The organism is Fulvivirga ligni (genome assembly GCF_021389935.1).
GTDB classification, from domain to species: domain Bacteria; phylum Bacteroidota; class Bacteroidia; order Cytophagales; family Cyclobacteriaceae; genus Fulvivirga; species Fulvivirga ligni.
Window position 1 is genome coordinate 703,358 of sequence record NZ_CP089979.1, and the last position, 115,343, is coordinate 818,700.

Below are 115,343 nucleotides of genomic sequence, written 5' to 3' on the forward strand. Positions count from 1 at the left end.
ATGCCAGTTTAGCAGCAGAAATTATAATCAATAAATTGATGGTGAAACTTATTATTATTTGAATGACACCCAACTGGAAACTCTGACTTAAAATTGAACCATTTTCAGGCTTCATAAACTGAGGAAAAAAAGAGAGGTAAAACACGGCCATTTTCGGATTTAGCACATTGGTCATAAGTCCGATGCTAAAAAGCTTAAGAGGTTTGTCAGATTTTAGATTATGATTAGCATTAAAGATCTTATTTCCAGATTTGACGGAATTATATGCTAAGTAAAGAAGATAACCCACGCCTAGAAATTTAACTACAATAAATGCGTAAGGAATTGCAAAAAATATTGCGGTCAGACCAAACGACACCATTAAGATATGAAAGAGAAATCCACACATAACTCCAAAAAGCGATATTATCCCGGCATTTTTACCCTGAGATAGGGATCTGGATATCAAGTATATCATATTGGGTCCCGGAGAAAGCACCATTATAAGGGCTGCTAATCCAAATAAAACTAAGTCGTTAAATGGCATCATATATTTATAGGTTTAGGATTTCCAATGTTTAGGATTATATATAGCTGGTCAAATAAAACCAGCACCCTTTCAACTATATTGAATTTAATGATTTCAAGAAAAAATTCTGACAAAGACTCAAAAATTTCTGATGTAATTTTTCGGAAACAAAAAAGAGGCCCATCTCTGAGCCTCTTCAACCTTAGTATTCCAACTATCCTAATTAACCGAGATAGTAACTTTAATCTGCTGGTTGGTGGCAGGTATTATGCCTGATGGGGTTACAGTTCTTACCATATCATCGTCATCATCAGGGCCAATATCTGAGCCGCCTTGTCTGATCACTTGCGTTGGGCCTGCACCTGGGTATTCGTCTTCTTCGGTGCCTACGTCAAATAGCATAACCGAGCTGGTAACATCACCGGTCACAGGAGTTTCTCCGTTGAAAAGGGCTAGCCCCATATCGCCAAAGCCGTAGAACCAGTCATTACTTTGAGCGAACATGGTTGCGAATGACAGGTAATCTCCCGGGCTGGCATCGAAAGTAAATGAAAAGCTATTGCCCGGAGTGGCTGGGCCAGCGGCCGAACTGCCGTTGGGCGTATTGAAAATGGCCGCTTCAATTACTCCATCTCTATCGGCAACAGCTGCTCCCAATGGCGTCGCGTTACCATCTTCAGCAATATGCTCCAGGCCATCGCCATAGTCAGCTGCGCCCATTTCAAATAATGGCATGCTGCTACCGTTATGTACCGCCCAAACTCCTGGTGATAATGGAGCGATAATGCCGATTTTACCATCTAAGTAACTTTCTAATTCCCCTGGCATACCATCTTCAGCTATTTCTTCCAGGCCGTTATCCATGGCCATCATTCCAGCTTCGAATAGTGGGTTATCAGCGGTATGTACCACAAAACCACCTGGTGACAACGGCGAAGAAAACTCACCGCCAGACATATTTTCAATGGTTAGAGTGAATTCTGTGCCGTCGTTAGAGAGGGTCACTTTAATCATTTCACTCACAGCAGGATAGTTGTAAGTGCTTGAGCCACCTTCAGTATCCATGACAGTAACAGGTATTGCGTTATCCGTTTCTTCTAGCAACGTTACATTTTCTGATTCTGAGGTTCCCGTGCCAGCGGGGTCATTATTTGGTCCGGGCTGGTCGGTGCTACCAGGCATGCGGTTCACTTCCGTGCCTGCATCCCATAAGTAAATTTGGTCGGTAACGTCACCGGTTATAGGATCGCCATTGTCATCATAAAGGGAAATTCCTGTGCCTTTTGGCGCAAAGAAAAGGTCGTTAGAAGCTACCAACATAGTAGCAAACGATACCTTCAGCGGTGTTCCTGGTAAATAAGGGTTGCCCGCGTGAAAGGTAAACTGGTACATATCATCTTCTCCGGGTAACAGAGGCGCGGGATCACTGGCTCCGACAGGAGTATTAAAAATGCCGCCTTGATAAAACGGATAGGCTGTTCCTACATTTTCAATGGTTACTGTAAAGGTGCTGGGCTCCTGCATAGAATCGCCGCCATCATCATCTCCACAGCTAAATAATGTGAATAAGGCTAGGATTAGGAATATTGGGTTTTTCATGACTTTTATATTTGGTTGTTGTAATACAAAAGTCTATTTCAAGTATCACGGAATTATCACAGATGTATAACGATAGTTTAAAGTTTGTGATAGGTGCTTAATAATGTTTGTAGACAATGAAATTTGAGTATGGTAAGATATGCTGGATCTGAGAACCAAGTGATGCGTGGACACCAGCGCGACGCTGGCGCCAGCAAATGACAAATTTCTGTAAGGCTTCTCTGTTACTTCTTGAACACGAATAATTATTAGAGCTAATTTTGAGTCTACACTGGCTGCTTTCTAATGAAGCACCCCTAACCCTTATAGCTTATAATAAACCCCAGCTGAATATTGCGGAGATGCTAATATTCTTTTTGCTGAGAATGCGGAAAAGCCAGCCAAAGACACTCCGAATTTTTCTTTTATATCATAGGCTATTTCGGTGCCGTAGCTGATGTATTCTACATTATTTGAAAATACGCCATTGGTCTGAACTTCAGCGTTATTGCCGTTCATTAATGATTCTACCATGGCGAGTTTCCCTATAAGTGTTAGTCTTTTGATAGCGGTGATTCCAGCTTCTGCTGTGAGCCTGAATTCATCAGAGAAATTTTCAGTGCGATTATTAAAACCTATTCCGGCACTTACATACCAGCCTTTGAATGATCGGCTGGCATCCAGCATGAGTAATTGATTGAATTCGCCATCACCCGTCTGCAGTATTTTGCTATCACCACCCGCGGGATTCCCTAGCGGTAAGCCTAAAGTAAGTGTAGCGCTAACTGCTATTTTTTTCTGGAAAGTCAGGGCGTATTTTAATCCCAGGTTAGTATCTCCAAATGAATTGATTTCGTCGCCAGGCTCTATCATTCCAGACTGCCTTCTTTTCACTTCGTTCAGTGTGCTTCTTACAAAAAATGGCATATAAGCCACCGCTGTGAATCGATCCGTAATGCCATATTCTGCATAAAGGCTGGTGGTATACAGACTAATGGTGGTGATATCTACAGTATTGCCTTCAGGATTGTAAAACTTGTTGGCTATGATCCAGCTTTGGCTAAGTTTAAAATAGCCTTTTCCCTTTTCCTGAGGCCATCCGCCACCGGCATAAGCTTGCAAAGTGCAGATAAACGCGAGAAGTATAGCAGTAAGTAATTTCATAGCCTATTCATTAAAATTAGCGTATCCGAAAGTGATGGCGGCAGGCTTGCAGAGCACAATGACATATTGATAAGTATCCAGCTCTACTGAAGCATCTAACGCGGTGATATTAAATGATTTAGCCCCATTAGTGGTAATTTCTCCCAGCCCCAAACCAGAAGCGGCCACCTGACTACCTGTGGTGGTGTTAGACAAATAAATGAAAGTGCCCAGAGCAAAGCTGGTTTCAAAATCTTCACTGAAACCTAGAATTAGATTGTCATTATTATCATAGTACAAACGAGCTGCACCTTTGGCCACATAACCATTACCTCCCATAAAAGTGGCCACTTTCTCAGCGCTACCCACCGTGAGTTGATACTGCTGACTTGATATGCCCTGGGATGAGGCTGTAATGCTCACTTCGCCATTAGACTTTCCTGTTACCAAGCCGGCGGATGAAACTGTAGCTACATCATTATTGCTGCTTTGCCAGGTCACCTCGCCATCAATTTCCTCACCATAGCCATTGAGCAATTTTACCGATAGCTGCAAAGAACCACCAACGGATAACAGGTTGCTACTTCCAGTCAATACTACCTCAGCCAGTTCGTCAGGGTTATCTATTATGGTAATAAGTAAAGATTCACTTTCTACTGATTCAAATGTTGCCTTAATCATCACCTGGCCAGCCATATTGGCGGTAAGTAAGCCATTATTGTCTACAGAAGCCACAGCGGTATTGCTACTTTGCCATGTCAAGGACTCTTCTACGGCTATTCCAAATTCATTATAATAAATACCTTCCATCTGAAGTGTAGTTCCCGTCATGACACTATTAGCCTCAGAAGTGATCGCTATTTTCTTCTCCACTAAAGGATCATCAACAAAGTCGGTACCGATACAGCTGGCAAATAACAGAATGGTGGAAAAAACTAAATATCTCATGGCTATACACTTTGATGCTCAGGAAGTTGGAAAGAGAAAGTTGTTCCATAATTGATCTTACTGGTGAGATTTATGGTGGCATTATGGATTTCAAGAATCTTCTTCACGATGGCCAAACCCAGGCCGGTATTGTTATTATCCAGGCTAATGCGCTTATCACCAATATGATAGCGATCAAAAATAAATGGAATCTGATCTTTAGGAATGCCTGGCCCAGTGTCTGACACCTTAATTTCTACAAACTGATCAGTTTGATCTACAGCTATTTGAATGGTGCCGCCCTCAGGTGTAAACTTCAAGGCATTATCGATCAGGTTTTGAAGTACGCGTTCAATCAAGGCCACATCGGCATACACCAAAGTGTTCTGTTTAACGGAAGTAGTCTTGATGGTAATATTTTTATCGTCTGCTAATATTTCAAACTTCTGACTGATGTCATTGATCAGCTCCTGAATGAAAAATGGCTCTTTTTTGGGCGTCACCTGCTTCGATTCCAGCTTTGATAATTCAAAAAGCTCATCCACTAGCTTGCGCAGCTTATCTGTACTTTCAAGAATAATTTTCAGGTATTTTTCTCTGTCTTTTTCAGAAAGCTGATCTCTTTTTATCATCAGCGTTTCAATATAACCATGGATCACGGCCAGCGGCGTCCTCAAATCATGTGAGACGTTGCCCACCAGTTCCCGTCTCAGGTTTTCCATCGACTTCAGGTTCTCAATATTGCCCACTATAGTATCTGCCATTTCATTAAAAGCCAAGGCAAGATCATTGAGCCCTCCGGTAGATTTCACAGGAATGCGAGCGCTCATCTCCCCTTTTTGAAAGCGTTTAACGGTGGTTATAATCTTATTTAAGTTTTTGATGATCAGCCAAATGGCAATAATTCCTACTATCAAAGAGGCCAATAAAGCAATTAAGAAAGATCTTCCTCCTAGCCGCATGATATAGCTATTCCACATAAATGCTGAAACTGAATCGTATTCTTCACTTGCCAATACCACATATACGTAGCCTAGTGTAACATCTCCTTCAGCAATGGCTGCAGCAGAGAATACTTTCTGCACACCAGGATTTCGCGGATCATCCCCTACAATATATTGCTGCTTATCAGAGGCTATGAATTGATGGACAGGGTCCAGATTAACGGAGTCCATTTTTACTCTTTTGTAAGGAGCCACATAGTTTAAAATCTTACCTCCAGGGTTTAAAATATACACTTCAATGCTGGGATTAATGGCCATCATGTGGTGCATGATCTCATCAGTGGCATTTTCAGATAATTCACCATCTATAAAGGGCTTTACCTCTTTTATAATGCTTTGGGCTATGGGTGCATTTAACACCTGATTTCTCTCCTGAAAATATTTCTCCGCCAGGGAGGCCGTAATAAACACATAAGCGAAACCGACAATCACTAAGACCCCCAGGAGCATCAGCGATATTTTCCAGAAAAATCCCAGTGAGTTATTTTTAAATAATTGACTCATATTAAAGACGTTACGGGTAATTCATCATTAAACCTATAGCCCACTCCCCAAGTAGTAAGTATGTATTCTGGCTGATTTAGGTCTTTTTCCAGCTTACTTCTCAGCCTGTTGATGTGAGAATTTACAGTGTGCTCATAGCCTTCAAATTCATATCCCCAGATTAAACTTAGCAGACGACCGCGAGAATAGCTGGTGCCAGGATTGGTCGCCAGAAGGTACAGTAGGTCAAATTCCTTGGGAGTAAGGTCAATTCGTTCTTGTTCGCGCAGGACTTTACGCTTGTTTTTATCAATCTGCAGATTGCCCAGCTTAATCACCTGCTCTATTTCATCGCTCTGCTTTAACATTTGCACCCTTCTGAAAATGGCTTTCACTCTGGCAATGAACTCTCTCACGCTAAATGGTTTAGTTAAATAATCATCGGCCCCTGTTTCTAGGCCAATAATTTTGTCCACTTCTTCGGACCTGGCGGTAAGCATTAAAATAGGTGTTACTACATCATTGGCTCGCAGGTCTCTGCATATTTCCAGGCCATCCTTGCCGGGCAGCATTAGGTCCAGGACTATCAAATCAAATGATTCATTCAGCGCCATGTTATAGCCAACTGCTCCGTTGGTAGCCATGCTCAACTGGCATTGTAAATCTTTCAGGTGTATTTCCAGCAGCTCTTTTATATGGACATCGTCCTCTATAAGTAGTACCTTTTTCATATATAGGTTGGGTGATAGTAGCAGTAAAAGTATATTTCAAGTATCACGAAAGTATCACATCATGAAACTTTATAAAGGTATTAGGCGTGAGTATAGAAAAAAGTCAAGGCACTGACTTTTCGGGTATTATTTCCGCAGAACTTAAAAGTGCTTTGATCGGTTTAATTTGTATAAATTTGTTTCCATGCGAGTATTATTTGAAGAATTATCAGACGCTGCCAGAATTTGGATCTACCAGGCCGACCGGGCCCTTTCTGCAGCTGAGGAAGAAGCCATAGAAGTAAAAGCCAATGATTTTTGTGAACAATGGGCCGCTCATGGCGCTCCATTAAAATCATCTGCCAAAGTTTATCATCATAGATTTTTAGTATTAGCTGCTGATGAGAGCTTTAACCAGGCCAGCGGTTGTTCTATAGACAGCTCGGTACACATGGTGCAGCAGCTGGAGCAGGAGTTTCAAATTAACTTCTTTGACAGAACCAAAGTGGCTTTTCTTCTAAAGGATGAAATTTTCATTGAATCATTAACCAATCTAAAAAATAGCGTAAACGAAGGCAAGATCGACAAAGACACCATTACCTTTAATAATATGGTGGAGAGCAAAAAGGAGCTGGAATCTGCCTGGAAGGTGCCAGCGCACGCCACGTGGATCAAACGTTATTTTTAAGAACAAGGCTTAAATCATAAAATAAAGAGTTTTTCGTTATACTATTAAGGTCAATAAGTTATAACTTTAGTCCAAAGGACCAATTTGTCAATGAGTGCTAAAACCAATCTTCTAACCCTACTAACTGCCTTACTTATCTTTTCTTGTAACCTGGAAAAAAAGGCATGGAAAACATTTGATAGGGGTGAATTTCAATCATCTATTGAGATGTATAATGATATTCTAAAAAAAGATCCTAATGACGGTATGGCCAACTTCTTCGTAGCCGAATCTTACCGTCAGTCTAACAGGATTCCAGAATCTGAGGCTTATTATAAAAGAGCTGTTGATGATGGCGTAAGAAATGACTCGATCAGACTTTTCTATGCTTTCGCTTTAAAGTCTAATGCAAAGTATGATGAGGCCCATAATCAGATTGATGAATTTTTAACTGAAGTAGAAGAAGAAAAGTATCAAAAATGGGGCGAAGAGGAGCTTAGCAATCTTAACCATTTAGACGAGGTCCGTAAAACAGAAAACTTCTACAGAGTAAAAAATCTGGAAGAAATTAACTCTTCTGAGGCAGACTATTCTCCTGTTTATAATGATGGTGAACTTTACTTCACCAGCTCCAGAGCAGATAATAAAATCTATAAAGCCACCGGAACTCCTTTTAGTAACATATATAAGGCTACTACCAAAGGGGCTGTAGTGGATACAACCAGCATCTCCGGCCTGGGAGATTTAATTAATAACTATAACATAAACGAAGGATCTGTAACTTTTACGCCTGACGGAAAAACCATGGTGTTTGCCAGAGGTAATTCTGGTAAGAAAAAGGGTACAGAAGATGTGAATTTATACATTACAAGTAATAGAAATGGTGCCTGGTCTGAACCACGAATGCTTACAGGTATTGGAGGTTCTGGCTATTGGAATAGCACGCCAGCATTTAGTAGAGATGGTAAAACTCTTTACTTCTCCAGTAACAGACCTGGAGGTATTGGAGGAACCGATATTTATTCTGCTAAAAGAAACTCCAGAGGTAGATTTTATAGGGTTGCCAATTTAGGCTCAAGCATTAATACTGCTGGAAATGACATGTTCCCATTTATTTCAGATGATGGCTCCATGTACTTCTCTAGTGATGGCCATCCTGGTTTTGGAGGCCTTGATCTATTTGTGGCCAAGCGTGTGAACGGTAAGATTACGGTGGAAAACATGGGTGAGCCAATGAACACCAAATCGGATGATTTCGGCTTATATCTATTTAAAGCAGATAGAGGGTTTTTTGCTTCTAACCGAGAAGGTGGAAAAGGTGACGATGACATTTATACTTTCTTAAATGAAGATCCTGACTTAAAAATTGTAAACTACTATTTACAAGGCATCACTATGACACATGATGATGAGGACAAGTTAGTGATACTTCCAGGTGTAACTGTAAAACTATTAGATGCCCAAGGTGAAGAACTGAACGAAACCAGCACCGATAGTGAAGGTAAATTTGAGTTTAGGGTGTATGAGCATGAGCGATACAATTTGGTTGCTGAAAAAACGGGAGGCAAAGAGCAATACCTTGTGACCAGGCAAGAATTCTCAACCATCGGGAGATCAGTGAACAGAGATACACTTACCCAATTAGTGACCAACGTAAAGTTTGACACTCTCATGGTTCTTGAGAAGATAGAGAAAGACAAAATTTTCGTTCTGGAAAACATCTATTATGATTTAGATAAATCAGAAATTAGAGAAGATGCAGCCCGAGAGCTGGATAAGCTTGTAACTATCTTGAAGGATAACCCTGAACTAATCATTGAGCTTAGCTCACATACAGATTCACGCCAAACGGATGATTATAACAAAAAGCTTTCTCAGCGAAGAGCCAAATCAGCTGTGGACTATCTGGTGTCTCAGGGAATTGAGTCCAAGCGACTAACAGCTGTGGGTTATGGTGAGTCTCGTTTAATTATTCAAGACGCACAAACTGAAGAAGAGCATCAGGTAAACCGTAGAACAGAATTCAAGATATTAGAATTGGGTAAGCCTAAGCAGAACCCGGATGAATTTGATGAAGATCGTTTCTTCGATAGTGGAGACGGAGATTTGTAAAAATATAATTTAGTCAATGAAAAGAGGGAGCCCAGTTTACACTGAGGCTCCCTCTTTTTTTATTTTAGGTTTTTGAAGCTTCGGCTTAGCCGTTTTTCTAATTTGTTTTGGCTTAACCACCTCTTCACGATCATTTTTATTTCTCCTACCCCACCAGATGAGAAAGCCTGTTACGGGTAAGCTGGTACAGATAAGGCTTGCTATAAAGGCCAGAATCTTACCCGGAAGACCAAGAATAGCTCCTACATGAATATCATAGTTAGCAGTGATCAATTTCTCGCCAAAATTCTTGTCACTATGTTTTCTGTGAATAAGTAACTCTCCACTATATTGATCATACTGCAGATTGGCCTGTTTATAATACAGCCCTTCCAGCTGCTGCACGGTAACATTAACCACCGCCGTACTATCATGCGGTTTTGAAATAGACATGCCATACATATCCGGGTACTCAGCCAGTGCTTTATGATAGGCAGTATTTATGGGGCTGAATTTTTCATCTACTTCTGTAAATTTCGAAATGCCTTGTTCAATTTTTGGAGGCACTGTGGTACCTGAAGCAGCTACATAAACTAATCCTTTAAACCAGGCAAACGCCCAAACCATACCTGTAAAGGCTATGATCAGCGCGACCAGTGATATATAAAAACCGAGTACATTGTGAAGATCATAGTTAAATCTTCTCCACTGCGAAAATTTCTTAATGCTAAACCGCTGTTTTCGTGCTGCTTTATTCTTGGGCCACCACAATACAATCCCGGAAATAAGCATCACTACAAAAATGAAAGTGCTCCAGCCAACAATAGACTGCCCGTATTTCGTACTGAGTAAAAGGCTCCAATGTAGATTTTTAATTATGGAAAAGAACTCATATTCATTGTTCATTACCCCTAGAACCTCTCCGGTGTAGGGATTAACATAGGCAGTTCGATATTCCTTGATCATCCCAAAGTAGGTGACTGCCTCAGGGTCACCCACATAGGTCATAAATGCCCACGAGTGATTCGGCTGTTGATAGAAAGCTGTGTAGTTAATGATGCTTTCCTCTCCCAAGGCCCCCTGAGCAATATCCCAGGCTTCCGAGGCTGATAATCTTTCGGTGCCCGGGTTATCCACATAGAGCAAATCCCTATGCACAGCGCTAAAAATCTCCTCCCTGAAAACGTAAATAGCTCCTGTAATACTCACAATGAATACAATAAGGCCCGAGGCTAGACCCAGCCACAAATGAATTTTTCCAATTGCCTTTTTAATCTTCATTATTAAAGATTAATGCTGTAAGTGGCACAGTGCCAAATAAATTCGTAATCCTCTCCCTTGTAAGTACCTGGCACCTCTTCCTTTTTGGTGGTTTCGATGATGTATTTTGTAGCCCATGGCAGCTTAAAAGAAATTTTCCCATCCTCATCAGTGGTGAGCTTTTTAGACCATAGATCGCTGATATAGATATCCACCTCCTGTTCGGCTATAGGCTGGCCTTTATAGAGGATTTGTAAATGCGCCTCTCCTTCTTTTTCATAATCACCTTTACTAAGGTCAATTACTGAAAGGCCATTTTCATTGGATTTAGCAGAAGCTTTATCTGATTTACCAACCAGCACCTGAGCGGTGGAATGATAATGTGTTTTGAATATGCCAAAATCATATTGTGTATAATCAAGCACATCGATTTCATCATTATTAAGTGCTACGGTATAGGTACCTTCTTTTTTAGGGGTAAAATTAGCGGCATAATGATCCGCCTGTGGCTGCACTTCCAGAAGCATTTTTTCTCCGGCCGGGTCGATTAGCCAAAGTTTGAAGTTGTTAACATTTTTATAGTGCTCTCCGGCTACCTCCTCTATCACTCCATAAGTGTACTCACCAAAATACACTTTCACCGTGTGCTTCTGCCCTACTTTTCCGGTATGTGCAGACTCTATCCACAGGTAATGCGCTTGGCTAATGAACGGTATAAAAACCAATAAAACAGACCATTGAATTATTCTCGAAATCATATTTTTTATAAATGCGATTGCCCCAAAGCATATGCTTTTGAGGCAATCTGGTTTGCATAAAGATTATCTTAGAAAGTGTAAGCCACGTTTAATCTGAAGTTCGTTCCTGGCTCAGTTTGCCAGTAGTATTCAGATCTATAGCTGGCACCCGAATACAGGTACTCGTTGAGTATGTTATTTACATTAAGGCCTACTCTTATATCATCGTTTTGCCAGCTCAGCGCGCCATCTAATCGGAAGTAATCCGGAAGTACGGATTCGTTACTCTCCGCCCCAGTTCCAGGAAGAGCGATCAACCTGATACTGATAGCCTAGAGAAATGCCTACACCTTTTAATACTGATCGCTGGAAAGTATATTTTAACCAGCCATTGGTCATGTGTTTGGCGTGGCCTGCTACTCTGGCACCGATATTATCTTCATTGGTATCTTCAGTGATTTCTACATTTGTGTTAGCATAGTTTAGGATTAAGCTTAATCCAGATACTATTTCGCCCTGCACATCAAATTCAATACCTTTGGATTGTACCTGACCTAACTGTACTGAGAAAAGTGCATTTTCAGGGTCTGCAGTTAATACATTGTCTTTTGTAATCTGAAATACGGTTAATGAAGACTTCCATCTCCCGTCTAACCAATTCTTTTTAATACCAGCTTCTACATCCTTGGCTGATACGGGATCAAAAGCATTTCCAAGTCTGTCATTTCCAGTTTGAGGTAAAAATGATTCATCAAACAAACCATAAACACTTGTACTTTCATCGATTGAGAAGCTTAAACCTACTCTAGGTGTGAATTTGCTGTCTTCGGTGCTGGAGCCGTATGATTCTCCATGATAAGAAGTGTGCCTTCCTGCCAGAGTTAATCTTAACTTATTGTCAAAAAAGCCTAATTCATCCTGAACATATAAGGCCACAATTCTATTTTCGATTATGGCAGGGTATCCACCATTATAAGCCCTTACGCGAATATCTTCAGATCTATCAATAGTAGGAATTTGCGATGATGGTACTCCATGGGTTGGGTTATAAATGTTGAATGTAGAGTCAGTTCCTAACACTCCTCCTTGCCACCAGTCAGCCCAGTAGTTTTTGGTGTTCATATCAAGGCCCGCTAAAATTCTGTGCTTCACAGCGCCAGTTTCAACATTTCCATTCAAATACACCTGGCCAGATTTCATAATGCTTAAAGCATCAAAACTGCTCATGGTTCGAGTCAAAAATCCATCTTCTGTTAAATTAGCATACCAGAAAGAGTTGCCTTCCTGCTCATAGTTCAGGTATCCTAATTGTGTAGTTAGTCTCCAATTATCATTTAGCTCATGGTGAAGGTTTACAAATACGGTTTGTTCCTTCATGGTAGTAGGATCAATATTGGGCTCTGCAATAGTAAAATCTCTAGGAAGATTTCCCATCTCGTTAGAGAAAACATAGGCAGAACCTGCCGCTAACATCTTAGAATCTTGAATAGTGAACTCAGCCGTAACACTGGTTCTGTCGCTGAAAGAATATTTTAATGATGGAGCAAAAGTAAAGCGATCATTGAATTCATAATCTCGGTGAGAATCTTTGGTAGATCCCATGATATTCAGACGATAAAGGAGTTTTTCATCTTTGGTAATTTTTCCACCTATATCTAAGGCGCCTCTCAACGTGCTAAAACTTCCTGCCATTAAAGACACTTCATTGGTTTGATTAAGCACTGGCTTTTTCGTTACTACATTATAAAATCCACCAGGCTCACCAGCGGCCATCATGAATCCCGCCGGTCCTTTTACAAACTCTATGCGGTCTACCATAGACATATCTTCTGTCAATGGACCCCACGAACTTTCTATATTCACACCATTTCTCATGGCTGGAATACGGAATCCTCTCATGTTAATTCTGGCGAAATTGCCCCAGTGTTCTATCATTTGAGCACCAGAAACATTTCTAGTTACTCCCTCCAGCATATCTACAATTTGCTGATCTTTAATAGCTGTTTTTGAGATCACCTGTATATTTTGTGGCGCTTCCAGCAGCGGAGTACTCATTCTCAAAGCCTGAGATGGTTGCTCTATATTATAACTCTCACTCTGCCCTTGTACTATTACATCTTCCAGCTGCTGGATCGACTCGTTTAAGGTAATCACAGGAAGTGTAACGGCTTCGCCTGCCTGTACAGTTATTTTAATTTCCTGTTTTTGAAGACCCACCGAAGAAATAATTAGAGTATAATTTCCTGCAGGGGCTTTCAAAGTAAATTCTCCAGTTTCCTTCGTTATTGTGCCGTATCCTGTATTATCCAGGGCCAGGTTCACATAAGCTGCTGGCTGACCATCAGCCGTTAGTACCTTTCCATTAACCGTACCTTTGTTGGATTGAGCAAAAGAATATGATAGGAAAGAAATAAAAAATATTAAAGCAGTAAGTTTCTTTCTCATAGTTGATATGTTAGTTTATTTTTATTTAGATTGATTATAAATAATAGCAAACATACTAGGCATCTTCTTTTCATGCAATCTTTATTTAGATTAAATTTAAATAAAGCGGAACTTTTTTGTTATTACCTTCTAAGGAATCATTCAAAACACATTATTTCAATCCATGCTGTTTCGCGCTTATAGATTTACTATTTTTGTGCACTTATTATAATCTGTTGATTTTATGAGCGATCGTTACGCACAGAGAGGTGTATCTGCCTCTAAAGAAGATGTACATAATGCCATCAAAAACATTGATAAAGGGCTATATCCTCAGGCATTTTGTAAAATCGTGAAAGACTTTCTTGGCAATGATGAGGCCTACTGCAACATCATGCATGCTGATGGAGCGGGCACCAAATCTTCTTTAGCCTACATTTACTGGAAGGAAACCGGCGATATGTCTGTATGGCGAGGTATTGCTCAGGACGCGATCATCATGAATATCGATGATTTGATCTGTGTGGGAGCTTTAGATAACATTTTGCTTTCTTCCACTATTGGCAGAAACAAGAACCTTATCCCGGGTGAAGTCATCGCCGCTTTAATCAACGGAACAGAAGAAGTGCTTCAAATGCTACGTGACAATGGCGTGGACATTATCAGCACCGGAGGAGAAACAGCAGATTTAGGTGATCTGGTAAGAACTGTGGTAGTAGATAGTACAGTTACTGCACGAATGAAGCGATCAGAAGTTATTGATAATGCTAACATTCAAGCCGGTGATGTGATTGTTGGCCTGGCTTCATACGGACAAACCACTTATGAAACCGAGTATAATGGTGGCATGGGTAGTAACGGTCTTACCTCGGCAAGACATGATGTATTCCATAAGTCTTATGCCGAAAAATATCCGGAAAGCTTTGATCCAGATGTGCCTTCTGACCTGGTATTTACAGGAAAATATAAGATGACCGATACTATTGCGGATGCGCCATTAGATATGGGTAAACTTGTGCTTTCGCCTACCAGGACCTATGCACCAGTAATGGCTCAGATTTTTAAAGAAATGAAATCTGAAATACATGGTATGGTTCATTGCAGCGGTGGAGCACAAACCAAAGTGCTACATTTTGTAGATAATGTGCATGTTATTAAAGATAACTTTTTGGAGATTCCTCCTCTTTTCAAGGCCATTCAAGAAGAGAGTGGCACTGACTGGAAAGAAATGTATAAGGTATTTAACATGGGCCACAGATTGGAGCTTTATTTAGATGAAAAGCATGCTCAAACTGTGATTGATATTGCCAAGAGTTTCAACATTCCGGCCCAGATCATCGGCCGCGTGGAAGCATCTGACAGCAAGAAACTTACGATAAAAAGTGATAAAGGGGAGTTTGTTTATTAAACTCCCTCATATTAATCATACGAGTAAGACCGGATATCTTCATCTGTAATCACAGGCTTCCAACCTGTCCAGGATTCAAACCCATCATCAGGTCTATTATTGATATCCGGATATTCATTTTCTTCTGGTTCAAACCACATCAGCTGTTCTTCTCTTAGATATTCCTCCTTAGAGTCATAAGATTTCTGGACCTCTTCACCCCAAACTTCTGCGCAACAATTAAGGCATTCATCTTTGACCACAGCTTTTAATCCACAAATTTCACAGCCTTTCATCTGGGAAAAATAATGAGATACAAACTCATTATTAAAGCTCTTATAACCGACTGGCACCTCTTTCAACAATTTGTGCCATCCAGACCACTGCTTATTGATAAAAATATCTTGCCCATCGGTAGTAATAACCAGACCATCAGTTACAATTTCCACGTCCTTTACTTCAGACCATTTGTAATCTTTATTATTCTCCCCGTTTAAAGCGCCGAGTTTAAAACCAGAAGTGTCACTTCCCAGTAATCGCACTTCTTTCATATATTTTTTGAGCGATTTCTTTAGAAAAATTCGCTGAATAATAGAATTAATAAATCCCATACTATTTCTTATGCGCTAATAATTGTTTTCGCAACTTGTTTCGTTTGGATCCATAGATAGCAAAAATTATCGGATATGTCATATAGAAAAATCCAGAAAGCATAGAGCTGAACCAGAAGCTGCCAAAGATAAGGCTCAGTAGAACTGAAATGGCCGGTACTGAGGCCATGATGGCGTGCGTATACATGCTACTTTTGGTGTCAAAAATTTCAATATCATTCAGCTCCAATTCTTCCTTTTTTTTCAGTGCATAGCGGAACATCAGCATGAGCATTGAAAAAATGATACAGGCGCCAATGCCGTAGATAATCATAAGCAAATCCATGTCTCCCATAGGAATTGAGTTATTAATGCCCTGAAACATGCCGGCATCCCCAAAAAGAAGATTGGAATACATGCGCACCAGTATTCGCACCAAAAACTTCAATGGAAACACATAAAATAAAGTGAAAAACAAAAGGATGGAATTCATCAGTACAATCCGGGCATTGCGAAAACCATATCTTATAAAGAATTGAAAATGCTCATACCAGATGTATATGATCAAAGCCATGCATAGTCCGAAGGGAATTAAATCCTGCATGAATAGCAAAAGCTCATCAAAACTCTCCGGTACTTTGGTAGAAATAATGAGCATAGTAATGGCCAAAGCAAAAACCGCATCACTTAGTGTTTCTATTCTTGTTTGATCCTCACCTCGGTAACGAAATTCTTTATTCATTCCTATGAGGTTGGCTTTCAGGTGGTCACGTATCATAATACAATATAACAGGCACGGGTCATTTTAAAAAATTAAACAGTCGTTTGAAACTAAACAAACGTTTAATTAGCTTTGTATGATCTTGAATAAACTACTATGTCAAAAGAAAGAATTTTAGACGCCGCCGATAAGCTATTTGTAGAGAAAGGCTATGATGCTACCTCTGTTAGAGAGCTTGCGCAAGAGGCTGATGTGAATATTGCCATGATCTCCTACTATTTTGGTTCTAAGGAGAACCTCTTAGAGGAAATGATACTAAGACGAACTCAGCATACCAGGGCCAAAATTGAAGAATTTAAGCAGCTGGATCTTCATCCCATGGAAATACTGGACCAGATGATAGATCTATACACTGAAAAAATACTCTACAATAAGAAGTTTCACTTAATGCTTCACCGTGAGCTCAGCCTTTCACAGCGAGAAGAACTACATGAGCGTATCATCGGCATTTTGGAAGGAAACTGGCAGCACATGAAGAGCATCATTCAAAATGGTCAAAATGAAGGCATTTTCCGTGAAGATGTAGATGTGGAAATGGTTGTGCTTACGCTTTTTGGGTTGATCAACCAGTGTACACAAGGCAAAATTACCCGCAGAATGATCTTGAAAGGACCTTCTGAGAATGAAGTTCACGATCGTCTAAAATCTCATTTAAAGAATATTTTACGTAATCATCTTTTAGTTAAATAATATGAAGAAAAGTTGTCTGATAGTCCTTATGGGGCTGTTAACTTTTAATCTACATGCTCAGGACGAGCATCAATTGAATTTGGAAGAGGCGGTGGAATTGGGTTTACAAAATAGTAAATCACTAAAGGCCTCCTATGCGGCGCTACAAGAGGCTAATGCAAAGTTAGCGCAAAGCAAGCACGATCAATACCCTGAATTAACTATTTCAGGCGCACACCTGAGGGTAAACAATCCTACAGTAGAGACCCATTTTGGTGGAGATACTGACAGTGGTGATGGTGAACCTCAAAGTGGGAGCTCACCCGAAGTTTCTTCGGTAACATATGGTATGGCCAGTTTCTCTCAGCCTATTTTTAGTGGCTTTAGATTACATAATGCCGTTAAAGTAGCGGATTATCTAAAAACAGCCGCTGAATTGGATGTGGATAATCAAAGAGAAGCGGTAATTTTTAATATTATCAGTGCCTATTATAACTACTATAAACTGCTTTCTACCAAAGGTCTTGTAGAGCAAAATCTTAATGAGGCACAGGAAAGAGTAAAGCTTTTCAATAACCTGGAAAGTAATGGAGTAATTACTCGTAACGACCTATTGAAGGCGCAACTTCAGCAATCTAACATGGAGCTTAGCCTTTTAGAGGTTAACAATAATGTAGATGTGGCCAATTATAATATGAACATTTTACTCGGTCTACCTGAGGAAACCATTATTAAAATTGACACCGCAGAACTAGCCAATGCTCATATTGCTGATGTGAGTGACATTAGCTTCTACATGGGTAAAGCAGGTGAATCACGCAGTGATCTTAATGCCGCTCAAAACCGTGAAATGGCAGCCAGTCAAGGTATTAAGATTGCTAAAGGCGGTTATTACCCATCTCTAGCGCTCACGGCAGGTTATGTAGATGCTTACATTCCTGATTTTGTTACCATTACGAATGCAGTAAATGTAGGTCTAGGTGTACAATACAACCTTTCTAACCTTTTCAAAGGTAAGAGTCATGTACAGGAAGCTCAAGCCAAGGCAGATCAGGCATCTCTGGTGGCTGATATGAAATGGGATGGTGTAAGAACAGAAATCTACCGTGATTACGCGAACTACCAGAAGGAGCTTAAAAAAATTCAAACGCTGGAAGTTGCTAGTAATCAGGCTACTGAAAACTACCGCATCACCAATAACAGCTATAACAATAGTGTGGCACTTTTAACAGACGTGCTGGAAGCTGAAGTTCAGAAACTACAAGCACAGGTAAACGAGATGCACGCCAAAGCTGACGCGCAGATCAGCTACTACCAACTTGCCAAAGACTCTGGCATTTTAAAACAAGAATTTAACATCGAACAATAATTATCTATAGTAAATATGAACACGCCAATGGAAAATCCTGAGCAAAAAAAGAAAAAAGGAAGCAAGTTATTTCCTATCATTTTTGCAGGAATAGTGGTTGCAGGTATCGTTTTTGGAGTTTTTAAATACATCCATGGCCTGCATTATGAAGAAACTGAAGATGCGCAGCTAGAAACTAATATCAGTCCGGTGATACCCAAAGCTTCAGGCTATATTACCAAAATATTTGTAGATGATAATAAGCACGTAAAGCAAGGAGATACTTTAGTAATCTTAGAAGACACAGATTATAAAATCCGTGTAGAGCAAGCTGAAGCGGCCTTTGAAAACGCTAAAGCTAACTTAGAGGTAGTAAAATCAGGTGCCTCTGCATCTGTGGCTAACGTGAGCACCTCGCAGGCTAACATCGCTACCGTACAGGCTAATATAGAAGCCGCTAAAGTAGATCTTTGGCAAGCCACTCAGGATTATAACAGATATTCTAACTTAATAAAGGATCACTCTATCACACAGCAACAGTTTGACAAAGTGCAGGCGACCAAAGAAGCAGCAGAAAAGAAATTAGCTGTGCTTCAAAGCCAGAAATCAGTAGCAGCAAAACAGAAAGTTGTGAGCCAATCCAATAGTGATGTTTCTACTAATAACATTGCTGTGGCAGAAGCGAATGTAAAAATGCGTCAGGCAGAGCTTGAGCTGGCACAGTTACAACTTTCCTATACTGTAGTTACAGCCCCTATCAGCGGCACTATTTCTCAAAAGCATGTTGAAGTAGGTCAGTTAGTACAGGCCGGTCAGTCATTATTTGCGATTGTTGAAGATAGCAACATCTGGGTGGTAGCCAATTTCAAAGAAACTCAAATGGCCAAAATACAGCCAGGACAAGAAGTAGAAGTAGAAGTTGATGCTGTACCAGGAACTACTTTCGTAGGCAAAGTTCAGTCTATAGCAGCTGCTACAGGCGCTAAATTCTCATTACTTCCTCCAGATAATGCTACTGGTAACTTCGTGAAAGTGGTACAAAGAATACCGGTAAAAATAGTTCTGAATGACGGACAGGAGCAGCAATCAAAGCTAAGAGCTGGAATGAACGTGCTGGTAGAAGTCTCACTAGACTAAAAGTTAGCTTTTAATTTATGCTACAAGAAAATAATACGGTAGAATACGGGTTTCGGCGCGTGATCATTACGATTACGGCCATCACGTGTGCGCTGCTAGAGATTGTGGACACAACTATTGTGAACGTAGCTCTAAATGACATGCGAGGAAACCTGGGCGCTACCCTGAATGACGTAGGTTGGGTAGTTACCGCCTACGCCATAGCAAACGTAATTATGGTACCGCTCACCAGCTGGCTTTCGCAGCAGTTTGGTAGAAAAAACTACTTTGCGGCTTCCATTATCATATTTACCACGGCCTCCTTTTTATGTGGTAATGCTACGAATATTTGGGAGCTGGTGGCTTTCAGGTTTATACAAGGTTTAGGTGGTGGTGCACTGCTTGTTACTTCTCAAACCATTATTACTGAAGCATACCCGCCAGAAAAACGTGGTATGGCCCAAGCATTGTACGGAATGGGAGTCATTGTAGGCCCTACACTTGGCCCGCCTTTAGGAGGGTATATTGTAGATAATTACAGCTGGCCCTATATTTTCTATATCAATATCCCGATCGGGATTATAGCTACCATGCTTACACTGAACTACGTGGCGAGTCCTAATTATGGTGGAAAGAAGAAGGCCTCTGAAATTGACTGGCTGGGAATATTCCTGCTCATTTTGGCGGTAGGCTCTTTACAGTATGTACTGGAAAAAGGACAGGAACATGATTGGTTCTCTGATCCGCTCATTATAGTATTAGCCATTACCGGTGTAGGTGGTTTTTATATGCTCATCTGGAGAGAATTAACCATTGACAACCCGGTGATAGAATTGAGAGTACTCAAAGACAAAAACCTGGCTGTAGGAACCATATTCACCTTTATTCTAGGTTTCGGATTATATGGTTCCACCTTCATTATTCCGCTGTTTACCCAATCTATTTTAGGATGGACAGCCCTGGATGCAGGACTTTTGCTGGTGCCCAGTTCTATAGCCACCGGTCTTATGATGCCCGTAGTGGGTAAGCTCATTCAAAGAGGAGTGCCCCAGAAATATCTGGTAGCAGGAGGATTCATCATATTTTTTCTCTACAGCTTCTGGGCTCACGGCATCATCACGCCACAAACAGGTAATGATGATTTCTTCTGGCTTCTTATGGTAAGAGGTGTAGGATTAGGATTATTATTTGTACCTATCACCACACTGGCATTATCTACCCTTAAGGGAAAAGAAATTGCAGAAGGAGCGGCATTCACAGGAATGGTAAGACAGCTGGGAGGTTCGTTCGGTATTGCGTTGATCAGTACATTCATCAGCAGAAGCACTTTTATGTACAGAGCTGATTTAATTAAGAACCTGAGTCCTTACGATCCTATTGTACAGCAAAGGCTGGAAGGAAGCAAGCAAATGTTTATGTCTGCCGGCTCATCACCAGATATGGCCTTACAAAAGGGCTATCAAATGTTTGAGATGAGTGTCATGAGGCAGGCCTCTTTGCTCAGCTATATGGATGTATTTTTATACATAGGTATATTCTTCTTACTCTGTGCCCCACTAGTGCTCATAGTGAGGTCCGCCAAAAATAAGGCGGTGAGTACAGAAGGCTTACATTAATCTTGAGCGGTATATAGCCGCTCTATTTTAGCACGATCTTCTTCAGGTATAGTCTGGTCCTGAATAAGTCTAAAGGCGTCTGATGCTGATCTGATATTATACTTATCAATCACGTTAGATGCCTTTTCTTTTTTACGTCTGGCCCTAATCATAAAGAATATGCCCACCTGAACGGCTAACATTAGTACCAGAAAAGCAATCAGAAATTTCATAGGCTAAAGATATAAAAAAGGCCACCGGAATATTTCCCGGCGACCTTTTACCTAAACAAAACAAAGTTTTTATTTATTCAGCGGGTACTGTTACTGAGTATTCACCGCTGGTAATTTGAAAATTAAAAGATGAAGATTCTGAATCTGTTAAATCATAAATCTTCCTAAAGCCCTCACTACTTTTAATGGTTTCTTCGAAAACCACTTTGTCGTTATCATCTGTAATAACCACAGATACTGGGCTAGTGGCATATTTTAGCACCGCCAAACGGAATCTTTTGCCATCATTCACATTCAGAATGTTAGCCTTCAAGGTTTCATTGGCCATGCCATGCTTTACTATCTTACTGGTTTTAGAGCCATCTGGGTTAATCACCTCAAACTTGTACTCACCTACGGGTAGAGACTCAAAGTTAAAAGGCTGAGAAAAGCCATCTGAATTGATTACCGACTGCTCGTAAACTTTTTCCCCAGAATAATTATAAATGTTGATTTTCACCTCTCCCTGATCTGGCTTAAAGTAAACCAGCTTGAATTTGTCCTTATTGTTTTGGACTACATTAAATGTGTTTTGAGGATCTACTTTCGAAAAGTTTGCGGACGCAAACGTAGTGGTGCCTGCTATAAGCATAGCTGCCATTGCTGTTAAAAATTTCATACCTAATTATTTTGTTGTTGTTGTTTTGACCTGTTTGATATAACGGAACTTTTTGGAAACGGTTGCGAAATTTGAAAAATAATGTGATTAGCGTAAAAAACAGATGCTGAGTGGTTTATGAATATTTGCGAATGGTTAAACAAATTCATGCTAAATTTTATGAAGAAATATTCATATATTGAAACTTCAATAAAACTAGTCTTATATGTTAAAAAACGTAATTATATCATTAGGAATTACTCTGTTAATTCCTCTGATCTTTATCTCATATCAGGCATTTTCCGGCAGTCATGGAGAAGGATATGCTTTTGTAATTTCTTTGTCAAAAAATTTTTACATCGAATTAATAATTTCTTTTTTAATCATCTTTGGCTTGGTCTATTTAATACGTGGAAGAGTTTTTTCTAAAAAGGTTTAAGAAAAAAACTAAAGCTGAGCTGGAGCAAATACTCGCTAAACAAGAGAAATATGAGCCAGCCGCTATCAGTGCGGCCACAACTGTTTTACAGGAAGAATTATATCAACTAGAGACTCCCACTTTTGCAGACCCAAGGGCTAGAACACTTACCAAAAGCTGGAATGACTTTAGGCGAACTTTTAGCGTGAGGGATATACTTCCAACGCTTTTGTTAGGGGCAGCTTTTATCACCATATTTTTCATTTATGACCGAGTGGGTTTATTCAATCTTGTACCAAAGGGATTTTGGAGGTTAACGATAACTACGGTTACTCTTAGTTCTTTTCTCATTGCTAATCACCATCTCTATTTCCTGATTCATGGGCGTGCTAATTCCTTTGTAGGGAAAGTTATTCTGGATTACACATTTTACATTGGACTGATAGTGTTTTTCATGATAATTATCTTATTTGTAGCAATTACCCATGGGCAAAGTGTTTCTGCATCACTACAAATGCCGCCAATTTTCGCCTTGGTAATCTTTTTATCCATACTAGTATTTATTCTCTTCGAGCTGATAGTGAAAGTTTTAAATTTCATGTTTAAGCTGAAATTTCTTTAAAATATCCTCTTCTAACAAAAATTAAAATGACTAAGAAAGACTTCTTTATTCTGGTGATTAAAATACTGGGTTTGTATTTACTTATTGCAACCCTGTTTTCTGGAATGCCAAGTGCCATGAGCATGGCATTCGTTGAACCAGGTGCAGAAAATATCTTTTGGATAATTCTTATCGTCGGCTTGATCATAGGCCTATTTCTTCTCCTAATTTTTAAAGCTGATCACTTAGTTAGGTTGCTACAACTGGATAAAGGTTTTGATGATGAGCGAATTAATCTGGGTTCTCTAAACGCTGAAGACATCGTTAAAATTTCTCTGTTTCTAATTGGAGGTTTTATGATCGTAAAAAACATACCCAGCTTTATTAGCTACTGCTATATGGTTTTGAAATCTGACATAGGTGGCGAGACTATTCAAGACATGACTAAATTTTGGTGGGCAGTAGCAGCAATCAATGTATTCATCGGATTTATATTAATAACCAATTATAGACCTATTGCACAGAGGTTTGTCCACACTAACGCAGACAATTGATCGAACTCATTCTAGTAATTTTAATAGCTTTCGTTTTTGCTAAGGCCAGCAAAAATAAAAGAGATAGCTCCATCTGGTGGGCCTTTGTAGGAATCATATATTATGCCACAGGCCGCTCATTAGCTTTATTAATGATATATGGGTGTTGATTGTAGTAGGTTCTGCCAACTTCTCATTTAGAGAATTGTCTGCTATCTCTCTAGGGGAGTTAATATTATGTATAATTATTGGAACTATTACGGCTTACATTCTTGGAAGTATCTCTGGGTTAAACTTCAGAAGAATACTAAACGAAAATTAAATCAGTCGAACCATTATGAAAAGTAGTTCATAAGAGATGACTAACTTTACATTATGACCTATGCCCAACAAATTCTTGACTACTATGCTCGGCTCAATTTGCCTCAAAATTTGCCGGAAGGCGTAGAGGTGCTCTATCCTTTTGATGAAGATGAGGTAAAAAGGGTGACTGATCTTTTCTATCATCAATATTTTAATGATACCAATAAAAGGACTTTTCTCATAGGTATAAATCCAGGCAGGCTTGGGGGTGGCGCTACGGGAATCCCATTCACTGATCCCATACGGCTGGAAGAAGAACTGGGTATTGAAAATAATTTTGATAAAAAATCTGAGTTGTCCTCTCGATTTATTTATCAAATGATTCAGGCTGTAGGTGGACCTGCTATCTTTTATAAACACTTCTATTTCAGCTCTGTATCTCCATTGGGATTTGTAAAAGATGGTAAAAATCTAAATTATTACGACATACCCGAGCTTCAAAATGCCCTGGAAGATTATATGGTGGAAGAAATGCGCAAGCAGATAGCCTTTGGTGCGCATGACACAGCCTTTAGCCTGGGTATGGGCAAAAACATTGCTTACCTGAAAGCACTGAACAAAAAGTATAAGCTATTTAAGGAAATAGTGCCGCTACCGCATCCAAGATGGGTGATGCAGTATCGGCTGAAACGGCTTGATGAGTTTATAGATCAATACAAACAAGCATTTTCTCCATTTATGCATTAAGCCCTTCGTGGTTTTCGGTAGGCATAATAGCTAAGAACTATTTTCAAGGCCTCGTGCACTGCCTGGTTGATGGGCATAAGCTTCATTCCAAGCTCTGAATCAATGGCTCTAAGTTGAAAATAATAGTTTCTCATCACCGGTGTGGGTCTTCCTTCAGCTATATGCTGCACTGCCTTTTGATAAACTAATTGTTTCTCAGTTTTTATAGTTTGGCAAGTAACCAGCTTGGGTTCGCCATTCTTATCCAGCACAGCGGCATTACCAAAAAGTCTGCAAATAAGGCCTCTGTATTTATACTGACTACAAAATCCGGACTCGTTTTCCTTTAAGAAAGGGCGAAACATTCGGCAAAAAGGATCATCGCTGGAAGTGTCTAATTCTTCAAGCCATTGATAAGCCTGCCCTTCTTTAAAGAGGTGGTAGGCTAACGGCAAAAATTCCAATGCAGCTGCCGAAATATCTGGCTTTTTGCAACATAGACCGCATCCTGAGACGCACTGTAAACCCGTTGCATTCTTAAAGGTAGCCAGGTCCCTTTCCAGGCTGGAGAATACCCGTTCTACAGCCTGAACTTTACGATAAATTGACATTCGTAAAAAACCGGCACGAAGATATTTAGAAGTCCGATAATTCTGATCTGTTAGATCTAAATTTATTTTGCAAGACCGTGGCTGTTATAACTGAATGTAGTAGTTGAACTGTAAAAACGGCACATGATTCAAATTACTAAACAAATCATTTGACCGCCATTGAAAATTAAACTCCAATTTGTTTCTCTGAGCCAATAAGTAGCCAACCCCAGCAGTTAGCCTATTATCCAGAGAAGCATCTGTAGTTTTGCCTGTGGTGTATAATAGCTCATTGGATGCCATTGCATAAAATTCTTTTGGATTGAGCTCCTCTCCTGATAACGGAGCATCTAAGGAAAATCTATACCTAAAACGCCAGCGATAATTATCATTTTGCCAGCGCTCATCTACTCTCAGTCTACTGGCATAGCGCTGATTTAAGTTACTGTGCGCCCAGCTAATCTGCTGAGTTAATCGGTGCTCATACAAATATTCCTCCTCCTCAAAGGGATCTCGATAGCGATATTTGTAGCCCGCACTTAGCTTCACGTTACTCAACCAATGATAGGTGAAAAATTGGCTCAGTTCAAAAAACTCGGTTACAGTACCTGCATCCTCTAGGGTAGTAAGTCTGGCACCTAAACTAGTATTCGCCGACCAGCGTGATTTTATTTTGTAATTTACTGAAACTCCTGGCTCATAGCTTATTTTATCTTCTTGTGCCTTTGCGCTGCTTAAAAAAAGGCTCATCATTAAAGCCAATGCAAGGCACCCTCTACTCTTAATACAAGATATGATCATCGGCCCTCCCCACTATTTCCCTCTGTTCTAAAAATTTTCCCTGCTCATCGAATAGCATCTCATAACCTTGCCACGAGTTATTCTGAAGCACACTTATGATCAATTCATATCTTATTGTAAATCTACTTTCATTGGCATGAGCCGAATAAAATATTTGCTGTAGACTGGCAGATGGATCACTATATTGCTTTTGGCTTTTTCTTATCTGATAATTGGCATATTTCGCCAAATGATCTGCAACATTTTGGATCACATTATCTGGCAAAGCCATGAAGCAGACCAACCGTTCTATATCTTCTAACATCCCATTTTTATTAAATTCAATACTATAAAGGATGTGGTCTTTTTTCAGCTTTATCTCATAACTGGTACGGCCGCTGTCAGACTCAAAGTAATACTTCACTTTCTTTGCGTCATTTATAATTTGATCTGCCTGATCTAATATGCTGGCAGGCAATTCCTTAGCTTTAATCCGCACCTCCTTTTCCGCCTTGTATTTTTGGGCGTGCGCACAAGTACAGATGATAAATAGTACTAGTATGGCCGCATACTTTAAAATTAACTTCATATTAAATTTTAAAACCGTGAAATCTGATATTGGTTTATCAATAACCATCAAGGAAAAATAAACCTGTGGTAAGCCCCAGATAGCACCGGATTTATACCATGCTCTCTTCCTGGCTCCCACTTTGGTCCGTTTTGTAATATTTCCATGGCCATTTCACTCAACTCATGATCATCACTACTGTATACTCTAATGTTATAGACATTGCCTTTTTTATCCACATCGAAGAGCAATTCTACAGCACCTTTTGGGAAAGAATTGGGAAGGCTTTCTATGCGCTCCGTTAAGTAGGCCTGGAACTTTTCATAGCCACCTTGTGGATAGGGCTGATAAATGGAGGCATCATACTCATACATTTCTCCATCTTTAGAATAGGATATTCCTTTAGTGAGCCTGCCCTGATCAAAAAACTCTTTGAAGTAGGGCTGGCCATTGGCATAGTAGCCAAAGCTGAGGCTGTCTTTCAGGCCATTAGTAAAATGCTGATAGGAGGCTATAATGCCACCGTCATATGTTTTAATTATATCTCCTTCGCCATTAGACACTTGGAGGTCACCGTTTTCATTCCAGGCATTGATCAGATATGACCTCTCAGCATAACGAACTTCCTGAGCCAAGGATCCATTTTTATGAAACTCCTCCCATTTTCCCACTCTATCTTCATTTTGATAGCGCCCCACAGCACTATAAACGCTGTCTTCAGTGTAGTAAAGAAACACGCCGTCTTTTATTCCTTTTTTGTAAGTGCCTTTCATCTGTATGGCACCATTTCTAAAATAATCTCTCACTGGCCCATTCCACCTGCCCAAACTGTCTTTATAACCCAATCTGTAGTAGCTGGCCAGATAACTCTGGGTCTCTTTCCAATTTTTATCATAATATACCTTAGCCACCTCGCCACTGGAAGGTTTTTGAACGGCAGAATCTGGTCGTGGCTCAGAGGCCGATTCCATAGCCAAAGGGTATTCCAAATTAAGAGTAAGCCCATCCCGTACAATATCCAAACTATCGAAATAGGTATATGATTCTTTTTCGATCATATAAATCGTGTATTGCATTTCAAGAGCCTTGTCCTCGGCATATTTTTTTATCTGATCATAATCAGAAATTAGCACTTCTGGCAGGTTATGCAGGCTATCGATTTGCCACAATAAAGTATCCCAATGCGGCATATATTCATTCATATCCTTCAGGAATACAGCATCAGAACTGTAGTTACCATTCATAATATTATTGCTGGCTCTTTCGGTCTTTACCAGTTCCTGAAAAACATCGAAATATTCTTCTTTCTCTCTGGGAAGAAGGCTGAAGTAGATAACTCCAGTCAGCGTAAGAATGATAACTGTTGTCCAATAGAATATGATCCTTTTACGGTGAACACTATAAGCGTAAAACAAGCCCAGAATGATTCCTGCCAGCAGCCCTCCCATATGAGCGGCGTTATCAAACTGAAAGGAACTACCTACCAGATTTATGATAACAATATAGACTACGAACGAAACTACAATATTCCTTAGTTTCACTTTATCGTTCCAATGGATAATTACCATGAATGTCATTAAGAAACCAAATAAGCCAAACAATGCCCCACTGGCGCCGGCACTCACCACATACAAATTCCAAAAAAGACTAGCTATACCGGCAAATAGAGCACTAATGAAATACAGCCCAGCAAAATTCCAAGAGCCAATATGTGGCTCCAAATTTCTACCAAGGCTATAAAGAGCCAACATGTTCATGAGTAAGTGCACAATGCCAAAGTGCAGAAAAGCACTACTAAAGAGCCTCCACCATTCGCTACCTAGCGTGTAGGGAGAAAAGTTAGCCCCCCAGTGGATCATAGTAATTACATCACTCTGGTTATCTTCCAAAATAACCTGTAGCACAAAAACCCCTACATTTAAGGTGAGTAGCAGATAGGTCAATAATGGAATAGGCTTTCCGTCTTGGTCTCTGATCATGGGACTAAAAGTAAAAAGTGGATTTCATTACAATAAGCAATGATGAGACTAATTTAGTTTTTAAGCATCGGGAATAATAGATACTTAAAGAAATTCACATCCTATCTTTATCAATTCCGTTTCAAAACAGGTAGCTAAATCGAAATTATGAGTAAGAAGCAAGTAACCATAGGCCATGTATTTAAGACAATTATATGGCCAAGAAAATATCAGGTGCTATTAGGGCTTGTATTAGTGATTATTAGTAGGCTAGCTAGCTTAGTTCTGCCTGGAGCAAGCAAGTTTTTGCTAGATAACGTGGTGAAAGATAATGACATGAATTTATTAAAGACCATCATTGCCGCGGTGGTCGGAGCTATTTTCATTCAGGCCATTACTTCTTTTGCTTTAACTCAAATCCTCAGTGTAGAAGCACAAAATCTTATAGCCAAATTGAGACTCAAAGTGCAAAGCCATATCATAAAGCTTCCAGTTAGATTCTTCGACAATACCAAAACAGGAGAGCTTGTATCGCGAATCATGTCTGATGTAGAAGGCGTTAGAAATATTGTTGGTACAGGGTTAGCTCAGCTTTTTGGGGGCATTTTGACATCCATTATCTGTCTTGGGATTTTGATCTATATCAGCCCGATGATGACGCTCTATGTGCTGGTACCTGTTATTATTTTTGGTGTGATTTCACTTAAAGCATTCGGTTACATCAGACCCATATTTAGAGAGCGGGGTAAAATCAACGCCGAAGTAACAGGCAGACTTACAGAAACCTTGGGAGGTGTTCGAGTAATTAAGGGATTTAATGCTGAAAATCAAGAAATTAAGACCTTTGATGAGGGTGTAACCAGGCTTTTTCTTAACGTAAAGAAAAGTCTCACTGCTACCAGTATAATGACTAGTTCCTCCACATTTCTGTTAGGTCTAGCCACCGCAGGCATCATGGGCATTGGGGGTTATATGATGATGAACGATGAACTTTCTCAAGGAGATTTTCTTGCCTTTACTCTTTACCTTGGATTTATGATAGCCCCTATCCTACAGATGAGCAATATCGGTAGCCAACTTACGGAAGCTTTTGCCGGCCTTGACAGAACGGAGGAAATTTTAAATGAGCCACTGGAAAGCGACGATCAAAAACGAACTGAGGTTCTTAAAGAAATAGAAGGGCACATTCAGTTTAAGCAGGTGAAATTTGCTTATGAAGAAAATAAAAATGTGGTAAAAGGTGTTTCTTTTGATGCCCCTGCAGGATCAGTTACAGCGCTCGTAGGAACCTCAGGATCAGGTAAATCTACTATAGCAGGCCTCGCCGCATCCTTCTTAAATCCGAATGATGGCACCATTACTATTGATGGCGTAGATTTATCCACTGTTTCATTAGAAAGCTATCGTAGCAAGCTCGGAGTGGTTTTGCAAAATGATTTTCTTTTTGAAGGCACTATTAGGGAGAACATACTTTTTCCAAGGCCACAAGCCAGTGAAGCGGAGGTACTTAATGCCGTAAAAGCAGCCCATGTAGATGAGTTTACTGATCGTTTTGAAGATGGTCTCGATACCATGATTGGTGAAAGGGGTGTAAAACTATCAGGTGGGCAGCAGCAGCGAATAGCCATAGCTCGTGCAATACTGGCTGACCCAAGAATATTAATTTTGGATGAGGCTACCTCTAACCTCGATATGGAAAGTGAGGCTTACATTCAGCAAAGTTTAAAGGAGCTGATGAAAGGTAGAACCACTTTTGTAATTGCCCACAGGCTAAGCACCATCCGTCAGGCGGATCAGATTTTAGTGATTGAAAATGGAAACATAGTGGAGCAAGGCACTCATGATCAGTTGATTGTGAAAGACGGAAGATACCATGAGCTTTATACTTATCAGGCAAGAATTTAAGCATCCCTTTTATGACCACCATAGAAACCCTACACCAACAAACCGCCGATGCCTATAGCTGGGTAAACAAACTCATTAAGGCTGTACCTGAAGAAAAATGGGAAGAAATTCCCGAGATTATCGACAGCAACCTAAGTTGGCAGGTGGGGCATTTGGTGTTGAGCTTATACTTTCATTCTGTAATGAATGTGGTGGGGCACCAGCCAGACATTATGGAGAAAATACCGATTAAGAAATACTCGGAGCTCTTCACGTACGGCCCGGCATCCGCCTCTCTGGGTGAATTCACTGCGGCAAAACTCAAAGAACATATGGCTTTGATTCAGGAGAAATCATTAAAAACTATAAACACACTATCTGCAGATCAGCTGGACCAACCTTTAGAAAATACAGGTATACAACATCCTATTGCTAAAAACAAGTTTCAGGTGCTTGACTGGAACATTAAACATACCATGTGGCACTGTGGGCAAATAGCCATGATTAAGAGAGTAGTTTACAAACCTTATGATTTCGGATTAAGAAGTACAAAACAGAATTAATCTTCAATAATAAATGTATGCGTTCCTGACTCCAAAGTAATACCGTTTACTGGCACTGTCTTTATCTCCTTACCATTTAAAGACGTCGGTTCAGCTTCCAAGTAAACGCTGCCGGTGCTGTTTGGTGGAATGATGACCTGGTACTCTAGAAGATTTCCTTTCTTTTTCCATTTAGACACGATCTCACCGAATGGACCATTGTGACTCGCTTCAAATTCTGAAAGTCCTTCTACAAAATGTGGCTTTAATATGACATTCTTAAAACCGGGAGCCTGCTCGTCGGTCAGAATGCCGCCTATCCCGGAGTATAGCCAGCCACTAATGGCACCGAACATGATGTGATTTCTGGAAATGTCCGAGCTTGCGTTGATATCCCAGTTTTCATATAAAGTGGTTGCTCCGTTTACGATCCACCAACCCCATGACGGGTAAGTTTCCTGTGAGGCCACCTGGTATGCCAGGTCTGCATGACCGTACTTGCTTAATGCTCCTAAAATTGTTCTTGTCCCTAAAAGGCCAACATCTATATGGTTATCAGCTGCTTTCACAGCTTCCGATAAATTAGTAGCCACCTTTTTCTGTAGCTGATCCGGCACTAATCCCCAATACAGCGCGGCACTCAGCTCGGTTTGGAAGCCAGAGCCATAAATCCCGGTTTCAGGGTTCAAATACTTTTTGTTGATAGCGATTTTTAAATCATCAGCCAATTTTTGATAATGCTTATGATCTTCAGTATGACCAAAATGAAGCGCTGCCTTAGATAGAATAGAAGCATCTACAAAATAATAGATAGATGAGGTAAGCTCTCTAGGTGTTTTTGATTTCACCGGAACCCAATCTCCTAATCCCCGATCGGTTAGTCCATCCTCCTGTGATACTTCAGTGATGTGATCTACATATTTTTTTAGCGGAAGATACATTTCTTCAAGTGCACGATCATCTCCATAAAATTGATAAAGCTCCCATGGAATAATGGCGATAGTGCTGGTCCAATCCGGGCCGTTACCCCAGTCATAGCCCCAACCCCAGGTAGGAACTATTGATGGAAGAACCCCATTTTCCCGCTGTTCATCACGATGGTCGGCCATCCATTTTTCGTAGATGGTGATGGCATCAAAGTTATATAGGCCTGTTTCTATATTAATATGGGCATCTCCTGTCCAGCCATTTTTCTCTCGTTGTGGACAATCAGTGGGGTAGCCAAAAAGATTAGATAGATAAGAAGCGTTTGTCGCCTCCCAAATTTTATTAATAGTTCCGTTAGAAGTAGAAATATGGCCTTGCGCCCTTACATCACTATGCATGAAAATGCCGGTGATACTTTCCTTAGTTAATGCTATCGGCTCAGTACTTTTCACCTCCACATATTGAAAGCCTTTGTAGTTAAATTTTGGTGTAAAACTCTCAACTCCTGCACCACTTAAGGTGTAAATATCCGTTTGAAATGGGTCAGAATCGTCGTGTGGGCGATAGTGCACCACAATGTTAGACAAATCAATATTGCCCGCACTATCCAATTGCTCGGAGTGGGTAACACGGATAGTTGTTCCTTTCGGGCCTTTTACTTGAAGCCGGGTAACGCCTGCAATATTTCTCCCTAAATCGAAGATGTATTGCGTGCTACTGATCTTTCTCATGCTTACGGGCTTTATTTCCTCAACATGCTTTATCGGAGGAATAGCCTGAGCCACTATGTTATTTGAAGGTGCCGATGTCTTGATAGCATTGGCCCAATTAGCGTCTTCATAACCACCTTGATTCCAGCCATTTAATTCCTTTTCAGCATTGTAATGCTCCGCTGTATAAATACTATTAAAAATAACTGGACCCAAGGCCGTTTTCCACGAATCATCTGTAGTAATAGTTTGTACCGATCCGTCAGAATAGATAAGCCTGATATTGAGGCAAAACTTAGGCCTGGCCCTCCACCCTGCTTTATCGAAATTCCAAACCGCTGTAGATTGGTGGTTATACCAACCGTTACCCAATATCACACCTACAGTAACCTCCTCATTCTGAAATTGGGACGTTACATCGTAAGTAACATATAAATTGCGCTTATCAAATCTGGTATAAATAGGATCGAGTACATGATCACCTACTTTTTCACCATTAAGATATAGCTCATATAAACCTGCCGAAGTAATGTAGGCTCGCGCACTCACTACCTTCCGAAGATTGTGAACTTCCTTCCTGAAATATGGTGCCGGTTTTAAATTGATGTCATCCGTGTCTGTTATCCAATCGCCTTTCCAATTCTCAGGTTTCATCATTCCCGTCTCGAAATGAGAAATGTTTAAATCGGTTTTATTGCCCTGATTATCAATAATCTCTACAGCCCAATAATACCTGGTAAATGGCTGAAGTGCCTCCCCATTATAAACCACCAGATGGCTACTACTATTTTCCTCTATCTTCCAGCTACTTCCTTCACGGTTCGCCACTTGCAGGGAATCCTCACCCACATAGATGCGATAAGACACCTGTTTCACTGCTTCTACCTCAGTAATCATCTGCCAGCTAAATCTGGGGTTTTCAACATCTATGCCTAATGCTTTTTCAAGATGTTCTGTTTGCAGGTTGGTAAGTTCTACCGTTGGCTTTTTCTCGGCTGCGGTGAAGGTGGAAATGAAAGATAAGAGTAAGGCAGTTAGCATAGGTATCAAAATTTACAGTTAAAAGTAATTAATAAATTGCTAAATCGATAAAGCTTTTCAAATCCAGAAGCTGTTTACATCTTCCATTTAAAGGCAATAAAGGTCATGATAAAAAACAGTTATCCGGTAAATTCTCCTCTGGGCAGATACATCACCAGCATCTGGTATTTTGAACATTCATTTGACCAGAAAGTAGAGGTACCATTTTTACCTAAGCCTGGAAATTTCATCACCATTTGCCTGGATACGCTCCCATTCATTGAGTTCAAAGAAGGTGATGGCAAAATTACGGCTCCCATCAGTTTGAATGGTTTTGTAGATTCTACCTCAGCAAAAATAAGCATTGAAGGAAAGTTACGCATTGTAGGCCTGGACTTGCATCCGTATGCTTTCTTCAGTCTTACTGGAGAAACTGGAGATACATTTACTAATGAGCATTTAGATATTGCCCATTTTATTGATGAAGAGAAGGTAGAGGAACTGGTTTATACGCTAAAATTAGCCTCCTCTACGCATGAGATTTTCTGTATCACCGAGCGCTTTTTTCTATCTCATTTTATGCAACAATCCAGTTGTTCTCACCTCATCTCTCCGATTGAGAAGGCCGTTAATATTACTGCTAAAGCTCCTCATTGGGCTATTCACCAGCTTTCAAGGGAAATAGCCATGAGCACAAGAAGCTTTCAAAGGCTTTTTAAACAAGTGGCTGGCATTACCCCAAAAGGGTGGATGGATAGAATCAAATATAATATGATCCTCCACGAGCTAATCACCGGCAAATGGACCCACATGACTGACTGCATCGTGGCTCATCAATTCACAGACTTATCACACCTGAACAGATTCTTTAAAAAATATGGAGAAATGACTCCCCGACAGCTGTCAAGAAGTCATTCGGAGATAGAAAGTAAAATGCTTAATTATAGTTAAAAATCCCAGGTACCACTGTCAATGGTATTGCCATTGGCATCATACTCTGAATAGGATCCGTCTCCGCTAGCACTCCAGTTAATGTCCAAAACGACTTGTCCATTTATACTTTTGCTCATCTCGCCAGACAGATCTTCAAAGCTTCTAATAAGATAAGACGGGCTCTCTTCTAACTGCAAATCCTCGCCAAATGTCATCCGCTTTGCTGTGCCTGCCCATTGAAAAGTAAAAGAGAAAATTACCTCTCCCTTCTTAGTGTCATCATCGTCTTCTGCTGCATATTGAGTGAGTAAAAACTTACTACAATCCTCATTTTGATCTACGTAAAGAATTTCTTGAGGAATAATGTCATCCTCCTCAGTGTATTGATATATGGAATAGCTATAATTGTTCTGCATGAATAAGAATTTGTTAGGTACCGCACCCCACGTATAGGCTTCATCATCTTCATCAATGTAGGCATCCGCCTCCGCCTTTTTCGCGGTAGCCGGAGGTACAAATAAGTTCGTACTAGTTGTAATTAAAGCATTACCCGTTTGAACCACTGCCACCAGTTCAGCAGCTTGTTCGTTGAGATTACCACTGCTGAAGTTACCAGGCAGTTGGATGGCCACGTTCGGCTCGAGACAAGCCAAATGCACAGCGTTTAAATCTATTACTTCCGCATTAGGAGAGTCGTCATCATTATCATCACCGCTATCTCCACAACCTGTAAATTGTATAAGCGCAAATCCGAGCAGAACCGGAAGGAAAAATTTTATATGAGATGTTTTCATGTTTAAAAAGTTTTTCCGCTAAGGTAGAGGGCCGAATTAGCGTTTTACATGTAAAAAAGCGACAGAGTCCGATTTCAGACCTATACGTCTGATTATATTTAAAATTGACTTTGTTATATTGCGCTAAATTTTGTCTTATGAAGAAACTCTTTAGTTCTTGTGCTTTAATTCTTTTTAGTGTTTGCGTTCATGCTCAAATCACATTTGATCCTGGTTATATAATTGACAACCAAGGCAATAAAACGGCCTGCTTAATTAGGAATGTCGATTGGAAAAATAATCCCACCTCTTTTGAGTACAAAATGTCCGACGAATCACAGACGCAACTAGCGGTTATTGATTCAGTATCAGAATTTGGAATTAGCGATAGCTGGAAATATATCCGTGCCACTGTAGACATTGACCGCTCTAGTAGCAACCTGGGCAGTTTATCAAAAACGAAAGAGCCAGAATTTCAGAAAGAAACTTTATTTCTACAGTATTTGATTGAGGGTAAAGCTACTTTATATCAATACACTGCGGAAAGCAACCTCACCAGATTTTACTATCAACTAGAAGGTAAGGAGATAGAGCCATTAATATATAAGAGCTATTCTGTAGGCTCAAATAACTACGCAGAAAACAATAAATTCCGCCAGCAACTATTTGTTTACCTCAAGTGTGAATCTATAGATCAAAGGCGCCTGGAAAATCTTGATTATAAGAAAAGAGACCTTACCTCCTTATTTACCGATTACAATAATTGTTCAAATTCTGACAATGTCAACTATGTAGCTAAGGATAAAGACAAGAGAGACTTTTTAAATTTAACTATTAGACCTGGTGTTAACTTTTCAAAGTTAGATGTTAGCAACAGGTATTTTAAGTCTGTTTCCTTTGATCCAAAGACAAATTTTCGCCTAGGACTTCTCTTAGAATTTGTTCTGCCTTTTAATCAAAATAAATGGGCTATCACCCTTGAACCAACTTACCAGTACTATAAAGAAGATCAGATAGTAACAGAATATTATCAAGACAGTGAATACCATGTTGATTATAAGTCCATTGAATTACCCATCGGCCTTAGTCATAGTTTTTACTTGAATGACGACACAAGATTCTTTGCTAGCGCCAATTACGTTTTAAATTTTGACTCAAAAGATTCTTATATTAAAAAAGACAGATCTACCACACTTGAAGTGACTTCTGGAAATTCATTAGCATTTTCAGGAGGATTTCAGTGGAAGCCATTATCACTAGAGATCAGATATATGACTTCAAGAAATATTCTACTTAAATATAACTATTGGGATTCCGAGTATTCAACGGTATCTTTTATTGTTGGGTATAAGATATTTTAATCGCCTTTTAAATCACTGATCTTTTCAACACCTAACACTTTGGCCTGCTCTCTTCGCATCATGAGGGCAGCCGTATTATTAAAACCCAGGGGCTGAAGCCATTGGAGTTGATATTGATCATGAAATTGCTGTTTAACGAACTCATAAACGGCCTCTTTTTCATAGAGAATATCTTTGGTGTCTTCTGGCTTTAATATTACTAATAGGCCAGTGCCGGTGTATTCAGGATATATATCTACTTCGCCAGTATTCAGTGCATCGAAAAGCAGCTTAGTGCCACCAAAACCTTGCTTGAGTTCGCAAGCATATGGCGTGTAACTTTCTATCATGAGCTTGAAAATATGGGCGAGAATAAAGCTCTCCGTGAAGTTTTTAGAGCCGATTATGATCTGCGCTTCTCCCTGTTTTGGGCCAGACATCTCGAACCCTTTTTTCTTTAGAAATTCCCTCGCCACCAGGTCAATATCTTTACGCTTTTCATCTACTTCATAGTTCATCCTACTCATCTCCTGGCCTGAAATGCTATTACCCAGTTTATTTAAGGCATTCCTGACTTCTGGATAGTTTTTAAGGGTTGATTCCCTGACCAACGGAGCTGCATAATAGGGAGGAAAATATTTTTTATCATCTTCCAATATTACTAAATCAAAGGCCTCAATTCTGCCATCGGTGCTGAAGCCGCTGATTACATCTACATTTTTATTTTTTACAGCCTGGTACATCAGGCCGATTTCCATTTCTTTTACTTCAAAATCAAGGTCATAGGTTTCTTTTAGACCCAGGTAGCCATCGCCTCTTTCTATAAACTCGGAAGGAAAGCCAGCCACTAACTTTTTGTTAGAGGTGGAACTGAAAATATTATAAGCCAAAATTCCGATGAACAAAATAGCCAAGCTGATCAAAACAGGCTTTATCAATTTATAAACATGTTGTTGAATATAGCCCATTAAAGCATCAAACAGCAAAGCCATTAAAGCAGCTGGAATGGCTCCAGCTAATATCATATGAGGATTATTGGTACTCAGGCCTCTGAAAATAAATTCGCCTAATCCTCCCGCAGCAATTAGGGCACAAAGTGTAGCCACACCCACATTGATCACAAAAGCCGTTCTGATACCTGCAAATAAGACCGGCATGGCCAAGGGTATTTCTACCTTTAACAATACTTGCCTGGGTGACATGCCCATGCCGACCGCTGCTTCTTTGATGGCCGGATCAATTTCGGTTATTCCTGTATAGGTATTTCGAACTATGGGAAGTAGTGCATATAAGAAAAGCGCCACAATAGCTGGCACCACACCTATACCTAAAAATGGTAAAAGAAAGCCCAGCAGAGCAATGCTGGGAATGGTCTGAATACCATTTACAAAGCCTAAAACAGCTGAAGCAATATTCTTTTTCTTGCTAATCAATATACCTATCGATAGTCCAATAACAGTGGCAATAGCTAAGGAAAGCAACGTGAGCCACAGGTGCTCCAGAGTCTGCTCTAATAATTCTGCCTTATGCGAACCGATAAATGATATGAATTGATCAACCTGCTCCATATGCCTCCACTATCTTTTCTCTATTTTCGAAATAGAGCTTTATGATCTCTGGATTTTCATTGACCTTCATATAATCCGCCAAAGACAAAGAAGCATCCTGTTTAATTTGCTTTATAGTGAACGGCATAATATCCGCCAGAGTGATTACCTGCAATTCCAGCTGTAATTTGCTTTGAGCAAAAAACTGTCTCACGAAGTCATTCGCAGGATGGAAAATAAGATCCTTCGGACTACCAATCTGCTGAATTTTTCCTTTATCCATCAGCGCAATTTTATCCGCCAATACTACAGCTTCAAGCACATCATGCGTTACTAAAACCATGGCCTTTTTCAGGCCGCTCTTTAGTTGCTTAAATTCTTTCTGCAGCTCCGCCCGTGTAATGGGATCAAGGGCACCAAAAGGTTCATCCAAAAGAATTACCTCTGGGTCGCCAGCAAGTGCTCTTGCAATACCTACTCTTTGCTGCTGACCGCCACTGAGCTCGTGAGGCTTTCTATTCAGCACATCTTCAGAGAGCCCGATCATTCCTAGCAGTTCCCTCACCCTGGAATCTATTCTGGACTTTTCCCAATGCATTAGTTCAGGCACCGTGGCTATGTTTTTTTCTATGGTATAATGAGGGAACAGCCCAATGCTCTGGATCACATAACCGATTTTTCGCCTAAGCTCGTGAGGTTGATATTCATCTGTATTCTTTCCCTGAATAAAAACCGTTCCTGCTGTCTTTTCCACCAGCTTATTGATCATTTTTAGGGTAGTAGTCTTGCCACTGCCACTGGTGCCTAACAATACCAGTACCTCTCCCTGCTGCACAGTAAACGATACATCATCCACCACATTCTGGCCGCCATATGTTTTGGAAAGGTGCTGTATTTCGATCATAGATTAGGTAAAACTAACATAAATAAGGAGTAATCACAGGCTCTGCCCACATCCATTCGCGCTCAGTATACAGTAATTCACGGCGAGCAATATACCATTCACTCCATAACCTATAGAAACATCCTCATGAAGCAGGTTTATAAAGCGAAATCTGAAAAATCTAAAAACACAACAACTTAAATTTCAAAATCATGAAAATGTTCAATACCTATTACAAGTATGCGCTTACAGCCGTGCTATTAGTTTCCGGGCTTTTGCTCACCAGCTGTGGTGACGACGATGATGGCACCCCGCCAGATGAGCCAGATATTGTTGATGTAGCCATCGCCAATGGTTATAATACCCTTGCCGCCGCTCTTACTGAAGCTGACCTGGTAGATGATCTTAAAGGTACTGGTCCGTTCACAGTATTTGCTCCTACTGATGAAGCTTTTGCCGCTGCTGGTATTACCGCGTCTAACGTGGGTGATGTGGAAAACCTGGAAGCCATTCTTCTTTACCATGTGGTTTCAGGAAAAGTAATGTCGTCCGATCTTTCAAGCGGAATGGTGGAAACACTTAATGGAGCCTCAGTAACCATTGATGCTTCTGAACTTACGGTAGATGATATCGATATAGTAAGTCCTTTTGATGTAGAGGCTAGCAACGGAGTTATTCACACTATAGATGGTGTGCTAATGCCACCGCCGCCAACCATAGTGGGAACAGCACAAGCCAACAGCAATTTAAGCATGCTGGTAACAGCACTAACTAAATACCCTGATTTGGTTAGCCTTTTAGACGGTGAAGGAAGCTTTACCGTATTCGCCCCTACTAACACTGCCTTTGAAAACCTGCTTGACGTGATAGGACAAGAAAGTATTGATGATGTTCCTGAAGATGTTTTAAAAAGAGTATTACAATATCATGTTATTAGTAGCGCTGCTTTGATGTCTACTGATTTATCTGATGGTCAGATGGCCGCCACAGCACTTAGTGCAGAAGATGAAATTACTGTAAGTATTGACGGAAGTAATGTAATGATTAATAATGCCAATGTGGTAACTGCTGACGTAGAAACAAGCAATGGTGTAATGCATGTGATTGATGCTGTTTTGGTGCCTGAGTTAGAGGCTAGTATAGTGAACACGATAGTTGAACCAGCATACTTTAACAAGAGCTATTCAATACTTACCGCCGCTGTCGTAAAAGCAAACTTGCTGAGCACTTTGATCGACGGAGAAGCTAACTACACGCTATTTGCTCCTAATAACGCTGCCTTTGAAGCTGCTGGCATTACTTCATTAGACGAATTAAGCGGTGAGGACCTGGCTCCAATACTACAATATCATGTGCTTGGTAGTGAGGTGTTTGCAGAAGATTTACCTTCAACAGCAGAATCTTTTGCCACAGCAATTACTACTTTGAATGGAGACTTTTATCTAACCAACAACAGCAATGGTGTTTTCATAAACGGAAACTCTCAGGTAACAGTAGCTACATCAGAAGGAGGAGCTATGGATTATGACAATGGAGTGGTTCATGGCATAAACAGAACTTTAATGCCAGCATCAATGAATGTAGTGGAAATTGCCGCGGCCGCAGGATTTACAGATTTAGCAGCAGCACTAACTGAGGCCGATTTAGACTTAACAGGAAATGGACCTTTTACAGTATTTGCACCAACCAATGATGCTTTCCAAGCCCTTTATACAGCACTGAATGTAAGCGGTCCGGCTGAAATTGATGACGAAACACTAGAGGCCGTTTTATTATATCACGTAATAAGTGGAAGAGTATTCTCCTCAGATCTGATGGATGGCCTGGAAGCAGGTACATTAGCAGATGGAACTACGATAATGCTAGATATTACTGATGGCACTGTAACATTGGAAGACAAAGACCCCGACTTTACAGATGCTACCGTTACAGGTACAGATGAACTGGCCACCAATGGAGTAGTACATATTATAGATGCTGTGTTAATTCCAGTAGACCTATAATTCATTTGGTTTTGAACAGGGTGTCCGCTTTGCTGGTTGTGCATTTTTAGTGACACCTTGTTCTTTTTCTTGTTAATGAAAAAGATCTGATCTACAACTATGTTCAAAATCAAATACAGATACCTTTTTATCCTTCTTCTAGCGATATATTCGTATATCAACATTCTGTTTACAGAAGGTGATAAACTGTTTGGTTTCGAACTCAATCCTATTTTATTCTTTACCCTTCTACTTATCATAGCATTTTTCGTGTGGGAAGGAAGCAGGTGGCTATCGCCGCTCGCTTTTAAGTTTAAAATCAAGAAAATAAATCCGCTCATTCTGCTATTTGCGCTAAGTGTTATCAACATTTACCTTATTTCGACAGCTGTAACAGCGGGATTCATTATTTTCTCAGATCACTCGTTTAACAGAGTTATTACCTTTAAACTGGCTATAGGTTTTAGTTTCAGAGTTAATCTTTTCCTTCATTGTATCAATGCCATATATTTCTTTATCGATCAATATAAAGGGGCGCAGCTAGAAGCTGAGCGACTGAAGAAGCAAAATATAGAGGCCCGATTTGAAGCCTTAAGAAACCAGGTGAATCCTCATTTTCTATTTAACAGCTTTAATGTTCTTTCAACTTTGGTATATAAAGATGCGGATACCTCTGCCAAGTTTATAGAGCAGCTGAGCAATGTATACCGCTATATCATTTATAATCAGGAAAATAAAGTCGTCACCATTTATGATGAGCTGGCTTTTATAGAGTCATATATCTATTTATTAAAAATCCGTTTTAAGGATAATCTTATTATTGAAAATAAGGTGTGCAATGACATAAAAGGTCAATATATAGCACCGGCAGCGCTCCAACTTCTCATCGAAAATGCCATTAAGCATAACATAGTTTCTAAGGCAGAGCCTTTAACCATAAGACTCTTTAATACAGATGATTATATCATAGTAGAAAACAATATTCAGCTGAAAGAAGTTAAGGAACCATCTACTCGCATTGGATTGAGGAATATTCGGGAGCGCTATGATTATCTGAGTGGAGAAAACTCATTGATAATTGAGCAAAATCATATGTTCAGAATAAAAATACCAATCATATATCTATCATGAATGTGGTAATAGTAGAAGACGAACCTTTGGCCGCAGAGCGCCTTTCTGGCCTTATACATCAGTATGATCCGAGTGTAAAAGTGCTGGAGGAATTTGATACTGTGAAAAGCACAGCGGCTTTCATAGATAAGCATAATGATGATATCGACCTTCTCTTTTTAGATATTCAACTGTCTGACGGTAAATGCTTTGAAATTTTCCAAAAAACAGAATGCTATAAGCCCGTAGTTTTCACCACAGCCTATGATGAGTATATGCTCGATGCATTCAAACTGAATAGTCTCGATTATTTACTTAAACCTGTTCGTTTTGAGGATCTTAAGGCAGCATTGGAAAGGTATAAAAAAATAAAATCTGAAGACAGAAAGTTTACCGTAGACCCTGAGACCATTCGCAATTTACTAGCGGGAAATACTAAGGCTTATAAAAAGCGCTTTTTAGTGAAATTTGGAAAGCGAATGCAATTCAAAAATGTGGAAGATATTGAGTACATAGTAGCTCATGATAAGATTTGCCACATTGTTGAAAAAGGGAGCGGCAAGAAATATATTATTGATCATACCCTGGAAGAGCTGGATGAAAGTCTACTTAACCCTCAGGACTTTTTTAGAATAAACCGACAATATATTGTGTGCATAACCTGCATAAAAGAAATCAGCAACTATGACCAACAGCGCCTGGAGTTAAAGCTTTATGTTCCTTGTGAAGAACGCTTAATCGTGAGTAGAAGTAAAACCCAGGCCTTTAAAAACTGGCTAAATGCCTAACATAATATAACCCATGAAAAAATCTTTACTAATCATTTTGCTATCTCTTATTAGCCTGGCCGGCGCCTCCGCTCAGGGTAATTATGATTCGTTGAAACAACAAGTTTTAGCCCTTCAAGCTGATGTTAATAACATTCACCTCAATCTGGAAAAGTCTAAAAGTAAATTTCAAAGAGGCATTTTAGTCGCCACGCTGGGATACACTGTAACCATAGCAGGCGGGCTCATGCTAGGTCGTGAAAATGATGAGCTGGGCCAGGGTCTTCTGGTGGCCGGAGGTGTAACCGGCGTAATAGGCACCTACATGCTAGTAGATGCCTTCAAGTTTTTGGGAAGAACCAGGACAAGACCTAGTCCTCAATAGCAACGCCTTTCCAAAAGGCAACATAGCCTTCAATTACTTTTGCGGCCTGTTTGGTTTCAGGATAATACCAGGCCACATCTTTATTCTCTTCCCCATCTACAGCCAATGTGTAGTATGATGCCGTTCCTTTCCACGGACAGATGGTATGAGTGGCCGAGTCTTTAAAATACTCTGATTTAATACTTTCTTTAGGAAAATAATGGTTGCCTTCAATAACCACGGTGTTGTCGCTTTCAGCCAGTAGCTGTCCATTCCATATAGCTTTCATCCTTTGTGTACTTTAGTTCAATGGTAAGAACGAGTTCTGAAGCAACACTGTTTTAAAAATAGGCATGTGCGTCAGGTCTCTGACAATTTTAATCTCTATGATAGAACAATTCGAAAATATGATCTGAATTTGGCAATAGTGTATCTCCATTATAGATGGCCTTTGTAATCTTATATTCCTCACAACAATCAGGCACACCAATACTTTCAAATTCAAAAATTAAAGAATCAGACACTGGTCCAGATCGCTGTCCCTCTTCAGGGAAAAAGTAAAGGGTCTGATTAAAAACAAACTGATTTAGGGTCTGATTTTTATAGTTAGGCCTGAAACGTTGGGCATCCAGGGCTACTATTACTACCCCATCAGGTTGATTAATTGGATCATCCCCAAATATGAGGTCTTCTCCAGTATCAGCATCTAAAATTTGGAAGGAAAAATCTGCTGCTTTAATATCTTCATAACACCTGACATCATCACAGTTATCACAACCTAGAAAAATCACTATTATTAAAGTAGCTAAACACCTCATAGACTCATTATTTTAAGCTATTAACGAAGGATTTTGGATTTATTCTGATTATGTAAGAAATTATTAAGCCTCACAATAATTAACTTTATCTTTAATAAATTATAAAATCACACATTTCTTCAATATGTATATAGAAGGCAAGCCAGACACCGGCAATCGATTAGGATCTATGGTTTTAGACCATTTTGTAATGACATTTATCGCAGGCATTTTCGCCATACCACATATGGCCATGATTTTCGCCAAGGCCTTTAATTCCGAGCATGCCCCTCCACCTGATGTCTTTGGCCCTTTCACCTACATTGGCTTGATTGGTTTTGTTCTTTATTTATGTAAAGATTCCTTCAATGGCAGAAGTATCGGCAAAAGAGCTCTTAAATTACAAGTGGTGAACTATAAAACCGGTGAGCCTGCTGCCCCTCTCAGATGTTTGGTAAGAAACTTATTATGTATCATATGGCCAATAGAAGTTATTGTTACATTGATTAACCCTAATAGAAGAATTGGTGACATGCTGGCAGGCACCGAGGTGATCAATTATAATCCTGATCATGTCAGCGGCAGGACAAGATTTGGGCAGATTCTAATAACATTCGCTCTGGCCTCTTTTGTAATAATTTTATTATGGACGCCCATTTATAAACTAACCAGAAGTATTCCGGTATGGAATGTTGAGTATTCAGAAAACAGCTATAATGAGCAAGAGAGTAAAGCCTTAGAGCAGATATTTGAAAATGATTTTAGCGAGGATTTGACGGCAGATATCAAAATTTATGATGAAATAAAGAACAGCCCAGGCGATAAATACATATCCGTCATCCTAAATTTAGAAGAAGACCTGCTGTCCGATGATACCATGTATGCCTCTATTTCCGATGAGGCAAGGGCCATCATTCGCTCACAGTATCCTAACAAAGCCTTTCAGGCCAAAGTTAAATTTATTTATAGGGGTGAATTTAATATGATTGCAAAGGCTTTTTATATGTAAAACTACTTTTGAGTAAAAGCTAGTTTAATACCTAATGACACGAATATGCCACCCGTAATTCTGTCAAGCCATACTTTAATTTTAGGATTTTGACGGAATTTTTCTGATAACCTGGAAGCAAAAAAAGCTACGAAAACGCACCAGATAGTGCCTGTAGTCAGAAACGTAAAACCCAGTATAAGAAATGGCACCGGACTTTCGGAATAGGCCGGATCAATGAACTGAGGCAGAAATGCCAGGAAAAACAATGCCACTTTCGGGTTTAGCAGATTGGTGAAAATACCTGAGAAATAGATCTTTCTATTACTTTTTTGGGCATTGGCCTTTACAGAAAAGTCAGAATTTTTAGCCATTATGATAGATCTTATTCCCATATAAATCAGATACGCCGCCCCTAGATATTTTACGATCTCAAAAGCTACTGCAGATTGTGCCAATACAATGGACAACCCTAGTGAAGCAAACAAAACATGACACAGCGCTCCTGTAATAATCCCAAGAACTGAAAATATACCTGCTCTGGTTCCCTGAGACATACTTCGGCCCATGATGTATAAAGTATCCGCCCCTGGTGTAATATTTAATATTATACCGGCGATAACAAAAGTTCCATAATTAATTATTCCCAGATCCTGCATCTCCTGTTTAATTTTAGGAGGAAATGTAATTAAATAATATGAAACCTTAAAGTGCTCGCCAGGCTTGAAGGCTATCCTTTGATTGTCTCATAAACTCCTGCATCTGCTCACTATTCATAGGAAGTTTATCAGGTCGGCACGTTGGTATCACTATTTCAAAACAGACTAAACCATCAAAGCCAGACTTTTTAAGCAAGTTGTAATGTTCTTCAAAGTCAATATGGCCCGTCCCAATTCCTCCTCTTCCGGAGTCTGACACGTGGTAGCTATAAAGTAAATCAGCCGGAAAGTTGGCTAGTGCTTTTTGCGGATCAGGCTCATCAATATTCATATGAAAGCTGTCCAGCACGGCTTTTACATTATCCACTTCTGCCTGTTCTATGATGTAAATCAGCTCTTCTGCAGTATGCAAGAATGGCACTTCGTAATGATTACACGCCTCATAGGTTAGTAAAATGTCTTTAGTTTTGGCGTAAGCGCTTAACTGCTTTATGGCAGCAATAATCTGTTTTATGCCATTGGCATAATCAGAATGATCAGCCACCCAGGTAGATAAGCCCTGAATAGTGGCCATCGGCACCTTTAAAGCCTCAGCATAATCGATTACCTTTTTATAAAAAGTTACAGAATTATCAAGAGTTGCTTCCTTCTCCGAAGATGGCTGGCAGTTAAATGGGTCATATCCTACTACCTGAATCTTAAATTTATCGGCAACGGCTAGCACATCTTCCGCACTGTATTTATCAAAGTCCTCACAATATTGAATGGCCTTATAACCAATGGATTGAGCCTTACTAAATAGTTCTTCCAAATCCGACAGACCGAAGGTCCAAGATATCGCCGCTAGCTGCATGTTTTCTGATCTTTGTTTTATGTAGTAGCAACAATGTGCTGCGGTAATGGTTTCTAATTAACCTTGATCATTCAATAACTCTTGAATTTTATCTTCTACTACATCAGGTCGAAGATAGGAGCCATTGTCAATGATAATTCCGTCTTTATCTATCAAAAAATAATGTGGGATACCATTAATTTTAAGTGACGCTCGAATGTCATCACTCTGCTGTTTATCTAAATAATACTGCTGACCCGTCATTTGATGTTTGGATAATGTAGCCTTCCAAAGATCCTCTTTAGAATCCAGGCATAGATACACAAATGCCACTTCCTTCTCATCCAATTGTTCCATCAATCTCTTGGAATTAGGCATTTCACTAAGACAAGGTCCGCACCATGTAGCCCAGAAATCAACGTAAATTACTTTACCGCTATTTACACTAATAATACTATCCATAATGGCACCGGCGGAGGTAGACGAGACCTTCATTAGCATAGCGTCTGATGATAACTTTGGATTATCAACACTTTTTTTAATCTCCCTATATTTTTGCTCTAGTGGTTCTCGTAAGCCTGGGTTTGTAATTTCTGACGCTACTAATTCATGATATTTTTCATACAAGGCAATCTCAGATTTATCCAAACTCTGGCTAAATAATTCTGTAAGAACCAATTGCCTGAGCAAATCATCTGGTGTGTACTTCATGATACCATAAACAATTAATGAATCATAAATACTTGTAGGCGCAGCGAACATACCGTTGATTAAGAACTTTTTATTTTCCTCTGCTGCCATTAATTTCTTCCTGGCATAGTAATAATGGTAGGTATTAACAAAGTGCGATATGGAATAACCGCTAATGAGCATTTCCTCTGTTAATGGTAATGGATTTTGAAATCCATCAAAATACCCGTCTGGCACTGACCATTCTGATCTGTTTAAGTTCATAAGTGAGATATGTTCATCAGGATAATAGGCCAGATTATAATAATAATCCATTTGAATTAATGTTGACGCCCACAATGCCACCTTACCTGATGGTTTATATTTTGAAACAAAATGTTTCAGTTCATCCTCTCTTAATGTTTTTACGGAATCAAGGTAAATCACATAATCTTCCGCATCCTTCATTTTGGCCTTTTGTTTAGAATCCCAGTCTGAATACAATTCGTTCGAGTAGTATATTTTTTGAAAAGCTGCTGCATCTTCATTATCTCTACTGTGACTACCTCCTAATTTAATTGAGCTGAGCAACTCCGGTCTATCATTTTTACTGCCATCAAATTCCACATATATACTGTCTCCAGGATGTATTAATATCAGAAAGTTAGTTTTATAAAACAGCCAGGCATCTGTAGGCAGATAAGCCATAAATGACTCAGAAAATTTTCCCTCGTCATCGATTGTCGTCTCAAGCTGCAAGGGGCCTAAGCCGGGACGGTTAACGGTGATCTTTATCAATTCAAGATTAATATCATGGTTCCTTACCTTTCCCGCAATGGTAACTTGCCTGGCCATATCGTTTTCCTGAGCAGAAATATTATTGAAAACAGAGACCAAAACTAAAAATGAGAGTACAATCTGGTTGAGTAATTTCATTGATGTATTGTTAATGAAGGAAGAGTAATATTTTAAATTAAATATAATCTTACAATATTCATAATTATAAACCCCGAAATGATCATGTACAGCATCTTATATCTTCACAAAGTATTTTTTAATATCTTTGAGCCAAATTTGGCAATGAGGTCTGCCTTAAACCGTTCCGCAAGGTGCTGATGACTTCTACAAGCAATGGCTTATTTTGCCGATGTAGAATCATTAATGATCAGACTTTATGAATAAAGAAAAGCTTCGCAACCTTCTCAGCTCTATCGAGCAAATTCCTTCTTTAGTATACGTTCTTAAATGGTTTGTAATTTGCCTCCTGATTGGTGCAGTGGCAGGGAGCATTTCTGCCTTCTTTTTGGTAAGTCTTGAGTGGGCGACCAACTGGCGTGAAGAGCACCTTTGGATTATTGCCCTTCTTCCGGTGGGTGGTTTTATAGTAGGACTTTCATATCATCTATATGGAGATAGCGTGGTAAAAGGCAATAACCTTTTACTGGAAGAATTTCATAGCCCCAAAAAGATTATCCCGTTCAAAATGGCTCCTTTAGTGCTTTTTGGCACTGTGGTAACTCACTTTTTTGGTGGCTCTGCTGGTAGAGAGGGTACTGCAGTACAAATTGGAGGAGCCGTGGCTGACAGGTTCACTAAAATATTCAAGCTATCTAACCGCGATAGAAAGATCATTTTGATTGCTGGTATTAGTGCTGGTTTTGCTTCTGTTTTTGGAACACCTCTTGCCGGTGGTGTATTTGCTCTAGAGGTTCTTATTCTAGGAAGAATACGGCTAGATGCCATCATACCAAGCTTTCTGGCGGCCGTATTATCTGATTACTTCTGCAGAATATGGAACGTATCACACACTCATTATCATATTGATTCTGTGGTAGATATGAATGTTCCTAACCTGGGTTGGGCCATATTAGCTGGTATAATATTCGGGTTAGTGGCCATGCTTTTCTCTAAGTCTACCCATTTCTGGAGCAGCCTTTTTAAAAGTAAAATAAAATATCCTCCATTAAGACCTGTAATTGGTGGTGCCATATTGGCCATAGCTATCTATCTGATAGGCACTACTAAGTATATAGGCCTTGGTGTTCCTACCATTGTCGCCTCTTTTCATGAACAAATGAACTCCTATGACTTTCTGTTGAAGGTGCTATTTACCTCATTCACTTTAGGAGCCGGCTTTAAAGGCGGAGAAGTAACACCGCTATTTTATATAGGCGCCACCCTGGGCAATGCTCTAATCTGGTTTATCCCACTACCCATGGACCTTCTAGCTGGTATGGGATTCGTAGCTGTTTTTGCTGGTGCCACCAATACGCCTTTGGCCTGCGCATTAATGGGAATAGAGCTATTTGGCATAGAATCAGGCGTCTTCATAGCCATTGCCTGTAGTGTCGCTTATCTTTTTTCCGGCCATTCAGGCGTGTACTCTTCACAGCTGATTGGCAGCCCTAAAAATAGTCGTTATATCAGGGAGAAAGGCTTATCACTTTCTGATATTGCACGCCGCAGGAAAGAAAGATCAAGAAAACCTTAAAATAAGCCACCTTCTCGATGTGCTAAGCAACAAAACTTTTACTCCGGAATTCTGAGTAACACGAAGAATATCCGGAGTTTAGCTATTTGGAATTTTTCCGATAGATAATGAAAATAATTACATATACTCATCTCTTCTAGGACGATGGCATTTATGTATCAGCTTTCAATTCATTAGCTACTTCTTCATAATCTTCTTCAATTTCGGCAACACCGGTGCATTCTTATCCTGAAACATCTCGGATGAGATAATGATGGTATCTAATAATTTTATGGCCTCAATGATATGTGGACCTTTATTGAGCATAACACATTCAGCTTTCGCGGCATTTACCACATCTGTTATTTCTGATCGCGAGGGTAGGCCCTTTTTCGCCAGATTCTCTAACACCTGAGTAGCCCAAACCACCGGAATATGAGCGGCATTGCATATGGCTAACATTTCCTTTTGAATGCTACCTATTCTTTCCCAGCCTGTTTCTATGGCCAAGTCGCCTCGTGCTATCATCACGCCTATTTTCTTCAGCTTCATGGCCTCCATAAGTATCTTCGAAAGGTTGTCGTAGCCCTTTTGAGTTTCAATTTTCAGGATAACTCCTAACTTATCCTTCACACCTAACTTTTCCAGCTCAGAGATCATATCCTTCACATCTTCAGGGGTTTGTACGAAGGAAAAGTTAACTACATCAGCATGCTCAGCTATGAATTTAAGGTCTTCCTTATCTTTAGAAGTAAGGCCGCTGATCTGTACATTAGAATCAGGTAGGTTGATTCCTTTATCGGATTTAAGCTTGGTGCCACCAGACTTCGCTTTTACTATTCGGATCAGGAAATGATCATCTTCTATAGCTTCTACCTCACCAGTAATTTCACCATCATCAAAATAAATAGGGTCTCCTTTCTTTATGCCTTCCAGTGCAGCAGGCAGAGTACATGATAATTTGGCCGGACTCACCACATTGCCTTCATCATCAAACTTAGCAGGCTCCCCTTTAATCGAAGTTTTATAGAGTTTTAAATAATCGTCATTTTTTAAAAATATGATCTGGTCTACAGGAGGTAGCTCTTCAACCTTTACCTTACCGTGTGGTGCCGTTAACTGAGTATCGGTTTCAATATAGGCGGAATCATCACTGTGTGTGATAACAGTATTTTCATCTATTTCTATAACCTTAGTTATACGCGATTTCCCCCTCGTATCCTTAAATGAAATTTCATCCCCCACATTCAACTTTTCCAGCCATTCCAGGTTCACGGGTAATTCATCCGAGCCAAGCTCAATTTTCTCGCTACTTACCAGCTTAATTACTGCAGGTTCTACAACCTGGCCTAGGTCGTTTCGGTTGGGCTTAAAATGCTTTACACCCTTATGCCCTTTAATCTCACCTGTTCTAATCTTTGGCCCACCCACATCCATAGTTATAACTACTTCTTTCTCAAGCTTTTCAGAGGCCTTTTTGATATGGTTAATCATCGTGAGCCAATCCTCCGGTGTATCATGAGCACAATTGATTCTCGCGCAGTTCATACCACTGGCTACCATCTCCTCCACAAGCTCATATCGTTTTACAGCTTTGTCAGGAATAGTTACCATTATCCTCAGCCTTCTCTTGTCCGGCGTATTGCCCAGCAGACTTTTGGTGTTCTTTTTCAAGGCCTTCTCACTCTGCTTTATTGACATGTCATAATCATCATTTGGAGCACTACCTACACCGAGCAGATGATTGAGAAAAAACAGTGTTGTTTTGAGGCTAGCCTCCACATGTGCTTCCGACCGGGCCAGGCGTGACATGCCTAAATTTCCAAGGCGTTTTTGCAACTTACGAATGTCAAAAGAGCGTAAGGCCAGGTAATGCATCAGGTTGATAGCACTTTTCTGATGAGCTTTATCCACGGTCTTTATGAGTGACTGGTGCTCATCCTCATGTTTTTCTACGTGATTAAGAATTTCAGTTACAGCTGACCTTATCTCTTGAATTTTCTGCGGTTTCATGGAATTTCCTTTTCAATGGGTATATATGTAATAACGAACAGAAAGGAAATATTACTTTAAAAAAACGAATTTTAATACCTAAAGGTGAACCATGTTATTCACTATTCCTTTTTCTTCTCCCCAAGAGAAAACCAGTTACCAGAATCATCTACAAATAGAGCTTCATAGCCATAAAACTCTTTTGTTGGTTCCTTTTTAAAAACCACTCCTTTTGATTTCAGCTCTTCGTAAGTGGCCATTAAGTCATTGCATTCAAACACGCCAAATCCGAAGGTGCCTTTTTTCACAAGTTCGCGCATTTGTTCTGCCGCACCATCTTTGAACATCATACCATCCTGGATGGCCATTAAACTAATTTCCAGGTCAGGTTGCTCTGGAGGACAGACTGTTAGCCACCTCATACCTGGCCCCATTGGCGCATCGGTATGCACTTTAAAGCCTAACTTATTTACATAAAACTCATAGGCACTTTCCTGATCAAGCACGAACACGCTCATGTGATTTAATCTTGTAATCATATCGATATTGTTTATTTATAGGGCAAAAATGAAAACTTATCAGAGGGCGACCTTCTCGAAAATTGCTTTTTATAACCACCCATTATGGCTGGCAAAACAGGCCGGAATGAATTGCAAAGGTTGAACTTTTAAGTCTTCCTGCCTTCTCAAGGCCCTTACTTGAAAATCTGAAGGAGTTATTCCCACCGTTTTTTTAAAGAGTCCGGTAAAAGAACTGGTACTATTAAACCCTACCTGGAAACAGGTGTCAATTACGGGAGTATTCTGAGCCAATAATACTTTCGCTCTATCAATTCTCACTGAAGTAAGGTATTGATGAGGTGTTTTTCCGTAGGCAACCTTAAATAATCTTATAAAATGAAATTTTGAAAAATAAGATTCATTGGAGATCTGGCTGAGATCAATCTTCTCATCATAATGCTCATCCATAAATAATTTAGCATGAACAATGCGTTTGTATAGATATATTTTAGGATACTTCTCTGACATAAAATAAATGAACACAGAAATTAGAACATCCGCAGCTAATTGAGTTAAAAATGAGATTTCTGAGTCATGCCAATGATAAACAATTTATGGAGATAAAGTTAAACCAATCACTTTTAACAAAAATTTTAATTGTAAAAGACCCATTATTTGTCGCAATTAACCCGACTATAACTATATATTTCTTGCTAACTTGAAAATGACAAAATCATGAATTTATTAAATACTTAAGGCATGAAATTTAAAGCACATATATTTCAAAAAGGCAACAATCTGGGCATTGAGGTACCAGAGGAAATAATTGAAAAATTTGGCGCAGGGAAAAAGCCGCCTGTATCCATCACTCTCCAGGGTTACACTTATCAAACTACGGTTGGCGTAATGGCTGGCAAATATTTAATTCCATTGAATAGTTCACACCGCAAGCATGTGGATGTAAATGGTGGTGAAAATATTGAAGTAGATGTACAGCTGGATACCGCCCCGCGCGAGGTAGAAATACCAAGTGCATTGAAAGGTGAATTTAAAAACAATAAAGTGGCCGCTGATTTCTATGAAAATTTATCTCCGAGCTATAAAAATAAAATAGCAACTCTAATAGATTCAGCAAAAACAGATGAAACCAGAAATAAAAGAGTGGCTAAAGTGATGGAAGACCTCAGCCAGGGCGTAAAGCCTTAGCCTAGAAATATAGTTGTGCCATCCTATTTCTAATGTGTTCTTTTCGACGTAAGTTGAATATGATATAAGTGTTCATGCTTATGAGAAAGAATATCTCTTTTCTATTTGTGGTTAGTTGCTTATTCTCTTGCGATTATTTTGCTGACTATACTTATAAGGTAGTCAACGAATCAAGTGAAGCTATAACTATCCATGCCCAGAGTGATCAGGGAGGCTTTCGTATTCAGGATTCTCTTACGGTACTGCAAGAAGGTGAATTCTTAAAAATATCTGAAGACCTTGGCACTTCAGGAAAGCACCATATTCCCGAAGATAATTATACCAGTACGGATACTATTCCACCTATTAGCAGATTTCTTATCGTTATCAATGATCATGAATACGATACTTTAAGGTTCAGACATTTTTGGGATTATGAAGGCACTGAAAGAAACGGTATCTACACCCTTACAATAACTGATGAGTTGTTGGAAAAGATTAGATAGGAGTATAAGAATTTGCACCTTCGGATGAGTAATGTAATTTTCAAATCGTTAGTTTTCAGCCTTTGAAAGCAATACAACTCACATCAAACCCTTTCCTTCCAAAGACATTTTCAGCTTCGACTGATTTTTCCAGAAGTTATCTTCAATATCCTTCAATACTTTTGAATATTCAGGATGGCTCTTTAGTGATGCCATTATAGGATCGATTTTAATATATACCAATAGCCAATATTGGAAATCATGTTGCTGGGAGAAGATCTTCAATTGTTCAATGGCCTCTTCGTATTTGCCCTCGTAAGCATATTTATTGGCCAAACTGGCACTTTTGTAAATCGATTCATCATTTTGACAAAACTTTTCATAGGCTTCAAAAAATTTAGCGGCCTGTGCATCATCTCCCATCTTCTTATAAACGAATGCTATTTTAATATCTTCCTGAGGGAAAATATTCATACCTATTTGATCTTGCAGAGTGGTAAACTTCTGATAGTAATGAAACGCACTATCATAATTTTCCTGCAAATAATAGTTTTTAGCCACCTCTTGGATAATGTCCAACCTGGTAGTATCCTGCTGTAATTTCTTTAGTAGGCTCTGGCCTGTTTTCTCTAAATTCTCATCCCGGGCATAAAGCATCAAGTCTCTTACGTAACTGTACTCATTATTCGGAAAGTAATTAATGGACTTATCCATGTATTCAATGGCCTCATCTACAAAGCCGTTTTGAAAAAGGGCATTTGCAAGATGGAGACATAGATAGCTTTTCTGAATGGAATCATTGGCAGCCACATTCAGCTGCATTCCTTTGAGGGCGTATTCAAGGTACTTGGCAGTATTTGGGATCAGTCGAGAATAGATGTCAGCCAGTGTTTGAATGATGGCCGATGAATTCGGATTATATTCCAGTGCTTTTTCCAGATGAGGTAAGGCTGAAGCGTACTGCTCTGTTTGCATATAATAAAAAGCTTTGGCTAACAAACTTTGATCCGATTTAGAGTCATAAAGCAGGGCCTTATCGGCATAATTATTTATTTCATCAGTATACTTTTTCTCTACCTGAAAAAGGTCGAGGAAATAATATGATATAGCCACATCAGCATAAGCCACGGCAAATCCAGGGTCATGCTCAATGGCCTTTTTAAATAAAGGTATAGCCTTGCGCAAGCCATCTGCCGTTCTGGCTTGAAACGGTTCCAGGGCTTTTAGATAATAATCATAGGCTTCCAGGTTTTCTGTAGGTCTTTTCTTTATCTGCTCTAGCTCCTGCACAGAAACATAAGCCTTAATAGATGCGGCGATTTTGGTTGCTACCTCATTTTGAAGCAGAAATATATCGTTCATCTTTCTATTATATTGCTCGCCCCACAAGTGCTTATCTGAGTTAGCCTCAATCAGCTGAATATTGAGTAACACTTGATCCCCCACTTTCTGACCGCTCCCTTCGATAAAGTAGTTGACACCTAGCTCCTCCGCTATTTCAGGAATGGACTTATCAGTGTTTCTATACTTTTCTACAGAAGTGCGACTGATCACTCTGAGGTCTTTTATTTTCTGTAAGTTATTGAGTGTAGACTCCATCAGGCCGTTGATGAAGTAAATATTGGCACTATCACTACTTTCATTTTTGAAGGGCAAAACGGCAATGGACTTCTCCAGCTCAGGCTGCACTGTTTTATCTCCAGAATTATTAAAGAGTACAAGTATGGTAATAATAATTGCTAATAGCAGACTCCCCCCTATTATTAATCGATACTTATGAAAATAGCTTATTTGTAGTTTTGCAGGCTCCTCCTCCTTAGCCATTTTACCCGCTTCACCGGGAGAATAGCCATACTGTTCTCTAAAGCATTTAATAAAGTAAGAAGTACTGCCAAATCCCACCTCATAAGAAACCTCCGAAACATTTAAGGAAGTTTGCTGAAGCAAATCCAGTCCTTTCTTGAGTCTAACCTTTCTAATAAATTGACTGGCCGATAGCTCTGTATCTTTCTTCACTTTTCTGAGCAAATTAGATCTGCTCATATTCATGGCTTCTGCTAGTTCAGAAACCCCAAATTGCTCGTTAGAAATATTTTCCTGAATGACCTGCTCTACCTGAGAGATAAAGTCGTCTCCAGAAGTTGGTGCGTTTGACATAAGTATGTTTAAGGTCAATCAAAATTATAAAAATTTGAAATAAATACTGAAATCCATCGTGAATATGCCTCCACATTACGCCTGGCCGCATATCTTATAGTTTCTGCATCATAATTTTCATAGATCGCTGCATAACTTTTAACCCTTCAGCCCGCCTTTTTCAGAGCTTTGTACTCATAAAGGTTTGGAACCCAAGCTATACATAGATTAGCCATTAGACCAGAAAATCGACCTTTTTAAACCATTTGAAAAACAAATTAAATTAGATATTATGAACAAGACTACGTTATTTTTCCTAACCATCTTATTGACTATTATTGGGCTAACCTTAACAGGTTTAGGACTAGGTATTATTTTTGAACACCAATGGGCTGGTATACTCACCGGTTTAGGTCTGGGCATGCTAACTTCATCCGGACTGGCCCTGAAATATATCGGAGCAAAGGCCGATGAAAAAGTATTATAACGATTGATGTGGGCAATCACTTCCCTCTAGCATTTGTTTTAATCCAACGAGGTTTATCATTTATGAAATTAGATACAATAATAGCCGTTAAAGACATCCAAAAGAGTGCAGAATGGTATCAATCTCTACTGGGATGCAAAAGTGAAGGGCTGCATATTGTGACTCTTCTGGATGATGAAAGCGAGGTGATTCTTTGTTTGCACAAATGGGGCGAGCATGATCACCCTACCATGAAAAATTCAGATATTGTTCCAGGCAATGGCCTGATATTATATGTTCGGACGCATGATCTGCAAAAAATTAGAAATAATGCCCAACAAATGGATCATCAGGTTGAGCAAGAAATTGAGCTAAATCCTAATTCGCAAAAAAAAGAATTTGCTTTGAGAGATCCAGATGGTTATTATTTGATCATTTCTGAGTATCATGATTATGGGCGGTGACACCTCATCCCCAGCCCTTCTCCTCAAGGAGAAGGGAGTAGATTCTGTAAATTCAAAACCGACCCTCCACAGTCTTAAACTGTAACGTCACTCCGGAATTCGGAGGAGCGCGGAGAATATCCGGAGTCTTACTGATCATCTACACCTTACCTAATCTATGAAATGTACCCCTGAAAAGTGGGATTTCTGATCTTAAAAATCTGTAAATCATGGAAAAAAGAAGCAATGATTACCTGGCAGTCTTATAACTAAAGCACTGCAATAAACTCCTTCATAATCGCATTCTCCTTATCTTTGCGCTCTTTGTCTAAATGATCAATCTCCTTAAGCTTCTTGGCAATAGCTATTAAATCATCCCGGTTGCTAAGGGTTGCTATTCGTGTTAATAAAAACTCTTTGTACCAAATTTTTTCCACATCCATGTCTTTTAAATGCCTGGTTAGCAAGGTTAACATCTCTTCCCCACCATCATTAGCAACCAAGTCAATCAAACCTAAATCTTCATATTCATTTGTTTTGGAGTTAAATAAAGCATCTCGTAAAGTTTGAATTTGCGATTCCGACAATTCATTTTTCATAACATGGGTTTTGCTATCTCTGTCATAGAATGACATAAAATCACTTTCCGGTGATAATTCATAAGTTCCCTCCCAGCGGGTAACTCTGTTAGATGCACATTTTACAAGCCAATCGAGCGTAGCCTCAGCTCTCTTTTCATCATTCTTAATGCTGTTAATTTCCTGGAGTTCCACTATTCTCTGCTTGTAGATTTCAAATCCTTGCTCATCAAGCGTTTTCGCTCCATATGAAAGTGCATGAGTAATATATTCGTCATTCTCTGTTTTGTCTAAAAATGCCAAAACCGTAGTGCCTATTTCATAGCGGGCCGGAGCTGGACAAATCATATTCGGCGAAAACATAACTTGGATAACGCTATCTTTTAACTTGCCTTGTAAGAGCTCCTTTATCGATAATACTGCATATCGATCATGCCCATTTTTTGGAATATTAACTATATCAACTACATCTGCATAAATGATGTAATCCGCATCCTGAACCAATTTTCTCAACGGGCCAGGTGAAATAGGATAAGCGTGAATAGATGTAAAAGTGCCAATGGCAACTACCGCACTAAGTAAAATTTTTAAAGCTAACTTTTTCATAATCAATTAATTATTTGAGTTCGTTTATTTGAGATCTGATGATCAATAGTCTTTTTTAGTCACCTCATCCCCGGCCCTTCTCCTCAAGGAGAAGGGAGGAAGTCCTCTCCTTGAGGAGAGGATCTAGGTGAGGTGTCTTACTCCCCAATCTCCACTCTTATCCCTTCCGTATGATTACTAAACTCAGGAGCATACATGCACTGGATGGTGGTGATGCCATTGCTAAAATCTCCGGCATTGTTGGCTCTGAGGTCGTATTCAAACACAAATACGCCTTTACTCAAGTGCTCGAAGAAGAAATTGGTGCTGGCATCACGGGTGCTTTCATAGTAGCCAAGGCCATCCTGGTACTTGTAGCTCGAAAGCACATTGATGGGTTCCAGGCCTGATGCTCGCATGTCTTTCATGTGCACAAAATCCATTTCCCGATCTACCTTCAGTTCTATTCTTACTCGGATTTTATCTCCTATCTGAATCCCACTTTTAGAAATATTTTCCAGCTTTTCACCGGTATCAGTATTTACTACTTTGAATACTTTTTTGGTAAGTGAAAGCGGTGATGTCGCAGAGGTGATCTTATCCAGGTTTTCAAAATATTGCCAGTACAATGCTCCCCAGGCCACACCTTTATCTTTCTTGGTGAGTGTTACCTCGCTCATGGCCGGAGTAATTTCGGCTCCATCATAAGTTTTCTTGATATAGCCAGTGCCTGCTTCTGGCATGCTGCCATCTTCATTTTTAAGCTCCACTGTTTCAGTACCCAGCTTCACTGCTACGGTTTCATTTACATCCAACCAGCTGCTGCCCTGTAGCAGCAGTGCATACACAGCATCTGTTGTGGCCTTGGTAGAACTCCATTGATTGGTTTGCTTATTTTTCAACAACCATAATTTCAGATTATCCACATTTTTCTGTTGAGCCTCTCCGCCCAATTCGGTAAATGCTTCAATCATCAAAGCTTGCGTTTCGATAGGAGCCTGATACCAGAAATAACTGCTTTCATTGGCCTTCCAGTACATGCCCAATTCATCACTGGTAATACTGCGCTCATCAAGAGATTTTAAAATGGCATTTGCCAGCTTATCATCTGCATTTCTATGTAGTATCAACGCAAGCATTCCTTGTTGCATCAGCTGGTGCTCTTTCCAGAATTCTTTGGCTTGACCAAAATAATAATCAAAGGCAGGCTTCAGTTTATTGCTCACTTTCTCATCAGGGAAAAAGCTTATTAAATACAAATACTGAATTTGAATTGGGCCAATATGCTTCTCCTCCATATACTTTTTAGGATCCTTGCTCTGTTTTGAATTCTTCACTAGCTCCTGATAGTCATCAACAAATTCTGCCTCCAGGTAAGGAAGTGCCTTTTTCACCACCTCGTCAAGATCACCTATGTCTACTCCTAACTTTTGCAGGTGAGCTATTCCTATGATAATATGCTGGGTAATATATCGGTTTGGATAACGACTGCCGGCAAACCAGGGGAAACCTCCGTTGCTCATTTGCAACTGCTCCAGCTTTTTCACCACAGAAGCTTGCTGATCTTTCATGTGATTAAGATCAAAAAGTAAGGCAATCCTTTTCTTTTGCTGGGTTTCATTCTCAGCATCTCGCAGCCATGGTGTTTCTGAAATAATCAAAGACTTGAGCTCTTCATTTTTCTCCAACATACTCATTAAGGCATCTGACTCTTTCCATTGATCGAAAACTTTAGCGATTTTAGGATTAGAATTCACAATATGACTTCCGAGACTGTTGGCATAAAACCGGCTAAAAGTCTGCTCTGCACATTCATATGGAAACTCCATAAGATAAGGAAGTGCCTGAACCGCATACCAGGCCGGATTAGAAGTAATCTCTAAAGTAAGCTTATGGTGTTTCAGTGTTTTAGAGGTATTGTTTTTCAACTTATCCAGGGTGAAGGTTTTGGTTTCACCTGAGTGCACGTCCATAGACATAGTTTCTGTTACCAGCATACGATTGGTGAGTACCGGCAGCACGCTTTGCTCTCCATCAGAGAAGTTACCAGCTTTGGCAACCACTTTATATTCAACGGCTTGTAAACCAGCAGGAATGCTCAGTTTCCAGGAAACAGAGGTATTTCCTTTAGGCTTAATTTCAAAATTCTTAGTCTTTTCAGTTAACCCCAACTGCTCATCAATGGCCGCCCCTGTAGTAGCATCAAACAACTGCAATGCGGCAAAGCCTTGCAATAACTCATCTGAAAGACTGCTAATTTTGGCAGAAATAATGATCTCATCACTTTCGCGTAAAAAGCGCGGTGCATTAGGCGTTACCATCAGTTCTTTTTGAGTAACAGCCTGTAAAGTTTTCTGACCTACATGAAGCTCCTTATCATGCGCTAAAAGCTGTAGCTTCCAACGGGTAAGTGCCTCAGGAGCTGTGAATTCAAAACTTACTTCGCCATTTTCATCAGTACTCAATTGTGGAAAAAAGAAGGCTGTTTCTTTCAGATTGGTACGAGCTTGCACTTGGGAGAGTTCCTCTTCTATGGCGGCTTGTGTAGTTAATAGAATTACACCATTAGCTCCTTTGGAGCCATAAAGTGCCGTGGCCTCGGCCGCAGAAAGTACTTTGGCACTGGCAAGGTCTTTAGGATCAATCGAGTCTTTACTCACAATCCTGCCATCGAGAACGAAAAGTGCTTCTGAATTTTCATCAATAAAAGTTGAGGCCCCTCTTATAAGAACTTTGTCCGCGGCACCGGGGGCTGCAGCTGCATCCATTTCAATACTTATTTCCTCGCTAATCTCCTCCTCATCGGCAACCTCAGCATAAGCGACTGACCTTACTGCGGCACCGGCTCTATATTTTTTTCTTTCAACACCATACCCAACCACAACCACTTCAGACAGCTTACTTACATCTTCTCCAAGCGTAGCGTTAATCTTATTTTTATCCTTAACTGCTGCTTCCGTAGAATTGTAGCCAATAAAACTAAAGACTAAAACATCTTTACTACCAGCCAGTATCGAATAATGCCCCTCCATATCCGATACCGCACCTCGTTTGGTACCTTTAACCAGCACATTAACACCAGGAAGCGGTTCACCCAGATTATTGATCACATAGCCTTCTACATAACCCGCTTTTATATTACTATCAAATAGACTCTCGGTTTTTGACGGTTGACTTTTAAATTCTTTAAAGCGTTTGAGCACGCTTAAATACTGCTGATTAATATATCGATTATTATTAAAGCTGAACCCAAACCAATAAAAGTCATCAAAAGTGAGCCCAGGGGTATAATAATGCGGTTGAAAATTCCTGACTACTCCATTAGAAATACCAAAGCTTGGATGGGCATTACTTCTGGAATAAGAATAATAGGTAGAAAACTGGTATGGATTAAAATGCCAGTCATGGGGTTTAAACTGATCCAATGAAGCATCATACATACTGGCCAATAGCTCGGCTGAAACCTTTTCGTTATTTTCTCCCAAAATTTTGAATTTCCAGGTTTCTTCAGCACCCGGCTGCAGCTTGTCTCTGAAAACAGAAGTTTCAATAGATAACTTAGGGATGTCGCGAGTTACTGAAATGTTAATGCTATTGGCATTGAATGAATTATAACAGGCATAATGGTATTGAACAGCAAAACCGCCCAGATCCTTTTCCTCCACAGGTATTTTTATGGTTTTTACCTCATGGTTCAGCTTTACCACCCTTTGCTCTACTATTTTATGATCTTTTTCAATAAATAAGGTCACGTACACTTCATCAGCAACGCTGGCCAGTGACAGCTTCACTTCTTCACCAGGTTGGTAGGTGCTTTTGTCCTGATTGATAGTAAAAAGATCATTAGTTCCAGGTGTTTTTTCATTAGGATCAATGAGCTTAAACTTTTGCTTATCAACCACTTCAGTATCAAAACTATCTTTGGTGGTTAACACCATTTCGTAGTTAGCCAATTTCCATTTTTTCATGTTGGGCCAGCTTACCGTTTTGCTTTCCTGGGTGTTAAAGGCTATAGTGGTGACCAACTCCCTCTCTTCATCCGAGTTCATGATATCACTATATTCATCATGAGGAAATAGTTTGTGAAATTCCTCTTCGCTAAACCGTTGATGATCAGGCGCTGACCATGGTCGAAGCCGAGTGATACGGGTATTCTCGATCAATCTATAAATCTTTATTTCGCCCTTGGCAGGAGTAAATTGATCATTCAGGTTTTTAGTGAAAATGTTAAATTCTTTGGGAATATCATTTCTGTTCAATTGACCTGGTACTTCCATGGTAGCCACCATGGTATGATAACCTACTTTCACAGTAGTGGTGGCCGTTCTGGTTTCACCATTCAGATCCGTTACTTCTGCATTTACCTCATAAGTAAATATTGGTAAGTTGCCTTTGTCTGTAGATTCATCTGGAATCGCTTTAAAATCAATGGAATATTTACCGCTTGCGTCTGTAGTGGTTTCTCCATGAGTGATTTCCTGAGCATTAGAACTCGGATTGTAATAACCATATCTCCAGTAATACCAACGTGGATATTCTACTTTGCGAGTTACGGTATAGCTTACCTTGGCCTCGGTAACTTTACTACCTGCAAATGCCGCTGCCTCTCCTGAAACCTTGATGGTATCATTTACTCGGAATGACTGCGTCACCGGATCAAAATTCACTTCGAACCTTGGCCTTTTATACTCTTCTACCGATATGTTGAGCTGTGACCATTCGAAATCATCCATCAGATCATCAAATAGCTTGCTGTCATAATCCGAAGATTCTTCCACGCTTAGTGTGTATTGACCGGTAAGCCCACCGCGGGGTAAAATAAACTGGCCGCTGAATGAGCCATAGTCATTCGTTGATAATTCAAGAGTACTTACCTGCTCATTATTCACATCTTCCAACGTTACGGTAACATGTTCATTAGGCGCTATTGATGAGTGATCTCCCTTTCTTTGTATTAAAATTCCTTTGAAATAGACCGTCTGCCCTGGTCTGTAAATAGACCGGTCTGAAAATAGAAACGCCTTTACACTAACTCGGTCCTCATTATCATTTCTATAATTTCTATCATACATATAGATATTATGGAAATAGGCAGTATCTGTTTTGGTAGATACAATGGCATCATAATTATAAGATCGGCTCGGTGGTTTGCAATTGAAAGCTCCCTTTTCTGAGGTAGTAAATGACTTATTGTATAAAAATGATTTATCATTATTCTTTAAGGTTACGCTGGCTTTGTTGAAAGGCTCACCATTTTTTCGGTTAATCACCTGATAATTATAGGTCTCATCATCCTGTCTTTGTACCAGGGAAAGGTTAGTCACCTGAAGGTGCTGATAACTATAAAGCTCATTATCACCTATTTGATCTGTGTCGCTGGCAAATATCAGGTATCTCCCGTTGGGCAGTTCGGGAAAAAGTATTTCTGTTGAATGCTCTTCATAATCACCAAAATCTTTTAGGTCCGTTTTCCAGGTATTGACAGGTTTTAATTTTTTCAAAACGGCATACCGAGATGAGTCAGTATAGTCTTTATAAAACTGATCGTATTGTTTCGGTGTAACTTTGAAAATTTTAAAAAACAGCTTGTCAACATTCTTGTACTCTATCTTCAATCTGGAGGCAGTGGCTATAGGAATATAATCTTCTGCCTGTATGGTCAGCGCTTTACTTTTTATCTCGTTAACCATTGCCTTGCATCTCTCGGCTCCATAGCTGTCTGGATGCTTGCTGATGGCCATTTCACAGATTTCTAACGCCTTAGGTTTATGGTAATCTTTGAAAATATCGGCCCAGTTGTAGGCAATTAAAGTAGATGCCTCATGTTTCTCATATTCTGTATAAAATCTTTCTAAAGCATTCTGTTGAATATCATTTTTATCTCCATAGGTTCCATTTTCATAGACAAAATCCATGGCCTCCAATTTCACCAAAATATAGGCTGAGGGATCGTCATCTTTTTGATGGAACTTAATCAAGTCCTGATAGGTCTCCAAAGCCTTAAATTCTAATGAAAGTAAATCTTGTGTTTCTAATGAAACTGTTTCAAGATTAAGGTAGGTACTATCATCAATATAAAATTTGTAGGCGGGGCTGGTTAAAGAATTCTCTTTAGATTTATAAAACTCTAAGGCCTGATGGGCTAAGAAATCATACAGTGTTGGTCTATACTTTTGTGAATCACCATTTTCCTGAATTAGCTCCGCAAAACTTTCAATAGATGTTTTCTTAAGTACTTCAATATTTTGTAATGACAGTTCGTAATGCGTGCTAATCTCCTTAAATAAAGTGCGTAAATCCCAGGTTCTAAAATCTACAGGATCTACCTTTTCATCGGTTTCCGTTCTGTTGTAGATTCTCCAGCGGTTACTGTTAAAATACTCCTGAAGCATCTTTGCCACTAAGCTTTCCAGCACATTACTGGCCGGAGCTTTAGCGAGGGCAATTTCGTTTTTAAACCTCTTTATTATAGTTAGTTGTGCCTCTTCCTCCAGCTCCATGCTAAATTTAGACTGGTAGATCAAAGCTTTGATAAGCTGCTCTTCATCACCAGCTTTTTTTGCCTGAGCGTAAATTTTATCGACCACTTCGTTGGCCGACTTAGGCAGCCCATCTAATTCATATTGATATACTTGTTCCCACATGTTTTTAATATCTGTTGAGTTTTGGGCGAATACACAGCCATTGAGACTAAAATAAACCAGCAAAATTGAAAATAGCGTTCTCATAAATAGAGTTTTGGTTTTATATAATAACTATTAGACATCTTTAAAGTCACTTATTAGAGAGATGCAATAGCAAATAGATTTCCATAAAGAAGGTAAGAATTTTTTAGATTTGACGTTCATACATTCTCATGATGGTTAAAGTTGGTTTTATAGTAAATGGTAAAAAGCGCCGTGCTCAGCGTTTTCAAAAAGAACTTGATGATTGCCCCATTGATAGCAACATCACCTGTATCATACGTGAAACGCACAGCAAAGGACATGGAATATTGCTGACCCAGGAATTAATTAATGAAGGTTGTTCTCATATTATAGCTGTAGGTGGGGATGGCACCCTGCACGAGGTGGTGAATGGTGTTATGAGGGCCAATCCAAATACGGTAATTGGACTGTTAAGAAATGGCACTGCTAATGATTTCTCTAAGAGTTTCAGCATTCCGGGATCTCTCAACGAACTATTGAAAGCCATTTCTAATGGCAAAACCGAAAAGATAGATGTGGGAATGGTAGAATCCACAGATGCCCTCGATGATCATGTGAGGTACTTCATCAATATTGCCAGCGCGGGTATGAGCGCTGGAGTAGTTGAAAAGGTAGAGCAATCAGGCTCATGGCTATCAGCTAATGTTACTTTCTTCATGGCCATAATTCGCACATTTTTATCTTATAAAAACCTGCCCGTTAAAGCCATAGCTGATGGCTGGTCCTGGGAAGGAAATATTAATACTATTGCTTTTGCCAATGGAAAGTATTTTGGCAGCGGACTGTGTATTGCTCCACAAGCTGAATTAAAGGATGGCCAAATCGCGGTGACTGTGATTGGTGATGTTAACCTATTCGATTATCTAAAATATACCGGAAAGCTAAAAAGAGGAAAGTTCATTCAACACCCTGAGGTGAAGTACCTTCATTTAAAGCAAGTTGCTTTGACCTCTCTTCAGGAATGTTGCATGGAAGCCGACGGAGAGTTGATAGGGAAGTTACCGTTGCAAATATCTATTTTGCCGCAAGCTGTGAGAATGATAAAAAAATAAGGGCCACTTTTAAAGCAGCCCATATTATAATGATTAATAATTACTAGCACCACCCATAAAAAGAGCGGCTCCAAATAAAGCAAAGAAGATCATATAAAGACCTATGATAATAGCAGCCCAGATAAGACCTGCCTTGGCCCAGTTCTCTTTATTTTTATTTGTGTTTCCTCCAAAGCCCCATACAAATAACATCACTATTCCTACGATAGGAATAGCAGTAATTAGGTAAGTAATTATCCATTCTTTAACTGATACTACTTCAGGGTTTCTTTCTGAGTTACTTGAATCAAGTGGTTCCATAAATTAAATTATTTTTTTAAAACTAAGGTACTTGCTAAAATATCATGTAGTGCTTGCTTTTTCTCCGTGAAACCCGCTATGATCCATCCAATATACAAGACTATTGTTGACAAAATTTTACATACATTCCTCACTATCGCTTTGCCGAATGTTAATCGTTCACCGTTTAAATCGGTAACCTTTAGGCCTACTGCCATTTTACCCAGAGTAGCCTGATTACCACTGCTTTCCATCAAAGAATAATACAGAATATAGGCCGCGTTGAAGAAAAGTGATATGATGGCCAGTGCCCTCATTGCCACGTAAAACATTTCCATTGCCTGCTCCTGATCCATTACCCCACGGTTTCTAGAAAAGGCAGTCAGCTCTTCCAAATACCCCATACCCATGGCTGTAAGAATGGCGAACAAAATCGACACAGCTATGTAAACTAAAATTGAATCAATAATCAATGCTAAAAATCTAAGCCAGAAGCCAGCATACACTAGCGGCCTCTTGTCCTGAGACGGCATGTCTAAGGTTGTTTCCATATAAAAAAAGTAAGTTTTTAAATTATGGGAACAATCTATTAATAATTTTTAAAGGATCAAAGGCTCGTTTTTTCCAGCACCCATACTAGCATGGAGCGTTTATCTTCTACCAGCACCGATTTAACCGGTTCTACTGAGACTACAGGGAAAATTTCCTGTATTTTCTCAATGTCACGCTTTGTAATCAGATAAGAAAAATTAGAGTCTTGCGGTGATGAAAGGCCAAGGTCAGAAGCGGCTCTGATGAAAAGAGTTCCTCGCGGCTTCAATACTCTCACCATTTCGCTGACCATGGTGTACATAGAGGTTTGATCGGTGGCAAAATGGAGGACGGCACTGCAAATAATGGCATCAAAAAAATTATCTTTCCAGGGCAGTGTTTCTAAATCTCCGGCAAGGAAATGCTCTTTAGGCAAAACCTTATACATCATATGGAGCATTCGCACCGCCAAAGGATTTTTATCTATACCATAAATGATATGACCGTTGTTTTTAAAATAGCTTAAGTTTCTTCCTTCACCACAGCCGGCATCCAGTATTCGGGGCTTATTTTCAAAGCGGCCTTTTAAAATTTGGTCTAGCAGGTAAATGTCTACATTACCCAGCGTCTGATTCAGCTCCTTGTAGTGCATACTTTAGTGATTTATAAAGTTCTTCCTTCCCACAGTCTATAAGCTCCGTGCTTCTGTAAAACTCAAAGGTACCACAAGTTTCGCGAGAAATGCGTATCACTATTTCAGGCTGATTTTGTGCTAATATGGCCTCAGAAATCCGGTCTTGCATCAGGTCTACCGACTTGGCAATAAGGTCGAAGTAGCTGAGCCTTTTGAGGCGGTTCGAGTTTTTCGGAAAAAAACTATTCCATTTCTCTATTAAAGGTGTAAAGCGGCCTTTTGTTTCAAGCTGCTTATTTTTTACTGAGCACGGAATAGCCGCATTAACATCAGAAACCACCACAATATCACCCTCATGACGCTGCACATAATTTATTGGAATAGGATTTAGCACTCCGCCATCCACGAGCTCCACATCATTAATTACGGCTGGTTTCATTACAGAAGGTATTGCTGCAGAGGCTCTTAAGGCCTGAAAAAGACTACCTGAAGTAAATACTACTTCTCTCCTATTTACAATATCTGTGGCAATGGCAGCATAAGGAATATCCAAATCTTCGATATTACAATCAGGAATGAATTTTTTCATTTCATTAAAAACCTTATCACCACGCACAAAGCCCTGTGTGCTAAGGGTAAAGTCCATGAGCTTAAAAACATCTACCTTATCGAAATTGCTCACCCATTCTTTATACTCATCCAGCTTGCCCGTGGCATAAACTGCACCTACCACTGCGCCCATGCTACTTCCTGATATAGATGTAATTTCATATCCTGCTTCCAGCAATCCCTCGATTACTCCAATGTGGGCCACACCACGCGCTCCGCCGCTGGAAAGCACTAATGCTACAGATTTGCTCATAGGTTTGGGTTTATGTGATTTGAAAAATCGATCCTTAAAAGTTAATATAAATTGAACGATTATTGAAACGAGTGTATACATATTAAAAGTTACGTTGTGCGCTCACTTATTCTTTTAATATTCTTCCTTCTGTCTTTTTCCACGATAATCTGTGCTCAAACCAGCAGCCCCAGGTATCGAAAGAAAAATTTCCAGCTGTCATTAGCTCCGGGAATCAGTACTAATGGCCTGGCTTCAGCTCATTATTTTAATAAGTTTTCTTTCAACCTGTTTGGCGGCATTTCGGCTGGCAACAGCTTTCTGGAAATTGGAGGTATTTCTAATTTGAATACCAATTATGCTAACGGCATTCAGTTGGCTGGCATCGCTAATGTGGTTGGAAGTAATGCCTTTACCAATCTAACACTAAGAGAGGAGCGTGATCTTATGAAAGAAGGCTTTAGTTCTGATTTTCAAGGAATTCAACTGGCCGGAGTGGTAAATGTGGTTCGGGACAATGTTTCCGGAATTCAGATAGCTGGAGCACTAAATTTCAACAACGGTTATGGCATGGGTATGCAAATCGGTGGCTTAGGCAATATGGTAGGCGATACGTACACTGGAGTACAAATAGGCGGGCTTTTTAATGTAGCCAAAAAAGGTATGGCCGGATCGCAGGTGTCTTTGCTTTACAATTACACCAACGGACAAATGCAAGGTATGCAAATAGCGCTGATTAATAAGGCGGCACGATCCAAAGGAAAAAATTCTCTACCTCCTGTACCACAGCCGGCGCTACAGATAGGATTAATTAACATCAATAAAGAAAATGCAGGCCATCAGGTGGGTTTGATAAACATTTCAAAAGTATCTAACGGACACCAAATTGGCCTGATCAACATTTTCAAAACGGCCCCGTCTAAACATCAGGAAAAGGGAAATACTCCCATCGGGCTGATTAATCAAGGCTCCAAAGGGGATCATATCAGGGTGTATGCCAATGAGCTTTTTATAAACATGGTTGAAATCACTACTGGCAGCTGCTATAACTGCTCTTTCACTGAGACGGAAATGCCCATTTCTGATAAATATAAAACCATGAATCAAAACGCCATTATCGTGGGCTATAACTGGGGTACTTTTGATAGTGAAGTAAAATGGGCCGCGGGATATGGGTTTGAGAAAGTATATTATAACAAAGCATCAGTAGCGAAGAATAAAAATAATGAGCGCTATTTTGTGAGCTCAGGCCTCCGCCTTTTACACTTGAATAGGGAAAAAGCGTTTAAACCCGAGCTGAACCTGCTTACTAAAATTCACACTGAGTTTGGCTTTAGAGTACGATCTTCTTATCTGTTTGCTGGCATATCGCTCAATTTGTATACCTATAAAAATGATGAGATTGAGCTGGTTCGTAATAAAGAGATATTCCAGGCCAGTCAAGATGATATCAATTTTAAAGGCTGGCTTGGCTACACGGTCGGGATACAGCTGTAATGATGATCCATTGACCATCTGACATCACCCTTTTGTGTAAAATAAAGGGTGTAAGTGATCTAATAGTTGCCCTCAAGGTAGTTTTTAAATAATTTAATGGTCTAATAAGCCATTTTATGAAAAAACTTCTATTTGCATGCCTGCTGTGGGCTGGCACTTTTGCTGCTAAAAGTCAGACTTTACAATCACCTGACGAATTTCTTGGTTATAAACTGGGTGAACGGTTTACCAGACATCATCAGGTGGTAGACTATTATGAATATCTGGCGGAAAATACAGAAAACCTCACGCTTCAACCTTACGGAGAAACTAATGAGCACCGACCACTGATGGTGGCCATCTTGTCTTCTCAGGAAAATATGAACAAGCTGGAGGAAATTCGCACCAATAACCTTAAACGCCTAAGCGGTGAAGGCGTAGAAAGAGATGGTGTGGCTGTAATTTGGCTCAGCTATAACATTCATGGTAACGAAGCCTCCTCTACAGAAGCCTCTATGAAAACTGTTTATGCTTTGCTTACAGATGCACGTGCTAAAGAATGGCTTAAAAACACAGTAGTGATCATGGATCCGTGTGTGAATCCGGATGGGCGTGATCGGTATGTGAATTTTTATAATCAGTACGGAGATAAAAATTATAACCCATCAGGAACGGCCGTTGAGCACCATGAGCCATGGCCAGGAGGAAGACCGAACCACTACCTGTTTGATCTGAACCGTGACTGGGCCTGGCAAACGCAGGTAGAATCTCAGCAGCGCTCTGAAATATACCACAAATGGATGCCTCAGGTACATGTAGATTATCATGAACAATTTATTAATAACCCTTATTATTTTGCCCCCGCAGCTGAGCCTTTCCATGAGATCATCACTCCATGGCAAAGAGATTTCCAAACTCAAATAGGTAAGAATCACGCCAAGTACTTTGACAAAGAAGGTTGGCTATATTTCACCAGAGAGAGATTTGACCTATTATATCCTAGCTATGGCGATACTTACCCAACCTATAACGGCGCTATCGGCATGACTTACGAGCAAGCGGGACATGGCTACGCAGGTTTAGGCATCATTACAGAATATGGTGACACGTTGACCTTAAAAGATCGTATAGCGCATCATTTTACTACCGGCCTGTCTACGGTGGAAATTGCCTCTAAAAATGCTGATCAACTTCTTGCTGAGTTTGAAAAATACTTCAAAGACAATCGTGAGAATCCTGTTAGTAAATATAAAACTTATGTAATTCGCTCTAGCGAAACTGACAAGCTCAAGGCACTCAGCAAATTCTTAGATAGAAACCAGATTACCTATGGAAAAGCCTCTAAAACAGGATCTTACAAGGGCCATAGTTATATTTCCAATAAGAGCATGAGCTTTAATGTAGGTGATAATGACCTGATAGTGAGTGCGCACCAACCACAGTCAAGATTAATTACCGCTTTGTTTGAGCCTGCAACTCATTTAACTGACACCTTAACTTATGACATTACGGCCTGGTCCGTACCATATGCTTATGGTGTAGAAACTTATGCGTTAACGGAAAAACTGGCTGTAACTCCGGGCTATAATTTTGAAGAAAATGGAAATACAGATTTCGAAACAGCAGCTTACGCATATGTATTGCCATATAAAAGTGTGGAAGATGCTAAATTCTTAGCAGCTATTTTGCAGGAAGGTATCAATGTAAGGGTGAGCCACAAAACATTGAAGATTGAAGGAAGAAGTTTCGATCCTGGTACTTTAGTAATTACCAGAAGAACCAACGAAAAATTTGGCGCCAAGTGGCAAACTATTCTTAAAACCGCAGCTGGTAAATATGATCGTAACCTTATTGCCCTTACCACGGGTTTTTCTGAGAATGGCGTAGACCTTGGTTCTGCAGAGGTGGCTCGATTAAAGGCTCCAAAAGTGGCCGTAGTTATGGGTGACAAAACATCATCATTAGGCTTCGGTGAGATCTGGCATTTCTTCGAGCAGCAGCTGGATTACCCGATTACAAATATCGGATCAGACTATTTCTCTTATGTTAACTTCTCAGATTATGATGTGATCATTTTACCTAGTGGAAACTACAGCTTCATCAGCGATGGTGCTATGGATCAGCTTAAAAGCTGGGTAAGATCTGGTGGTAAGCTGATTGCTATAGGTTCTGCCTTGAATTCATTTAAAGACAAGAGCGGTTTTGGGTTAAAAGAATATGGGTCTGACAAGGAGAAAAAGGAAGATGATAAAGATCCTACTCTGGAAGAAAAGTTATTACCATATGAAGAACAGGAGCGTGATCAGTTAAGTGAAGAGATATTTGGGGCTATTTTCAAAGTGGATTTAGACAAAACTAATCCCCTGGCCTATGGTTATGGCTCAACTTATTACAGCTTAAAAACCAGCAGTGATAAATATGCCTTCTTGGAAGATGGTGGTAATGTGGGTATCTTGAAGGATACTGCCACTCCTGTAAGTGGTTTTGCCGGCTACCGCGCCACCCAACGACTGGAAAACAGCCTGGTATTTGGTGTGGAAAGCATGGGAAGAGGAAGTGTGGTTTACCTGGTGGATGACCCTCTCTTCAGATCTTTCTGGGAAAATGGTAAGCTTCTTTTTTCTAATGCAGTATTTATTGTTGAATAACTATGCCTTATACACATACCATAAGAGTAAAACCTGAAGACATTGATCAAATGGGCCACGTGAATAACGTGGTCTATGTAAAATATGTACAAGATACAGCCGAGGCACATTGGAAAAACGTAGCCAGCAGCGACATGATGGATGAAACCTCATGGGTGGTACTCCGCCATGAAATAGACTACCTTGCTCCTGCTTTTCAAGATGATGTTCTAGAATGTACAACCTGGGTAGAACCAGCTGAAGGGCTTAAGTTGCCTAGAAATGTATCTATTAAAAATCAGAAAGGTAAAGAGCTGATAAAAGCTCGAACACTATGGTGTGCATTAGATGCTAAAACACACAGACCCAAGCGTATAGGTGAGGAAATGTACACTTGGTTTAAATAGAAATGAGGGTGCTTCTCCCGTAATTTATTTATCGGATTGTGACTATCAAAAATCAAAGCTTCTTTTTCAAGGAAGCTGTTTTTAATTTCCACCTGTAACTATATTCAACTAGACACTACGATCAAAGCACCCTCCTTTTCAGGGATTTATATAAAAAAAGCGATTAGCTTAATTTCGAATCCATATAGTTAGCTACATCTTCTACCGTGGCTAACTTTTCAGCTTCAACATCTACTACCTGCAAACCAAATTTAACTTCCAGCCTCATCATAAGATCGGTTAGGTCTAATGAATCTAAACCCAAATCCTTAGACAGATGTGAGTCTCTGGTAATGGAAGAAGGTTCTAAACCTACCTCTGTTAAAACATTTTTTACCTCATCAAAATAATCTGCTTTTACTGCCTTCATACTTTTTCACTTTATCTCTACTAATTTCAAATTCTTCCCGTTGGCCACTATTTATGGTGCCTCTCACATTATTCATAATGATTTGTTCTGCATACCGGTCTTTCTCAGCTTCGCTAAGTTTGTTGAGCTCATTTAGTCTACCGAAAAGTAAATCTTCTAATAGGTACAACTGCAGCTCCACAAAAACCCTTAAATCCACATCCTTAGAAATTACGCCTTCCTTTTGGGCCTTTTTAGCAAATGTGATTAACCTTTTGAAGACCACATTCTTTCTAAAAAGCTGATACTGAGCAGTAACCGGCTCATAGTATTTGTTAATTTCATACACACAAGGCTCGCTATATTGCTTCAGATACTGGTAAAACTGGTATTGCCATGCCATGAGCAGGAATAAATTCTCTGAATGCCCATGTTCAATTTTTGATAGTTTGCTTTTAGCTTCTTCTATTACTTCAGTGAAGATCTCATAAATGAGTTGTTCTTTGTTTTCAAAATGCTCATAGAACAGCTTTTTTGAGATTTGCAGCTCCCAAATCACATCATCAATAGTTGCCCTTTTGGGGCCGTATTTCAGAAATAATCTGAGAGCTGCTTTTTTAATCTTCTCCTTCATTTTCAGCGATTAATGAAGGTGTTTTTTATGAAAATCTTCTGCATTGTTTTCTTCTTGCAGCTTAGCTAAGCCTTTTTTACCATAAGCCAATTTGGTAATAGCTACATACAGTACCGGCACTATGAAAATACCTAATAGTGTAGCTGCCACCATACCGCCAAACACGGTCCAGCCAATGGTATTACGGGCTACCGCTCCAGCGCCATTTGAGAATGCTAGCGGAAGTACCCCTAAAATAAAGGCTAGAGATGTCATTATAATTGGTCTTAACCTCAGTTTTACTGCTTCAATAGTTGCTGTTACTATTTCCATTCCAGCCTCCACACGCTCTTTGGCAAACTCCACAATTAGAATAGCATTCTTCGCTGCCAGACCAATAAGAGTGATCAAACCGATCTGAGCATAGATGTTATTCGTTAAGTGAGGTAAGAATATCAAAGCGGTAATCGCACCTAGTGCACCTACTGGTACTGAAAGTAATACCGAGAAAGGTACTGACCAGCTTTCATAAAGAGCTGCCAGGAATAAGAATACGAACACGATGGATAGAGCGAAAATATAAAGCGTACTATCACCAGAAGATATCTCCTCTTGACTCAAACCACTAAACTCATATCCGTAACCTGCCGGTAAAGTCTGAGCCGCCACTTCTCTTAGTGCCGCAATGGCCTCACCACTGGAATAACCAGGTGCAGGATTTCCGTTGAATTCAGCTGAACGATAAAGGTTATAGTGGTTAATTACTGCCGCTGTCTCCACAGGTTTATGACTGATGAATGTGCTCAATGGCAGCATTTCACCTCTCATATTTCGAACATAATATTTATTAAGTTCTTCAATATTTCCTCTGTAACTGCTGTCTGCTTGCGCTACAACTCTGAAGTTACGATCATACAGCGTGAAGTCATTTACATATCTACTTCCTAAATAAGTTTGAAGCGTACCGAATATTTCAGTTAAGCTCACACCCATTTTCTTCGCCTTTTCACGATCTATATCCAAGTCAACCCCAGGAGTACTGGCGTTAAAGAAGGTATAGGCCATACCTATTTCAGGTCTTTGATTAGCGGCCATCATAAACTTCATTACATTGGCAGCATACTGGTTAATGTTATCATTGCTTTCTCGCTGCTCCATGATAAAACTGAAACCACCCGTTCTACCCAAACCTGGGATGGCTGGTGGCTTGATAACCAGCACATTGGCCTCTTTGATGGAACTAAACTTTCTCATCAAATCACCAACCACACCGTCTATCTGATCTTTTTCATCCTTACGTTCATCCCAAGGAGATAATGATACGAATAGTGTACCTGCATTTGATTTTCTTGAGAAACTCACCACGTTCAAACCACTGATAGCAGCGTAATCATGAACTGTTTCTGTAGAATCAAGTGCTGTCATAATTTGCTCAAGCACATTCTCCGTTCTGGAGATAGATGCTGCTTCAGGCAAGGTAAAAGAGATGTATAATCTGCCTTCATCTTCCTGAGGAATAAAGCCAGTTGGCTTTTTGGCAAACATGGCATAAGTACCCACGAAAACGCAGATCAATAATATCAGTGCTAATCTGCTGTGCTTAATGGTTTTTTGAACACCACTACCATAGTTTTCAGTGGTTCTGTTAAACCAGCCATTAAACTTATGAAATAGTTTATTTAAGCCTTTTGAATTTTCATCTATATCTGTCGGCTTTAAGAAAAGCGCACAAAGTGCCGGCGTCAGAGACAATGCTATAAAAGCTGAAAGCAATACCGAGATAGCAATGGTAATAGCAAACTGCTGATAAAGCTGACCCGTGATTCCAGGTATAAATCCTACCGGTACGAATACCGCTGCCAATACAAGGGCAATGGCCACTACCGGTGCAGAAATATCAGCCATGGCTCTCTTAGTAGCTTCTTTAGCATCAAGTTTCAATTCATCCATATAATGCTGAACGGCTTCCACCACCACAATGGCGTCATCCACCACAATACCAATGGCCAGCACGAATCCGAATAGGGTAAGTGTATTAATGGTAAAGCCTAAAGGAATAAAGAATACGAAAGTACCAATGATTGACACAGGCACGGCTAGCATAGGGATAACCGTAGCTCTCCAATTTTGAAGAAATAAGAATACTACGATTGTTACCAGAATAAGTGCCTCCACCAAAGTGTGAAGTACCTCATCAATAGATATATCTACTACTGATACTGACTCAAATGGGATCACATAATCCACATCCGATGGGAAGGTAGCTTTTAATTCTTCCAGTTTGTCATAAATACCTTCAGCGGTTTCAAGCGCATTACTTCCAGGAGCCTGATACACTAAAAGGAAACCAGCTTCGTGGCCATTTACATAGTGCTTACCACCATAAGTAAACTTACCTAATTCTACTCTGGCAATATCTTTCATGTAAACGATAGAACCATCTTCAGGATTTGTTTTAACTATGATGTTTTCAAATTCTTCCGGTTTGCTTAATCGGCCGTCTACGAAAACGGTAAGCTCAAAAGTTTGCTGATTACTTTGCGGTGAAGCACCTACCGAACCGGCAGCTACCTGTACGTTTTGCTCTTGAATAGCAGCTAAAACTTCTGAAGTACTCATATTAAGCTGAGCTAGTTTATCAGGCTTAAGCCAAATACGCATACCAAAGTCAGAACCTACACTAAATACGTCACCGACACCTTCTACCCTTGAAAGGGCATCTTTCACGTAGATGTTATTGTAGTTATCAAGAAAATCTGAATCATGGGTACCATTAGGTGAGTATAAAGTTTGTACCATAAGAATGGTAGGGTTTCTTTTTTCTCACCGTAAGTCCTTGACGCTGAACCTCTGTAGGTAGCATGGGCATAGCCACACTTAGTCTGTTTTGAACATCTAGTGCCGCAATATCTACGTTGGTTCCCAGCTCAAAAGTAACATCGATGGAAATAGAACCATCGCTGGAACTTGTAGAGCTAATATATTTCATACCAGGCACACCGTTAATCTGTGTTTCAATAGGTGTGGCCACGGTTTGTTCTACTGTCTGAGCATCTGCTCCTGTGTACATACCTGAAATCTGCACCACGGGAGGTGTAATGTCAGGATACTGGCCTATCGGCAAGCTCATAATGGCCAAAATACCGAGAAGCACAATCACAATGGAGGATACAATGGCCGTAATGGGCCGTTTTATAAATGTATTCGCTATCATAAATGCTGTTTCTTAAAAATTTTACTTAGCAGATTCTGCTTTTTTCTGTGCAGGAGCTGGTTGCTGACCCTGACCAGTTTGTACTGGCATGCCATCTCTTAAGCTTTGAATTCCTTCAACTATGATGGTTTGTCCTTCTTTCAAGCCATCTTTGATAATAATTTGATTACCAATAGCTTTTCCAGTCTCTACTTTCAGCTGCTTCGCTTTTCCATCCTGAACTTCAAACACAAAGAATTCACCCATTTGCTCTAATACCGCTTTGTGAGGGATGATCACATTATGACCAGAGTTGTTGTTCTTCACATTTACAACTACACTCATTCCGTCTCTTAGCTGCTGATCAGGGTTTTCAAAAGAAAGTCTTACTTTCAAAGTTCCTGTTTGAGAGTTTACACCACGATCTACGATAGCTACTTTACCAGGGTAAGAATATTTTGACTGATCTGGTAACGTGATAAATATGGCTGAATCTTCCAATACAGTTTTAGAAGACTTCAATTGAGTATATCTGCTTATTTCCGTTTCATTGATTTCAAAATCAACACCCATAGGATCATAAGAAGAAATGGTGTTTAGCAATGTTTGCCCTGGAGCTACATAAGCACCTAAACGCACCTGAGAAATACCAATGACACCAGAAAAAGGAGCCTCAATGGTAGAGTAATTCAGATCTGTTTGAGCTCTTTGAAGCGCAGCTTCTGCCGCTGCCACCTGCTGCTTTGCAGTTTCCAATGTAGTTTTAGCCACATCTACCTGCTGCTTAGCTATAGCATCCTGCTCACCTAAAGTGGTGTATCTGTCAGCATCTGCCTGAGCCTGTTTTAAGCTGGCTTTGGCAGAGTTTAAATTAGCCGATGCCTGATTTCTGGCCGCTAAGTATTTGCTCTGATCAATAGTATAAAGTTGCTTGCCTTTAGCCACCTCTGTACCTTCTTCGAAAGATATTTTTCTGATATAACCACTTACTTCACTTCTTAACTCTACTTTTTGAAGCGCAATAACTGTGGCGGGATATTTATCATAATAAACCGTAGGGCTTTTAGAAACTTTAGTGGTTTTCACAGAAACAGCTTGGGGAGCTCTTTGTCCCTGCTGCTGATCCGACTTACTACAGGAGAAAGCCAAAACACTTGCTACCGCTATAAGGTTGAAATATTTATTCATTATAGTTCTTTTAATGTCAGTTAATGTTATTAGTTAATATTGATTTGCCCGGCTGCTTTTTCTACATCCAACTTGCTAGACAATACATTGAGTAAAGCATTCAAATAATTCAGTTGTGATGTTCTTAAGTCAGACTCTGCGATGATCACTTCCAAATAGGCTTTAATGCCTTCTCTATATTGCAGATTCACGGTGTTATACACATCCTGAGCTATGTCGTAGTTCTCCTGAGAGGCTTTAAGTTGTTCAAGATTAGTTTTATAGGTACCTAAGGCCTGCACATACTGAGCGCTGATCTGATTTTTAAGATATTCCTCTCCTATCTCTAATCTCTGAAGCTGTAGCTTCGATTTTTGAATGCTTCTTATTCTTCTGGTTCCCTGGAAAATAGGTAACGATAAAGTAAGACCTACTGCGGAGTTAGGATAGTCCTGATTATACAGCTCAGAAAACTCATCATTCAGATAAGCCATGTTATAATTATAAAAAGCTGATAAAGAAGGAATATACCCATTACGATAGTAAGCGATAGATGCCTGGCTTAGCTGCTTTTCTGTTTCTAGTAATTGATATTCAATCCTATCACTATAATTCAAAGTCTGCAGTGTATCCAGTGTTACCTCATTGGCCATCGCCTCTATCTCATCGTCATGGACCTCAATTTCCTGATCTGCAGGATAGCCCATAAGTTGCTTAAGTATTGCCTTTTGAGTTTTTAAACCTTCAATGGCTCCTTTGCGCTGAGCTTCGGCATTATTTAATGAAATTTGGGCTCTTTTATAATCAATTTTATCAGATACACCGGCGTTATATCGGCTTTTAGCATCTTTAAAATTCTTATTTAGCCTCTCTATGGTTTGATCGTAAACACCGATTTGCTGCTGATAAACTAAAACCTGATAGTAGGCTTTACTTACATCAACGGTTAAATCAATTTTTGCTGATCTCACATTTTGCTCCGCTCGTAGTTTATAATCAGAAGATGTGCTGCTGGCAAGCAAAACATCACTGCTAAAAATAGTCTGCGAAACGGACACACCAATAGATGAGCTATATTTGGTTCCCAACTGCAATGTTCTAGGAGCCTCTCCTTCTACATTTAGCACGTTGGTTTGAATTTTTAAGTTATCCTGTAGGTTTCCGTTTAGTGATACCTGCGGTAACCAACTGGATAAGCTTATGCTTACATCTTTCTGCGCTATCTGCTGGTCTATCTGTGCCTGCTTTAATGCAGGTTGATTTTTCAGAGCGTAATCTATGCACTGCTCCAGCGTAACCCGTTGCCCTGGGTTAATATCATTAGATTGTCCTCTCGCTCCATGCCATAACATAAAGCATGCAGCAAGACAATAGAGTATTCTCATGTCAATGGTTATTATTAAGTATTGAGTAAAAAATTAGTGTTACAGTAGTTTGTTCTATGAGGCGCGTTCGGTTAGTTGCTCATGTGTGTTTGTTCTTTTTAATTCGTAAGTGACTAGTTAGTTCAGTATTTAAAGAACCAAAACGTAAAAAAAATTATTTGGTTTTGTTTTCCCAGTTTTTATATAGTTTCGGCACCTCTTTCCCCATGTACTCGATAAAATTTACAAACTCTTTCATAGCATTATTGAACTCCTTAGTGTCTTTAGGGCGCTGTTCCATAATTTCTCTGAGTAGAGATGCCCAGCACTGTTTTTTTCTATAATGCTCCATAAAGTTATCGCGCCACAAGGCAAGGTTGGATTTAAAGTAGCGCTTTCTGTCACCGGGTTTAGTAATGTATTCTACTCTGTTTAGCTTAATTGCTATATTCAGGGCATTACTGGTGGCACTTTTACTGAGTTGGAGGGTTTCTCTTACTTCATCAAAGGTAAGCTCTGGTTTATCGCTTACCAGAAGTAAACCTAGTACACGTGATACAGCCGGCGATAGACCTTCTGCCTCGTGTACCAGGCCGATTTTTTCTACTAACAACTTTTGCTGATCACTTAACATACTTTCAATTTTTCTATCTGCAAAAGTAAGTAGTTTTTTTGGTTCTGCAAAAGAAGAACCAAAAATGTTTATATCATAACGATCCTAAAGCCCCATCATAGTTAGGCTCGTCTACCGTTTCTTCTACTAGTTCAGTGTATCTTACCATACCGTCTTCATCAATAACCACTACAGATCGAGCGATTAGCCCTGCAAGTGGTCCGGTAGTAATTTTAATACCATAGTTAGTCGCAAAATCAGAGTTTCTGAAGCCCGATAAAGTTTCTACATTTTCAATGCCTTCTGCACCACAAAACCTTGCGTGAGCAAATGGTAAATCATTAGAAATGCATAACACTACTGTGTTATCCAGAGCAGAAGCTTTTTCATTAAACTTTCTTACAGAGGTAGCACAAGTGCCCGTATCTATACTTGGGAATATATTTAGTATTACTTTCTTTCCTTTATAATCTGAAAGAGCTGCTTCTGATAGGTCAGTCTTTGTAAGTTTAAAATCTGGTGCTGCTGCCCCTACTTTAGGAAGCTCACCGTTGGTACTGATTTCGTTACCTTTTAATTTAATTGTAGCCATTATTTTTAGGTTTGGTTAGTTATATTCTTCCCAATTTAACATCTCATCCAAAGTATTAGTGGAAACGAAATGATAATTAGGTCTTGCTTTTTCGTAAATCTCAAGAGCTCTCTTTTTGCCATCTTCCGTCTGGATAAGGGCCTTGTATAAAGGCACCAAAAATTTACGTCTCCCTGTGTGTACGAGAAAATCTTCTAAACGTTGGTCAGCCGGGGCGTAATTATTATTAATGCTTTGCTCCAACCAGGCAGCCACTACTTCTGAGTTACCTGTCTTGGTGAATGCGAAAGCTTCATCTAACTCTGCAAAGTGCTCTTTTGCAATGCTATCTGGGATAGACCTTACAAAATGCAACCACTCATGAGATGACCAATTAGCTGTATCTAATTCTGCAGGCGGTGTGCCCATAATAAACTTCTTCAACTCTTCATCCACTTTACCAAATCTGTCGGAAGTCGGTGTTGGAATATCATCTGGTAAACCTGGCTGATGAATCCATTCGTTGATCTTCACCATACCGATGTTTATCCTGCCTTCTGTTAGTAAATACTCATCCAGCTGTTTTATAAACTCTTCCGTAGTCATTGACTTGAAAGCATTTCTTGAGAAATAATCCTTTACAAAAGCATCAAACTTTTCTCTTCCAGCGGCTTCTTCTAAATATCTTAAGAATAGATAGCCTTTATCATAAGCGATTGAAGTAACGCCGTCGTCAGGATTTCTTCCTTCAAGTTCTAATCTCAATCTGGTATCACCGGCCATATTATTCTCTTGCATGTCAGCCACTTCAGCTTTCAGATCCTGGGCGGCAAGAGAGGCTAGCATCTCAGAATAATCTTTGCCATAAAGCTTTTCCATGATGCGATGCTCGAAATACACGGTAAAACCTTCGTTAAGCCAGAAATCATTCCAGGTAGCATTCGTCACCAAATTACCGGACCAGCTGTGTGCCAATTCATGAGCTACCAAAGAAGTAAGTGATCTGTCTCCTGCCAGGATAGTTGGTGTAGCGAAAGTTAAACGCGGATTCTCCATTCCTCCGAAAGGGAAACTTGGCGGCAATACTATAATATCATATCTACCCCATTGATAATCTCCATATAATTCTTCGGCAGCACTTACCATCTCTTCCAACTCTCCAAATTCATATTTGGCGGTCTCTACCACAGAGGGCTCAGCATACACACCCGTTCTGTCGCTAATAGACTCAAACTCCAGATCACCAACGGCCAGTGCCAATAAATAGGCAGGAATGGGTTGTTCCATTTTAAAATGGTATTTGCCTTCTTCATCTTTTTTCTGAGGATTACGAGCACTCATTAGTGCCAATAATTCTGAAGGCACCTCCACATCTGCCGTATAGGTAAATCTTATTCCCGGAGAATCCTGAATAGGAACCCAGGTTCTAGCCAATATGGCCTCAGACTGAGTAAATAAGAACGGATATTTTTTTCCGCTGGTCTGTGTAGGACTCAGCCACTGTAAAGCCTCTGCTTTTGGTGATGTAGTGTAATAAATGTTTACAGTTCTTACATCAGGCGTTATTTTAATAGTAAGTGGAGCACCCATGATCTTATCACTTTGTCCCAGCTGATATTCTGCCGGTTGCTCGTCATCTTTGCCTAAAGTTATCTTAGAAACGTTGAGGTCTTTGGCGTCAAGCACTAGCTCCTTAGCATTCTCAGCATTCTCTATACTTAAAGAGGCTTTGGCTGTAATTATGGTGCTATCAAAATCTACCATCGCGTGCCAATCTAAATGTGTAACTACAGATTCTTCTGGCTTAGCATAAGAGTGTGGATCTTCTACTTTCATAATGGGTTGTTCACTGGTTTCGGTCTTTGTCTCTGTCTGGCAAGCTCCTAAAGCGGCCAAAACAACAATAAATGCGGCTAATCTATATTTCATATATCTTCTATAAATCACGGTTATTAATGATCTCAAGGAAATTTTAGTCCTAAATATAACTTTAGGGCTACAGCAAAAAAAATATCAATACTTAACTAAAACAGATATAAGGCCTTTGGTTCTAGAAAAGAAAAATTCTATAAAATTAATTTGTATAAACTAAACATGAATTACTTATGCCAATAGTTCAATTTATAATTAGGATTTAAATTAAAATAATTTGCATTATATATAAATGTTGAAATAAATTTATTTTGAGGCAATTCCATCCTTCTTTTAAATTAGATTTATTCTAAACAATTTTCTTACATCAGCTTGATGACATACATTTGCACTAATTTGTAATTAGTCTAAATAGTCATTAGAAGTTGAAGGGTTATTTTTTTATCTGTCTATTAGTTCTATCTCATTTGTGTTTGGCTCAAAATACAGAAAGAGGTAGTGTATCCGGTAAAGTGTCTTCCTCCGGTAGCCCTCTGCCCGGTGTGGCCGTGGTCATTAAAAATTCCAACAAGGGCAGCATCACAGATATAGAGGGCCAGTTTCAATTAAAGAACATCCCTGCTGGAGACTACACGTTGCTCATAAGCTTTATGGGTTTTGAAACTCAGGAGCGCGCCATTCATATTAGTTCAAAAGAAAATTTAAATCTGGATATCACTCTTCAAGAAAGTACTCTTGAAATGGATGAAGTAGAAGTGGTGGGTAAAACTATCAGTCAGGAAATTACAGAGCAGCCGTACAGTGTATCTGCGGTTTCCACAAAAAACTTAAAAAACACCACTGCCGACGTGAAAGAAGTGCTGAATAGACTTCCTGGAGTAAGAGTATTAGAAGAGGGAGGCCTTGGCTCTTCCCTAAGTTTCTCTCTCAACGGTTTTTCGGGTGATCAGGTGAAATTTTTTCTGGATGGTATTCCTATGGATAACTTTGGTTCTTCTTTGAGCCTAAGCAGTATTCCTGTAAATGCAATTCAGCGAATAGAAGTATATAAAGGTGTAGTACCGGTGTGGCTTGGTACCGATGCACTAGGTGGTGCGGTAAATATCATTACCAATCAAAATAATGATTTCCTAGACGCTTCTTATACCTTCGGCTCTTTCAATACACATCGCGCATCAATCAATGGTGCCCATACGAATAAAAAAAGTGGTTTTACTGCCAGAGGAAGTCTGATCTATAATTACTCAGATAATAATTACGATGTGTATGTACCCATAACAGATAACCTGGGAAATGTAGAATATTACACTGACACAGAGCGATTTCACGATGCCTATGAATCGGCCACTGCCAGGATAGAGGCTGGTGTAGTCAACAAAAAATTTGCGGATAATCTATTGTTCGGAGTCATTTTATCAGCTGATGACAAAGAGGTGCAAAATGGAGCGACCATGGCCCAGCCTTATGGCGCCATTACCAGACGTAGTAAATCTTTTGTACCCACTTTAAAATATAGCAAAGAAGATTTATTGCTGAAAGGCCTGGATGTGAGCCTCAGCAACTCTTTCAATATTACCGAAACTAAAAATATCGATACGCTTCGCAATGCCTACTACAACTGGCTCGGAGAAAAAATTTCCAGTGGACAAGCTGCGGAAAATGGCAATGCCAATAACACCACCTTAGATAATAAAGAATTTACCAGCCAGCTTAATGTTGGTTATGTCATTCACCCAAAACATGCCTTAGCACTCAACTATAGTTACCAGTACTATCACCGAAAAACATTTGATTCAGAAGATCCGGATAATGTTGCCAATCGCTTTCCTGGCATACTTCATAAAAACATCATCGGCTTGGCTTATAAATATGAACCCAACCAAAAATGGAACACTACCCTATTTGGAAAGGCATATTTGCTCAACCTGGAAACCAGCCCGGATATTACTGAACAAGATGGCAGTAATATCTACAAATCCAATTCGAGTAACATTGGCTATGGCTTGGCCTCATCATACTTTTTACTTCCTCAACTTCAGTTAAAGGCCTCTTTTGAAAAAACTTACAGACTTCCCTGGGCTAATGAGGTTTTCGGAAACGGCATGTTCGTTAATGCTAATGCTGATCTAAAACCTGAACAAAGTGATAATATTAACCTTGGAGCCAGTTTAGGTTTCCGTGTGGGTAAAGAGCACAGCTTTAAGGTGGAAACCAATTTTGTATATCGCAACGCGAAGGATCTAATTTACGCAGTAGTTACGGTATCAAGCCCTGAAACAAATTATAGTAATTTATCTTCTGTGCGCACTGTGGGTGTGGAAGGTTCCTTTGATTACAACTGGAAAAACTTTCTAAATATAGGCGCCAGTATTACCTACCAAAACATAACCGACCAGGCTGATATGGTTTATAATGACTACTCTGGCTGGCAGCAAAACTTTAACAAAGGCTATAGACTACCCAACACACCATACCTCTTCGGAAATGCGCGTGCAGGAGTAAATTTCAATGACTTATTAACGGATGGAAGTACTTTAAGAGTAAACTACTTCTTCAATTTCAATCAGGAATATTTTTTAAGCTGGGCAAAATATGGCTCTAAGGATAGCAAAAAAGTGATTCCAAGCCAGGCTTCTCATAATGTAGAACTGACCTACAGCTTAAAAGATGGGAAATATAACCTGGGACTAGAGGCCAGAAACCTGACTGATGCTAAACTCTATGACAAATATTATTTACAAAAGCCAGGAAGAGCATTCTATCTGAAGCTTAGGTATGTATTAGGAAGATAATTTTAACACTATATAACAATTCAAATTTAACTGAAATATGATTTCTATGAGAAGAATGAGGCTGTGGACACTGAGCCTTTTGGCAGCAAGCTCAGCCATGATGATGACAGCATGTGGGGATGATGACAGCATTGAGCCTGCAGGTGATTATGTTTTATCATTAGCAATTCAAGGTACTGAAGGTGGTTTTACTTACTACTCTGTTCCTTTTGAAGATGTAATGAGCGGAAAACTATCCGCCACTGGCAGAGGTATAGAGCAGCCAGGCTATTATGATTTCACACAAATAGATGAAACTATCTACAGCATTGGCGGTCTTAATGATGTGAACGTGGTAGGTATAGGCAGAGATGCTAACAGACAGCTTACTCAAGTTGGCGATGTATCTTTTGCCAGCAGCCTTTCAGATATTATTAAAGCAGATAATAACACATTAGTATCAGTAAGTGTATCATCTTCAGCGGATTCCATCACTTTCTACAAGTTTAACGCTAACACAGTAGAGGTTACTGAAACTAAAAAAATTGCCGTTTCTAACTTAACTGATGTTGCTGGTCCTTCTTATTCTGGAATGGTAATCAGTGGTGGACATTTGTTCTTAAGCTACTACATCAGTGACCCTTCAGACTATTCTACTAACTATACAGATCAAGCTGAAGTAGCAGTATTCACTTACCCTGGTTTAGAATTCGAGAAAGTAATTACCGATGACAGAGTTGGTCCAATTGGTGGGTTCAATGTAAAGTCTGGTTTAATTAAAGATGAAAATGGTAACATCTACGCTATTTCTCACTCTAATCCAGCTAACGGTTACAGCCAAAGTACTCAACCTGCTGGTATCCTAAAGATCAACAGTGGTGAGCCTGAATTTGATGAGGAGTACTTCTTTGATATTGAAGAGGCTACTGATGGTTATAACACAGCACACGTAAAATACCTGGCTAACGGAAAAGCATTTGCAGAAATCAACACAGCAGATAGAACTGAGCAACTAGTATGGTCTGATAACCCACTTCAGTCAGCTATTATCGACTTTGAAAACCAAACTGTAAACTTCATTACAGGTGTACCTGAGCACAAGGGCGACGGAAGAAGACTTTCAGCGCTTTATGCAGATGGATTTGTATATCTGTCTATCCCTGAAGATGGTGTAATCACTGTTTATAGAATGGATCCTGAAACTTACGCATCTACAAAAGGAGCCACTGTAGAGGCCAACTTTGTAGCTGGTTTCTTCAAGCAATAATCTCATAAGAGCATGTCACAAAACCATTGGCTTTGTGACATGCTCTTTAATATTTATATACCATGAAAAACAAAAAGAAAAAAAGTGCACTGAGACGATTTAATGACTGGGCTCACCTATGGCTCGGCCTTATCTCTAGTATAGTGGTGCTTATTGTGAGCCTTACCGGATGTATTTATGTTTTTCAGCAGGATATAAAAGATGCTATGGAGCCCTGGAGATTTGTGGAAGCGCAAGATCGGGAGTTTGTTCCTCCAAGTATTTTACTAGACACCGCCCAGAAGTATATGCCTGGTAAAAAAGGTACTGGCCTTACTTACAGCAATGAGGAAGGCGCAGCAGCCGTAGGTTTTAGCTCTTTTGAAAATGGCAAACGTAGTTTTTCTGTGGTGTTTATGAACCCTTACACTGGGGAGTTTTTAAAAAAACAGCAGACTATCGGTAATGGTGAGTTTGATTTTTTCCGATTTATCATAGATGGCCATAGAGCTTTGTGGCTTCCATACAGTATTGGCCGGCCAATTGTAGGAGTATCCACCATCATCTTTGTGATTCTTCTTATTACCGGACTAATTATGTGGTGGCCTAAAAATTTTAAGAAGTCAGAAATGCGTAAGAGCTTCAAGATAAAATGGAATGGAAGCTTTAAGCGCGTTAATTATGACTTGCACAATGTCTTAGGTTTTTACAGTCTTCTTCTTGCCCTCATCATTGGGCTCACTGGCTTGGTATGGAGTTTTGAGTGGTTTAGTAACTCTGTCTATTTTGTTACCTCCGGTGGCGAATCACAACCCGAACATAGCCACCCGCATTCTGATGTGGCCAATGCCGGGCTTATCAACAGCAGCGAAGTATCACCTTTAGACCAAGCCTGGTATAAAACCATAGCCTTAGAACCTAATGCGCAGGGTATGTATATGACACCTCACTTAGAGGATGAAGACGATGCCATTGAAATAATAGCTTATCAAGATCTTGGCTCCTGGTATAATCACAATACTTACTTTTATGATCGCTACACGCTCGAGCCCATGCGCCATCACGGTGACCGCTTCAGTGAAGCCTCTTTTGCAGATCAGCTTTCCATGATGAACTATGACATTCATATAGGAACAGTGATAGGACTATCGGGTAAAATCTTAGCTTTTCTAGTCAGCCTTATTTGTGCCAGCCTACCAGTGACAGGCTTCTTAGTTTGGTTGAATAAGAAGAAGAAGAAAGCAAAAAAGAAACAATCCCACTCTAAACCAACGGGTTTTAAAGGACGACCGATTCAATACAAAGTAAAGCCGATTACCACCAAGGAAGCTTCTTTCAGCGAATAGATTTTCGCCACAATCCTGCTTGTCGGTTTTTTTGTGAATTCTTACGGATTTTTGCTGCCCTAAAATGATTAGGTAATCCTATTTTTGCGGTTGGGCTGAATTTTTTGTTCTGAGGAGTTATGAGAATAGGCAAAAAGTTATCATTTAGAATCTTTATTTTTCTCTGCGTTATCGCAGCGATTATTTCCAATCTCATTCAGCGTATTGATCGCACAGCCTTGGATAAGTTGCCTGCCTATCATCAAATGTTATCGGAGCTGGATACCTTGGACCTATCCGTGAATGATGAAAATGGAACCTTGCAAGCAGGCTGGGGCAAAGCGAATATTACCCCTGAATCTGCCACTAGCCTCGCCGGTTATGGGCGAAGAGGAACCTACCAGGAGGTGCATGACTCACTTTATTCAAGAGCCATAGTTTTAAAAAACAGTGAGGCGAAGATAGCCCTTATTTCTCTGGATCTCATGCTCTTTCCACCAACAGTGAAGAAAAAGCTCTTCCCAGAAATGGCCAAGCTAGGATTTAAACCTAACAACATTGTCCTTTCGGCCACTCATACCCATAATGGATATGGCTCATGGAACCCTTCTTTTGGAGGCCAGATTATTCTGGGAGGCTACAATGAAGAGTTGGTGGATGAACTTGTGAGCCAGATACTGCAGTCCGTACAAAACGCTGAGATTAATTTAGAGCCAGCTACCCTTGGCTATTTCCAGGTTGAGGCTGGCAAATATCTGGAAAATCGTCTCGACAAAGAGAATGGCATAGTAGACCCTTGGATTCGAAACCTAGCTATCAAAAAGCAAAATGGTGAAATTGGGCTTTATACCACATATGCGGCTCATGCCACCTCCATCAGACAACAAATACATGCCCTAAGCCGCGATTATCCAGGAGCTTTGGTAGACCGATTGGAGAATAATGACAGCATTGACTTCGCCATGTTTGCCGCTGGTAACGTTGGCAGTCACAGACTCGCTGGCATTAAAGAAGAAGACTTTCCCAGAATAGATACTACCGCCGCAATACTTAAACAATTAATAATAAAAGGCTTAGAAACAGTTAAATATTCAAGCCAATCCGAGCTATTAGGTAAAAGAGTGACTTTGCCTTTACCGCCAGCTCAAATGCGTATTTCCGAAGACTACGGGGTAAGTACCTGGGTCTTTGAAATGGCCATGGGCGATCTTAAAGGCGATATTTCTATCGCCATCATTGGTGATAATATGATTGTGGGTATGCCTTGCGACTTCTCCGGTGAGATATTCCAAAACGCTCATCTCGCAGATTTAGCACAAGCCAAGGGTAAGCATCTGATCACCACGAGTTTTAATGGTGAATACATTGGCTACATTACCGAAGATCACTATTACGATGAAGTGGAAAAAGAAGAAGTTCGTGCCATGAATTGGGTAGGACCACACATGGGAAGATACTTTTCTGAAGCTACGGCTAAAATTATAGAGAGGCTTTAAGAGCACAAATAACTCTATACTCTCCATACCAAAATATAATATTGGCAAATGGAACTAAAAGCTACAAATAACAATTATGGGAATGTTTATTTAGGAGATGAAAAATTTATTTAGACCTTCTATATATTATATAATAAAAAATGGATAAAATTTAATCGGGTTTAATGTGTTCTTTTGTACTCTATTAATGATTAAATTTGCCGTTTAAATAGATTTCATTGCACAGAATTCAAATGAAGAAAGCCGCTAATTGCCTAAAGGATAATGTTTCGTCCATTATGGGAGTTTGGGAAGACCAAGTAACAAATAAAGTAGTGGCATCTCGGAAAGCTAATAATATTGCTCTTCACGACCACTTGCCCAACCTAATTAATGATATTGCTGACATTCTAGAACGTTACAGTGAATTTGAACAGCTGGATATTTCTAATGACACCAGGTACAATGAAATATTAACCAATAGCATTAAACATGGGCGACACAGATCGGCCACTACGTCCTATACAGAGGGTCAGATCATACATGAGTACATAATTTTCCATCGTACCCTTAGCCAGTTTTTATTAAAAAATAATCTATTAACATTAGAGATTACAGAATTACTAAAATATGTCATTGAAACCTGTATCCTTAAGTCTGTAGAATCTTTCACCCAGGCTATTCAGCAAATGCAGGAAAAGCTAATAGGAACCTTAGCGCATGACATGCGAAATCCACTTACTGTAGCTCTTCTCTCTGCTGAAATGATTGAAAATGATATGGACAGAGCTACTTTTGAAAAACTGAAAAGTTCATCTGTCAGAAGCATAAAGAAGACTCTGAAATTAGCTGAAGGTCTCTTAGACAGCATCAGTGTCAAATCTGGAGAGGGCATAATGCTAAATTTTGATCATGAAGATATTTTACACGATGTAGAATGGATATTTAAAGAAGCGCAAGATATTTATTCATGTGAAATAATACTCAATGCCCCTAAAAACAAAATCATTGGAGTTTTTGATGGTATAGCCATTCGGAGAATGCTCGAAAACCTTATAACCAATGCCATAAAATATGGAGCCGCTGAAGCCCCTATCACTATCACGGTTAATGATGAAACAGACTCTGTTCTTATAAGTGTGCATAATTACGGGGAAGCAATACCTAAAGATAAGCAGAAAGCCATTTTTAATTTTTTAAAGAGTGATGGCTCCGTTAGCGATGGAAAAAGAGCGAGTTGGGGAATGGGCCTCACATTGGTACAAATGGTAGCACATGCCCATGGTGGTGAAGTAATGCTTGAGAGCAATGAAAATGGCACCATTTTTACCACTAAACTCTATAAGAATTTTAATGAAGTAGGTAAAAAAAGAGCCAACATTACGAGTAATCTTTTAATGAACGGGTAAAGCTATAAACTTCACACGTAAATTCTTAATTACCATTTATTAACCTGATAAGCTTACCATCCTCATCATCAGTAAGCAGATACAGTTGACCTCCGGGCGACATTATGGCCTTTCGGAGTCTTACTCTGTCATCTATAAATAGCTCTTCCGCTGCTACTACCGAATCATTTTCTATGATCATCCGCCACAGGCTGCCTTTACTTAAGCCCGGTACAATGAGATTACCCTGCCATTGAGGAAAGGCTCTTCCTGTATAAAAAGTAAGGCCTGTAGGTGCTACTGTCTGACTCCAGAAATGAACCGGGTCAGTAAATTGGGTACCAGGAATGATGGCCGGGTTATAATCTTGAGACCGGTAAGTGCCCGTGGTAACATGCGGCCAGCCGTAATTAGCTCCAGGCTGAAGGATATTCAGTTCGTCTCCCTGATTAGTACCGTGCTCACTGAACCAAATTTTATGGGTAGCCGGGTCTATGGCTAAGCCCTGAGAGGCTCGTATGCCCGTTGCAAATAATCCTTTCACGGCTTTACTGCCAAAATCGGGATTATCTTCAGGTATCGATCCATCAGGATTGATCCTGTATATTTTACCTCTCTTATCAGTAACATCCTGTGAAAGTGGTGGAACGGGGTTGAGGTGTTCAAACAGGTTTCTCTCTCCCACTGTGATATAAAGCTTTCCATCTTGCCCGAAAATCATACCTCCGCCATAGTGGAAAAGGCCGTGAGAATATGGCTCCGCTACAAAAATGGTCTTCATTTCCTCCAAAGTATTATTAGCCAATTTGGCCCTGATTACTTTGGTGGTGCTTCTCTGCTCTTTATCTTCAGCGGCATAAGAGAGGTAAAGGAAATGATTATTATCAAAATCAGGATCTAGCAGTACTTGAAAAAGTCCTGCATTGTATTGATGCATTTGCCCATGAGCAAAAGGAGGAAATACGCCCCACGCATGTTTAGAAGTATCAATTTTTACCTTACCTGCTATATCTTTAGGAAGGCCATTTATCATTATCCTTTCTTTAGAAGTAAGATCTATTTTTACCAGCCCGCCTTCTTTTTCGGCTATAATTACCTCATTTTCTGAAAGGAAGGCCATGCTCCATGGCTTTTTCAACCCATCTATTACGGTTTGCTTTATTGGCTTGGCCACCATCTGTTGTGGCGTTTTAGGAATGGGAGCCGCCGAAGTACACTTAGCAACAATCTTCCATTCGCCCAGAATTTTTTTCAATAATAGCAAATCATGGTACCTATTGCCGAAATAAGGAATATCTACCTGAAGCTTGGCATAAGCTACATCCCCCACAATGTCTAAGGATACAATGCTGTTGATTCTGTTATTTTTCGTTCCGGGGGGCCTGCGATTATACAAAGCGGCATATTCTTCTGATGTCATCATAAAAACCGAATCCGTGCCATTGTATAAAAACATGCGGGTGCCCGGATAAAATGCCGAGGTTATGGTATCTGGATAATTATAAACTGTTCCTTTGATAAAGTCACTGATAGTTTCACGCACCAGCTGGTCTTCGGTTTGGCCCAAAGCCATAAAACCAAGGCCGCATAAAAAGCTCAATAAGATAAATCGTTTGATCATGGATGTGAATTTTAAGTACATCCAAGGTTACGGCCTCAAATTAAAAAAAGCTGATTTTAGGCTTCTGAAGGGGTATAGAATGATAAATCTGGACTACTTTAGGTCGGCAAGACGGGAGTTTTTGTATTCTGCCGGAGTAGCCTGAACTATTTTTTTGAAGGCTTCGAAGAAGGATGACTTAGAATTAAAGCCCGACTCGTACCCTACTCCTTCCAGAGATAATTCAGGCCTGGTAAGAATTAACTTCTTGGCCTCCTCCACACGATACTGTTTAACATAATGTGAAAACCCATGTGGATAAGTCTCATTCAAAAGTTGTGATAAAATGTGTTTAGACAAGCCTGCATGCTCCGCCAAGTCATCCAGCTTAAGCTTTTTATTGGTGTAAAGCTTTTGCTCTCTCATTATTTGTTCCACCTCAGCAAATAGATGGTCTCCATTCGCAAGAGCTGGTGAAGTACTTTGTGGCAAAAGCTTTTTCTGAGGTATTAACATCCTGATGGCCAGGTAATAGAAAGAAAAAGTAAAAATCAGAGCTCCCCAAATGTATGTATGCCCGATAATCAGTGCATTAAAATAGGTAAGCGTGATAAATAACATGGCTATGGATATATACAAAACATATTTTTGATCGCCCGTCCAGTGAGTAACACGATGATCCGCTTTCATCTTTAAAAACTTAATCACATAGATCAGTCCCAAACCTGCGAATAAACCCCAGCAGATATAAATTCCATAAATTATATATCCATTCCACATATCAGGATAGCTGCCATAAGGGAATGATAATCCCACACTGATCACCAAAAGTGCCACGATTGAAAGCAAAAAAATGTCAATCTTCCTGAAAACTGTCTGCGGGTTGTAAAGAGCTTTCATGTATAAGAAAAAGAAAGGCCCTATGAAGGCACAGGCGGAAAGTCCTATTTGAAGAATAGTGAGGTTAACTTCCTCATTGAAATAGAAATAAATTGATTTGCCTATTCTTAGAGATAATGTGAAGAGCACACCGGCGAAGTAGACATCAGCAACACTCTTTCGCTTGTTCACCAAAAGAAATATGCTGACAATAAAGCCATTAATAACTCCCAGACTTGCTATGAGAAAAAGTATAGACATCCGATTTACCCTTAGATAATTAGTTTTTCTAAATAAAGCATTTTAAAATGCATTATAATGAACTTTTACCATGAAAATAACCATTCCTCTTTTTGCAGTAGCAGCTGTACTTATGTGCTGCACCGGAAATTCCGAAGATAAGAAAACTATTAAAACCTCTGAAAACTCTATCAAAGGTACCTGGAAATTGCTGACCGGAGTGACTATAGAAGGCCAGGATTCTACTTCTACTGATTATACAACCGATCAGGAATTTATTAAAATGATTAATGATACACATTTTTCATTTGTGCGGCATGATGTAAATCAGGGAAAGGATAGCACCACGGCAGCTTATGTCAGCGGAGCTGGTACTTATAAGTTAGAAGGAAGCACCTATAAGGAACATTTACAGTACTGTAACTTTCGTGAATGGGAAGGTCATGACTTTACTTTTGATGTACAAATAAAGAATGATACACTGGTACAATCTGGTGTAGAAAAGTCAGAAGAGTTAGGCGTGGACAGACGGATTATTGAGACCTACGTGAGGCTTTAAGGCACAGTTTTACCGATTAAAGTTATTAAGATCAATTATTTCCGCATAGCTCAATACACCAACAATCAAAAGTATGATCCCGAATAAAAAGAATACTTTGGGAAGAAGATGAAGCTGGAATGACCCATGAATTTCTACTGTTTGTGGGTCTTCCGGATCATAGACGACATCTAGTTTTGTGCCTTCCTGTTTAGCGGGCAAGTAGCCAATATCCAACTCTTTGGTAATCCACTCTTTATCTGCGGTAAGAAATCTTACCACCGGATAATACATTCCTCCATCTGAGGATCGGCGATATTCATTTTTGAAGATTACAGCATTAGTCTTCCTCCCATTGGCCAACAGGTGTGAGCTCTTTTCCCAGAGCTTGGCCCCTGCCACTATAAAGCCCATGGAAATGATGATCATAATTAAATCCTGATTCATAGCTATTGGTTTTAGTATGCTACTATATAAAAGAAAAAGGCTGTCTTTTACAAGACAGCCTTTCGGTGGACTATTAATTGCTTTTAATTAGTTGAAGCCGACTTTAACGCCAAAGTATACTGATCTGCCAATTACTGAAGGTATCGTATTATGGTATGCATCCGCACCCAAAATTGGAGTCCAAACATCATCTCCAAAAACATTATCTACTTGGCAGAATACTGTTATTTCACCAGCATCTTTACCACTAATTAATCTCTTAAGATTAGCAGAACCATAGAGGTTCAGTATATTATGTGCTTCGGCCTGGGGATTATTTGTTGACTCAAAAACATCTCCAAGATCACCCTGATAAATATCAAATATACTGAGTGTCAATCCGTTTTGAGCGGCATAGCTTATTCCTATTTTTCCACCCATGTTAGCTACTGCAGTAGTATTCTCAACACCTTCCTGGTTCACATTTTCCTGGTACAGTAAAGACCCCACAACATAAAGTTCTTTGCTAGCAAAATACTTTCCTTCTAATTCCACTCCATGAAAATCTATTTCTCCATTATTCTGATAAGTTAATGGGAATGAAGTATAATCAAAATTGATAATGTTGAACTGCTCACTATAGAAATAGTTAAGACCCAACATGAATTTCTCACCCTGATAGTTAAGACCTAAGTCAAAAGCATGGATTGTTTCAGGAGCCAAGTCACTATTACCTTGAATAACAGGATGATCTATATATCTTTCATTGATACTTGCTGCTCTAAATGCACTACTGTATAAGGCCTTTACATTAAGTTTTGGAATTGGATACCAAATAGCACCAAATCTAGGAACAATGTTAAAGTCAGTATCTTCTATTTTGTTAGCCTGGAAACCGCCTATAAGTTTAAGGTTATCCAAAGCCCAATAATCTAACTGAGAGTATAGTGCTACACCATTAATCTTAGCATCAGAACTGTTTCTCTCTAATGCATCATCATATTCAGACCCTTTTCGTAGATTATAGAGCGCTCCAACAATAAGCCTGCTTCTAGAGCCGACTTTAATGTGATTAGTCATCTCAGCCACAAGGTCATTAGACTTTCTGTTAATATGAATTCCTTCTCCGTGCGACTCTAACGTAGCATAGTTGTAAGTGACGTTAAAATCCATGTCCCACCCGTCTTTAGCAGCAGTGGAATACCCCAGGTTAGTAAAATTCTTTCTATAATGATTTAGACCATCATCTTGCGGATCTGTACCAATAAAAAAGGAAGTATTATAGGCATTGTAAGAATTGGTTAGGCTTAAGCCTTTATATTTAAGGTCAACAAACCCTGAACCCGCCACATCTTCTCTAGTAATGTTCTCAGTGATAATATTGTCGTTATCATCTGCATAACTATACATTATTTGCTTATCACCTTTATCCATGTATCTTCCGGATAAGGTTACTTTCAAATCATTTTTACCAAGGGTAGCAAATCCATTTACCCCATTAGCGCCATCTGATCCACCTAGCAAAGTAGCAGCAACTTTAGTATTATCACCATCCATGGTAACAATGTTTATTACCGTACTAAAGGCATCAGAACCATATAGCACAGAGCCCGGACCACGAATAACCTCTATCCTTTCAATTATATTGATTGGGAAAGCTGCGTACATCTCGCTGCTAATTCCACCTTCAACTATTTCTCTGGTAGGTCTTCCATTAATTAGAAGTAGATTATGACCAGATGTTACTTTAATTTGATCACCACGGCTGGCAATACCATATCTCTCAGTGAAACCAGCGTGAGAAGCTGTAATGCTAGGCATTCTTTCCAGCACATCTCTAAGCGTAATTCCACCAAAGCGTCTTATTTCATCTTTTGTAATCACTGATATTACACCAGCAGCATCGGTTATCTTTTCTGCTTGTTTAGAAGCAACAGATATTTCCATATTGAGTAATTCAGCTAAGCCGATATCAGGAGGGGCACTATCTCCCTGCGCAAATAGCGAAGAAGCTACAGCCATGCCAGATGCGGCTAAAATCAGTTTAGTATTCATTCCCTTCATAATTTTTCATTTAGTATGAAATGGCCTGCGCCAAAGGGTATGCCATCTACAGAAAGTGACATTTAAACTAAAATAGGCACATTCCGATGTGGGGAGCTAATCTATAAATTGGAATATATTCCCAATTATGGAAAGTATATTTTATATATGATGTGCTTTTAATACAAAAAACCTATCATTTTGACAAAATAGCTTTAATTCTGGCTCTTGCTTGATGAAAAATTATTGCATATTCTAAACGAAAAGGTACGCCTTCCAAGCCAACCAAATCTATAATTATATCCGCTTTGCTCGCTGTAATAAGAATGAGCTCAGCCTTGTTATGTTGCCTACTCTCACGGAGCACAGCCCCCAAAATGGAGTGCCATGGAACTATAGCCTTTTTATAGAGTATGCCCTTTGCATTTATATTTAAGGAATTGCTTTTGTCTTTATACTCGTAAACGATGACGGTCAGGGCAATAATCATGAAGAGGTCAATTATAACTATTAATGGCTCAAGTGGAGCGATAAAAAACATTGGCAGGGTGAAAAGAAGTATTAGAATGGGCACTAATAGGTAGAATAAAAATATAATTTTTGATTTACCTATCTGAACGCTATTCGCAGAGGGCTTCACAGGTAAACTTTCCTCAACTGGCTTAAACGGAATAACTGTACAACTATAATTCGAATCTATTACTGTTTTTGTCCGACCATGTTTAGAGAAGCCATAACCGCTTAGTTTCTCATCATAAATTTTCTCAAGCGCCGGTCGATCAATACTTAACTTATCGCAATCCTCCTTAAAGTCAGGATAGTCATTAACCAGCCCACAAATAACCCCTCGGTAAGGATCAAATTTACTGTGACTACACGAAGTACAATATCTGGAGTATGAGGCTTTGTTCATAAAAATTCACTTAGTCTCAAATAACTAAAACTATTCTTGTTTTTAAAATCTCTCATAACGAATGCTATATTTACAAGGCACTAAACCGTAGATAATTGCAAATTCCTTTTAAGCCTGTTGTTTCTGGCATTCCAATTAATGTGCATCTCATTCTAGAATATCTGGCCTTTTTTCTGGCTTTCAGATACTATTTGTTTTTAAGGAAGCGCTCATCAGATACCATTCCTACCGGCAATCGACTAAGTATAATTCTTGGTGCTACCATTGGAGCTCTTGTTGGTTCTCGCTTAATGGGTTTTTTAGAAAATCCTTTTATAGACTTCTCATGGCAGAATATTATTATCATCTGGAATTTAAAAACCATCATGGGTGGTTTATTTGGAGGCCTCTTGGGCGTGGAGTCAGCTAAAAAACTGATTGGTGAAAAGCAGCGGTCAGGTGATCTATTCACCCTACCCATTATTTTGGGCATTTTCATTGGCCGAATTGGTTGTTTTCTGTCTGGTACGGATGAGTTTACCTATGGCACTCAAACATCATTCTTCACCGGGATGGACCTTGGGGATGGAATAATGAGGCACCCAATAGCATTATATGAGCTTATATTTCTACTGGTGCTTTTTATTATTCTTAGGTCGGCTCTAAAAAAACAAAAGCGGGAAAATGGTATGATCTTCCAATGGTTTATGATCAGCTACTTCGCATTTCGTTTTTTAATAGAATTCATTAAACCGAATGTATTTTTTATCCTTGGATTAAGTAGTATTCAATGGTTATGTATAATTTGCCTGATATACTATATAAAAACAATCGCCAAACCTCTGAAATATGCCTACAAGAAAATACACCTATTATGATTTTACACTAAGCCTATGTCCGGAATGCCTCAAGCGGGTAGATGCTAAAATCGTATTTGATGAAGGCAAGGTATTTATGCTTAAAAGGTGTCCGGAGCACGGTAATTCAAAAGTGTTGATAGCTGATGATATAGAATACTATAAAAACATCCGTAACTATAATAAACCGTCGGAGACGCCTTATCAGTTTAATACCAAGACTCATTACGGCTGCCCGTATGATTGTGGCTTATGCCCGGACCATGAGCAGCATTCTTGTCTAACAGTGGTAGAAGTAACTGACCGTTGTAATCTAAGTTGCCCAACTTGCTATGCCGGCTCTTCTCCTTCTTATGGCAGACATAGAACTTTGGACGAAGTGAAAGCCATGCTTGATGCGGTAGTTAGAAATGAAAAAGAACCCGATGTGATTCAGATCAGTGGCGGTGAGCCAACCATCCATCCTCAATTTTTTGAAATATTAGACTACGCCAAAACATTGCCCATCAGACACCTGATGCTTAATACCAATGGAGTGGCCATTGCCAAAGATTTTGAATTCGCCAAAAGGCTGGCCACTTACACTCCCGATTTTGAAGTATACCTTCAGTTCGACTCCTTTAAAGACGATGTATTACAAACGCTTAGAGGAGCAGACCTTTGGAAAGTGCGTGAGCAAGCCTTGGCACATTTGAATGAATTGAATCTGTCTACCACCCTGGTAGTGACTTTGCAAAAGGGTCTTAATGACGATGAAATTGGCAAAACCATAGATTATGCACTGAAGCAAAAATGCGTTCGTGGAGTCACTTTCCAACCTACCCAAATTGCTGGCCGATTGGAAAATTTCAATACTGACACTGACAGGATTACCCTCACTGAGGTGAGAAGGAAAATATTAGAACAGTCACCAGTTTTTAATGAAGACGACCTGATACCTGTACCTTGCAATCCGGATGCTTTAGCCATGGGTTATGCACTAAAATTGGGTGGTGAGGTATTTCCTTTGACCCGATATATTAATCCTGCCGACTTGCTGGATAATAGTAAAAATACCATTGTATATGAACAGGACGAGCATTTACAGGGAAAAATGATAGAGCTGTTTAGTACTGGTAATTCTGTAGATGCCGCTACCGAAAAATTACACTCTATTCTCTGCTGCCTGCCGCAGATTGAGGCACCATCTTTAGGCTATGATAATCTCTTCAGAATTATTATTATGCAGTTTATTGACGCTCACAATTTTGATGTACGATCAATTAAGAAATCATGTGTACACATTGTGAATAAAGACAATCAAATTATTCCTTTCGAAACCATGAACCTATTCTATAGAGATGATAAAAAGGAATACCTCAAAAAACTTCAAAACCAGGAAATATGATACTTGCAGATAATATGAATTTAGATGGCCTCGTGATATTCTTCTTATTAATCATTTTCGGACCGCCCTTACTATTGGTTTTAATCGGATTTGCCATTAAAAGCAACAGTGCCAAAGGAGCCAAAGTGCTATTTATAATGGCAGTCACCTATTTGCTTATTGCCGGTGGTATTTGCGGTACTTTGATGATGGGGTGATTATATATCGCCCCGTTCAGTTTCATTTATGCACATATTTATTTCTTCCTAAACAACTTGTATGACAAGGCGCCTAGTACTAAACCTACCGGCAGCACTACCCACCCAGGGAAAATGATCATAAGGATTAATGAAACTACAAATATCAGAGAAAGAGAGATTATTAATCGGTTAGATTCTTCTTCATCCTTAGCATGAACCTTTTGTCTTCTGTCTTGCACCAAACTTTGAATAATTTCTCTTCCCAATGTCTCAGGAATTCCCTCATCTTCCATAAACGCAATAATATCTGGCGCAGAAAATCCTTTTCTTCTTAATCTGTCTGCCATTAGTAAACCCTTTTTTCTAAGTTCACTCTCTGTTAATTCATACTCTTGTTTTTCCATTTTTGTTAATCACACTCCGTTTTAAAGTTAGATATCTTGTAACTACTACTTCCTTTGTAGTTATAATGCCACCATTCTGTTCTTATAGCATTGAAGCCGAATGCCTCCATCATGGATTTGAAAAGCTTTCTATTAATTATCACCTGCTCTGGTAAATCCTTATAAGCATGGTGAGCCTCCTCACCAAAATGATCAAAGCCGGTTCCCATATCTAATTCTTTTCCTTCATGGTCAACCAGCGTAATGTCTACAGCTCCACCTCTATTATGAATGGAGCCGGTAGTATTAGGATTAGCCACGTAACGAGCATCTGGATAGATCTTCCACATGGCTTTCTGCACATCTAACGGTCTGTAGCAATCAAAAAATTTGATATGATAACCCATGGTAGCTAACGAGTCGTTTACTTTTATAAGTGCGTCTGCCACTTCTTGACGGATCATGCAGTCCGGGCAATCATATACCGTCTTTTTTAGAAAGTTATCTTCTGTGGCATATTTCATATCATAAAAAAAGCCGTTGGCATAATCTTTCATCACCACAAATGCTGTATCTGCAATGGGCTCGCGATCAGGAATCTCTTCCATAACTTGCTTTGATTCAGCCATCACCAGGGAATCTTGTTTTTCCGTTTCTTTATGCTCAGCCTTCTGAGTATCACAAGCAAACAATGCACTAAAGCAGATTACGATGATCAATTTTTTATAAACCATAGGCGAGAGAGAACGTGTGATTTTTGAATTTTAGCATAAATATAGCATTCCGCAATAAGTAAATTAGGCACCCAGCCTAACCAAGCGACTAACGTATAAACATCCATAGGATGTGGTCTCAAAAACATAACTATAAGGAACTTCCAACTTCTTAGTGTAAGTGCGGAAAGTGTTAAAGCAAAACTTCTAACCATAAACGCTTCATGATTTTTAAACTGCTTTCTTTTTGCATGGATAAATGCTTTGTAAGTAAAGTACCACCATAAGATACTCAGCAGTACAAATGCAGCCTGACTTGTAAAGCCTCCGTTAGCGTAAATCCCCATAACAAACCCAGAGGGACCTGAGGCTATGAGAATAACAAGCACATACAAAATACCCACATAACGATGAACCTTTGGATATTTTTTTAATAAAGGAATTGAAAATTGAGTGAAGCCAGCTACGAGACAAAAGCAACTGGTAATTACATGCGTGTAAAAACACGCCTTCCAGAAAGAATTGTTGATAACCCATTGCTTTATGCGCAAGAAAGCCGTTTGATCATCAAATGAAAAATATGGCAATGTGAGCCTTACCATCAATACCGATAGGAATGTAAAGACTATGAACAGTATAACCCGTAAGGCTTTTCTCATTTTATGTTTAGAATAAAATTATTTCTATTTTAAGCAAAATTTTTAAACTATGAAGCATACTTCTATTGTAACATTTTTTTGCCTTGCCTTTGTCCTCACCTCATGTGATACTAAAAAAGAGCAAGCTACCGAAAATCCGACATCGGAAACTAAAGATAGCGTAGCTATTTCTGAAGCAGCGCAAGACGAACTTCAGTTAGAAAATGATCCAAGAAAAATAGGTCCCGCCAAACCAACCTCCCAATATCAAATAGAAGAAGACATTTATAAGATAAACTCCTCTGAAAATCCATTGTATGGTTATTGGGTGGGTGCTTTTGGTAAAAACAAAATCAATATTGCCCTTGCCCAAGTTGTGGAAGATTCCATTTTTGGCCATAGTGTATGTGCTGGTAATTTCAGGGCCATAAAGGGTACCATTAAAGAAACTGATCCAGGTATCTATGCCGTAAACATGAAGGAGCCCGGAGATGATAAATATGATGGTGAGTTTAATTTCAACATTGATTTATTGAAGAAAGAATTAACCGGCTCCTGGAAGCCCTACCAGAACACTGTAGGTGCAAAAGATTATACCTTAACCAAGCGCCAATTTAAATACGACCCAACTCTGGGTGATTTTCCGCAAGCCTCCACGCAAGTTCTTGATGTGCCCGAAGTTGAGAACCTGCTCCCAGAAGAAATAGAGATGATAAGAAATGAAATCTATGCCCGCCATGGCTATAGCTTCAATAACCTTAAAATCCGAAGAATATTTGATGCAAAAGACTGGTACATCCCTATGTCGGTTGATATCCGTGAAGAGCTAACCGATATTGAAGCCCAGAATATACATCTTCTTTATAATTACGAAGACTATTATGAGGAATATTATGATGATTACGGGCGTTAAGAATTTGGCAGAAACCTGATAACTGTATCAGGTTTCACTCTCTTATTTTATTGTGAGCCTGACTAATCATGTGATGAACACACAACCATTTGCCACCCTCATCCTTATAAACCCTTAAATGGTTAATTATTCGGGCTTCCATCGGGCTTCCATCAGGCCATTTCTGACCTTCTTATATTAGTTGATCTGGCAAGCGCAATGTCTTCACTGGGAAATGTAATATCCGGTTCTTGGTAATTATTCCTACCTGACATCACAAAATCAAGATTAAAGATGGTATCTAATAACCCGCTCAGCGCTTCCTTCCCCTGTCTTCTATCCCCAAAAGCATTAGTCCAATCAATATCATCCGAATACCCTTCAAGCACGAGCTCTAAATTTTTTGTTTCCCAACCTTCATCCGAGTCATTTATGAGTTGCTTAATTTGAGCTAAATCTTTCGAATGGTCCTCCATTTTGTTTTGATCATTACAAGCAATAAAAATCAAAATGGTCAGAAGGATTAACAAAGCATACTTTTTCATAGGCACGGGTTTTAGTATAATTTAATATTAATTAGCCGCTTAAACCACAGAACATCAATGTTTTGTAACCTAAAATTCTTCTTAGCTTGTAGTGAAAATTATTTCCATTGAATTATTAAAATAAAAGCCACTCCAAAGCATAATGTAGTGTGTCCAACTAGTTATGATCTCAGAGTGGCTTACTATAAGCTAACGGGATGTATTTCAAAGGTATGGCTAATATAGCCAGCATGATAGGGCGTTTTTCCGGTATTCTTATGGTGATTAGCCCCTTTAGCAATTACGGTTGTATATTATACTGCTTTAACTACTCGTCATAATTACTGTAATCTATATGAGCAGAACTACTTGCATAGGGGCGAGATAACAAGATCTTTACATGATACATTTAGCAACTTTAATCTTTCCGTTATGTTACTTATTGAAGAAATTATTATTGCCAATAATTCTCTCATTGATTAAAAACACCGATTTATCAATTTGATCATCTCCAGTTTTTACAAGTCTAAGGTATGTACCCCAGCTTACGGATTTCTCTATTAAGATGCCGATAGATGGTTCTAGATAGGTAAAGCAGACACCATCATCTATACCAATTCCAGATATATATTTATATACCTTAAACTGCCTGCCTTCAAAGGTTATCTCAAGGCTATCCATTATCTCTGGCTCAATGCCTCGGATATTATTAACATATCTCGGCAATTTCCATTCTATTTGAAATGTGTCATTTTTATCAAGCTGCGTAGCTTGAATGGTATAAAAAGAATCATTTAGAATAATATGCTCTTCTGGTAAATTCCATAAAACCGTATCCAAACCATTACCTCTCTGAATTTCCAAATACAAATATTCACTTTGCCGCTTTTCATAATTGCATGAAAAAGTAAGGGTAATGAAAACGAATAAAACCCAAGTTATGACAGACCTATGGTTCATTTAGAGTCTAATTAAAAAACTAATGTAAGAAATCCATATTGAACCCCTTCATCATTTTTATAGATCATTTACAGAAAATATCTAAAGGCACTTGGTAAAATTTTCTCGGCCATTCTAAAGCGTAACTGTATGATTATGAACGTAAAACACATGTACAAAAGCGGCGATTCTTTTATATACGATTAATTCTAAATCACAGCAAAGGCAAATTATCTGGTAATTGCACCGAAATTTATGTAAATTATTATATTAATCAGTCTATGCAGTCTGGTTAGTATTCTTCAACCATCAACCTTTGCCCATATGTACTTTACCTCACTTCATTCCTTGCGGATAAAGCATTATCGGCTCTATAAACTTCGGTGTAAACTGGCCCGGACATATTATTCGCTCTTCCCTCCCAACCAGATATTGGACTATAGTAAAATAATAGATGGCAGCATTCCTGTCATTATCAACAATTTTAATAGGTATACTTCACTAAAAACTATGATAGAATGGTTTTGGGGATTAAAAAGGCGACAAACATCAATTATAATTATTGATAATGCCTCCACTTTGCCAGACCTACTCAGCTACTATGATGAGCTTTCTTCATCTTCAAATGTCCAGATGATCAGGCTCAAGAAAAATGAAGGTATTAACCAAATCCTGAAGGTGAGCATGGCCTTAGGGCAATTTGATAACTATATAGTATCAGATGCCGATCTTATTCCATATGACCACACGCCAGATGATATAATTGATAAGATGGAAGAAATACTAATTACCTATCCAAATATTAATCATGTGGGAGCCTCTTTGGAAATTAATGATTTACCAAATCATTATCCGCTAAAACATAAAGTAATAGATTGGGAACAAAAATACTGGAATGAAAAATTAACACCTGAGCTATTTATTGCGCCCGTGGATACAACATTCAGCATGTACAGAAAATCTTCTTTAGTTACAGCGTTAGCACCATCCTTAAGACTCAACCGGCCTTATACCTTCAGACATGTTGATTGGTATTTGAATCCTGACAATTTAAGTTCGGAAGAAAACATGATCATCCAATGCTGCTCTGACTGCTCCACCTGGAATACTTTGCTGAGAAGTATTATTCAAAATAAAATGGTTAGCCCGTCACAGGGCACTTAAAAGTAAAACCTTGTCTGATAAAGTAGTGGATTGTCTCATAGAATATTTCGCTATGGTTTTCATAATCATGCATTAAGAGAATGTTTGATGATTCCGGGTAACAAATGTCATTAGCTTGAAGACCAAATTCAACACGAGGCAGACCGCTATCAATGCATTGAAAAATATTCTTCTGAAAACCATCCATGTCCTCGCCTGACCGATATTTATAATCCCCAATATCCAGGGTCCACATCCAATCATGATAGCCCAGAAACTTTTTATAAAATGGATGCTCTATTTGAATTGCTGGAGCTTGATAACCAAGATCTTTCAGAGCTCTCTGGATTTCAATTGATCTTTGCTCACCTTCAATTTGCCTTTCCCTTAACTTTTTAAGGCCAAAAAGTTGATGCCACAGACATTTTCTTCTCAAACCGTGATGGTACGCTTTCTCGAAAGGCAGAAAGTGCTTTCCAAACTTATAGTCCCCTTTGTCTCCATATGGAAATCTGAAAAGCTTGGGATAAGAACTAATATTGCAGCTGTTATATAAAGAATGGATAACTGAGTCGGCACGAATTATCTCATTGATACACTGGCTCAATGAAAGTGATGAAAAAGATTTGTGGTAAAAGGCATGGCTACCAATATGGTATTTGTTTTTTATGGCCAAAGCAAGATCAGGCTGATAATGTTCTATCTGGCTGGCAGTGCAAAAAAATACAGCAGGAATTTTATACTCCATCAGAAAATGAAGCTTATTAACAAAATCCTTCGAAGGACAATCGTCTATAGTTAAATATACTGATTTGTAGCCCACTTATTATTCACAATTATTGAATTGACACTGTAATCAATTTAATGAAATAAGATGTGAAGCACTATAACTTTGAAAAAATGCTGTAACTCGAAGACATAAATAAAAGCCACTCCAAAGCATAATGTAGTGTGTCCAACTAGTTATGATTTAGGGTGGCTTAACTATAAGCTAACGGAATGTATTTCAAAGGTATAGCTCTTTAAGCTATGATGTTAGAGCGTTTTTCCGGTATTCTTTTGGTAATTAGCCCCTTTAGCAATTACGGTTGTAAATTGAAGTGCTTTACTACCTCGTCATAATTACTGTAATCTATACGAGCAGAGCTACTGCCTTCCGGTATAATAATGTAACGGAACCTGTTCCCTCTGAATCCAGCGTATTGTAGCTCAGTAAGAGCTCTATTTGTACTCACTAATCTTATATAGATCCCTTGATAATTAGGTGTATTACTTCCAAATGTGAAAGAATATAAGGTATTGGTCCATCTACCCGGGCTATCCATTAAGTAAACAGAGCTAGTTCCGTATTGGCTTAGATACACGAGCACAGCACTATTATTCCTTAGATCTGAGTTGCTAATACCATCTATATCGATTATCATGGATTTGGAAGTTGACTCATCTAGTCTATTCCAATTGGCATCTATCCATGCAGATGCAATCACGTTGGCATTTCCGTCTTCGCCATCTTCACCATCATCACCTTTATCGCCCTTTTCTCCCTGGTCTCCTTTCTCCCCTTGTATACCTTGCTCACCTTGTGGGCCTTCATCTCCTTGCGGTCCTGGATCACCATCCTTTCCACATGATATGATAATTAGTGATAATAAAAGCGAAAAAATAGACATTGAAATTTGATAGTTAAATCTTCTCATTTTAAAAATTGGTTTAGTTCATGAGAGCAAAAGTAGCTGATCAAATTTCCTCCTGTAAGGGTTCTTTTCTCCTGATTATCAGGGGATTTATACCCTGCATAAAAAAAGAAAAGGTGAACTCATAACCATGCTTCCTGGCTGAGCTCACCTCTCATAAGAAGATATTATATATGATTTAGATAGTTACCCTACCACCTGTAACTTCGATGGTGGCACCACTGATATAACTAGAATCCTCAGAAGCCAGCAGCACATAGGTCGCCGCTAATTCTACCGGCTGACCAGGCCTACCTAAAGGGGTATTTTTTCCAAAGTTTTTTACTTTTTCTTCTGGCATAGTAGCTGGAATAAGTGGTGTCCAGATAGGGCCTGGTGCTACGCAGTTTACACGAATGCCTTTCTCAGCTTCTATCTGAGCAAGGTTAGAAGTAAAATTTTGAATAGCTCCTTTGGTGGTAGCGTAGGCCAGTAGCACATCCGAAGGATGATAAGCATTTACTGAGGTAGTATTAATGATTGTACTGCCAGGTTTCATATGTGGCTCTGCAGCTTTACACAAATAAAACATACTGTGAATATTGGTTCTGAAAGTATAATCCCATTCTTCACTTGGAATATCCTGTAGTGATTTACGGGCTTGCTGAAATGCAGCATTATTTACAAGAATATCAATCCCTCCCATTTCTTCCACCATAAGTGAAATCATGTGCTTACAATGTTCTTCATCGCCAATATCGCCCTTGATTAAAAGAGCTTTTTGATCTGCATCAGTAATGTATTTGGCAGTATCTTTAGCATCCCCATCCTCTTCAAGATAAGAGATAACTACATCAGCACCTTCTCTTGCAAATGCAATGGCTACGGCTCTTCCAATTCCAGAATCACCGCCTGTAATCAAGGCCTTTTTACCTTTTAACTTTCCGCTTCCTTTATATGAATTTTCGCCATGATCCGGCTTTATATTCATAGCCGATGTAGTACCTGGCTCATCTTGCATATGCTCATCGTGCGGTGGAGTTTTATACTTAGTCCGAGGGTCCGTTTGGGTTAATATGTCATTACTCATAATTATATCTGTTTAGTTGATATATTAATATGAGTAAATTTTGTGCCATTAAAGAATATTGCTCTAATACGTTCTATCCACTTTAGACACACCAATATCTGTGGAAAACTTAGACCATCGTGAGCATATTGCCACATCAGAAGGTCACTTCACTGAGAAGGTAAAAGCGTCCAGTGCATTTATAAAGGCATATTGGCCTGGTGGTAAACTATCGGACAGCACTATTTCGTATATATTTTCACCTGCTGGTTTAAGGTTAAAATCAACAAGATTTTCTTCTTGAATGTTAATTACTCCAAAACCCAGTTTAACAAGAGCCACCTGCCTTCTCTTCTTTTTCATCTTCAGCTTACACAGCTTCAGATGTTGCATATTTAGCTGGCTAGAATGAATTAACAGTCGTAACTGATTTTGTGGAATTTCCAGCTCAGACTTATTGCCGGAAAACTTCATTCCCATCCAAAACCCAAACTTTATATCTGGAGTTTCCTTAGAAAGCAGTGTTAAGCTATTGCTAGCACTGTTCCACCAGTAAGGCACGTTAGTAAATTCAGGCTTAGGTAAGCTCTGAGAATATGCGAAGAGTGCGTTTGTGCTAAAGAAGATAATTAATAATAGGTATTTCATAAGTCCAGAGATCAGTAGTTGTCTAACATTTAAGTTAGCGCCTAAAATCGTCTACGCTAATAATGCGGACCAAAAGCTTTCCTAAACTGATAAGAATCATAGCGATTTAATCCATATTAATTAAATCTTTTCTAGACTTCACTTTTAATTTTGTATAGATGCTTGAAATATGACTTTTCACCGTACTTATTCCGATATTAAATTCATCTGAAATTTCCTGATTAGAAGCACCTTTCTTCAGCAACTCATAAATCTTTCTTTCCTGAACACTTAACCTTTTCAAGGTTCTATTTTTGGTTAAGCCCATCTTTCCGATCATGATACCAACAGCCACACAAAGCATAGCTGAAACCAACCACCACCAGGAAAATTCATTTGCAGGTGTAGCACTTATTGGTATTTCTGCCCTGAAAGCATTAAAGTAATCATTGTCTTCATCTTGCCACTTTTCCAAATAGCCATTATAAAAACTTTTGTTCTGATCTATATGGCCATGAAAATTACTTTTATAAACTGCATAAAGTGACACTAAAGGTGTTTTTGCCGTATCCGCCATGTATAGCAGCTCTCTTTGCATTTCATTTTCTAGAAATTGCCTCTTAGCTTCAGTGCTATATGAAGCAATACTATCATTTCTATAAACCAAATCCGTAATCTGCTGGAAAGCAAGATTATCACCACCATCAAATTTTACATATCTAAACGGAGGACGCTGACTCTCACTTTCCAATTCAATCACTGAATGTTTTGAAGCAAGTAAGAACAAATGATTCTCGTCCTTACCACCAATAACTAAAGAATATGGACTGTCATTCTTTTTGGAAATATGGAGCCTAAGCAACTGATTTTGTTCTGGAAGAAAGCTGATGTCAATCTTAAAATGTCCGGTGCTATCAATATTACTTTTTGCGAGGATCATCTGACTGGACATACTATACATATCCTCAAAAGTAGGTATGTATGAAAGGTATACCTTTCTATCCCAAGAATCATCCAGCTTGACTATTCCATCAATATAGCCCTTCCCATTTTCTTTAGGATCCGCTCCAAATAAATCTCCTAAAATCAGGCGGAAGATTATAGTCAAAATCAAAGCCTTCTGCATTCTTATTGTCTTTTATTAACATGCATTGAAGATTCAATGGCTATTTCTCCTGACGCCTTGTTTGGAATAATCTTAATTTTCCAATCACCTTCCTGAGGGCTCAGCAGGGTTTTCACATAATTACCATTTACAATTTCGCTTTTAGATGAGATTTGTGTTGCCACAGAAAAATGTCCTAATATATCACCATCAGGTTGATATATTTCAATGGTTACAGACCCTCGCGTAACTCTACTTTTTATTTCAAGTGTAAAATCATTAGTCTCCTTATCTATTGTTATCGCTACCTCCTCAACTTTGGAATCATCTTTAAATTCAATGCCTCTACTAGTAGATAGTGTAGCAGGGCTGGAAGGGTAAACAAAATTTTCTGGTTTTTTTCTGGGCTCGCTTTTGTTATTCTGTGCTGATGCCAGGTTTAAACAAGTGAGCAACAAGGTAGTAAACAATATTCCTTTCAATAATCTCATGATCATATTTTTTTGGTTTTACATAAATGCAAAACTATAGTACACCTTTACCACCCGAAGAATTATAAAGATGGAAAAAGGTATGACAATGGTACTAAAAATAGATTTTTTTGGTCAGAATACGGAGTTTTTAGGAAAATCCCGGAGAGTTGTGTAATTAGAATTGCTAGATTCTCTTTTTTTCATGGAATTAAGAATGAATAACTTAAGCCATTAATTCCGCCATCTCTTCATATGTTTTGCTGGATTTTTCAGGCTTCTCTATTTCTATTTCAGGATAATCCTCCTCTTCAACATGATTGGTTTTGGCATTCATGAATTGAGACAGGTAGTAAAGACAGAATGGAATCAGCTCAAAGAAAATTCTATATTCCAGAATTATTCCGAAAAGAAGAATAGATGCAATGAAAGCGTAAGAAATTACCTTCATAATCTTGGCCTCTCTACTGAATGAAGGAATTAGGATAAACGCCAATAGCATACCGCCATTTACAAATAATGGCATTGAGAACTGATATAAGAAGATCTTAATATTGTAGAATAAATAAAGACCTTGAGGCTTATTATCTACCAGATGGGCGTGCTCCATCGTGAAAAATGGAAGTGGTGTACCAAGCATTATGTCAATAATCACCTTAACCGTTACAGACAACACTCCTGAGATCAGGAAATATTTTACACGCATTTTCCAAGGCTGATCGATTAATAGGAAACCCAGGCAAAGTACTAAGGCTGTTTCTTTAAAACCCATGGCCAATGGTAAAAGCAATAGCATCCAATTATACTTTTTCTTGAAGAGAAGGGCCATAAACAAAACAAACCCCAGCACTATTGGCATGTCCCAAGGGTAAATCCGCAGTAGTTGCGGAACATAGCCAAAAACCATGGCAGCAAAAGTCCCTATAATATAGAATATGCTTTGCCTTCCAAATAAGTATATATATGTGAGGCCAATAAGTACGAACCAGAACACAGTCCAAGTACCTACAGTAAGCGCTACATTTTTTTCAGAAGTGAGCGATTTACCTGTAAGACTGGCAGTAGCTTCAGATAGCTCAGTAGATAAATAGTTACTAAAAATTCTGGGCTGCCAAGCCACCTTTATAGAGTCCTTATATGACTCCATACCATATGTTAGTGTCTGAAAATTCTGCCGGTTAGTATCAAACTGCCTGGAAAGGTGCGCACTCTGATAAGCCATGGCTATACTTAAACCGATCAAAATGATAAAGGATATAGCATTACCTTTGATCAGCTTATGCTGAAAGGAAACCAATTTTTCATGAAAATTGATTAATGTAGAAAATAACTTATTACTGGGCATCTAACTATAGAGTTTGGGTTGAAATTCAGCAACTATAATAATTAACAGATAAATTTAAAGATTAATAGAGGCACTGATGAACCAAACGGATTATTAACATATTAATTTTGTTCTGTAATCTAATGATCACAGTCATGGCACTTCAAAACCTTTTATTAATTCTCAAATTTTAGCACAGTAGTAGTATGAGGATTAATATAAAAGTAGCTATCCATAATAGTTGAAAAAAGCTATTTGCTTTAAATTTTAGACAGCTTTATTTAAGCACGCAATTTAAAACTATTTATACTCTTCTCATAGAAAGGATAACCGGTAAATATTGGTTAACTAACTAGTAAAGTAAATTTTTAATCAATTTTCTGATAAGTCCCACTCTCCAGCTTTAACAATCCAGACTTAAGATGGTTCAGCAAATTCACTAGTTTGGGCTTGGTAGATTCGCCCATTAAAACATTTAATCCCAGCTTTGGCGGACCCGACGCTTGGAGTTTATTCATCAGATTTTCAAAGAATTCAATACCGGCACCTGTCTGATCTTTTGAGGCTATCTTTCTGAAATTCAGGTGATCAAGAACTACTTCCATATCTTCTGAAGTAAATAAGAAACTCTGTTTAGGGCTACTTGCCCATGGCATGGGATAAGCAATGTCACCGGAGTTTTTTCTTAAAATATCATAATACAATAAATGGCCCCCGGGCTTTAATACTCTATCTATTTCAGAATAAAATTTTCTTTTGTCTGCAATATTCATTTGTACATGTTGTGTCCACACTACATCAAAGCTAGATTCATCAAAAGGAAGCTCAGTAGCGTCGGCTTGAATGAAAGAGCTTTTATCACTCAACTTTACCAGCTTGGTAAGTGCTGTAGCTGTACGGATATATTCTTGGCAGAGGTCAATGCCAACTGTATTGCAATTATAATCATCTGCAAGCATACGGCATGGACCACCCAAACCACAACCGACATCAAGTACTTTAAGTCCTTGAAGTTGTATTGATTGGGCCAGCTCTTTAGAGACGGCTGCTCCTCGCACGTGAAATTCGTCCACCGCGGAAATATGGTCTCTTGAAACATGGTTAATATCTACATCGCTTTCTCGAAGTCTGGTAAGGATGTCTTCATAAAGTTCATCTTTTGAATAATGCTCTTTTAAACTGGTGGCTAGATCTTCCATAATTATCAGTTTTAAGGTGAGACTATATCAACTTACAAAAAATAATTCAAACACGAATGAGAAAAGTCATAAATAAACCTAAAGCATAAAAAAAACCGGCTATTGAAAGCCGGTTTTTCCAGTTTATAATATGTCATCAACTAGAAATATATTATGAAACTGCACCTTGTAGTTTTTTACCATTTTCAGGTAAAGTCCTTGTTAACCAGCCTCTTCTGCTAGCAGTAGCAATGGCATATGGTGTAATCCAGAATAATGAGAATGTGTAGAATATACTATAAGGATATGCCCATAAACATTCTCTGATATTATGTCTTCTCGCAAAGAAGAATGCCTGAATACTTGAGAACACCATAATACTTACTAAAGTCGAGGTGATGAATAATAGCGGATGAGTAAATACGAAGAATAACATCAGCATGATCATCGGATATGATAAGATCACTTTCAACCACTGGTTTAATAAAAGTATTCTTGTACCCGTTTTGGGTCCTTTACGGAAATTAGTAAAGGCGAATTTACTCATCATAATGTTTTCTCTTACATTACTTCTTTCCCATCGGATGAACATCTTATATAAGTTCTTATATCTCTCTGGTGTATTTGTAAGCACGTAAGCGTCTCTTTGGAATAGCACTTTATAACCTTGTTTCAAAATCATGTTGGTCATAGCTCTGTCTTCACCAATATCAGACACCTGACCCATGAAGGTTTGATTAATCCACTGAGGCAAGCATGCTTTCACAGCTTTAGCTCTGTAAGCTGATAGCGCACCCGGAGTACAAAGTACTGAACCCAACACGCTTTGTGCAGAACGCACAAACTCAAAACTAAATGTAAAGCTAACGTTCAGCATACGTGGTATTAGTGCTTTTTGATTATTTAACACTCTCACATTACCTGCTACAGCACCACATTCTTTATTAACTACAAACGGGCTCACCATATTTCTTAAAGTATCCTCCTTAACTATAGAATCACTATCTACAGTTACGAATACTTCACCTTTACCTAAATTAAAACCTCTGTAAAGGGCATGTCTCTTACCTTTATTTTCAGGCTGCTGTAAAATGTTTACTCTTGAACCTAAAACTTCTTTTGCTTTCTGCATCCACTCCCAAGTGTCATCTTTACTACCATCATCTATGGCCAGCATTTGAAGTTTTTCTTCAGGAAAATCACTTTCAGCCAAACTCATTAATGTTTCATATACCAGTTTACCCTCATTGTAGGCTGGCACTATCACGGTAGTCACTGGCAATAACTCATCAGCAACAGATTTTATTGGCTTATACTTGAGGAAGAGTACCAATATGAACACCAAAAACGAAATTTTCAATGTTAATAAAGTAAGGCTCAATACGATTAATGGAACACCCCATGATGTACTCATTCTTTCTAAGTGTACCTCCTCAAAACTAGACTGAAGTGCAAATATGAGATAGACAGCACCACACATCAGCAAGAAAGTACCAAAAAGCACAAAATAAGCTGTGGGGGTCATTTGCGAAAGTTGGCTCTTGATAGAACCTGAAAGTTTGCCAGAGCCTTTTGTAGACTCATTTATAGACTGGTTTGGTTGGTTTTTTATGTTCATTTCAGTTAAAGACATAGTTAAAATTGATAATTGCGGCGCCTATGGTTTCTTTGATGTAATCACTTAAAAACTACTTACATCGTAAGGTGCAGTTACATTTGCGCCATTGCTGATTGTAATTGTCAAAGACTGAGCCAGTGAGCATAAAGTTCTCAAAATGACTATTTTAGCCATTTTAAAGTGTTTTATGCTATAATGAAGCCCCAACACATTGTAGGATTTTCCTACACTTTTTTCCAAAGTTGTAGGAATCCAGAGTGGCTGATCTCCTGTAAGAGCCGATTTGAAAGTCAATAAACTCAACGATTTAATAATTTTCCCATCAATATCTTACCCTGACACGATTACGCTAAATCGGTTTAAAATGCAATAGGTGAGGGAATTGACTAACTTATCTTTTGGCACCATCATGTCTTCATGATGGTTAACTACATAATTTTCAACTTAACCTAAACCTAATGATGAACCAATTACGCTCGAGCGTGATGCTTTTGCTTCTCGCTGTGCTTTCCTATTCTCTAAAAGCACAAACTGGAAACACTTTTAAACAATGGGGTACAGAAACCTTTTCTCAGATAGACCAGGATTTCCGCTTACCCAATAGTAATCTTTATCGGGAGACTACCAGTACTCAGAATATAGCTTTCAACTGGCCCATCGGTGTGCAGTTGCATGCCCTGATAGCCGGTAGAAAAATCGCTATGGCTGAGGCCCTGGCTAATGAAATACATGACAAATACTGGTGCTTTACCAACAATCGCTGGGGGTACAATGCCTCGGCCAATTCCTGCGGAGATAGATATTATGATGATAATGCCTGGATGGCTAAGGCCTTGATGGAATTATATCAACTAACCTCAAACACCACTTATCTCAATAGAGCGAAGGAAACCATTGCCTTTAGCATGTCTGGCGAGAACAGATCTGGCGAAAGCCCGGGAGGTGGTATTAAATGGCATGAAGGTGATACGGAAGGTCAATGTCTGTGCGGCACAGCTCCCACCATGGTCACCAACCTCATGATCTATCAAGCTACTGGCGAGCAACAGTATTATACTGACGGCCTTCGACTCTATAACTGGGTGAAAGCCAACCGCTTCGGGCTAGGTGGTGGTTATCGGGGATATGAAAATGCGGTGATCACACAGGCGGCCATTCGGCTATTTCAAATTAGCGGCAACCAAACTTACTATAATGACGCAAAGCACATGGGACTGGCCATGGAAACAGTTTATATCAATTACAATACCCATGCTCTGGCAGAAACCGGTCAATGGGGTGGTCATGACATGTCGGCCGCTTATGTAGAGTTATATAACCTGGATGGCGATCCGAACTGGCTCAACATTGCCGCGGGCTTTCTTAATTATCTGCATACCAACTGTAAAGATGGTGCTGGTCGCTACCCTGAATGGTGGAACGATCCCGAAGCTTCAGGAAATCCGGCATTACTTTACCAGGCATCAGCCGCCAGAGGGTTTGCTGAAATGGGCAACACACCGGGTGGAAGCATCAAACAACCTGATCCCGTGGC

At 39.4% G+C, this 115,343-nt stretch carries 103 protein-coding genes, 1 pseudogene and 1 riboswitch (2 of these 105 running past the window's edge); of the genes and pseudogenes, 40 read left to right on the forward strand and 64 right to left on the reverse strand.

The annotated features are described in order from the left end of the window. The 6 genes from LVD16_RS03115 to LVD16_RS03140 form a co-directional block, all read right to left on the reverse strand. A protein-coding gene (locus tag LVD16_RS03115; RefSeq protein WP_233772127.1) for a LysE family translocator crosses the window boundary here: on the reverse strand, positions 1-529 show its 5' portion. It extends 104 nt beyond the left edge of the window; 529 of the gene's 633 nt are visible here — the first part of the coding sequence; its start codon is at positions 527-529; its stop codon lies off the left edge, out of view. A gap of 198 nt (positions 530-727) precedes the next feature. Beyond that, positions 728-2,107, reverse strand: a complete 1,380-nt coding sequence (locus tag LVD16_RS03120; protein ID WP_233772128.1) for a spondin domain-containing protein — start codon at positions 2,105-2,107, stop codon at positions 728-730. A 303-nt stretch (positions 2,108-2,410) separates the two neighbouring features. Then, entirely contained in the window at positions 2,411-3,250 is an 840-nt protein-coding gene (locus LVD16_RS03125; protein ID WP_233772129.1) for a hypothetical protein, read from the reverse strand. Positions 3,251-3,253: 3 nt separating this feature from the next. Beyond that, positions 3,254-4,177: an Ig-like domain-containing protein gene (locus tag LVD16_RS03130; RefSeq protein WP_233772130.1), complete on the reverse strand. Its 924-nt coding sequence runs from the start codon at positions 4,175-4,177 to the stop codon at positions 3,254-3,256. 2 nt (positions 4,178-4,179) lie between these two features. Then, a complete protein-coding gene (locus LVD16_RS03135; RefSeq protein WP_233772131.1) occupies positions 4,180-5,664 on the reverse strand; it encodes a sensor histidine kinase in 1,485 nt (494 codons plus the stop codon). Next, positions 5,661-6,374 (reverse strand): response regulator transcription factor, encoded by a 714-nt coding sequence (locus tag LVD16_RS03140; protein ID WP_233772132.1) that lies wholly within the window; start codon positions 6,372-6,374, stop codon positions 5,661-5,663. Before LVD16_RS03140 ends, LVD16_RS03135 begins: the two co-directional genes overlap by 4 nt. Before the next feature lie 184 nt (positions 6,375-6,558). Between LVD16_RS03140 and LVD16_RS03145 the strand changes: the two genes are divergently transcribed. Both LVD16_RS03145 and LVD16_RS03150 read left to right on the forward strand, forming a co-directional pair. After that, positions 6,559-7,041, forward strand: coding sequence for a hypothetical protein (locus LVD16_RS03145; RefSeq protein ID WP_233772133.1), 483 nt, complete (start codon positions 6,559-6,561; stop codon positions 7,039-7,041). Positions 7,042-7,131: 90 nt separating this feature from the next. Further along, positions 7,132-9,132, forward strand: a complete 2,001-nt coding sequence (locus LVD16_RS03150) for a CHU_0125 family OmpA-like outer membrane integrity protein (protein ID WP_233772134.1) — start codon at positions 7,132-7,134, stop codon at positions 9,130-9,132. A gap of 36 nt (positions 9,133-9,168) precedes the next feature. On the opposite strand, the gene LVD16_RS03155 is transcribed toward LVD16_RS03150, so the two are convergent. The 4 genes from LVD16_RS03155 to LVD16_RS03165 form a co-directional block, all read right to left on the reverse strand. Next, positions 9,169-10,392, reverse strand: coding sequence for a PepSY-associated TM helix domain-containing protein (locus LVD16_RS03155; protein WP_233772135.1), 1,224 nt, complete (start codon positions 10,390-10,392; stop codon positions 9,169-9,171). A 2-nt stretch (positions 10,393-10,394) separates the two neighbouring features. Beyond that, positions 10,395-11,129 carry a DUF4198 domain-containing protein gene (locus LVD16_RS03160; RefSeq protein ID WP_233772136.1) on the reverse strand — a complete coding sequence of 245 codons (735 nt, stop codon included), beginning with the start codon at positions 11,127-11,129 and terminating at the stop codon, positions 10,395-10,397. Positions 11,130-11,197: 68 nt separating this feature from the next. Continuing rightward, positions 11,198-11,425, reverse strand: coding sequence for a TonB-dependent receptor (locus LVD16_RS27720; protein WP_255697818.1), 228 nt, complete (start codon positions 11,423-11,425; stop codon positions 11,198-11,200). Then, positions 11,391-13,553 carry a TonB-dependent siderophore receptor gene (locus LVD16_RS03165; protein ID WP_255697819.1) on the reverse strand — a complete coding sequence of 721 codons (2,163 nt, stop codon included), beginning with the start codon at positions 13,551-13,553 and terminating at the stop codon, positions 11,391-11,393. The genes LVD16_RS27720 and LVD16_RS03165 overlap by 35 nt, the downstream gene beginning before the upstream one ends. Positions 13,554-13,776: 223 nt before the next feature. Here LVD16_RS03165 and LVD16_RS03170 point away from each other — a divergent pair, with 223 nt between their 5' ends. Then, positions 13,777-14,940: an AIR synthase-related protein gene (locus LVD16_RS03170; RefSeq protein ID WP_233772137.1), complete on the forward strand. Its 1,164-nt coding sequence runs from the start codon at positions 13,777-13,779 to the stop codon at positions 14,938-14,940. An 11-nt stretch (positions 14,941-14,951) separates the two neighbouring features. Here the strand turns inward: LVD16_RS03170 and LVD16_RS03175 are convergent, their stop codons facing one another. Both LVD16_RS03175 and LVD16_RS03180 read right to left on the reverse strand, forming a co-directional pair. Continuing rightward, the gene (locus LVD16_RS03175) at positions 14,952-15,470 is read right to left on the reverse strand and encodes a hypothetical protein (RefSeq protein WP_233772138.1); all 519 of its coding nucleotides are present in this window, start codon (positions 15,468-15,470) and stop codon (positions 14,952-14,954) included. A 61-nt stretch (positions 15,471-15,531) separates the two neighbouring features. Continuing rightward, positions 15,532-16,251 (reverse strand): TMEM175 family protein, encoded by a 720-nt coding sequence (locus LVD16_RS03180; RefSeq protein WP_233772139.1) that lies wholly within the window; start codon positions 16,249-16,251, stop codon positions 15,532-15,534. A gap of 135 nt (positions 16,252-16,386) precedes the next feature. On the opposite strand from LVD16_RS03180, the gene LVD16_RS03185 reads away from it, so the two are divergent. From LVD16_RS03185 to LVD16_RS03200, 4 genes are read left to right on the forward strand one after another with little or no spacing between them, the layout of a single operon-like run. Then, the gene (locus LVD16_RS03185) at positions 16,387-16,980 is read left to right on the forward strand and encodes a TetR family transcriptional regulator (RefSeq protein WP_233772140.1); all 594 of its coding nucleotides are present in this window, start codon (positions 16,387-16,389) and stop codon (positions 16,978-16,980) included. A gap of 1 nt (position 16,981) precedes the next feature. Further along, the gene (locus tag LVD16_RS03190) at positions 16,982-18,328 is read left to right on the forward strand and encodes a TolC family protein (protein WP_233772141.1); all 1,347 of its coding nucleotides are present in this window, start codon (positions 16,982-16,984) and stop codon (positions 18,326-18,328) included. Between the two features lie 15 nt (positions 18,329-18,343). Next, positions 18,344-19,444 (forward strand): HlyD family secretion protein, encoded by a 1,101-nt coding sequence (locus LVD16_RS03195; RefSeq protein WP_233772142.1) that lies wholly within the window; start codon positions 18,344-18,346, stop codon positions 19,442-19,444. A 17-nt stretch (positions 19,445-19,461) separates the two neighbouring features. Further along, entirely contained in the window at positions 19,462-21,039 is a 1,578-nt protein-coding gene (locus LVD16_RS03200; RefSeq protein ID WP_233772143.1) for a DHA2 family efflux MFS transporter permease subunit, read from the forward strand. Here LVD16_RS03200 and LVD16_RS03205 read toward each other — a convergent pair. Together LVD16_RS03205 and LVD16_RS03210 are read right to left on the reverse strand one after the other, a co-directional pair. After that, a complete protein-coding gene (locus LVD16_RS03205; protein ID WP_233772144.1) occupies positions 21,036-21,251 on the reverse strand; it encodes a hypothetical protein in 216 nt (71 codons plus the stop codon). The two genes, LVD16_RS03200 and LVD16_RS03205, sit on opposite strands and share 4 nt — an antisense overlap. Before the next feature lie 73 nt (positions 21,252-21,324). Next, positions 21,325-21,909, reverse strand: coding sequence for a T9SS type A sorting domain-containing protein (locus tag LVD16_RS03210; protein ID WP_233772145.1), 585 nt, complete (start codon positions 21,907-21,909; stop codon positions 21,325-21,327). Positions 21,910-22,298: 389 nt separating this feature from the next. On the opposite strand from LVD16_RS03210, the gene LVD16_RS03215 reads away from it, so the two are divergent. The 3 genes from LVD16_RS03215 to LVD16_RS03225 all read left to right on the forward strand — a co-directional run bounded on the left by LVD16_RS03215 (position 22,299) and on the right by LVD16_RS03225 (position 24,490). After that, entirely contained in the window at positions 22,299-22,928 is a 630-nt protein-coding gene (locus tag LVD16_RS03215) for a hypothetical protein (RefSeq protein WP_233772146.1), read from the forward strand. 26 nt (positions 22,929-22,954) lie between these two features. Further along, positions 22,955-23,461 (forward strand): hypothetical protein, encoded by a 507-nt coding sequence (locus LVD16_RS03220; RefSeq protein ID WP_233772147.1) that lies wholly within the window; start codon positions 22,955-22,957, stop codon positions 23,459-23,461. 354 nt (positions 23,462-23,815) lie between these two features. Then, positions 23,816-24,490, forward strand: a complete 675-nt coding sequence (locus LVD16_RS03225) for a uracil-DNA glycosylase family protein (protein WP_233772148.1) — start codon at positions 23,816-23,818, stop codon at positions 24,488-24,490. On the opposite strand, the gene LVD16_RS03230 is transcribed toward LVD16_RS03225, so the two are convergent. The 4 genes from LVD16_RS03230 to LVD16_RS03245 all read right to left on the reverse strand — a co-directional run bounded on the left by LVD16_RS03230 (position 24,487) and on the right by LVD16_RS03245 (position 28,386). Beyond that, positions 24,487-25,080, reverse strand: a complete 594-nt coding sequence (locus LVD16_RS03230; protein WP_233772149.1) for a YkgJ family cysteine cluster protein — start codon at positions 25,078-25,080, stop codon at positions 24,487-24,489. The genes LVD16_RS03225 and LVD16_RS03230 overlap by 4 nt on opposite strands. A gap of 84 nt (positions 25,081-25,164) precedes the next feature. After that, positions 25,165-25,812, reverse strand: a complete 648-nt coding sequence (locus LVD16_RS03235; RefSeq protein WP_233772150.1) for a DUF2490 domain-containing protein — start codon at positions 25,810-25,812, stop codon at positions 25,165-25,167. A gap of 28 nt (positions 25,813-25,840) precedes the next feature. Then, on the reverse strand, positions 25,841-26,428 hold the full coding sequence (locus LVD16_RS03240; protein WP_233772151.1) for a hypothetical protein: 588 nt from the start codon (positions 26,426-26,428) through the stop codon (positions 25,841-25,843). 47 nt (positions 26,429-26,475) lie between these two features. Beyond that, positions 26,476-28,386, reverse strand: a complete 1,911-nt coding sequence (locus LVD16_RS03245) for a rhomboid family intramembrane serine protease (RefSeq protein WP_233772152.1) — start codon at positions 28,384-28,386, stop codon at positions 26,476-26,478. A 147-nt stretch (positions 28,387-28,533) separates the two neighbouring features. Between LVD16_RS03245 and LVD16_RS03250 the strand changes: the two genes are divergently transcribed. Then, on the forward strand, positions 28,534-30,270 hold the full coding sequence (locus LVD16_RS03250; RefSeq protein ID WP_233772153.1) for an ABC transporter ATP-binding protein: 1,737 nt from the start codon (positions 28,534-28,536) through the stop codon (positions 30,268-30,270). An 11-nt stretch (positions 30,271-30,281) separates the two neighbouring features. Then, positions 30,282-30,812: a DinB family protein gene (locus tag LVD16_RS03255; RefSeq protein ID WP_233772154.1), complete on the forward strand. Its 531-nt coding sequence runs from the start codon at positions 30,282-30,284 to the stop codon at positions 30,810-30,812. Here the strand turns inward: LVD16_RS03255 and LVD16_RS03260 are convergent. After that, on the reverse strand, positions 30,809-33,469 hold the full coding sequence (locus tag LVD16_RS03260; protein ID WP_233772155.1) for an alpha-L-rhamnosidase: 2,661 nt from the start codon (positions 33,467-33,469) through the stop codon (positions 30,809-30,811). The two genes, LVD16_RS03255 and LVD16_RS03260, sit on opposite strands and share 4 nt — an antisense overlap. A 105-nt stretch (positions 33,470-33,574) precedes the next feature. On the opposite strand from LVD16_RS03260, the gene LVD16_RS03265 reads away from it, so the two are divergent. Continuing rightward, positions 33,575-34,399 carry a helix-turn-helix transcriptional regulator gene (locus tag LVD16_RS03265; RefSeq protein ID WP_233772156.1) on the forward strand — a complete coding sequence of 275 codons (825 nt, stop codon included), beginning with the start codon at positions 33,575-33,577 and terminating at the stop codon, positions 34,397-34,399. Here LVD16_RS03265 and LVD16_RS03270 read toward each other — a convergent pair. After that, positions 34,396-35,175 carry a hypothetical protein gene (locus tag LVD16_RS03270; RefSeq protein WP_233772157.1) on the reverse strand — a complete coding sequence of 260 codons (780 nt, stop codon included), beginning with the start codon at positions 35,173-35,175 and terminating at the stop codon, positions 34,396-34,398. The two genes, LVD16_RS03265 and LVD16_RS03270, sit on opposite strands and share 4 nt — an antisense overlap. Before the next feature lie 137 nt (positions 35,176-35,312). On the opposite strand from LVD16_RS03270, the gene LVD16_RS03275 reads away from it, so the two are divergent. Next, the gene (locus tag LVD16_RS03275; RefSeq protein WP_233772158.1) at positions 35,313-36,515 is read left to right on the forward strand and encodes a porin family protein; all 1,203 of its coding nucleotides are present in this window, start codon (positions 35,313-35,315) and stop codon (positions 36,513-36,515) included. Here the strand turns inward: LVD16_RS03275 and LVD16_RS03280 are convergent. Both LVD16_RS03280 and LVD16_RS03285 read right to left on the reverse strand, forming a co-directional pair. Continuing rightward, the gene (locus LVD16_RS03280; protein ID WP_233772159.1) at positions 36,512-38,062 is read right to left on the reverse strand and encodes an ABC transporter permease/substrate-binding protein; all 1,551 of its coding nucleotides are present in this window, start codon (positions 38,060-38,062) and stop codon (positions 36,512-36,514) included. The two genes, LVD16_RS03275 and LVD16_RS03280, sit on opposite strands and share 4 nt — an antisense overlap. After that, positions 38,049-38,945 (reverse strand): ABC transporter ATP-binding protein, encoded by an 897-nt coding sequence (locus LVD16_RS03285; RefSeq protein ID WP_233772160.1) that lies wholly within the window; start codon positions 38,943-38,945, stop codon positions 38,049-38,051. Before LVD16_RS03285 ends, LVD16_RS03280 begins: the two co-directional genes overlap by 14 nt. 191 nt (positions 38,946-39,136) lie before the next feature. On the opposite strand from LVD16_RS03285, the gene LVD16_RS03290 reads away from it, so the two are divergent. The 4 genes from LVD16_RS03290 (at position 39,137) to LVD16_RS03305 (ending at position 43,168) form a co-directional block, all read left to right on the forward strand. Further along, positions 39,137-40,927, forward strand: a complete 1,791-nt coding sequence (locus tag LVD16_RS03290; protein ID WP_233772161.1) for a fasciclin domain-containing protein — start codon at positions 39,137-39,139, stop codon at positions 40,925-40,927. Positions 40,928-41,026: 99 nt separating this feature from the next. Then, complete coding sequence (locus LVD16_RS03295) at positions 41,027-42,037, forward strand: sensor histidine kinase (protein ID WP_233772162.1); 1,011 nt, start codon at positions 41,027-41,029, stop codon at positions 42,035-42,037. Beyond that, positions 42,034-42,804 carry a LytR/AlgR family response regulator transcription factor gene (locus tag LVD16_RS03300; RefSeq protein ID WP_233772163.1) on the forward strand — a complete coding sequence of 257 codons (771 nt, stop codon included), beginning with the start codon at positions 42,034-42,036 and terminating at the stop codon, positions 42,802-42,804. Before LVD16_RS03295 ends, LVD16_RS03300 begins: the two co-directional genes overlap by 4 nt. 13 nt (positions 42,805-42,817) lie before the next feature. Beyond that, positions 42,818-43,168 (forward strand): hypothetical protein, encoded by a 351-nt coding sequence (locus tag LVD16_RS03305; RefSeq protein ID WP_233772164.1) that lies wholly within the window; start codon positions 42,818-42,820, stop codon positions 43,166-43,168. On the opposite strand, the gene LVD16_RS03310 is transcribed toward LVD16_RS03305, so the two are convergent. Further along, positions 43,155-43,436: a DUF427 domain-containing protein gene (locus tag LVD16_RS03310; protein ID WP_233772165.1), complete on the reverse strand. Its 282-nt coding sequence runs from the start codon at positions 43,434-43,436 to the stop codon at positions 43,155-43,157. The genes LVD16_RS03305 and LVD16_RS03310 overlap by 14 nt on opposite strands. Positions 43,437-43,524: 88 nt before the next feature. Then, positions 43,525-43,965 carry a hypothetical protein gene (locus LVD16_RS03315; protein WP_233772166.1) on the reverse strand — a complete coding sequence of 147 codons (441 nt, stop codon included), beginning with the start codon at positions 43,963-43,965 and terminating at the stop codon, positions 43,525-43,527. A 124-nt stretch (positions 43,966-44,089) separates the two neighbouring features. Between LVD16_RS03315 and LVD16_RS03320 the strand changes: the two genes are divergently transcribed. Continuing rightward, entirely contained in the window at positions 44,090-44,953 is an 864-nt protein-coding gene (locus LVD16_RS03320) for an RDD family protein (protein ID WP_233772167.1), read from the forward strand. A gap of 2 nt (positions 44,954-44,955) precedes the next feature. Here the strand turns inward: LVD16_RS03320 and LVD16_RS03325 are convergent, their stop codons facing one another. From LVD16_RS03325 to LVD16_RS03335, 3 genes are read right to left on the reverse strand one after another with little or no spacing between them, the layout of a single operon-like run. Next, positions 44,956-45,591 carry a LysE family translocator gene (locus LVD16_RS03325; RefSeq protein ID WP_233772168.1) on the reverse strand — a complete coding sequence of 212 codons (636 nt, stop codon included), beginning with the start codon at positions 45,589-45,591 and terminating at the stop codon, positions 44,956-44,958. Positions 45,592-45,637: 46 nt separating this feature from the next. Then, positions 45,638-46,444: a sugar phosphate isomerase/epimerase family protein gene (locus LVD16_RS03330; RefSeq protein ID WP_233772169.1), complete on the reverse strand. Its 807-nt coding sequence runs from the start codon at positions 46,442-46,444 to the stop codon at positions 45,638-45,640. A 57-nt stretch (positions 46,445-46,501) separates the two neighbouring features. Further along, positions 46,502-48,028, reverse strand: a complete 1,527-nt coding sequence (locus tag LVD16_RS03335; RefSeq protein ID WP_233772170.1) for a TlpA family protein disulfide reductase — start codon at positions 48,026-48,028, stop codon at positions 46,502-46,504. A 131-nt stretch (positions 48,029-48,159) separates the two neighbouring features. Continuing rightward, positions 48,160-48,224: riboswitch (Fluoride riboswitch) on the forward strand. Between the two features lie 42 nt (positions 48,225-48,266). On the opposite strand from LVD16_RS03335, the gene LVD16_RS03340 reads away from it, so the two are divergent. Then, positions 48,267-49,583 carry a voltage-gated chloride channel family protein gene (locus LVD16_RS03340; protein ID WP_233772171.1) on the forward strand — a complete coding sequence of 439 codons (1,317 nt, stop codon included), beginning with the start codon at positions 48,267-48,269 and terminating at the stop codon, positions 49,581-49,583. Positions 49,584-49,760: 177 nt separating this feature from the next. On the opposite strand, the gene LVD16_RS03345 is transcribed toward LVD16_RS03340, so the two are convergent. The 3 genes from LVD16_RS03345 to LVD16_RS03355 all read right to left on the reverse strand — a co-directional run bounded on the left by LVD16_RS03345 (position 49,761) and on the right by LVD16_RS03355 (position 52,582). After that, positions 49,761-51,575, reverse strand: a complete 1,815-nt coding sequence (locus LVD16_RS03345) for a pyruvate kinase (protein WP_233772172.1) — start codon at positions 51,573-51,575, stop codon at positions 49,761-49,763. Positions 51,576-51,676: 101 nt separating this feature from the next. Continuing rightward, on the reverse strand, positions 51,677-52,093 hold the full coding sequence (locus LVD16_RS03350) for a VOC family protein (protein WP_233772173.1): 417 nt from the start codon (positions 52,091-52,093) through the stop codon (positions 51,677-51,679). Between the two features lie 69 nt (positions 52,094-52,162). Then, a complete protein-coding gene (locus LVD16_RS03355; RefSeq protein ID WP_233772174.1) occupies positions 52,163-52,582 on the reverse strand; it encodes a helix-turn-helix domain-containing protein in 420 nt (139 codons plus the stop codon). 231 nt (positions 52,583-52,813) lie between these two features. On the opposite strand from LVD16_RS03355, the gene LVD16_RS03360 reads away from it, so the two are divergent. Continuing rightward, on the forward strand, positions 52,814-53,260 hold the full coding sequence (locus LVD16_RS03360; protein WP_233772175.1) for a YdeI/OmpD-associated family protein: 447 nt from the start codon (positions 52,814-52,816) through the stop codon (positions 53,258-53,260). A gap of 80 nt (positions 53,261-53,340) precedes the next feature. Next, positions 53,341-53,745, forward strand: a complete 405-nt coding sequence (locus tag LVD16_RS03365; RefSeq protein WP_233772176.1) for a hypothetical protein — start codon at positions 53,341-53,343, stop codon at positions 53,743-53,745. A 78-nt stretch (positions 53,746-53,823) separates the two neighbouring features. Here the strand turns inward: LVD16_RS03365 and LVD16_RS03370 are convergent, their stop codons facing one another. Continuing rightward, the gene (locus LVD16_RS03370) at positions 53,824-55,881 is read right to left on the reverse strand and encodes a helix-turn-helix domain-containing protein (protein ID WP_233772177.1); all 2,058 of its coding nucleotides are present in this window, start codon (positions 55,879-55,881) and stop codon (positions 53,824-53,826) included. A 271-nt stretch (positions 55,882-56,152) separates the two neighbouring features. On the opposite strand from LVD16_RS03370, the gene LVD16_RS03375 reads away from it, so the two are divergent. After that, complete coding sequence (locus LVD16_RS03375; protein WP_233772178.1) at positions 56,153-56,347, forward strand: hypothetical protein; 195 nt, start codon at positions 56,153-56,155, stop codon at positions 56,345-56,347. 62 nt (positions 56,348-56,409) lie between these two features. Further along, positions 56,410-56,790: a VOC family protein gene (locus tag LVD16_RS03380; RefSeq protein WP_233772179.1), complete on the forward strand. Its 381-nt coding sequence runs from the start codon at positions 56,410-56,412 to the stop codon at positions 56,788-56,790. 248 nt (positions 56,791-57,038) lie between these two features. Here the strand turns inward: LVD16_RS03380 and LVD16_RS03385 are convergent, their stop codons facing one another. Both LVD16_RS03385 and LVD16_RS03390 read right to left on the reverse strand, forming a co-directional pair. After that, positions 57,039-57,953, reverse strand: coding sequence for a hypothetical protein (locus LVD16_RS03385; RefSeq protein ID WP_233772180.1), 915 nt, complete (start codon positions 57,951-57,953; stop codon positions 57,039-57,041). 137 nt (positions 57,954-58,090) lie between these two features. Then, positions 58,091-64,660 carry an alpha-2-macroglobulin family protein gene (locus LVD16_RS03390; protein WP_233772181.1) on the reverse strand — a complete coding sequence of 2,190 codons (6,570 nt, stop codon included), beginning with the start codon at positions 64,658-64,660 and terminating at the stop codon, positions 58,091-58,093. A gap of 128 nt (positions 64,661-64,788) precedes the next feature. On the opposite strand from LVD16_RS03390, the gene LVD16_RS03395 reads away from it, so the two are divergent. Further along, positions 64,789-65,691 (forward strand): diacylglycerol/lipid kinase family protein, encoded by a 903-nt coding sequence (locus LVD16_RS03395; protein ID WP_233772182.1) that lies wholly within the window; start codon positions 64,789-64,791, stop codon positions 65,689-65,691. Between the two features lie 33 nt (positions 65,692-65,724). Here the strand turns inward: LVD16_RS03395 and LVD16_RS03400 are convergent, their stop codons facing one another. From LVD16_RS03400 to LVD16_RS03415, 4 genes are read right to left on the reverse strand one after another with little or no spacing between them, the layout of a single operon-like run. Continuing rightward, positions 65,725-65,991, reverse strand: coding sequence for a hypothetical protein (locus tag LVD16_RS03400; protein ID WP_233772183.1), 267 nt, complete (start codon positions 65,989-65,991; stop codon positions 65,725-65,727). A gap of 8 nt (positions 65,992-65,999) precedes the next feature. Beyond that, a complete protein-coding gene (locus tag LVD16_RS03405; RefSeq protein WP_233772184.1) occupies positions 66,000-66,521 on the reverse strand; it encodes an RDD family protein in 522 nt (173 codons plus the stop codon). A gap of 56 nt (positions 66,522-66,577) precedes the next feature. Beyond that, positions 66,578-67,153 (reverse strand): class I SAM-dependent methyltransferase, encoded by a 576-nt coding sequence (locus LVD16_RS03410; protein ID WP_233772185.1) that lies wholly within the window; start codon positions 67,151-67,153, stop codon positions 66,578-66,580. Continuing rightward, positions 67,119-67,997, reverse strand: coding sequence for a patatin-like phospholipase family protein (locus LVD16_RS03415; protein WP_305038995.1), 879 nt, complete (start codon positions 67,995-67,997; stop codon positions 67,119-67,121). The genes LVD16_RS03410 and LVD16_RS03415 overlap by 35 nt, the downstream gene beginning before the upstream one ends. Before the next feature lie 96 nt (positions 67,998-68,093). Between LVD16_RS03415 and LVD16_RS03420 the strand changes: the two genes are divergently transcribed. From LVD16_RS03420 to LVD16_RS03430, 3 genes are all read left to right on the forward strand, one after another. Then, positions 68,094-69,473 carry a hypothetical protein gene (locus LVD16_RS03420; protein WP_233772186.1) on the forward strand — a complete coding sequence of 460 codons (1,380 nt, stop codon included), beginning with the start codon at positions 68,094-68,096 and terminating at the stop codon, positions 69,471-69,473. 116 nt (positions 69,474-69,589) lie between these two features. After that, entirely contained in the window at positions 69,590-72,100 is a 2,511-nt protein-coding gene (locus LVD16_RS03425) for a M14 family metallopeptidase (RefSeq protein ID WP_233772187.1), read from the forward strand. 2 nt (positions 72,101-72,102) lie between these two features. Continuing rightward, on the forward strand, positions 72,103-72,486 hold the full coding sequence (locus LVD16_RS03430) for an acyl-CoA thioesterase (protein WP_233772188.1): 384 nt from the start codon (positions 72,103-72,105) through the stop codon (positions 72,484-72,486). Positions 72,487-72,649: 163 nt separating this feature from the next. On the opposite strand, the gene LVD16_RS03435 is transcribed toward LVD16_RS03430, so the two are convergent. From LVD16_RS03435 to LVD16_RS03470, 8 genes and pseudogenes are all read right to left on the reverse strand, one after another. Continuing rightward, a complete protein-coding gene (locus LVD16_RS03435) occupies positions 72,650-72,895 on the reverse strand; it encodes an acyl carrier protein (protein WP_233772189.1) in 246 nt (81 codons plus the stop codon). Further along, positions 72,867-73,508, reverse strand: a complete 642-nt coding sequence (locus LVD16_RS03440) for a TetR/AcrR family transcriptional regulator (RefSeq protein ID WP_233772190.1) — start codon at positions 73,506-73,508, stop codon at positions 72,867-72,869. Before LVD16_RS03440 ends, LVD16_RS03435 begins: the two co-directional genes overlap by 29 nt. 9 nt (positions 73,509-73,517) lie before the next feature. Continuing rightward, positions 73,518-76,701, reverse strand: a pseudogene (locus LVD16_RS03445) (efflux RND transporter permease subunit). 21 nt (positions 76,702-76,722) lie between these two features. After that, complete coding sequence (locus tag LVD16_RS03450) at positions 76,723-77,868, reverse strand: efflux RND transporter periplasmic adaptor subunit (protein WP_233772191.1); 1,146 nt, start codon at positions 77,866-77,868, stop codon at positions 76,723-76,725. Positions 77,869-77,897: 29 nt separating this feature from the next. Then, the gene (locus tag LVD16_RS03455; RefSeq protein WP_233772192.1) at positions 77,898-79,232 is read right to left on the reverse strand and encodes a TolC family protein; all 1,335 of its coding nucleotides are present in this window, start codon (positions 79,230-79,232) and stop codon (positions 77,898-77,900) included. Positions 79,233-79,386: 154 nt separating this feature from the next. Beyond that, on the reverse strand, positions 79,387-79,845 hold the full coding sequence (locus tag LVD16_RS03460) for a GbsR/MarR family transcriptional regulator (protein ID WP_233772193.1): 459 nt from the start codon (positions 79,843-79,845) through the stop codon (positions 79,387-79,389). 73 nt (positions 79,846-79,918) lie between these two features. Then, positions 79,919-80,416, reverse strand: coding sequence for a thiol peroxidase (gene tpx / locus LVD16_RS03465; RefSeq protein WP_233772194.1), 498 nt, complete (start codon positions 80,414-80,416; stop codon positions 79,919-79,921). Between the two features lie 15 nt (positions 80,417-80,431). Further along, positions 80,432-82,324, reverse strand: coding sequence for a M1 family metallopeptidase (locus tag LVD16_RS03470; protein WP_233772195.1), 1,893 nt, complete (start codon positions 82,322-82,324; stop codon positions 80,432-80,434). Positions 82,325-82,740: 416 nt separating this feature from the next. On the opposite strand from LVD16_RS03470, the gene LVD16_RS03475 reads away from it, so the two are divergent. From LVD16_RS03475 to LVD16_RS03495, 5 genes are all read left to right on the forward strand, one after another. Further along, positions 82,741-85,059 (forward strand): TonB-dependent receptor, encoded by a 2,319-nt coding sequence (locus LVD16_RS03475; protein WP_233772196.1) that lies wholly within the window; start codon positions 82,741-82,743, stop codon positions 85,057-85,059. 46 nt (positions 85,060-85,105) lie between these two features. Continuing rightward, the gene (locus LVD16_RS03480; RefSeq protein ID WP_233772197.1) at positions 85,106-86,305 is read left to right on the forward strand and encodes a DUF4374 domain-containing protein; all 1,200 of its coding nucleotides are present in this window, start codon (positions 85,106-85,108) and stop codon (positions 86,303-86,305) included. A 62-nt stretch (positions 86,306-86,367) separates the two neighbouring features. After that, a complete protein-coding gene (locus LVD16_RS03485) occupies positions 86,368-87,630 on the forward strand; it encodes a PepSY-associated TM helix domain-containing protein (RefSeq protein ID WP_233772198.1) in 1,263 nt (420 codons plus the stop codon). 119 nt (positions 87,631-87,749) lie between these two features. Then, complete coding sequence (locus LVD16_RS03490; protein WP_233772199.1) at positions 87,750-89,105, forward strand: neutral/alkaline non-lysosomal ceramidase N-terminal domain-containing protein; 1,356 nt, start codon at positions 87,750-87,752, stop codon at positions 89,103-89,105. Positions 89,106-89,323: 218 nt separating this feature from the next. After that, a complete protein-coding gene (locus LVD16_RS03495) occupies positions 89,324-90,493 on the forward strand; it encodes a sensor histidine kinase (protein ID WP_233772200.1) in 1,170 nt (389 codons plus the stop codon). Positions 90,494-90,518: 25 nt separating this feature from the next. On the opposite strand, the gene LVD16_RS03500 is transcribed toward LVD16_RS03495, so the two are convergent. After that, positions 90,519-92,093 (reverse strand): PQQ-dependent sugar dehydrogenase, encoded by a 1,575-nt coding sequence (locus LVD16_RS03500; RefSeq protein WP_233772201.1) that lies wholly within the window; start codon positions 92,091-92,093, stop codon positions 90,519-90,521. Between the two features lie 93 nt (positions 92,094-92,186). Beyond that, complete coding sequence (locus tag LVD16_RS03505; protein ID WP_233772202.1) at positions 92,187-93,212, reverse strand: helix-turn-helix domain-containing protein; 1,026 nt, start codon at positions 93,210-93,212, stop codon at positions 92,187-92,189. 70 nt (positions 93,213-93,282) lie between these two features. Here LVD16_RS03505 and LVD16_RS03510 point away from each other — a divergent pair, with 70 nt between their 5' ends. Beyond that, positions 93,283-93,750, forward strand: coding sequence for a lipocalin-like domain-containing protein (locus tag LVD16_RS03510; protein ID WP_233772203.1), 468 nt, complete (start codon positions 93,283-93,285; stop codon positions 93,748-93,750). A gap of 9 nt (positions 93,751-93,759) precedes the next feature. Here the strand turns inward: LVD16_RS03510 and LVD16_RS03515 are convergent, their stop codons facing one another. From LVD16_RS03515 to LVD16_RS03525, 3 genes are all read right to left on the reverse strand, one after another. After that, positions 93,760-94,176 carry a DUF3592 domain-containing protein gene (locus tag LVD16_RS03515; protein ID WP_233772204.1) on the reverse strand — a complete coding sequence of 139 codons (417 nt, stop codon included), beginning with the start codon at positions 94,174-94,176 and terminating at the stop codon, positions 93,760-93,762. 87 nt (positions 94,177-94,263) lie between these two features. Then, the gene (locus tag LVD16_RS03520) at positions 94,264-96,210 is read right to left on the reverse strand and encodes a TonB-dependent receptor plug domain-containing protein (protein WP_233772205.1); all 1,947 of its coding nucleotides are present in this window, start codon (positions 96,208-96,210) and stop codon (positions 94,264-94,266) included. A 184-nt stretch (positions 96,211-96,394) separates the two neighbouring features. Continuing rightward, complete coding sequence (locus LVD16_RS03525) at positions 96,395-97,111, reverse strand: hypothetical protein (protein WP_233772206.1); 717 nt, start codon at positions 97,109-97,111, stop codon at positions 96,395-96,397. A gap of 95 nt (positions 97,112-97,206) precedes the next feature. Between LVD16_RS03525 and LVD16_RS03530 the strand changes: the two genes are divergently transcribed. The 3 genes from LVD16_RS03530 to LVD16_RS03540 are packed head-to-tail and all read left to right on the forward strand — an operon-like array spanning position 97,207 to position 99,531. Further along, complete coding sequence (locus tag LVD16_RS03530) at positions 97,207-97,968, forward strand: prolipoprotein diacylglyceryl transferase (RefSeq protein ID WP_233772207.1); 762 nt, start codon at positions 97,207-97,209, stop codon at positions 97,966-97,968. Continuing rightward, on the forward strand, positions 97,940-99,334 hold the full coding sequence (locus LVD16_RS03535) for a radical SAM protein (protein ID WP_233772208.1): 1,395 nt from the start codon (positions 97,940-97,942) through the stop codon (positions 99,332-99,334). The genes LVD16_RS03530 and LVD16_RS03535 overlap by 29 nt, the downstream gene beginning before the upstream one ends. Then, complete coding sequence (locus LVD16_RS03540; protein ID WP_233772209.1) at positions 99,331-99,531, forward strand: hypothetical protein; 201 nt, start codon at positions 99,331-99,333, stop codon at positions 99,529-99,531. Before LVD16_RS03535 ends, LVD16_RS03540 begins: the two co-directional genes overlap by 4 nt. Before the next feature lie 38 nt (positions 99,532-99,569). On the opposite strand, the gene LVD16_RS03545 is transcribed toward LVD16_RS03540, so the two are convergent. From LVD16_RS03545 to LVD16_RS03555, 3 genes are read right to left on the reverse strand one after another with little or no spacing between them, the layout of a single operon-like run. Continuing rightward, positions 99,570-99,917 carry a hypothetical protein gene (locus tag LVD16_RS03545; RefSeq protein ID WP_233772210.1) on the reverse strand — a complete coding sequence of 116 codons (348 nt, stop codon included), beginning with the start codon at positions 99,915-99,917 and terminating at the stop codon, positions 99,570-99,572. A gap of 5 nt (positions 99,918-99,922) precedes the next feature. Next, on the reverse strand, positions 99,923-100,615 hold the full coding sequence (locus LVD16_RS03550; protein ID WP_233772211.1) for a M15 family metallopeptidase: 693 nt from the start codon (positions 100,613-100,615) through the stop codon (positions 99,923-99,925). Next, positions 100,612-101,268 carry a DUF2306 domain-containing protein gene (locus LVD16_RS03555; protein ID WP_233772212.1) on the reverse strand — a complete coding sequence of 219 codons (657 nt, stop codon included), beginning with the start codon at positions 101,266-101,268 and terminating at the stop codon, positions 100,612-100,614. Before LVD16_RS03555 ends, LVD16_RS03550 begins: the two co-directional genes overlap by 4 nt. 49 nt (positions 101,269-101,317) lie before the next feature. Between LVD16_RS03555 and LVD16_RS03560 the strand changes: the two genes are divergently transcribed. Then, entirely contained in the window at positions 101,318-102,160 is an 843-nt protein-coding gene (locus LVD16_RS03560) for a YARHG domain-containing protein (RefSeq protein WP_233772213.1), read from the forward strand. A gap of 152 nt (positions 102,161-102,312) precedes the next feature. Here the strand turns inward: LVD16_RS03560 and LVD16_RS03565 are convergent, their stop codons facing one another. Next, positions 102,313-102,684 (reverse strand): YybH family protein, encoded by a 372-nt coding sequence (locus LVD16_RS03565; RefSeq protein ID WP_233772214.1) that lies wholly within the window; start codon positions 102,682-102,684, stop codon positions 102,313-102,315. A 414-nt stretch (positions 102,685-103,098) separates the two neighbouring features. Next, positions 103,099-103,527, reverse strand: coding sequence for a hypothetical protein (locus LVD16_RS03570; RefSeq protein WP_233772215.1), 429 nt, complete (start codon positions 103,525-103,527; stop codon positions 103,099-103,101). A 507-nt stretch (positions 103,528-104,034) separates the two neighbouring features. Between LVD16_RS03570 and LVD16_RS03575 the strand changes: the two genes are divergently transcribed. Then, entirely contained in the window at positions 104,035-104,766 is a 732-nt protein-coding gene (locus tag LVD16_RS03575) for a glycosyltransferase (RefSeq protein WP_233772216.1), read from the forward strand. On the opposite strand, the gene LVD16_RS03580 is transcribed toward LVD16_RS03575, so the two are convergent. The 9 genes from LVD16_RS03580 to LVD16_RS03620 form a co-directional block, all read right to left on the reverse strand. Next, positions 104,744-105,568, reverse strand: a complete 825-nt coding sequence (locus tag LVD16_RS03580) for a polysaccharide deacetylase family protein (RefSeq protein WP_233772217.1) — start codon at positions 105,566-105,568, stop codon at positions 104,744-104,746. The genes LVD16_RS03575 and LVD16_RS03580 overlap by 23 nt on opposite strands. A gap of 259 nt (positions 105,569-105,827) precedes the next feature. Next, positions 105,828-106,442: a collagen-like triple helix repeat-containing protein gene (locus LVD16_RS03585; protein ID WP_233774634.1), complete on the reverse strand. Its 615-nt coding sequence runs from the start codon at positions 106,440-106,442 to the stop codon at positions 105,828-105,830. A 175-nt stretch (positions 106,443-106,617) separates the two neighbouring features. Beyond that, complete coding sequence (locus tag LVD16_RS03590) at positions 106,618-107,508, reverse strand: SDR family oxidoreductase (RefSeq protein WP_233772218.1); 891 nt, start codon at positions 107,506-107,508, stop codon at positions 106,618-106,620. 144 nt (positions 107,509-107,652) lie between these two features. Next, the gene (locus LVD16_RS03595; RefSeq protein ID WP_233772219.1) at positions 107,653-108,135 is read right to left on the reverse strand and encodes a hypothetical protein; all 483 of its coding nucleotides are present in this window, start codon (positions 108,133-108,135) and stop codon (positions 107,653-107,655) included. 106 nt (positions 108,136-108,241) lie between these two features. Continuing rightward, positions 108,242-109,240: a helix-turn-helix domain-containing protein gene (locus LVD16_RS03600; RefSeq protein ID WP_233772220.1), complete on the reverse strand. Its 999-nt coding sequence runs from the start codon at positions 109,238-109,240 to the stop codon at positions 108,242-108,244. 2 nt (positions 109,241-109,242) lie between these two features. Beyond that, positions 109,243-109,710 (reverse strand): hypothetical protein, encoded by a 468-nt coding sequence (locus LVD16_RS03605; RefSeq protein WP_233772221.1) that lies wholly within the window; start codon positions 109,708-109,710, stop codon positions 109,243-109,245. Positions 109,711-109,915: 205 nt separating this feature from the next. Continuing rightward, positions 109,916-111,034, reverse strand: a complete 1,119-nt coding sequence (locus LVD16_RS03610) for a hypothetical protein (RefSeq protein ID WP_233772222.1) — start codon at positions 111,032-111,034, stop codon at positions 109,916-109,918. Between the two features lie 347 nt (positions 111,035-111,381). Beyond that, positions 111,382-112,212: a class I SAM-dependent methyltransferase gene (locus LVD16_RS03615; RefSeq protein WP_233772223.1), complete on the reverse strand. Its 831-nt coding sequence runs from the start codon at positions 112,210-112,212 to the stop codon at positions 111,382-111,384. Positions 112,213-112,363: 151 nt separating this feature from the next. Continuing rightward, positions 112,364-113,824, reverse strand: a complete 1,461-nt coding sequence (locus tag LVD16_RS03620; protein ID WP_233772224.1) for a glycosyltransferase family 2 protein — start codon at positions 113,822-113,824, stop codon at positions 112,364-112,366. A gap of 443 nt (positions 113,825-114,267) precedes the next feature. Here LVD16_RS03620 and LVD16_RS03625 point away from each other — a divergent pair, with 443 nt between their 5' ends. After that, positions 114,268-115,343, forward strand: partial view of a carbohydrate-binding protein gene (locus LVD16_RS03625; protein WP_233772225.1) — the 5' end (the start) only. It continues 1,723 nt past the right edge of the window; the window shows 1,076 of its 2,799 coding nt (coding positions 1-1,076); it begins with the start codon at positions 114,268-114,270; the stop codon falls past the right edge of the window.

Excerpts from the sequence above, each read along its gene's own strand:
- LVD16_RS03120 (WP_233772128.1), bottom strand. The coding sequence starts at position 2,107 with ATGAAAAACCCAATATTCCTAATCCTAGCCTTATTCACATTATTTAGC.
- LVD16_RS03125 (WP_233772129.1), bottom strand. The coding sequence starts at position 3,250 with ATGAAATTACTTACTGCTATACTTCTCGCGTTTATCTGCACTTTGCAA.
- LVD16_RS03130 (WP_233772130.1), bottom strand. The coding sequence starts at position 4,177 with ATGAGATATTTAGTTTTTTCCACCATTCTGTTATTTGCCAGCTGTATC.
- LVD16_RS03135 (WP_233772131.1), bottom strand. The coding sequence starts at position 5,664 with ATGAGTCAATTATTTAAAAATAACTCACTGGGATTTTTCTGGAAAATA.
- LVD16_RS03140 (WP_233772132.1), bottom strand. The coding sequence starts at position 6,374 with ATGAAAAAGGTACTACTTATAGAGGACGATGTCCATATAAAAGAGCTG.
- LVD16_RS03145 (WP_233772133.1), top strand. The coding sequence starts at position 6,559 with ATGCGAGTATTATTTGAAGAATTATCAGACGCTGCCAGAATTTGGATC.
- LVD16_RS03150 (WP_233772134.1), top strand. The coding sequence starts at position 7,132 with ATGAGTGCTAAAACCAATCTTCTAACCCTACTAACTGCCTTACTTATC.
- LVD16_RS03155 (WP_233772135.1), bottom strand. The coding sequence starts at position 10,392 with ATGAAGATTAAAAAGGCAATTGGAAAAATTCATTTGTGGCTGGGTCTA.
- LVD16_RS03160 (WP_233772136.1), bottom strand. The coding sequence starts at position 11,129 with ATGATTTCGAGAATAATTCAATGGTCTGTTTTATTGGTTTTTATACCG.
- LVD16_RS03165 (WP_255697819.1), bottom strand. The coding sequence starts at position 13,553 with ATGAGAAAGAAACTTACTGCTTTAATATTTTTTATTTCTTTCCTATCA.
- LVD16_RS03170 (WP_233772137.1), top strand. The coding sequence starts at position 13,777 with ATGAGCGATCGTTACGCACAGAGAGGTGTATCTGCCTCTAAAGAAGAT.
- LVD16_RS03175 (WP_233772138.1), bottom strand. The coding sequence starts at position 15,470 with ATGAAAGAAGTGCGATTACTGGGAAGTGACACTTCTGGTTTTAAACTC.
- LVD16_RS03180 (WP_233772139.1), bottom strand. The coding sequence starts at position 16,251 with ATGAATAAAGAATTTCGTTACCGAGGTGAGGATCAAACAAGAATAGAA.
- LVD16_RS03185 (WP_233772140.1), top strand. The coding sequence starts at position 16,387 with ATGTCAAAAGAAAGAATTTTAGACGCCGCCGATAAGCTATTTGTAGAG.
- LVD16_RS03190 (WP_233772141.1), top strand. The coding sequence starts at position 16,982 with ATGAAGAAAAGTTGTCTGATAGTCCTTATGGGGCTGTTAACTTTTAAT.
- LVD16_RS03195 (WP_233772142.1), top strand. The coding sequence starts at position 18,344 with ATGAACACGCCAATGGAAAATCCTGAGCAAAAAAAGAAAAAAGGAAGC.
- LVD16_RS03200 (WP_233772143.1), top strand. The coding sequence starts at position 19,462 with ATGCTACAAGAAAATAATACGGTAGAATACGGGTTTCGGCGCGTGATC.
- LVD16_RS03205 (WP_233772144.1), bottom strand. The coding sequence starts at position 21,251 with ATGAAATTTCTGATTGCTTTTCTGGTACTAATGTTAGCCGTTCAGGTG.
- LVD16_RS03210 (WP_233772145.1), bottom strand. The coding sequence starts at position 21,909 with ATGAAATTTTTAACAGCAATGGCAGCTATGCTTATAGCAGGCACCACT.
- LVD16_RS03220 (WP_233772147.1), top strand. The coding sequence starts at position 22,955 with ATGACTAAGAAAGACTTCTTTATTCTGGTGATTAAAATACTGGGTTTG.
- LVD16_RS03225 (WP_233772148.1), top strand. The coding sequence starts at position 23,816 with ATGACCTATGCCCAACAAATTCTTGACTACTATGCTCGGCTCAATTTG.
- LVD16_RS03230 (WP_233772149.1), bottom strand. The coding sequence starts at position 25,080 with ATGTCAATTTATCGTAAAGTTCAGGCTGTAGAACGGGTATTCTCCAGC.
- LVD16_RS03235 (WP_233772150.1), bottom strand. The coding sequence starts at position 25,812 with ATGATGAGCCTTTTTTTAAGCAGCGCAAAGGCACAAGAAGATAAAATA.
- LVD16_RS03240 (WP_233772151.1), bottom strand. The coding sequence starts at position 26,428 with ATGAAGTTAATTTTAAAGTATGCGGCCATACTAGTACTATTTATCATC.
- LVD16_RS03245 (WP_233772152.1), bottom strand. The coding sequence starts at position 28,386 with ATGATCAGAGACCAAGACGGAAAGCCTATTCCATTATTGACCTATCTG.
- LVD16_RS03250 (WP_233772153.1), top strand. The coding sequence starts at position 28,534 with ATGAGTAAGAAGCAAGTAACCATAGGCCATGTATTTAAGACAATTATA.
- LVD16_RS03255 (WP_233772154.1), top strand. The coding sequence starts at position 30,282 with ATGACCACCATAGAAACCCTACACCAACAAACCGCCGATGCCTATAGC.
- LVD16_RS03260 (WP_233772155.1), bottom strand. The coding sequence starts at position 33,469 with ATGCTAACTGCCTTACTCTTATCTTTCATTTCCACCTTCACCGCAGCC.
- LVD16_RS03265 (WP_233772156.1), top strand. The coding sequence starts at position 33,575 with ATGATAAAAAACAGTTATCCGGTAAATTCTCCTCTGGGCAGATACATC.
- LVD16_RS03270 (WP_233772157.1), bottom strand. The coding sequence starts at position 35,175 with ATGAAAACATCTCATATAAAATTTTTCCTTCCGGTTCTGCTCGGATTT.
- LVD16_RS03275 (WP_233772158.1), top strand. The coding sequence starts at position 35,313 with ATGAAGAAACTCTTTAGTTCTTGTGCTTTAATTCTTTTTAGTGTTTGC.
- LVD16_RS03280 (WP_233772159.1), bottom strand. The coding sequence starts at position 38,062 with ATGGAGCAGGTTGATCAATTCATATCATTTATCGGTTCGCATAAGGCA.
- LVD16_RS03285 (WP_233772160.1), bottom strand. The coding sequence starts at position 38,945 with ATGATCGAAATACAGCACCTTTCCAAAACATATGGCGGCCAGAATGTG.
- LVD16_RS03290 (WP_233772161.1), top strand. The coding sequence starts at position 39,137 with ATGAAAATGTTCAATACCTATTACAAGTATGCGCTTACAGCCGTGCTA.
- LVD16_RS03295 (WP_233772162.1), top strand. The coding sequence starts at position 41,027 with ATGTTCAAAATCAAATACAGATACCTTTTTATCCTTCTTCTAGCGATA.
- LVD16_RS03300 (WP_233772163.1), top strand. The coding sequence starts at position 42,034 with ATGAATGTGGTAATAGTAGAAGACGAACCTTTGGCCGCAGAGCGCCTT.
- LVD16_RS03305 (WP_233772164.1), top strand. The coding sequence starts at position 42,818 with ATGAAAAAATCTTTACTAATCATTTTGCTATCTCTTATTAGCCTGGCC.
- LVD16_RS03310 (WP_233772165.1), bottom strand. The coding sequence starts at position 43,436 with ATGAAAGCTATATGGAATGGACAGCTACTGGCTGAAAGCGACAACACC.
- LVD16_RS03315 (WP_233772166.1), bottom strand. The coding sequence starts at position 43,965 with ATGAGGTGTTTAGCTACTTTAATAATAGTGATTTTTCTAGGTTGTGAT.
- LVD16_RS03320 (WP_233772167.1), top strand. The coding sequence starts at position 44,090 with ATGTATATAGAAGGCAAGCCAGACACCGGCAATCGATTAGGATCTATG.
- LVD16_RS03325 (WP_233772168.1), bottom strand. The coding sequence starts at position 45,591 with ATGCAGGATCTGGGAATAATTAATTATGGAACTTTTGTTATCGCCGGT.
- LVD16_RS03330 (WP_233772169.1), bottom strand. The coding sequence starts at position 46,444 with ATGCAGCTAGCGGCGATATCTTGGACCTTCGGTCTGTCGGATTTGGAA.
- LVD16_RS03335 (WP_233772170.1), bottom strand. The coding sequence starts at position 48,028 with ATGAAATTACTCAACCAGATTGTACTCTCATTTTTAGTTTTGGTCTCT.
- LVD16_RS03340 (WP_233772171.1), top strand. The coding sequence starts at position 48,267 with ATGAATAAAGAAAAGCTTCGCAACCTTCTCAGCTCTATCGAGCAAATT.
- LVD16_RS03345 (WP_233772172.1), bottom strand. The coding sequence starts at position 51,575 with ATGAAACCGCAGAAAATTCAAGAGATAAGGTCAGCTGTAACTGAAATT.
- LVD16_RS03350 (WP_233772173.1), bottom strand. The coding sequence starts at position 52,093 with ATGATTACAAGATTAAATCACATGAGCGTGTTCGTGCTTGATCAGGAA.
- LVD16_RS03355 (WP_233772174.1), bottom strand. The coding sequence starts at position 52,582 with ATGTCAGAGAAGTATCCTAAAATATATCTATACAAACGCATTGTTCAT.
- LVD16_RS03360 (WP_233772175.1), top strand. The coding sequence starts at position 52,814 with ATGAAATTTAAAGCACATATATTTCAAAAAGGCAACAATCTGGGCATT.
- LVD16_RS03365 (WP_233772176.1), top strand. The coding sequence starts at position 53,341 with ATGAGAAAGAATATCTCTTTTCTATTTGTGGTTAGTTGCTTATTCTCT.
- LVD16_RS03370 (WP_233772177.1), bottom strand. The coding sequence starts at position 55,881 with ATGTCAAACGCACCAACTTCTGGAGACGACTTTATCTCTCAGGTAGAG.
- LVD16_RS03375 (WP_233772178.1), top strand. The coding sequence starts at position 56,153 with ATGAACAAGACTACGTTATTTTTCCTAACCATCTTATTGACTATTATT.
- LVD16_RS03380 (WP_233772179.1), top strand. The coding sequence starts at position 56,410 with ATGAAATTAGATACAATAATAGCCGTTAAAGACATCCAAAAGAGTGCA.
- LVD16_RS03385 (WP_233772180.1), bottom strand. The coding sequence starts at position 57,953 with ATGAAAAAGTTAGCTTTAAAAATTTTACTTAGTGCGGTAGTTGCCATT.
- LVD16_RS03390 (WP_233772181.1), bottom strand. The coding sequence starts at position 64,660 with ATGAGAACGCTATTTTCAATTTTGCTGGTTTATTTTAGTCTCAATGGC.
- LVD16_RS03395 (WP_233772182.1), top strand. The coding sequence starts at position 64,789 with ATGATGGTTAAAGTTGGTTTTATAGTAAATGGTAAAAAGCGCCGTGCT.
- LVD16_RS03400 (WP_233772183.1), bottom strand. The coding sequence starts at position 65,991 with ATGGAACCACTTGATTCAAGTAACTCAGAAAGAAACCCTGAAGTAGTA.
- LVD16_RS03405 (WP_233772184.1), bottom strand. The coding sequence starts at position 66,521 with ATGGAAACAACCTTAGACATGCCGTCTCAGGACAAGAGGCCGCTAGTG.
- LVD16_RS03410 (WP_233772185.1), bottom strand. The coding sequence starts at position 67,153 with ATGCACTACAAGGAGCTGAATCAGACGCTGGGTAATGTAGACATTTAC.
- LVD16_RS03415 (WP_305038995.1), bottom strand. The coding sequence starts at position 67,997 with ATGAGCAAATCTGTAGCATTAGTGCTTTCCAGCGGCGGAGCGCGTGGT.
- LVD16_RS03425 (WP_233772187.1), top strand. The coding sequence starts at position 69,590 with ATGAAAAAACTTCTATTTGCATGCCTGCTGTGGGCTGGCACTTTTGCT.
- LVD16_RS03430 (WP_233772188.1), top strand. The coding sequence starts at position 72,103 with ATGCCTTATACACATACCATAAGAGTAAAACCTGAAGACATTGATCAA.
- LVD16_RS03435 (WP_233772189.1), bottom strand. The coding sequence starts at position 72,895 with ATGAAGGCAGTAAAAGCAGATTATTTTGATGAGGTAAAAAATGTTTTA.
- LVD16_RS03440 (WP_233772190.1), bottom strand. The coding sequence starts at position 73,508 with ATGAAGGAGAAGATTAAAAAAGCAGCTCTCAGATTATTTCTGAAATAC.
- LVD16_RS03450 (WP_233772191.1), bottom strand. The coding sequence starts at position 77,868 with ATGAATAAATATTTCAACCTTATAGCGGTAGCAAGTGTTTTGGCTTTC.
- LVD16_RS03455 (WP_233772192.1), bottom strand. The coding sequence starts at position 79,232 with ATGAGAATACTCTATTGTCTTGCTGCATGCTTTATGTTATGGCATGGA.
- LVD16_RS03460 (WP_233772193.1), bottom strand. The coding sequence starts at position 79,845 with ATGTTAAGTGATCAGCAAAAGTTGTTAGTAGAAAAAATCGGCCTGGTA.
- tpx (WP_233772194.1), bottom strand. The coding sequence starts at position 80,416 with ATGGCTACAATTAAATTAAAAGGTAACGAAATCAGTACCAACGGTGAG.
- LVD16_RS03470 (WP_233772195.1), bottom strand. The coding sequence starts at position 82,324 with ATGAAATATAGATTAGCCGCATTTATTGTTGTTTTGGCCGCTTTAGGA.
- LVD16_RS03480 (WP_233772197.1), top strand. The coding sequence starts at position 85,106 with ATGAGAAGAATGAGGCTGTGGACACTGAGCCTTTTGGCAGCAAGCTCA.
- LVD16_RS03485 (WP_233772198.1), top strand. The coding sequence starts at position 86,368 with ATGAAAAACAAAAAGAAAAAAAGTGCACTGAGACGATTTAATGACTGG.
- LVD16_RS03490 (WP_233772199.1), top strand. The coding sequence starts at position 87,750 with ATGAGAATAGGCAAAAAGTTATCATTTAGAATCTTTATTTTTCTCTGC.
- LVD16_RS03500 (WP_233772201.1), bottom strand. The coding sequence starts at position 92,093 with ATGATCAAACGATTTATCTTATTGAGCTTTTTATGCGGCCTTGGTTTT.
- LVD16_RS03505 (WP_233772202.1), bottom strand. The coding sequence starts at position 93,212 with ATGTCTATACTTTTTCTCATAGCAAGTCTGGGAGTTATTAATGGCTTT.
- LVD16_RS03510 (WP_233772203.1), top strand. The coding sequence starts at position 93,283 with ATGAAAATAACCATTCCTCTTTTTGCAGTAGCAGCTGTACTTATGTGC.
- LVD16_RS03515 (WP_233772204.1), bottom strand. The coding sequence starts at position 94,176 with ATGAATCAGGATTTAATTATGATCATCATTTCCATGGGCTTTATAGTG.
- LVD16_RS03520 (WP_233772205.1), bottom strand. The coding sequence starts at position 96,210 with ATGAATACTAAACTGATTTTAGCCGCATCTGGCATGGCTGTAGCTTCT.
- LVD16_RS03525 (WP_233772206.1), bottom strand. The coding sequence starts at position 97,111 with ATGAACAAAGCCTCATACTCCAGATATTGTACTTCGTGTAGTCACAGT.
- LVD16_RS03535 (WP_233772208.1), top strand. The coding sequence starts at position 97,940 with ATGCCTACAAGAAAATACACCTATTATGATTTTACACTAAGCCTATGT.
- LVD16_RS03540 (WP_233772209.1), top strand. The coding sequence starts at position 99,331 with ATGATACTTGCAGATAATATGAATTTAGATGGCCTCGTGATATTCTTC.
- LVD16_RS03545 (WP_233772210.1), bottom strand. The coding sequence starts at position 99,917 with ATGGAAAAACAAGAGTATGAATTAACAGAGAGTGAACTTAGAAAAAAG.
- LVD16_RS03555 (WP_233772212.1), bottom strand. The coding sequence starts at position 101,268 with ATGAGAAAAGCCTTACGGGTTATACTGTTCATAGTCTTTACATTCCTA.
- LVD16_RS03560 (WP_233772213.1), top strand. The coding sequence starts at position 101,318 with ATGAAGCATACTTCTATTGTAACATTTTTTTGCCTTGCCTTTGTCCTC.
- LVD16_RS03565 (WP_233772214.1), bottom strand. The coding sequence starts at position 102,684 with ATGAAAAAGTATGCTTTGTTAATCCTTCTGACCATTTTGATTTTTATT.
- LVD16_RS03585 (WP_233774634.1), bottom strand. The coding sequence starts at position 106,442 with ATGAGAAGATTTAACTATCAAATTTCAATGTCTATTTTTTCGCTTTTA.
- LVD16_RS03590 (WP_233772218.1), bottom strand. The coding sequence starts at position 107,508 with ATGAGTAATGACATATTAACCCAAACGGACCCTCGGACTAAGTATAAA.
- LVD16_RS03595 (WP_233772219.1), bottom strand. The coding sequence starts at position 108,135 with ATGAAATACCTATTATTAATTATCTTCTTTAGCACAAACGCACTCTTC.
- LVD16_RS03600 (WP_233772220.1), bottom strand. The coding sequence starts at position 109,240 with ATGCAGAAGGCTTTGATTTTGACTATAATCTTCCGCCTGATTTTAGGA.
- LVD16_RS03605 (WP_233772221.1), bottom strand. The coding sequence starts at position 109,710 with ATGAGATTATTGAAAGGAATATTGTTTACTACCTTGTTGCTCACTTGT.
- LVD16_RS03610 (WP_233772222.1), bottom strand. The coding sequence starts at position 111,034 with ATGCCCAGTAATAAGTTATTTTCTACATTAATCAATTTTCATGAAAAA.
- LVD16_RS03615 (WP_233772223.1), bottom strand. The coding sequence starts at position 112,212 with ATGGAAGATCTAGCCACCAGTTTAAAAGAGCATTATTCAAAAGATGAA.
- LVD16_RS03620 (WP_233772224.1), bottom strand. The coding sequence starts at position 113,824 with ATGTCTTTAACTGAAATGAACATAAAAAACCAACCAAACCAGTCTATA.